The sequence below is a fragment of the Streptomyces sp. NPDC028711 genome, from assembly GCF_055565415.1.
Map to the genome: position 1 here is coordinate 56,408 of NZ_JBVHUJ010000006.1, position 109,511 is coordinate 165,918.

107 protein-coding genes and 1 tRNA gene (1 of these 108 cut by a window edge) are annotated in these 109,511 nt (G+C 72.6%); 53 read left to right on the top strand and 55 right to left on the bottom strand.

Features of this window, described 5'->3' with window-relative positions:
* Positions 1–165 precede the first annotated feature (165 nt).
* On the top strand, positions 166–1,923 hold the full coding sequence (locus ACZ4VK_RS20095; RefSeq protein WP_468353720.1) for an MFS transporter: 1,758 nt from the start codon (positions 166–168) through the stop codon (positions 1,921–1,923).
* A gap of 42 nt (positions 1,924–1,965) precedes the next feature.
* Here ACZ4VK_RS20095 and ACZ4VK_RS20100 read toward each other — a convergent pair whose 3' ends face one another.
* Positions 1,966–2,400, bottom strand: coding sequence for a cell division protein SepF (locus tag ACZ4VK_RS20100; protein WP_123450830.1), 435 nt, complete (start codon positions 2,398–2,400; stop codon positions 1,966–1,968).
* A 311-nt stretch (positions 2,401–2,711) separates the two neighbouring features.
* On the opposite strand from ACZ4VK_RS20100, the gene ACZ4VK_RS20105 reads away from it, so the two are divergent.
* On the top strand, positions 2,712–4,058 hold the full coding sequence (locus ACZ4VK_RS20105) for a DUF5685 family protein (RefSeq protein ID WP_468353721.1): 1,347 nt from the start codon (positions 2,712–2,714) through the stop codon (positions 4,056–4,058).
* 7 nt (positions 4,059–4,065) lie between these two features.
* Here ACZ4VK_RS20105 and ACZ4VK_RS20110 read toward each other — a convergent pair whose 3' ends face one another.
* Both ACZ4VK_RS20110 and ACZ4VK_RS20115 read right to left on the bottom strand, forming a co-directional pair.
* Positions 4,066–5,034, bottom strand: coding sequence for an ABC transporter substrate-binding protein (locus ACZ4VK_RS20110; protein WP_468353722.1), 969 nt, complete (start codon positions 5,032–5,034; stop codon positions 4,066–4,068).
* Entirely contained in the window at positions 5,031–5,510 is a 480-nt protein-coding gene (locus ACZ4VK_RS20115) for a GNAT family N-acetyltransferase (RefSeq protein WP_468353723.1), read from the bottom strand. Before ACZ4VK_RS20115 ends, ACZ4VK_RS20110 begins: the two co-directional genes overlap by 4 nt.
* Positions 5,511–5,960: 450 nt before the next feature.
* Between ACZ4VK_RS20115 and ACZ4VK_RS20120 the strand changes: the two genes are divergently transcribed.
* From ACZ4VK_RS20120 to ACZ4VK_RS20160, 9 genes are all read left to right on the top strand, one after another.
* Positions 5,961–6,809 carry an amino acid ABC transporter permease gene (locus ACZ4VK_RS20120; RefSeq protein WP_468353724.1) on the top strand — a complete coding sequence of 283 codons (849 nt, stop codon included), beginning with the start codon at positions 5,961–5,963 and terminating at the stop codon, positions 6,807–6,809.
* Positions 6,806–8,611, top strand: a complete 1,806-nt coding sequence (locus ACZ4VK_RS20125) for an FAD/NAD(P)-binding protein (protein ID WP_468353725.1) — start codon at positions 6,806–6,808, stop codon at positions 8,609–8,611. Before ACZ4VK_RS20120 ends, ACZ4VK_RS20125 begins: the two co-directional genes overlap by 4 nt.
* 46 nt (positions 8,612–8,657) lie before the next feature.
* Positions 8,658–9,551, top strand: a complete 894-nt coding sequence (locus tag ACZ4VK_RS20130; RefSeq protein ID WP_468353726.1) for an amino acid ABC transporter permease — start codon at positions 8,658–8,660, stop codon at positions 9,549–9,551.
* Positions 9,548–10,333, top strand: a complete 786-nt coding sequence (locus ACZ4VK_RS20135) for an amino acid ABC transporter ATP-binding protein (protein WP_468353727.1) — start codon at positions 9,548–9,550, stop codon at positions 10,331–10,333. The genes ACZ4VK_RS20130 and ACZ4VK_RS20135 overlap by 4 nt, the downstream gene beginning before the upstream one ends.
* 31 nt (positions 10,334–10,364) lie before the next feature.
* A complete protein-coding gene (locus ACZ4VK_RS20140) occupies positions 10,365–11,339 on the top strand; it encodes an ABC transporter substrate-binding protein (RefSeq protein WP_468353728.1) in 975 nt (324 codons plus the stop codon).
* A 225-nt stretch (positions 11,340–11,564) separates the two neighbouring features.
* On the top strand, positions 11,565–12,593 hold the full coding sequence (locus ACZ4VK_RS20145) for an LLM class flavin-dependent oxidoreductase (protein ID WP_468353729.1): 1,029 nt from the start codon (positions 11,565–11,567) through the stop codon (positions 12,591–12,593).
* Positions 12,594–12,616: 23 nt separating this feature from the next.
* On the top strand, positions 12,617–13,906 hold the full coding sequence (locus tag ACZ4VK_RS20150) for an NtaA/DmoA family FMN-dependent monooxygenase (protein WP_468354323.1): 1,290 nt from the start codon (positions 12,617–12,619) through the stop codon (positions 13,904–13,906).
* Entirely contained in the window at positions 13,903–14,691 is a 789-nt protein-coding gene (locus ACZ4VK_RS20155) for a DUF1684 domain-containing protein (protein ID WP_468353730.1), read from the top strand. The genes ACZ4VK_RS20150 and ACZ4VK_RS20155 overlap by 4 nt, the downstream gene beginning before the upstream one ends.
* Before the next feature lie 198 nt (positions 14,692–14,889).
* Complete coding sequence (locus ACZ4VK_RS20160) at positions 14,890–15,756, top strand: S1 family peptidase (protein ID WP_468353731.1); 867 nt, start codon at positions 14,890–14,892, stop codon at positions 15,754–15,756.
* A gap of 83 nt (positions 15,757–15,839) precedes the next feature.
* On the opposite strand, the gene ACZ4VK_RS20165 is transcribed toward ACZ4VK_RS20160, so the two are convergent.
* On the bottom strand, positions 15,840–16,877 hold the full coding sequence (locus ACZ4VK_RS20165) for a DUF3533 domain-containing protein (protein ID WP_468353732.1): 1,038 nt from the start codon (positions 16,875–16,877) through the stop codon (positions 15,840–15,842).
* 170 nt (positions 16,878–17,047) lie between these two features.
* Between ACZ4VK_RS20165 and ACZ4VK_RS20170 the strand changes: the two genes are divergently transcribed.
* The 3 genes from ACZ4VK_RS20170 to ACZ4VK_RS20180 all read left to right on the top strand — a co-directional run bounded on the left by ACZ4VK_RS20170 (position 17,048) and on the right by ACZ4VK_RS20180 (position 22,551).
* Positions 17,048–20,539 (top strand): DNA polymerase III subunit alpha, encoded by a 3,492-nt coding sequence (locus tag ACZ4VK_RS20170; protein ID WP_468353733.1) that lies wholly within the window; start codon positions 17,048–17,050, stop codon positions 20,537–20,539.
* Positions 20,536–21,495 carry a DNA polymerase Y family protein gene (locus tag ACZ4VK_RS20175; protein WP_468353734.1) on the top strand — a complete coding sequence of 320 codons (960 nt, stop codon included), beginning with the start codon at positions 20,536–20,538 and terminating at the stop codon, positions 21,493–21,495. Before ACZ4VK_RS20170 ends, ACZ4VK_RS20175 begins: the two co-directional genes overlap by 4 nt.
* A 168-nt stretch (positions 21,496–21,663) precedes the next feature.
* A complete protein-coding gene (locus tag ACZ4VK_RS20180; RefSeq protein ID WP_468353735.1) occupies positions 21,664–22,551 on the top strand; it encodes an esterase/lipase family protein in 888 nt (295 codons plus the stop codon).
* A gap of 2 nt (positions 22,552–22,553) precedes the next feature.
* On the opposite strand, the gene ACZ4VK_RS20185 is transcribed toward ACZ4VK_RS20180, so the two are convergent.
* Together ACZ4VK_RS20185 and ACZ4VK_RS20190 are read right to left on the bottom strand one after the other, a co-directional pair.
* A complete protein-coding gene (locus tag ACZ4VK_RS20185; RefSeq protein ID WP_468353736.1) occupies positions 22,554–23,537 on the bottom strand; it encodes a lytic polysaccharide monooxygenase in 984 nt (327 codons plus the stop codon).
* 148 nt (positions 23,538–23,685) lie between these two features.
* Complete coding sequence (locus ACZ4VK_RS20190) at positions 23,686–24,354, bottom strand: response regulator (protein WP_468353737.1); 669 nt, start codon at positions 24,352–24,354, stop codon at positions 23,686–23,688.
* A 135-nt stretch (positions 24,355–24,489) separates the two neighbouring features.
* On the opposite strand from ACZ4VK_RS20190, the gene ACZ4VK_RS20195 reads away from it, so the two are divergent.
* The 4 genes from ACZ4VK_RS20195 (at position 24,490) to ACZ4VK_RS20210 (ending at position 28,025) form a co-directional block, all read left to right on the top strand.
* Positions 24,490–25,473, top strand: a complete 984-nt coding sequence (locus tag ACZ4VK_RS20195; RefSeq protein WP_468353738.1) for a Bug family tripartite tricarboxylate transporter substrate binding protein — start codon at positions 24,490–24,492, stop codon at positions 25,471–25,473.
* Entirely contained in the window at positions 25,470–25,976 is a 507-nt protein-coding gene (locus ACZ4VK_RS20200; RefSeq protein ID WP_468353739.1) for a tripartite tricarboxylate transporter TctB family protein, read from the top strand. Before ACZ4VK_RS20195 ends, ACZ4VK_RS20200 begins: the two co-directional genes overlap by 4 nt.
* A 3-nt stretch (positions 25,977–25,979) precedes the next feature.
* Positions 25,980–27,476: a tripartite tricarboxylate transporter permease gene (locus ACZ4VK_RS20205; RefSeq protein WP_468353740.1), complete on the top strand. Its 1,497-nt coding sequence runs from the start codon at positions 25,980–25,982 to the stop codon at positions 27,474–27,476.
* Between the two features lie 105 nt (positions 27,477–27,581).
* Entirely contained in the window at positions 27,582–28,025 is a 444-nt protein-coding gene (locus tag ACZ4VK_RS20210) for a DUF6299 family protein (RefSeq protein WP_468353741.1), read from the top strand.
* Positions 28,026–28,037: 12 nt separating this feature from the next.
* Here the strand turns inward: ACZ4VK_RS20210 and ACZ4VK_RS20215 are convergent, their stop codons facing one another.
* Positions 28,038–28,517 carry a ribonuclease FAU-1 family protein gene (locus tag ACZ4VK_RS20215; RefSeq protein WP_468353743.1) on the bottom strand — a complete coding sequence of 160 codons (480 nt, stop codon included), beginning with the start codon at positions 28,515–28,517 and terminating at the stop codon, positions 28,038–28,040.
* Positions 28,498–29,421, bottom strand: a complete 924-nt coding sequence (locus ACZ4VK_RS20220; RefSeq protein ID WP_468353745.1) for a GNAT family N-acetyltransferase — start codon at positions 29,419–29,421, stop codon at positions 28,498–28,500. Before ACZ4VK_RS20220 ends, ACZ4VK_RS20215 begins: the two co-directional genes overlap by 20 nt.
* A gap of 74 nt (positions 29,422–29,495) precedes the next feature.
* On the opposite strand from ACZ4VK_RS20220, the gene ACZ4VK_RS20225 reads away from it, so the two are divergent.
* Positions 29,496–29,870, top strand: a complete 375-nt coding sequence (locus tag ACZ4VK_RS20225) for a GntR family transcriptional regulator (protein ID WP_468353747.1) — start codon at positions 29,496–29,498, stop codon at positions 29,868–29,870.
* 59 nt (positions 29,871–29,929) lie between these two features.
* Here ACZ4VK_RS20225 and ACZ4VK_RS20230 read toward each other — a convergent pair whose 3' ends face one another.
* The 4 genes from ACZ4VK_RS20230 to ACZ4VK_RS20245 all read right to left on the bottom strand — a co-directional run bounded on the left by ACZ4VK_RS20230 (position 29,930) and on the right by ACZ4VK_RS20245 (position 33,824).
* Complete coding sequence (locus tag ACZ4VK_RS20230; RefSeq protein ID WP_468353749.1) at positions 29,930–31,048, bottom strand: DUF5925 domain-containing protein; 1,119 nt, start codon at positions 31,046–31,048, stop codon at positions 29,930–29,932.
* 75 nt (positions 31,049–31,123) lie between these two features.
* Positions 31,124–31,888 carry a polysaccharide deacetylase family protein gene (locus tag ACZ4VK_RS20235; protein WP_468354325.1) on the bottom strand — a complete coding sequence of 255 codons (765 nt, stop codon included), beginning with the start codon at positions 31,886–31,888 and terminating at the stop codon, positions 31,124–31,126.
* A 26-nt stretch (positions 31,889–31,914) separates the two neighbouring features.
* A complete protein-coding gene (locus ACZ4VK_RS20240; RefSeq protein ID WP_468353751.1) occupies positions 31,915–32,997 on the bottom strand; it encodes a glycosyltransferase family 2 protein in 1,083 nt (360 codons plus the stop codon).
* Positions 32,994–33,824 (bottom strand): glycosyltransferase family 2 protein, encoded by an 831-nt coding sequence (locus ACZ4VK_RS20245; protein WP_468353753.1) that lies wholly within the window; start codon positions 33,822–33,824, stop codon positions 32,994–32,996. The genes ACZ4VK_RS20240 and ACZ4VK_RS20245 overlap by 4 nt, the downstream gene beginning before the upstream one ends.
* Positions 33,825–34,461: 637 nt before the next feature.
* On the opposite strand from ACZ4VK_RS20245, the gene ACZ4VK_RS20250 reads away from it, so the two are divergent.
* Positions 34,462–35,268, top strand: a complete 807-nt coding sequence (locus tag ACZ4VK_RS20250; protein WP_468353755.1) for an SGNH/GDSL hydrolase family protein — start codon at positions 34,462–34,464, stop codon at positions 35,266–35,268.
* On the opposite strand, the gene ACZ4VK_RS20255 is transcribed toward ACZ4VK_RS20250, so the two are convergent.
* Positions 35,252–36,253 carry a protein kinase domain-containing protein gene (locus tag ACZ4VK_RS20255; protein ID WP_468353757.1) on the bottom strand — a complete coding sequence of 334 codons (1,002 nt, stop codon included), beginning with the start codon at positions 36,251–36,253 and terminating at the stop codon, positions 35,252–35,254. The two genes, ACZ4VK_RS20250 and ACZ4VK_RS20255, sit on opposite strands and share 17 nt — an antisense overlap.
* 312 nt (positions 36,254–36,565) lie before the next feature.
* Between ACZ4VK_RS20255 and ACZ4VK_RS20260 the strand changes: the two genes are divergently transcribed.
* Positions 36,566–36,838: a hypothetical protein gene (locus ACZ4VK_RS20260; protein WP_468353759.1), complete on the top strand. Its 273-nt coding sequence runs from the start codon at positions 36,566–36,568 to the stop codon at positions 36,836–36,838.
* A gap of 178 nt (positions 36,839–37,016) precedes the next feature.
* Here ACZ4VK_RS20260 and ACZ4VK_RS20265 read toward each other — a convergent pair whose 3' ends face one another.
* From ACZ4VK_RS20265 to ACZ4VK_RS20275, 3 genes are all read right to left on the bottom strand, one after another.
* Positions 37,017–38,213, bottom strand: coding sequence for a CaiB/BaiF CoA transferase family protein (locus ACZ4VK_RS20265; protein WP_468353761.1), 1,197 nt, complete (start codon positions 38,211–38,213; stop codon positions 37,017–37,019).
* A 65-nt stretch (positions 38,214–38,278) separates the two neighbouring features.
* Positions 38,279–39,055 carry an ABC transporter permease gene (locus ACZ4VK_RS20270; protein ID WP_468353763.1) on the bottom strand — a complete coding sequence of 259 codons (777 nt, stop codon included), beginning with the start codon at positions 39,053–39,055 and terminating at the stop codon, positions 38,279–38,281.
* Positions 39,052–39,990 (bottom strand): ATP-binding cassette domain-containing protein, encoded by a 939-nt coding sequence (locus ACZ4VK_RS20275; RefSeq protein ID WP_468353765.1) that lies wholly within the window; start codon positions 39,988–39,990, stop codon positions 39,052–39,054. Before ACZ4VK_RS20275 ends, ACZ4VK_RS20270 begins: the two co-directional genes overlap by 4 nt.
* Before the next feature lie 63 nt (positions 39,991–40,053).
* Here ACZ4VK_RS20275 and ACZ4VK_RS20280 point away from each other — a divergent pair, with 63 nt between their 5' ends.
* The gene (locus ACZ4VK_RS20280; RefSeq protein ID WP_468353767.1) at positions 40,054–40,779 is read left to right on the top strand and encodes a TetR/AcrR family transcriptional regulator; all 726 of its coding nucleotides are present in this window, start codon (positions 40,054–40,056) and stop codon (positions 40,777–40,779) included.
* Here the strand turns inward: ACZ4VK_RS20280 and ACZ4VK_RS20285 are convergent.
* The 3 genes from ACZ4VK_RS20285 to hmgA are packed head-to-tail and all read right to left on the bottom strand — an operon-like array spanning position 40,766 to position 44,122.
* On the bottom strand, positions 40,766–41,980 hold the full coding sequence (locus tag ACZ4VK_RS20285) for a type ISP restriction/modification enzyme (protein ID WP_468353769.1): 1,215 nt from the start codon (positions 41,978–41,980) through the stop codon (positions 40,766–40,768). The genes ACZ4VK_RS20280 and ACZ4VK_RS20285 overlap by 14 nt on opposite strands.
* Positions 41,981–42,018: 38 nt before the next feature.
* Entirely contained in the window at positions 42,019–42,768 is a 750-nt protein-coding gene (locus tag ACZ4VK_RS20290; protein ID WP_468353771.1) for a GntR family transcriptional regulator, read from the bottom strand.
* A 40-nt stretch (positions 42,769–42,808) separates the two neighbouring features.
* The gene (hmgA, locus tag ACZ4VK_RS20295; protein WP_468353773.1) at positions 42,809–44,122 is read right to left on the bottom strand and encodes a homogentisate 1,2-dioxygenase; all 1,314 of its coding nucleotides are present in this window, start codon (positions 44,120–44,122) and stop codon (positions 42,809–42,811) included.
* Between the two features lie 166 nt (positions 44,123–44,288).
* Between hmgA and ACZ4VK_RS20300 the strand changes: the two genes are divergently transcribed.
* The 7 genes from ACZ4VK_RS20300 (at position 44,289) to ACZ4VK_RS20330 (ending at position 53,344) form a co-directional block, all read left to right on the top strand.
* Positions 44,289–45,092 (top strand): TetR/AcrR family transcriptional regulator, encoded by an 804-nt coding sequence (locus tag ACZ4VK_RS20300; RefSeq protein WP_468354327.1) that lies wholly within the window; start codon positions 44,289–44,291, stop codon positions 45,090–45,092.
* 75 nt (positions 45,093–45,167) lie between these two features.
* Positions 45,168–47,369 carry a molybdopterin-dependent oxidoreductase gene (locus tag ACZ4VK_RS20305; protein WP_468353775.1) on the top strand — a complete coding sequence of 734 codons (2,202 nt, stop codon included), beginning with the start codon at positions 45,168–45,170 and terminating at the stop codon, positions 47,367–47,369.
* Between the two features lie 145 nt (positions 47,370–47,514).
* Entirely contained in the window at positions 47,515–48,921 is a 1,407-nt protein-coding gene (locus tag ACZ4VK_RS20310; protein ID WP_468353777.1) for a CitMHS family transporter, read from the top strand.
* Between the two features lie 153 nt (positions 48,922–49,074).
* Positions 49,075–49,755, top strand: a complete 681-nt coding sequence (locus ACZ4VK_RS20315) for a hypothetical protein (RefSeq protein WP_468353779.1) — start codon at positions 49,075–49,077, stop codon at positions 49,753–49,755.
* Complete coding sequence (locus tag ACZ4VK_RS20320; protein ID WP_468353781.1) at positions 49,742–50,488, top strand: class F sortase; 747 nt, start codon at positions 49,742–49,744, stop codon at positions 50,486–50,488. The genes ACZ4VK_RS20315 and ACZ4VK_RS20320 overlap by 14 nt, the downstream gene beginning before the upstream one ends.
* 347 nt (positions 50,489–50,835) lie before the next feature.
* Positions 50,836–52,236, top strand: a complete 1,401-nt coding sequence (locus tag ACZ4VK_RS20325) for an aldehyde dehydrogenase family protein (RefSeq protein ID WP_468353783.1) — start codon at positions 50,836–50,838, stop codon at positions 52,234–52,236.
* 25 nt (positions 52,237–52,261) lie between these two features.
* On the top strand, positions 52,262–53,344 hold the full coding sequence (locus ACZ4VK_RS20330; RefSeq protein WP_468354329.1) for a Zn-dependent alcohol dehydrogenase: 1,083 nt from the start codon (positions 52,262–52,264) through the stop codon (positions 53,342–53,344).
* Between the two features lie 60 nt (positions 53,345–53,404).
* On the opposite strand, the gene ACZ4VK_RS20335 is transcribed toward ACZ4VK_RS20330, so the two are convergent.
* From ACZ4VK_RS20335 to ACZ4VK_RS20380, 10 genes are all read right to left on the bottom strand, one after another.
* Positions 53,405–54,337 (bottom strand): PDR/VanB family oxidoreductase, encoded by a 933-nt coding sequence (locus ACZ4VK_RS20335; RefSeq protein WP_468353785.1) that lies wholly within the window; start codon positions 54,335–54,337, stop codon positions 53,405–53,407.
* Positions 54,334–55,791 carry a purine-cytosine permease family protein gene (locus ACZ4VK_RS20340; RefSeq protein WP_468353787.1) on the bottom strand — a complete coding sequence of 486 codons (1,458 nt, stop codon included), beginning with the start codon at positions 55,789–55,791 and terminating at the stop codon, positions 54,334–54,336. Before ACZ4VK_RS20340 ends, ACZ4VK_RS20335 begins: the two co-directional genes overlap by 4 nt.
* Positions 55,788–56,234: a Rieske (2Fe-2S) protein gene (locus tag ACZ4VK_RS20345; protein WP_468353789.1), complete on the bottom strand. Its 447-nt coding sequence runs from the start codon at positions 56,232–56,234 to the stop codon at positions 55,788–55,790. The genes ACZ4VK_RS20340 and ACZ4VK_RS20345 overlap by 4 nt, the downstream gene beginning before the upstream one ends.
* Positions 56,231–57,103 carry an iron-containing redox enzyme family protein gene (locus tag ACZ4VK_RS20350; protein ID WP_468353791.1) on the bottom strand — a complete coding sequence of 291 codons (873 nt, stop codon included), beginning with the start codon at positions 57,101–57,103 and terminating at the stop codon, positions 56,231–56,233. The genes ACZ4VK_RS20345 and ACZ4VK_RS20350 overlap by 4 nt, the downstream gene beginning before the upstream one ends.
* Complete coding sequence (locus ACZ4VK_RS20355) at positions 57,100–57,903, bottom strand: dihydrodipicolinate synthase family protein (RefSeq protein WP_468353793.1); 804 nt, start codon at positions 57,901–57,903, stop codon at positions 57,100–57,102. The genes ACZ4VK_RS20350 and ACZ4VK_RS20355 overlap by 4 nt, the downstream gene beginning before the upstream one ends.
* 24 nt (positions 57,904–57,927) lie before the next feature.
* Positions 57,928–58,461, bottom strand: a complete 534-nt coding sequence (locus ACZ4VK_RS20360; protein ID WP_468353795.1) for a DUF6190 family protein — start codon at positions 58,459–58,461, stop codon at positions 57,928–57,930.
* Positions 58,451–59,629 carry a pyridoxal phosphate-dependent aminotransferase gene (locus tag ACZ4VK_RS20365; RefSeq protein ID WP_468353797.1) on the bottom strand — a complete coding sequence of 393 codons (1,179 nt, stop codon included), beginning with the start codon at positions 59,627–59,629 and terminating at the stop codon, positions 58,451–58,453. Before ACZ4VK_RS20365 ends, ACZ4VK_RS20360 begins: the two co-directional genes overlap by 11 nt.
* Positions 59,630–59,849: 220 nt before the next feature.
* Positions 59,850–60,551, bottom strand: coding sequence for a DsbA family oxidoreductase (locus ACZ4VK_RS20370; protein ID WP_468353799.1), 702 nt, complete (start codon positions 60,549–60,551; stop codon positions 59,850–59,852).
* A 34-nt stretch (positions 60,552–60,585) separates the two neighbouring features.
* Positions 60,586–61,386, bottom strand: coding sequence for an oxygen-binding di-iron domain-containing protein (locus ACZ4VK_RS20375; protein WP_468353801.1), 801 nt, complete (start codon positions 61,384–61,386; stop codon positions 60,586–60,588).
* A 69-nt stretch (positions 61,387–61,455) separates the two neighbouring features.
* Positions 61,456–62,394 (bottom strand): DMT family transporter, encoded by a 939-nt coding sequence (locus ACZ4VK_RS20380; protein ID WP_468353803.1) that lies wholly within the window; start codon positions 62,392–62,394, stop codon positions 61,456–61,458.
* Between the two features lie 123 nt (positions 62,395–62,517).
* On the opposite strand from ACZ4VK_RS20380, the gene ACZ4VK_RS20385 reads away from it, so the two are divergent.
* Positions 62,518–63,180, top strand: coding sequence for a TetR/AcrR family transcriptional regulator (locus ACZ4VK_RS20385; RefSeq protein WP_468353805.1), 663 nt, complete (start codon positions 62,518–62,520; stop codon positions 63,178–63,180).
* 122 nt (positions 63,181–63,302) lie between these two features.
* On the opposite strand, the gene ACZ4VK_RS20390 is transcribed toward ACZ4VK_RS20385, so the two are convergent.
* From ACZ4VK_RS20390 to ACZ4VK_RS20405, 4 genes are all read right to left on the bottom strand, one after another.
* Positions 63,303–64,016: a TetR family transcriptional regulator gene (locus tag ACZ4VK_RS20390; protein ID WP_468353807.1), complete on the bottom strand. Its 714-nt coding sequence runs from the start codon at positions 64,014–64,016 to the stop codon at positions 63,303–63,305.
* Positions 64,017–64,233: 217 nt separating this feature from the next.
* Positions 64,234–65,148: a DMT family transporter gene (locus ACZ4VK_RS20395; RefSeq protein WP_468353809.1), complete on the bottom strand. Its 915-nt coding sequence runs from the start codon at positions 65,146–65,148 to the stop codon at positions 64,234–64,236.
* A 58-nt stretch (positions 65,149–65,206) separates the two neighbouring features.
* Positions 65,207–65,902, bottom strand: a complete 696-nt coding sequence (locus ACZ4VK_RS20400; RefSeq protein ID WP_468353811.1) for an ArsR/SmtB family transcription factor — start codon at positions 65,900–65,902, stop codon at positions 65,207–65,209.
* A 72-nt stretch (positions 65,903–65,974) separates the two neighbouring features.
* A complete protein-coding gene (locus ACZ4VK_RS20405; protein WP_468353813.1) occupies positions 65,975–66,658 on the bottom strand; it encodes a TetR/AcrR family transcriptional regulator in 684 nt (227 codons plus the stop codon).
* Between the two features lie 84 nt (positions 66,659–66,742).
* Here ACZ4VK_RS20405 and ACZ4VK_RS20410 point away from each other — a divergent pair, with 84 nt between their 5' ends.
* The 3 genes from ACZ4VK_RS20410 (at position 66,743) to ACZ4VK_RS20420 (ending at position 68,971) form a co-directional block, all read left to right on the top strand.
* On the top strand, positions 66,743–67,894 hold the full coding sequence (locus tag ACZ4VK_RS20410; RefSeq protein WP_468353815.1) for an acyl-CoA dehydrogenase family protein: 1,152 nt from the start codon (positions 66,743–66,745) through the stop codon (positions 67,892–67,894).
* Positions 67,895–67,982: 88 nt separating this feature from the next.
* Entirely contained in the window at positions 67,983–68,270 is a 288-nt protein-coding gene (locus tag ACZ4VK_RS20415) for a YiaA/YiaB family inner membrane protein (protein ID WP_468353817.1), read from the top strand.
* Between the two features lie 74 nt (positions 68,271–68,344).
* A complete protein-coding gene (locus tag ACZ4VK_RS20420) occupies positions 68,345–68,971 on the top strand; it encodes a TetR/AcrR family transcriptional regulator (RefSeq protein ID WP_468353819.1) in 627 nt (208 codons plus the stop codon).
* On the opposite strand, the gene ACZ4VK_RS20425 is transcribed toward ACZ4VK_RS20420, so the two are convergent.
* Complete coding sequence (locus ACZ4VK_RS20425; RefSeq protein ID WP_468353821.1) at positions 68,962–69,423, bottom strand: MaoC family dehydratase; 462 nt, start codon at positions 69,421–69,423, stop codon at positions 68,962–68,964. The genes ACZ4VK_RS20420 and ACZ4VK_RS20425 overlap by 10 nt on opposite strands.
* 107 nt (positions 69,424–69,530) lie before the next feature.
* Between ACZ4VK_RS20425 and soxR the strand changes: the two genes are divergently transcribed.
* A complete protein-coding gene (soxR, locus tag ACZ4VK_RS20430; protein ID WP_468353823.1) occupies positions 69,531–70,016 on the top strand; it encodes a redox-sensitive transcriptional activator SoxR in 486 nt (161 codons plus the stop codon).
* Positions 70,017–70,107: 91 nt separating this feature from the next.
* On the opposite strand, the gene ACZ4VK_RS20435 is transcribed toward soxR, so the two are convergent.
* The 4 genes from ACZ4VK_RS20435 to ACZ4VK_RS20450 form a co-directional block, all read right to left on the bottom strand.
* Entirely contained in the window at positions 70,108–70,722 is a 615-nt protein-coding gene (locus ACZ4VK_RS20435) for a hypothetical protein (RefSeq protein ID WP_468353825.1), read from the bottom strand.
* Positions 70,723–70,894: 172 nt separating this feature from the next.
* Positions 70,895–72,142, bottom strand: coding sequence for a serine-threonine protein kinase (locus tag ACZ4VK_RS20440; protein ID WP_468354331.1), 1,248 nt, complete (start codon positions 72,140–72,142; stop codon positions 70,895–70,897).
* A 126-nt stretch (positions 72,143–72,268) separates the two neighbouring features.
* Entirely contained in the window at positions 72,269–73,603 is a 1,335-nt protein-coding gene (locus ACZ4VK_RS20445; protein ID WP_468353827.1) for an erythromycin esterase family protein, read from the bottom strand.
* A gap of 136 nt (positions 73,604–73,739) precedes the next feature.
* Positions 73,740–74,981 (bottom strand): exo-beta-N-acetylmuramidase NamZ family protein, encoded by a 1,242-nt coding sequence (locus ACZ4VK_RS20450; protein ID WP_468353829.1) that lies wholly within the window; start codon positions 74,979–74,981, stop codon positions 73,740–73,742.
* Positions 74,982–75,120: 139 nt separating this feature from the next.
* Here ACZ4VK_RS20450 and ACZ4VK_RS20455 point away from each other — a divergent pair, with 139 nt between their 5' ends.
* Positions 75,121–75,897, top strand: coding sequence for an SDR family oxidoreductase (locus ACZ4VK_RS20455; RefSeq protein WP_468353831.1), 777 nt, complete (start codon positions 75,121–75,123; stop codon positions 75,895–75,897).
* A gap of 83 nt (positions 75,898–75,980) precedes the next feature.
* Complete coding sequence (locus tag ACZ4VK_RS20460; RefSeq protein ID WP_389682472.1) at positions 75,981–76,574, top strand: TetR/AcrR family transcriptional regulator; 594 nt, start codon at positions 75,981–75,983, stop codon at positions 76,572–76,574.
* A gap of 59 nt (positions 76,575–76,633) precedes the next feature.
* Here ACZ4VK_RS20460 and ACZ4VK_RS20465 read toward each other — a convergent pair whose 3' ends face one another.
* Both ACZ4VK_RS20465 and ACZ4VK_RS20470 read right to left on the bottom strand, forming a co-directional pair.
* On the bottom strand, positions 76,634–77,902 hold the full coding sequence (locus ACZ4VK_RS20465; RefSeq protein ID WP_468353834.1) for an acyl-CoA dehydrogenase family protein: 1,269 nt from the start codon (positions 77,900–77,902) through the stop codon (positions 76,634–76,636).
* Between the two features lie 6 nt (positions 77,903–77,908).
* Positions 77,909–78,931: a phosphotransferase gene (locus ACZ4VK_RS20470; protein ID WP_468353836.1), complete on the bottom strand. Its 1,023-nt coding sequence runs from the start codon at positions 78,929–78,931 to the stop codon at positions 77,909–77,911.
* 131 nt (positions 78,932–79,062) lie between these two features.
* On the opposite strand from ACZ4VK_RS20470, the gene ACZ4VK_RS20475 reads away from it, so the two are divergent.
* Positions 79,063–80,376 carry an enolase C-terminal domain-like protein gene (locus ACZ4VK_RS20475; protein ID WP_468353838.1) on the top strand — a complete coding sequence of 438 codons (1,314 nt, stop codon included), beginning with the start codon at positions 79,063–79,065 and terminating at the stop codon, positions 80,374–80,376.
* A gap of 138 nt (positions 80,377–80,514) precedes the next feature.
* Here the strand turns inward: ACZ4VK_RS20475 and ACZ4VK_RS20480 are convergent, their stop codons facing one another.
* The 6 genes from ACZ4VK_RS20480 to ACZ4VK_RS20505 form a co-directional block, all read right to left on the bottom strand.
* Complete coding sequence (locus ACZ4VK_RS20480) at positions 80,515–81,435, bottom strand: MBL fold metallo-hydrolase (protein WP_468354333.1); 921 nt, start codon at positions 81,433–81,435, stop codon at positions 80,515–80,517.
* Between the two features lie 135 nt (positions 81,436–81,570).
* The gene (locus ACZ4VK_RS20485) at positions 81,571–81,888 is read right to left on the bottom strand and encodes a DUF202 domain-containing protein (RefSeq protein ID WP_468353840.1); all 318 of its coding nucleotides are present in this window, start codon (positions 81,886–81,888) and stop codon (positions 81,571–81,573) included.
* Positions 81,885–82,280, bottom strand: coding sequence for a YidH family protein (locus tag ACZ4VK_RS20490; RefSeq protein ID WP_468353842.1), 396 nt, complete (start codon positions 82,278–82,280; stop codon positions 81,885–81,887). Before ACZ4VK_RS20490 ends, ACZ4VK_RS20485 begins: the two co-directional genes overlap by 4 nt.
* Before the next feature lie 48 nt (positions 82,281–82,328).
* A complete protein-coding gene (locus ACZ4VK_RS20495; protein ID WP_468353844.1) occupies positions 82,329–82,862 on the bottom strand; it encodes an NUDIX hydrolase in 534 nt (177 codons plus the stop codon).
* 46 nt (positions 82,863–82,908) lie between these two features.
* Positions 82,909–83,673, bottom strand: coding sequence for a glucose 1-dehydrogenase (locus ACZ4VK_RS20500; protein WP_468353846.1), 765 nt, complete (start codon positions 83,671–83,673; stop codon positions 82,909–82,911).
* A complete protein-coding gene (locus ACZ4VK_RS20505; protein WP_468353848.1) occupies positions 83,670–84,320 on the bottom strand; it encodes a TetR/AcrR family transcriptional regulator in 651 nt (216 codons plus the stop codon). Before ACZ4VK_RS20505 ends, ACZ4VK_RS20500 begins: the two co-directional genes overlap by 4 nt.
* A 94-nt stretch (positions 84,321–84,414) precedes the next feature.
* On the opposite strand from ACZ4VK_RS20505, the gene ACZ4VK_RS20510 reads away from it, so the two are divergent.
* From ACZ4VK_RS20510 to ACZ4VK_RS20520, 3 genes are read left to right on the top strand one after another with little or no spacing between them, the layout of a single operon-like run.
* Entirely contained in the window at positions 84,415–86,070 is a 1,656-nt protein-coding gene (locus tag ACZ4VK_RS20510; RefSeq protein ID WP_468353850.1) for an FAD-binding dehydrogenase, read from the top strand.
* Between the two features lie 32 nt (positions 86,071–86,102).
* Positions 86,103–86,522, top strand: coding sequence for a hypothetical protein (locus ACZ4VK_RS20515; RefSeq protein ID WP_468353852.1), 420 nt, complete (start codon positions 86,103–86,105; stop codon positions 86,520–86,522).
* Entirely contained in the window at positions 86,519–89,869 is a 3,351-nt protein-coding gene (locus ACZ4VK_RS20520; protein WP_468353854.1) for an NACHT domain-containing protein, read from the top strand. Before ACZ4VK_RS20515 ends, ACZ4VK_RS20520 begins: the two co-directional genes overlap by 4 nt.
* On the opposite strand, the gene ACZ4VK_RS20525 is transcribed toward ACZ4VK_RS20520, so the two are convergent.
* From ACZ4VK_RS20525 to ACZ4VK_RS20535, 3 genes are read right to left on the bottom strand one after another with little or no spacing between them, the layout of a single operon-like run.
* On the bottom strand, positions 89,857–90,288 hold the full coding sequence (locus ACZ4VK_RS20525; protein WP_468353856.1) for an ASCH domain-containing protein: 432 nt from the start codon (positions 90,286–90,288) through the stop codon (positions 89,857–89,859). The genes ACZ4VK_RS20520 and ACZ4VK_RS20525 overlap by 13 nt on opposite strands.
* Before the next feature lie 55 nt (positions 90,289–90,343).
* A complete protein-coding gene (locus ACZ4VK_RS20530) occupies positions 90,344–91,741 on the bottom strand; it encodes a GntP family permease (protein WP_468353858.1) in 1,398 nt (465 codons plus the stop codon).
* A 17-nt stretch (positions 91,742–91,758) separates the two neighbouring features.
* Complete coding sequence (locus ACZ4VK_RS20535) at positions 91,759–92,286, bottom strand: gluconokinase (protein ID WP_468353860.1); 528 nt, start codon at positions 92,284–92,286, stop codon at positions 91,759–91,761.
* A 146-nt stretch (positions 92,287–92,432) separates the two neighbouring features.
* Here ACZ4VK_RS20535 and ACZ4VK_RS20540 point away from each other — a divergent pair, with 146 nt between their 5' ends.
* From ACZ4VK_RS20540 to ACZ4VK_RS20555, 4 genes are all read left to right on the top strand, one after another.
* Positions 92,433–93,134 carry a FadR/GntR family transcriptional regulator gene (locus tag ACZ4VK_RS20540; protein ID WP_468353862.1) on the top strand — a complete coding sequence of 234 codons (702 nt, stop codon included), beginning with the start codon at positions 92,433–92,435 and terminating at the stop codon, positions 93,132–93,134.
* A 198-nt stretch (positions 93,135–93,332) separates the two neighbouring features.
* Positions 93,333–94,790, top strand: coding sequence for an amino acid permease (locus tag ACZ4VK_RS20545; RefSeq protein ID WP_468353864.1), 1,458 nt, complete (start codon positions 93,333–93,335; stop codon positions 94,788–94,790).
* 122 nt (positions 94,791–94,912) lie between these two features.
* Positions 94,913–95,998, top strand: coding sequence for an S-(hydroxymethyl)mycothiol dehydrogenase (locus tag ACZ4VK_RS20550; RefSeq protein WP_468353866.1), 1,086 nt, complete (start codon positions 94,913–94,915; stop codon positions 95,996–95,998).
* Entirely contained in the window at positions 95,998–96,627 is a 630-nt protein-coding gene (locus tag ACZ4VK_RS20555) for an MBL fold metallo-hydrolase (RefSeq protein ID WP_468353868.1), read from the top strand. Before ACZ4VK_RS20550 ends, ACZ4VK_RS20555 begins: the two co-directional genes overlap by 1 nt.
* On the opposite strand, the gene ACZ4VK_RS20560 is transcribed toward ACZ4VK_RS20555, so the two are convergent.
* Positions 96,611–97,537, bottom strand: coding sequence for an RluA family pseudouridine synthase (locus ACZ4VK_RS20560; RefSeq protein ID WP_468353870.1), 927 nt, complete (start codon positions 97,535–97,537; stop codon positions 96,611–96,613). The genes ACZ4VK_RS20555 and ACZ4VK_RS20560 overlap by 17 nt on opposite strands.
* Before the next feature lie 61 nt (positions 97,538–97,598).
* Positions 97,599–97,686 (bottom strand) — tRNA-Leu (locus ACZ4VK_RS20565).
* A gap of 155 nt (positions 97,687–97,841) precedes the next feature.
* Between ACZ4VK_RS20565 and ACZ4VK_RS20570 the strand changes: the two genes are divergently transcribed.
* The 3 genes from ACZ4VK_RS20570 to ACZ4VK_RS20580 all read left to right on the top strand — a co-directional run bounded on the left by ACZ4VK_RS20570 (position 97,842) and on the right by ACZ4VK_RS20580 (position 100,473).
* A complete protein-coding gene (locus tag ACZ4VK_RS20570; RefSeq protein ID WP_468353872.1) occupies positions 97,842–99,176 on the top strand; it encodes a M20/M25/M40 family metallo-hydrolase in 1,335 nt (444 codons plus the stop codon).
* 127 nt (positions 99,177–99,303) lie between these two features.
* Positions 99,304–99,537, top strand: a complete 234-nt coding sequence (gene chpH / locus ACZ4VK_RS20575) for a chaplin ChpH (RefSeq protein WP_468353874.1) — start codon at positions 99,304–99,306, stop codon at positions 99,535–99,537.
* Positions 99,538–99,678: 141 nt separating this feature from the next.
* Positions 99,679–100,473, top strand: coding sequence for a chaplin (locus ACZ4VK_RS20580; protein ID WP_468353876.1), 795 nt, complete (start codon positions 99,679–99,681; stop codon positions 100,471–100,473).
* Positions 100,474–100,537: 64 nt separating this feature from the next.
* On the opposite strand, the gene ACZ4VK_RS20585 is transcribed toward ACZ4VK_RS20580, so the two are convergent.
* Complete coding sequence (locus tag ACZ4VK_RS20585) at positions 100,538–100,726, bottom strand: DUF5703 family protein (protein WP_015032473.1); 189 nt, start codon at positions 100,724–100,726, stop codon at positions 100,538–100,540.
* Positions 100,727–100,773: 47 nt separating this feature from the next.
* On the opposite strand from ACZ4VK_RS20585, the gene ACZ4VK_RS20590 reads away from it, so the two are divergent.
* Positions 100,774–101,445, top strand: coding sequence for a hypothetical protein (locus ACZ4VK_RS20590; protein WP_468353878.1), 672 nt, complete (start codon positions 100,774–100,776; stop codon positions 101,443–101,445).
* A gap of 68 nt (positions 101,446–101,513) precedes the next feature.
* On the opposite strand, the gene ACZ4VK_RS20595 is transcribed toward ACZ4VK_RS20590, so the two are convergent.
* On the bottom strand, positions 101,514–103,727 hold the full coding sequence (locus ACZ4VK_RS20595; RefSeq protein WP_468353880.1) for a helix-hairpin-helix domain-containing protein: 2,214 nt from the start codon (positions 103,725–103,727) through the stop codon (positions 101,514–101,516).
* Complete coding sequence (locus ACZ4VK_RS20600; protein ID WP_468353882.1) at positions 103,724–104,701, bottom strand: aldo/keto reductase; 978 nt, start codon at positions 104,699–104,701, stop codon at positions 103,724–103,726. Before ACZ4VK_RS20600 ends, ACZ4VK_RS20595 begins: the two co-directional genes overlap by 4 nt.
* Positions 104,702–104,831: 130 nt before the next feature.
* Between ACZ4VK_RS20600 and ACZ4VK_RS20605 the strand changes: the two genes are divergently transcribed.
* Entirely contained in the window at positions 104,832–105,881 is a 1,050-nt protein-coding gene (locus tag ACZ4VK_RS20605; RefSeq protein ID WP_468353884.1) for an LLM class F420-dependent oxidoreductase, read from the top strand.
* A gap of 232 nt (positions 105,882–106,113) precedes the next feature.
* Positions 106,114–106,899, top strand: coding sequence for a ferritin-like domain-containing protein (locus ACZ4VK_RS20610; RefSeq protein WP_468353886.1), 786 nt, complete (start codon positions 106,114–106,116; stop codon positions 106,897–106,899).
* Positions 106,900–106,937: 38 nt separating this feature from the next.
* Here ACZ4VK_RS20610 and ACZ4VK_RS20615 read toward each other — a convergent pair whose 3' ends face one another.
* Entirely contained in the window at positions 106,938–107,930 is a 993-nt protein-coding gene (locus tag ACZ4VK_RS20615) for a magnesium and cobalt transport protein CorA (protein WP_468353888.1), read from the bottom strand.
* A 139-nt stretch (positions 107,931–108,069) separates the two neighbouring features.
* Between ACZ4VK_RS20615 and ACZ4VK_RS20620 the strand changes: the two genes are divergently transcribed.
* The 3 genes from ACZ4VK_RS20620 to ACZ4VK_RS20630 all read left to right on the top strand — a co-directional run.
* A complete protein-coding gene (locus tag ACZ4VK_RS20620) occupies positions 108,070–108,759 on the top strand; it encodes a histidine phosphatase family protein (RefSeq protein ID WP_468353890.1) in 690 nt (229 codons plus the stop codon).
* Positions 108,760–108,827: 68 nt separating this feature from the next.
* Complete coding sequence (locus tag ACZ4VK_RS20625; protein ID WP_468353892.1) at positions 108,828–109,418, top strand: DUF3090 domain-containing protein; 591 nt, start codon at positions 108,828–108,830, stop codon at positions 109,416–109,418.
* Positions 109,415–109,511 carry the start of an SCO1664 family protein gene (locus tag ACZ4VK_RS20630; RefSeq protein WP_468353894.1) on the top strand. 710 nt of this gene lie beyond the right edge of the window, so only the first 97 of its 807 coding nucleotides appear in the window; its start codon is at positions 109,415–109,417; its stop codon lies beyond the right edge, outside the window. The genes ACZ4VK_RS20625 and ACZ4VK_RS20630 overlap by 4 nt, the downstream gene beginning before the upstream one ends.

The following is a 109,511-nucleotide window of genomic DNA, read 5'->3' on the forward strand; positions in this document are numbered from 1 at the left end:
TACGCCACACCGGCGGGGCCGCCGGGGTGAGAGCTGCACCACGCGCTCGGGCCTCGGACTCGCGTACGCTGACGGCTCACTCGCCCGTCGATGCCGGGCCGCCCCAGGGGCATAAGCCCTGGTCGGGGCCCGCCGAGCGCGAGAGCTTCACTGGGAGGTACGTACATGTCGCGGACGAACACGGCCCAAGAGCGAACGCCCGCCGCCGTCGGCGGAGTCAACCGCTGGGTCGTCCTCCTCGTCCTCTGCGTCAGCCTTCTCCTGGTCGCCCTCGACGCGACCATCCTCCACGTCGCCGTCCCCTCGCTCACCGAGGACCTGCGCCCCAGCTCCACCGCGCTGCTCTGGATCGTCGACGCCTACCCCCTGATCTGCGCCTCGCTCCTCATCCTCTTCGGCACCCTCGGGGACCGGGTCGGACGGCGCAGGATCCTCCTCCTCGGCTACGCGCTGTTCGGCATCGCCTCGGCTGTCGCCGCCCTCGCCACCGAACCCTCGGTCCTCATCGCGGCCCGCGCGCTGCTCGGCGTCGGCGGCGCCATGATCATGCCCGCCACGCTCTCCATCCTCCGGACGGTCTTCCCCGACCGGCGGGAGCGCGCCACCGCCATCGGCGTCTGGACCGCGGTCGCCGCGGTCGGCGCCGCCGCGGGACCGGTCCTCGGCGGCTTCCTCGTCGAGCACTACTGGTGGGGCTCCGTCTTCCTCATCAACATTCCGCTGATGGCACTGATCCTGCCGCTCGGCCGCCGCCTCCTCCCCGAGTCCCGGGGGACGGCCGACGGACCCTGGGACGTCCTCGGCGCGCTCATGGCCGCCGCCGGAGTGCTCGGCTGCGTCCTCGGCGTCAAGCGCGCCGGGGCCGGCGATCCGATCCTCGCCCTGCCGACCGCCGGGCCGCTGCTGCTCGGCGCCGCGCTCCTCGTCCTCTTCGTACGGCGGCAGAAGCGGCGCCTGCACCCGCTGATCGACATGGGGCTCTTCTCCCGGGCGGCCTTCACCACCTCGGTCGGCTGCATCGTCATCGGCATGCTGGCCCTGGTCGGCCTGGAGCTGATCGCCGTCCAGTACCTCCAGCTGGTCCTGGGCCTCACCCCCCTGGAGACCGGGCTCCGGCTGCTCCCGCTCACCTTCGCCGCCATGGCCGCGGGCGCCACCGGCTCGTACACCCTGCGCAGGATCGGGCCGCGCCGGATGGTCGGCTGGGGCTTCGTCCTCACCGCCTCCGCCGTGCTGCTCCTCACGTTCATGGGACAGCACGACCGGCCGCTGCTGCTCACGGTGGGCTTCGTCCTGCTCGGCTTCGGTCTGCAGACCACGCTCTTCTCGGCGTACGAGTCGATGCTCAGCGAGGCGCCGCAGCGCAGCGCGGGCGGTGCGGCCGCGATCGGCGAGACCTCGTACCAGCTCGGCGCGGGCATCGGCATCGCGCTGCTCGGCAGTGTGATGAACGCGGCCTACGGCCCCGGGCTCGCCGCCGTCCCCGGGGTGCCGGAGGAGGCGAGCAGGGCCGCCGCGAACTCGCTCGGCGAGGCCTATCAGGTCGCCGACCAGCTCGGCGGCGCGGCCGGCGGCGCGCTGCACCAGGCGGCCCGGCACGCCTTCGTGAACGGGCTGCACATCACGCTCTTCGTGAGCGCGGGGCTGCTGCTCCTCGGCGCGGTGATGGCGCGGCGGCTGCCCCGGGTGATGGAGTGCCCGGTGGATCCGGTCGCTCCGGAAGAGACAGCGGAACCGGCGGTGGAGTCGGCCGTGCGGGGTCTTTCGAAGCGGGTGGAGTGCTCGGGGCCCTCGGAGCCTTCGGGGCCCCCGGCGGCGGTCGCGGCTGTGGAGCCGGCCGGGCTCGCCCGACCGTCCGAGCCGCGGGTGCCCGCGACCCGGGAAGCGATCGAGCCCGCCGGCTCGGGGCGTCCGGCGCACTGACCCGATCGTTCGGGAGGTGCCCGGCCGTACCGGCGGACCCGCTCAGCTCTGGTTGAAGAAACCGTCCTGCCGACGTCGGCCCGTCTCGCCGGTGACGATCTGGGTGTCGGCCGGGGTCAGCAGGAAGACCCGCGTCGCCACGCGCTCGATCGAACCGCGCAGACCGAAGGCGAGACCGGCGGCGAAGTCGACCACGCGCTTGGCGTCGTTCGGCTCCATCGCGGTGAGGTTCACGATCACCGGAACCCCGTCCCGGAAGAGCTCGCCGATGCCACGGGCGTCCCGGAAGCCGTCCGGGGAGACGGTGGCGATCCGGCGGCCCCGCTCCTCGGCGGTGTCCGTGGCCACCCGGACGCGGGGGTCCGTCACCCAGGCGTCGCCGCCCTCGGCACCGTCGGCGTACTCGTCGTCGTAGTAACGCTCGTCGTTGTCCTCGACGAGTCCCAGCCAGGCACTCGCCTTGCGCACCGATCCCATGGACGCCTCCTTTCGCGCGGTCACTTGTGGTTCCGCATGTCCCTATCGTCGTCCATGATGCGGATCGCGCGCCAAGTGGTTGGGCGCCGCGCTGGAGATTCGTGACGGTACTGGTGCAGAACGTGAGCACCGTTTCCTGGCGATTCGTCAGGAAACTTGCGGTATGCGGGGGCTGAGGGTGAGCCATGTAGCTGAAAATATGAAAGTCGTGCCGGAAGGGTGACGATGGGCGCGTACGGGTGAACACACCCGCTCGCTACCATGCCGCGAGGCCGCTCGGCGGCGCCGCGCACAGCCCACGGGGGAGTCTCTTGTTCGGAATCGTCAGGCCCTGCACACATCGGCTCACCGACGGCCTCAAGGTCGAGTGGATGGCCCACCTCTGCGGCCTCTGCCTGGCACTTCGTGCCGACCACGGCCAGTTCGCCCGCGTCGTCACCAACTACGACGGACTCATAGTCTCCGTCCTGACGGAGGCTCAGACGGGGGCGGTCACCAGCGGCCGGCGTACCGCGGGACCCTGCCCGCTGCGCGGGATGCGGACCGCTCCCGTGGCCCAGGGCGAGGGCGCGCGCCTCGCCGCCGCCGTCTCGCTCGTCCTCGCCTCGGCGAAGGTACGCGACCACGTCGCCGACCGTGACGGCCTGTTGGCCCGGCGGCCCGTCGCCGCCGCGGCCCGCCGGGTCGCCCGCTCCTGGGACCGGGCCGGCGCCAGGACCGGCCGAGCCCTCGGCTTCGACACCGCGGTGCTCGTCGACGCCGTCGACCGCCAGACCGGGATCGAGGCCCTCGCCGGGCCCGGCACCTCCCTGCTCGCCGTCACCGAACCGACCGAGACCGCGACCGCGGCCGCCTTCGCCCACACCGCCGTCCTCGCCGGACGGCCGGGGAACGCGGAACCGCTCGCCGAGGCGGGCCGGCTCTTCGGCCGCCTCGCCCACCTCCTGGACGCCGTCGAGGACCAGGCCGCCGACGCGGCGAGCGGCGCCTGGAACCCGCTCACCGCGACCGGCACCTCCCGCGAGGAGGCCCGCAGGCTCGCCGACGACGCCCTCCACGGCATCCGGCTCGCGCTGCGGGACGCCGAGTTCGCCGACGGCAAGCTGGCCCACGTCCTCCTCGCCCACGAACTCCGCACCTCGGTGAACCGCGCCTTCGGCACGACGAGCTGCTCGCACATGGCGCCCGGGGCGGAGGCGGGACAGGGGCACGGAGCGGGCCACGATCACGGAGCGGGCCACGGCCACGGGGCCGTCCACGGTCAGGGGCCGGTGCCGGGGAACCCGTACGCCCCGAACGGCCCGGGACCCGTGCCCGGCAACCCGTACGCCCCCGGTCCCGGCGGCCCCGGCGGCCCCGGCGGACCGTACGCCCCCGGTCCCGGCGGCCCCGGTGGTCCCGGCGGGCCGCTCCCGCCCGGACCGCCCAACCGGCGCGGGCTGATCGCCGGATGCGCCCTCTGGGTCGGCCTGGCCTGCACCTGCCAGATGTGCTGCGGGTCCTTCGAGGACCCCTGGAGCCGTCAGCGGCGCGACGGGCTCTGCCAGCAGTGCGACCCCGGCAACTGCTGCGACTGCTGTGACTGCTGCAGCAACTGCTCCTCCTGCTGCGAGGGGGAGGGCTGCTGCGGCGACTGCGGCTGCGGCTGCGACTGCTGACGGCCGTTCACTTCGCCGGTCCCGGGATCTCCGGCGGGGAGATCCGCGACCGCTCGATCCCCGACGCCGTCACCCCCCACTTCCGCAGGATCCTGTCGTACGTCCCGTCCGCCTTCAGGCCGTTCACCGCGGCCTGGAAGGCGGGCGCGAGCGGGGTGCCCTTCCTGAAGGCGAAGCCGACGTCGAGGCGCCGGTACTCGCCCAGGAACTTCACGTTCCGCTGCTGCGTCACCGCGTACCGCACCCCGTTGATCGTGTTCATCACGACGTCGCTGCGGCCCTGCTGGAGCGACATCCAGATCGCTCCCGTCTCGCTGTAGACGTTCACCTCGTACGGCTTCTCGCCGGCCTCCGCGCAGCGGCCCTTGTTCTGCTCCAGGGTCCGTTCGAAGGTGGTGCCCGCGTTCACGGCCACCTTCAGGCCGCACAGCTGGGTGAGGTCGGTGACCGGCTTCAGCGGGCTGTCGGCACGGCTCGCGAACCCCTGCCCGTCGTTGATGTACGTGACGAAGTCGATGGCCTCGCGCCGCTCCTCCGTCACACCGAAGTTCCCGGTGCCGACGTCGTACTTGCCGCTGCCGAGCGCCGGCAGGATCGCCTCGAAGCCGACCACCTCGCGCTTCAGCTCCAGACCCAGGGCCTTCGCCACGGCGCCCGCGAAGTCGGCGTCCACGCCCACCACGGTCGTGCCGTCCGGCAGATAGGCCGAGCTGGGCGGGGTCGCGACCGAGGAGGCGAGCGTGAGGCTGCCCCGCCGCCGTACCTCGGCGGGGAGCAGTTTCGCGGCGGCCTCGTTCCTCGCGACCGCCGACACCACGTCCTCGGTCGGGAGCGCTGTCGCGGGGGCACCCGCCGCCCCGGCCGGCGCCGTCGCGGGCTCGCCGCCCGCGCAGGCGGTGAGCGTGAGCGCGGCCGCGGTGATCAGCGCGAAGGCGACGGTGGTGCGGGCGGTACCGGAACTCGTGGGCGTGCTCATGGCTTCGGGTTCTCCAGGAGTTTCTCGAAGGGCAGCGGGCCGATCGACTCGGGATCGGCGGTCACGTCGAACAGCGGGCGGTAGCCGCCGGCCAGATAGAGGCCCCTGGCCTCGGGCTGGCGCGGTCCGGTCGTCAGGAAGATCCGGGTGTAGCCGCAGGTGGCGGCCTCCCGTTCGAGCACGGTCAGGACACGGCGGGCGAGGCCGCGCCTGCGGTGTGCCGAGTCCGTCCAGATCCTCTTGAGTTCGGCGGTGCGGTCGTCGTAGCGGCGGTAGGCGCCGCCCGCCACGGGCCTTCCCTGCTCCAGGAGGAGCAGGAAGGCGCCGTGGGGAGGGGCGAACTCCTCCGCCGGGTAGCGGCTCAGATCGTGCGCGGAGCCGTACCGGGTCGTGTACTCGTGCGCCAGCTCGTCGAGGAGCGGGCGGGCAAGGGCGTCGGTGGTCGTGGTCCGGTGCACGGACAACGCGAAGGTCATGACGGTCCTTCAGGACGAAGGAGGGCGGCGTCGTCCCTCGGAAGGAAGGAGGACGGCAGGGCAGGGCAGGGCGAGGGGAGGGGAGAGCTCAGGCAGCCACGAGGGGCCTTGAGGTGAAGGCGCCGCGGAGAACAGCACGCGGGCGGGGCACAGCGGAGGGTCGGCTCAACAGGAAGAGGACCACACGCGACCGAAGTCGATGTGGGAGCGCGTGACCAGCTGCTGCGGATGCATGGCCCCAGTGGAACAGGCAACCGTTCCCCCGTCAACCGCGATGAGACGTACGGCTCACAGTGCGGACACCCTTGACAGCGGGCCGTGTTGACCGCATAGCCTCGAAGGGCGGATCGGGCTGAGGGGCCCGGATCCGTGCTCAGTGCGTGTGCTCAGTGCGTGTGAAGGCGCCACCCCCGTGTTCGATCCGCCTCTGGCATCCACGGAGTCCTCGCCATGTCCGCGACCCTGCTCACCACCCCCTCCACGGCCCCGTCGGCCGAACCACCGCCTCGCGTCGTCCCCGCCCGCCGCGCCGGGCAGTGGACCGCCGCGGCCCTCGTCCTCGTCCTCCTCGCCCTCGTCCTCGTCTCGGTCGTCCGCAACAAGGCCTTCCAGTGGGACGTGGTCGCCGACTACTTCACCTCCGCGTCCGTCCTGCGCGGCCTCGGCCTCACCCTGTGGCTGACCGCCGTCGTCATGGCCCTCGGCTTCGTCCTCGGGACGCTGCTCGCGGTCCTCCGGCTCTCCGCCAACCCCGTGCTCCGCGCGGTCGGTTGGGGATACGTGTGGTTCTTCCGGTCCACCCCGATCCTGGTCCAGCTGCTCTTCTGGTTCAACATCGGAGCGCTCTACCCGCAGATCCTCGGCGTGAACACGGTCAACCTCCTCGGCCCCTTGTCCGTCGCCGTCATCGGCCTCACCCTGCACGAGGCCGCCTACGCCGCCGAAGTCGTGCGCGGCGGCATCCTCTCCGTCGACCGGGGACAGATCGAGGCCGCCGAGTCCCTCGGACTCGGCCGGGGGCGCCGGCTCTTCCGGATCGTGCTGCCGCAGGCCATGCGCGCCATCGTCCCGCCCGCCGGGAACATGCTGATCGGCACCCTCAAGGGCACGTCGATCGTCTCCGTCATCGCCGTCCAGGACCTGCTCTACTCCACACAGCTCGTCTACCACCGCACGTACGAGGTCATCCCGCTGCTCCTCGTCGCCACGCTCTGGTACGTCGCCGTCACCTCGGTCCTCAGCCTCGGCCAGCACTACGTCGAGCGGCACTACGCCCGCGGCACGGCCGGTGCGCGATGAGCGCCCGCCCGTCGATCGTGATCGTCGGCGCCGGGCCGCGCGGGACCGGCCTCCTCGAACGGCTCGCCGCCAACCTGCCCGAGCTGTACGGCGACGGCCCCCTCGACCTCCACCTCGTCGACCCGCACCCGCCGGGGCCCGGCCGGATCTGGCGCACCGCGCAGTCCCCGCTGCTCTGGATGAACTCCCGGGCCGAGGACGTCACCATGTTCACCGACGAGACCGTGGACCTGGCGGGCCCCGTCCGGCCCGGACCCACGGTCGCCGAATGGGCCGGCATCGAAGGACGCGCCTTCCCCACCCGCCCCCAGCAGGGCGCCTATCTGCGCTGGGTGTACGAGCGGGCCCGCGCCGCGCTGCCCGCCTCCGTCACCGTCCACGACCACCGCACCACCGCCCTGCGGATCGGCGGCCCCCGCGAGGGACGCCAGCGGGTCTGGCTGGAGGGCAGCGCCCTGCCCCTCCTCGCCGACCTCGTCGTCCTCACCGTCGGCCACCTCGACGCCGAACCCGACCCCGAGCAGCGGGCCCTGACCGACTTCGCCGCCCGCCACGGCCTCGTCCACCTGCCGCCCGACTTCACCGCCGACACCGACCTCACGGCCCTGCCCGCCGGCGAGTCCGTCCTCGTCCGCGGCTTCGGCCTCGCCTTCGTCGACCTGATGGTGCTGCTCACCGAGGGCCGCGGCGGGCGGTACGAGGGCGAGGGCGACGCGCTCGTCTACGTGCCCTCGGGCAAGGAGCCGGTGCTGCACGTCGGATCGCGGCGGGGAGTCCCGTACCACTCCAAGATCGGCTACGTCCTCGACGGCGAACGGCCCCCACTGCCCCGCTTCTTCGGCCCCGGGCAGACCGACGCCCTGCTGAGACGGCGCGCACCGATCGACTTCCGGCGCGACGTGTGGCCCCTGGTCGACAAGGAACTCGGCTGGGCCCACTACCACCGGCTCTTCTCCACCCACCCCGAGCGGACCACACTCGCCTGGTCCGCCTTCGAGCGGGCCTACGCGGCAGCGCCGCCGCGCGGGGCGGAACTCGCCGCCCTCGTCGCGGCGGCCGTCCCCGACCCCGCCGACCGGCTCGACCTGGACGCCCTCGACCACCCCCTCGACGGCATCCGCTTCACCTCGGCGCACGACCTCCAGGACGGACTGCGCGACTACATCACCGCCGACCTGGCCCGCCGTCACGACCCCGTGCACAGCTCCGACGCCGCCGTCTTCGCCGGCCTGCTCTCCGTCTACGGACAGCTCCTGCGACTCGGAGACCGCGTCGACCTCGGCGGCTGGTGGCACGGCTTCTTCAGCTACCTCGCCTCCGGGCCGCCCGGCCCCCGGCTGCGCCGGCTCCTCGCCCTCTCCCGCGCCGGAGTCGTCCGCTTCCTCGGGCCCCAGGTCACCGTCGAGGCCGACGAGACACGCGGACTCTTCCGGGCCGCCTCCGCGGCCGTACCGGGGGAGTGGACCGAGGCCCGCGCCCTCGTCGAGGCCCGGCTCCCCGACCCCACCCTCGAACTCACCCGCAGCCCGCTCCTCCGCGCCCTGCACGAGGACGGCGCACGGGCCACCACCAGCGGCCTCCTCGTCGTCGACCCCGTCGACGGCCGGATCCTGGAGCGCGACGGAAGCCCGCACCCGCGCCGCTTCGCGCTCGGTCCGCACACCACCGCCCGCACGGACAGCGCCTTCACCCGGCCCCGTACCGGAGGGGTTCCCTTCCGGCAGAACGACGTCACCGCGCGGGCCGCGCTGACGTTCCTGCGCGACCGGGCGTGTCGGCTGCCGGCGCCGCTGAGCGCCTGACTCCGCGCACCTCCCGCCTCTCTTCCGCCCCTTCCGAGGAACCGCCATGCCTGTCACCAGCGATCCGCCCGCCACCGAAAGCGTCGTGAAGGACCCGCCCGCCACGCCGGCGCCCGCCGTGACCGTCGTGGTGCCCGTACGGCACCCCTGGCGCTGGCTCGCCGTCGCCGCCACCGCCGTCCTGCTCACCCAGTTCGCCCACGGCCTCGTCACCAACCCCGGCTGGGAGTGGGACGTCTTCGCCGCGTTCTTCACCACGGAGACGATCCTCCAGGCCGTCTGGGTCACCCTCCAGCTCACCTTCCACGGCACCGCCCTCGGCTTCGCCCTCGGGATCGTGCTCGCCTTCATGCGCCTGTCGGCCAGCCCGTTCCTGCGGGCCGTCGCCTTCGGCTACATCTGGGCGTTCCGCTCCATCCCGCTCATCGTCCAGCTGCTCTTCTGGTTCAACCTCGCCTATCTCTACGAGGAGTTGAGCATTGGCATCCCCTTCGGGCCGAGCCTCTTCTCCTTCGAGACGACGGGCCTGGTCGGCGAGATGAGCGCCGCCGTCCTCGGCCTCGCCCTGCACCAGGCGGCCTACGCGGCGGAGATCGTCCGCGGCGGCGTACTCGCCGTGGACGAGGGCCAGTCGGAGGCCGCCGCCTCGCTCGGCATCCCGAGGCTCCGGCAGGTGCGGCGGATCGTGCTGCCGCAGGCGATGCGCTCGATCCTGCCCAACGCCGCCAACGAGATCATCTCGCTCTTCAAGGGCACCTCGATCGTCTCCGTCATGGCGATCGGCGAACTCTTCTACCAGGTCCAGGTCGTCTACGGCCGCAACGGACGGGTCGTCCCGCTCCTGATGGTCGCCACCGCCTGGTACGTCCTGCTCACCACCGCGCTCTCCGTCGTCCAGCACTACGTCGAACGCCACTACGCGAAGGGGAGCGTCCGATGAGCTCCGCCACCCCGCCCGACGCCACCGCCAAGGTCGAGATCCGGGCCGTCCACAAGACCTTCGGCCCGCTGCACGTCCTGCGCGGCATCGACCTCGACGTCCGCGCCGACGAGGTCACCGTCGTCCTCGGCCCCTCGGGCTCCGGCAAGTCCACCCTCCTGCGGACCATCAACCACCTGGAGAAGGTCGACAGCGGCACCGTCAGCGTCGACGGCACCCTCGTCGGCTACCGCCGCTCAGGGAACAGGCTCTACGAGCTCCGCGAGCGCGAGATCCTCAAGCAGCGCACCCGGATCGGCTTCGTCTTCCAGAACTTCCACCTCTTCCCGCACCTGACCGTCCTGGAGAACATCGTCGAGGCCCCCGTCTCGGCCCTGAAGCGCCCCCGCAAGGACGCCGAGGCCGCGGCCCGGCAGCTCCTGACGCGCGTCGGCCTCGCCGACAAGGCGGAGGCGTACCCCAAGCAGCTCTCCGGCGGACAGCAGCAGCGGGTGGCCATCGCCCGCGCGCTCGCGCTCGAACCCGGCCTGCTCCTCTTCGACGAGCCGACCTCCGCGCTCGACCCCGAACTGGTCGGCGAGGTCCTCGACGTCATCAAGGACCTCGCCGCCTCCGGCACCACCATGATCGTCGTCACCCACGAGATCGGCTTCGCCCGCGAGGTCGCCGACACCGTGGTCTTCATGGACGAGGGCCGGATCGTCGAGCAGGGACCGCCGGCCGAGGTGCTCGAAAGCCCGCGCCACGAGCGCACCCGTGCCTTCCTCTCCAAGGTCCTCTGACCACCGCCCCTTCCCGCTCAGGAGTACAGCCATGAAGACCCGTCGCACCGTCCTCACCGCCCTCGCCTCGCTCACCGCCCTCGGCGTCCTCACCGCCTGCGGCTCGGGCGACGCGGCCACCCATGAGGTCAAGCCCGAGGGGAAGAAGGGCGGCGGCATCAACCTCAGCCCCGAGCAGAACCGCGTCCACACCCCCAAGGTCGACGCACTCGCCGCGCGGCTGCCCGAGGCCGTCCGCAAGAGAGGCACGCTCGTCCTCGGCGTCTCCGCCACCGGCAATCCGCCGCTCGCCTTCCACGCCACCGACGACAGGACGCTGATCGGCGTCGAGGTAGACCTCGCCACCCTGGTCGCCGACACCCTCGGTCTGAAGCCCGAGTTCCACCCGGTCTCCTGGGAGAACCTCTTCGTCGGCCTCGACAGCGGCAAGTACGACGCCGTCTTCTCCAACATCACCGTCACCGAGGAGCGCAAGGACAGGTACGACTTCGCCACCTACCGCCTCGACGACCTCGCCTTCGAGGCGAAGAAGGGCTCCGGCTGGACGGTGAAGGGGCCCGCGGACGTGGCCGGGAAGAAGATCGCCGTCGGCTCCGGCACCAACCAGGAGAAGATCCTCGTCGACTGGTCGGCGCAGAACGAGAAGGCGGGCCGCGAGCCGGTCGACATCACGTACTACCAGAACACCTCGGACTACTACCTGGCGCTCCAGTCCGGCCGGATCGACGGCTACCTCGGCCCCAACCCCGTCGCCGCCTACCACGTGCTCTCCGCGGGACAGACGGAGATCGTCGGGAGGTTCTCCGGTGCGGGCGCCGGGCTCCAGGGCAAGATCGCGGCCGCCACGAAGAAGGACAGCGGGCTCGTCGCCGCCTACGCGGCGGCCCTCGACCACGTCATCGAGAACGGCACCTACGCCCAGGTCCTCAAGCGGTGGGGCCTCGACGGCGAGGCCGTGAAGAAGTCGGAGATCAACCCGCCGGGCCTGCCCCGCACCGAGAACTGACCGCCCCCCGCCGCAGCGGGAGCCGACCGCCCCCGCGGCGGGAGCCGACCGGCTCAGCACCCGAGAACTGACCGCCCCCGCGGCGGGAGCCGACCGGCTCAGCACCCGAGACCTGACCGCCCCCGCGGCGGGAGCCGACCGACTCCGCAGCGAGAACCGACCCGCCCCGTACGGCGCGATCCGCTCGCGCGATCCGCCCCTCCGCTCCGTCCCGAGAGAGACCGCATGACCAGCACACGACCGCTCCATCTCGCCGCCGAGCTCACCCCGGGCCCCGGCAGCGCCCCGAGTGCCGCCCCTCCCACCTCCGCCGCGCGTGCGGTCGCGCTCGCCCGGCTCGCCGAGGCCGCCGCGCTCGACTTCCTCACCCATGACGACTCCTTCGCCCGGCCCGGCCTCGACGCGCTCGCCGTCCTCGCCCGGATCGCGCCCGAGACCCGGTCCGTCGGCCTCGTGCCGACCGTGACCACCACCCACACCGAGCCCTTCCACGTCCAGGCCGCCGTCGCCACCCTCGACTGGGTGAGCCGCGGCCGGGCCGGCTGGCGGATCGGGGTCTCCCCGACGGCGGCCGAGGCCCGGCTCTTCGGCCGTCGCGAGGTCCCGCCCACCGCCGAGCTCTGGCAGGAGGCGGGCGAGGTCGCCGAGGTCTCCCGCAAGCTCTGGGACAGCTGGGAGGACGACGCCGAGATACGCGACGCGGCGACCGGGCGGTTCGTCGACCGCCGCAAGCTCCACCACGTCGACTTCCAGGGCGCGACCTTCTCGGTCAAGGGCCCCTCGATCGTCCCCAGGCCGCCGCAGGGCAACCCGGTGACCGTCGTCGACGCCACCCGCCCCGCCGCCCGTGAGACCGCCGCCCACCACGCGGACGTGGCCCTGATCAGGGCCTCGTCCGCCGAGGAGGCCGCGGCCCTGCGTGCCGAACTGCACCGGGCGGCCCGCGCCCACGGCCGCGACTCCGGGCAGCTGCGCGTCCTGCTGTCGGCGACCGTCGACCTCGACGCGTACGAGGGCGGGCCGGGGGCGCTCGCCGAGCTGATCGCCGGCTGGCACGGCGGCGGCGCGGTCGACGGCTTCCACCTCGTCCCGGCCGTGCCCGAACGGGACCTGGAGCGGTTCACCGCCGGCACGGTGACCCGGCTCAGGGAGCGAGGCCTCTTCCGTACGGCCTACGGGGGCACCACCCTCCGCGACCACCTGGGGCTCACCCGCCCCGTCAGCCAGTACGCCACGACGGGAGCGGGCGCGTGAGCACTCCCGCGGGCCGGAAGCGGATCCATCTCGCCGCGCACTTCCCCGGTGTCAACTCCACCACCGTCTGGGCCGATCCGCGCTCCGGATCGCAGATCGACTTCTCCTCCTTCGAGCACCTCGCGAGGACCGCCGAGCGCGGCCTCTTCGACTTCTTCTTCCTGGCCGAGGGGCTGCGGCTGCGCGAGCACAACGGGCGCATCCACGACCTCGACGTCGTCGGCAGGCCCGAGTCGATCACCGTCCTCACCGCGCTCGCCGCCGTCACCGACCGGCTCGGTCTGGCCGGCACGGTCAACGCCACCTTCAACGAACCGTACGAACTGGCCCGGCGGTTCGCCTCGCTCGACCACCTCAGCGCGGGCCGGGCCGCCTGGAACATCGTCACCTCGTCGGACGCCTTCACCGGCGAGAACTTCCGGCGCGGCGGCTACCTCGACCGGGCCGACCGGTACACGCGGGCCGCCGAGTTCCTGGCCACCGCCCGGGAGCTGTGGGACTCCTGGACCCCGGACGGCGTCCCGCGGCCCTTCGCCCACAGCGGGCAGCAGTTCGGGATCGAGGGCGAGTTCACCGTCCCGCGCTCCCCGCAGGGGCATCCGGTCGTCATCCAGGCCGGGGACTCCGCCGAGGGCCGGGAGCTCGCCGCCTCGGCAGCCGACGTGATCTTCACCCGGCACTCCACCCTGGAGGCCGGCCGGGGGTTCTACGCCGACGTCAAGGGCCGGCTCGCCCGGTACGGGAGGGAGCCCGGCGACCTGAAGATCATGCCCGGCGTGACGTACGTCCTCGGGGACACCGACGCCGAGGCACGGGAACGCGCCGCCGAGATCCGTCACCAGCAGGTCTCCCCGCAGAACGCGATCCTCGCCCTGGAGCAGATCTGGGGCCGCGACCTGTCCGGCCTCGACCCCGACGGGCCGCTCCCGGACATCGACCCCGACCCCGAATCGACGCTCGTCCAGGGCCGGGTGCGGATCGCCGACCCGGTGGCGGTGGCCAGGAAGTGGCGGGCGCTCTCCGAGGCGAAGGGCCTCTCGATCCGCGAGACCGTCGTCGAGTCCACCGGCCGGCAGTCCTTCGTCGGCACTCCGGCGACGGTGGCGGCGGCTCTGGAGGAGTTCGTCGCCACGGACGCCGCCGACGGCTTCATCCTCGTCCCGCACCTCACCCCCGGCGGCCTCGACGACTTCGTCGACCGGGTCGTCCCGCTGCTCCAGGAACGCGGAGTCTTCCGTACGGAGTACTCCGGCACGACGCTCCGGGAGCACCTCGGGCTTCCCGGGCCCGTATGGAAGGCTGGAACACCATGAGCACGGATCCACAGCAGGACTGGCAGCACTGGCACGAGCAGCGCGAGGCCGCGGTCTCCTCCTCGTACGGCCCGCTCTCCCTCACGGGCACCCACTGGCTCGCGGACTTCCCGGAGGGGCGGCTTCCGGGCGTGCCCGGCGAGTGGCGGGAGGACGGCGACGAGGTGCTCCTCTCGGCGGGCGCCGAGGACGGGCTCACCGTCGACGGGAAGCCCTTCAGCGGCACGGTCCGGCTCACCGCCGACCACGGGCCGATCCATGAGTCCCGGGTCGCGTCGGCGGGACGGCGGCTCGTGGTCCTGCGGCGCGAAGGGCACTGGGCGGTACGGGACTTCGACCCCGGCTCGGAGGCGCGCCGCGCCTTCCGGGGCATCGAGGCCACCCCGTACGACGAGCGCTGGGTGGTGCCCGGCGTCTTCCGCCCGTACGGGGAGACCCGCAGCGTGCGGGTCGAGAACGCCGACGGCGTCGAGCGCGGTCTCGGCCTCTCCGGGGAGCTGGTCTTCGAGCTGCACGGCGGCGAGCACACCCTGCGGGTGGCCGTCGAGGACGACGGCTCGCTGTGGGCGGTCTTCGCGGACGCCACCAGCGGCCGGGACAGCTACCGCTTCCGTTTCCTCCGTCCGGCGGCGCCGGCGGCGGACGGTTCGGTGACGGTGGACTTCAACCGCGCGCTGTTGCCGCCGTGCGCCTTCGTGGACCACTTCATCTGCCCCTTCCCGCCGCCGGGGAACACGCTCGACACCGCCGTCCCGGCGGGGGAGCGGCGGCTGAACCCCGCCTGATCAGGGCTTTGACCCGAGACGGCGCGGAACGGTGGGTGCCCCTGGCCAGGACGGCGGGGGCATCCGTCCGTTCGGCGGTCTTGTGCGTCCGCTCAGAGAGGGCCACTATCGCTGACGGTGCATGTCAGGAGCACGTCACCTGATGGCGCCTCACGGGCCCGCCACCCACGGGCCCCTCCGCTTCCCAGAAGGAGCACTGTGAGGAGCACTGTGAGGAACACCCGCACCCGTCTGCTCGCCCTCGTCGCCGGCATCGCGGCCGTGACGGCCGTCGGACTCCCCGGAGCCCAGGCCGCCCCCACCCCCGGCCCGGCCGGAGCCGCCCAGCTCGCCCGCGCCGACGCCGCCGTCGACGCCGCCGGTGTCGGCGGCACCGCCTGGTACGTGGACAGAGCGGCCGGCCGGGTCGTCGTCACCGCCGACTCCACCGTCACCGACGCGGGGATCGCGAAGATCCGCCAGGCGGCCGGCGCCGACGCCGGAGCCCTCCACGTCCAGCGCACCCCCGGCGTCTTCAAGCCCCTCCTCGGCGCGGGCGACGCCATCTACGGCAGCGGCTACCGCTGCTCGCTCGGCTTCAACGTGCGCAGCGGCAGCACGTACTACTTCCTCACCGCGGGCCACTGCGGCAACGTAGTGAACACCTGGTACGCCAACTCGGCCCAGTCCACCCTGATCGGCGCCACCGTCGGATCCAGCTTCCCCGGCAACGACTACGCGCTCGTCCGCTACGACAACGCCTCGCTCGCCCACACCGGAGGCTTCACCGCGGCGAACGCCTATGTGGGGGAGCCCGTCAAGCGCTCCGGCTCCACCACCGGCACCCGCAGCGGCACCGTCACCGGCCTCGACGCCACCGTCCACTACTCCGGCGGCGGCACCGTCCGGGGCATGATCCAGACCAACGTCTGCGCCGAACCCGGCGACTCCGGCGGCGCGCTCTACGACGGCACCAAGGCGCTCGGCCTCACCTCGGGCGGCAGCGGCAACTGCTCCACCGGCGGGACCACCTTCTACCAGCCGGTTCCCGAGGCCCTCGCCAAGTACCGGGTCAGCCTCTACTAGCCGACGGCACACAGCAGGCCCCCGGCGCACAGCGGCAGGCCCCCGGCGCACCCGCGCCGGGGGCCTCTCCCTGCGGCCGGGGATCAGACCCGGGCGTCGTTCAGTTCACCGGCGATCGGCTCCGCCTCCGGCTCGCGCCTCAGCGAGGACATCACCAGGGTGACCGCGGCGCCGACGACCGCCCAGGCCGCGAGGACCAGCATGGAGCCGGTCATGGCGTTGCCCTTGAAGTACGCGATCGAGCGCGCCGCCCAGGTGCCCGCGCCCGGGGGCAGGGCGGGGCCGATCGCGTTCCAGAACGGGGGCAGCATCGGCAGCGGGAACGCGCCGCCCGCGCTGGGGTTGCCGGCGACCACGATCAACAGGATCGCCAGGCCGATGCCGACGATCCCGAAGACCGACTGCAGGGCGAGGGTGGCGGCGCCGACGGCGAAGACGACCAGGGTGCCGAGGCCCCACAGGGCGGCGACACTGCCGGGCAGGGCGCCCAGGATCGGGCCGACGATGACCGCGCCGCCGAGGCCGCCGAGGACCGAGTAGACGGCGAGCGCGCCGAGGCGGATGACCGCGCGCTCGCGGTTGGCGGGCCGTGAGCCCGCGCTGATCGCCAGGATCGCGGCGCAGATGTAGCCGCCGACGCACCAGCCGACGACGAGGTAGAAGGCCGAGAGCCCGTCGAAGTCCTCCGCGGAGGCGGGGGCCACGTCGACCGTCCGTACGGTGCGCTGCTGTGCCGCCTCCACCCGGGTGAAGATCGTCTCCAGGGCGGAGGAGAGCACGGTGCCGCCGCCGGAGGCGACGAGCAGGGTGTCGGTGCGGCCGCGGGGGTCGACGATCAGGGCCCCGTCGATGTCCCGGTTCAGGATCTGCCTCCGCGCCTCGGCCTCGCCGTCGACGGTACGGGGGTCGAGCGGTTCGCCGGGGAGCCGCTCCAGCTGCCCGAGGAGCTGGGCGGAGACCTGCTGCGGCGGGACGACGCCGAAGGGCACGTCTCTCGGCTTGGGGTGGTGCAGGGCTCCGACGTACGAGGCGATGAACAGGAGCTGGAGGGCGAGGACGCCGACGACCAGGAGGGCGGCTCGGGGCGTGACGGCGCTTTTCAGTTCGTCGACGAGACTCATGCCCCCACGCTCCGGGGCGGGGGGTGTTTCCGCAGGTGGGATGCGCCCGAATGGCTGAGGGGAGAGGGGCCGGTCTCGCTTATCGTACGTGCGTTCGAAATGGGTTATGGTGAAGAGCGAGGGGGTGGGAACGTACGTACGAATCGATGCGGGAGTGCGGGAGGTGCGCCATGCCGGGTTTCACGCACCTGCACACCGCGTCGGGCTACTCCCTGCGCTACGGCGCCTCGCACCCCGAGCGGCTCGCCGCCCGCGCCGCCGAGCGCGGCATGGACGCGCTCGCCCTGACCGACCGCGACACCCTCGCGGGCACGATCCGCTTCGCCAAGGCCTGCGCGAAGGAGGGCGTCCGCCCCCTCTTCGGCGTGGACCTCGCGTACGGGGCGGCCGCGCCGGGACCGACGCCCGGGCCCGGCGGTCCGGGGGGCGTCCGGGATGTCCGGCGGGTGCCCGTCCGGGGCGGCGCGTTCGTCGACGAGTCCGCGCCCCGCGCCCTCTTCCTCGCCCGCTCCCGTGCCGGCTGGGCCTCCCTCTGCGCGATGGTCACCGCCGCCCACGCCGGAGGAGAGGAGCGGCCCCTGCTGCCCTGGTCCGCCCTGCGCGACGACGACGTGTTCGCCCTGCTCGGCCCCGCGTCCGACGTCGGCCGCGCCCTCGCCGCCGGCCGCCCCGACCGGGCCGCCCGGCTGCTCGCCCCCTGGCGCGAGCGGTACGGCGACGCGCTGCGGCTCATGGCCGTCGACCACGGCCGGACCGGCGCGGGGCCCGGCTCCCTGCGGCTCGCCGCCCGTACCGTCGGCTTCGCCGCCGAGCAGGGCGTCCGGCCCGTCCTCGGCAACGCCGTCCGCTACGCCGATCCCGGCCAGGGCCCGGTCGCCGACGTCCTCGACTCCGCCCGCCGCCTGGTCCCCATCGACCCCCGCAAGGAGCTCGACAGCGGCGAGGCCTGGCTCAAGGGCCTCGAAGGACCCGACGGCATGTCGGCCGCCGCCGAGCGGATCGTCGAGGCCGCGGGCTTCCGCCGCGACACCGCCCACCGGCTCATCGGGCAGACCGCCGCGGTCGCCGCCGCCTGCCTGGTCGACCCCGAGGACGACCTCGGCATCGGCTCCGCCCACTTCCCCGAACCGCACCTCGTCGGCGCCGAGCACCGCACCGCCCAGCGCGTCCTCGCCTCCCGGGCCGCCGCCGGCATGGTCCTGAAGGGGTACGAGAAGCGGCGCGGCCACTGGGACCGGATGCACCGCGAGCTGGACGTCATCGCCCACCACGGCTTCGCCGCCTACTTTCTGACGGTCGCTCAGGTGGTCGACGACGTCCGGGGCATGGGCATCCGGGTCGCCGCCCGCGGCTCCGGCGCCGGCTCCCTCGTCAACCACCTCCTCGGCATCGCCCACGCCGACCCGGTCGAGCACGGCCTGCTGATGGAACGCTTCCTCTCCAAGCGCCGCACCGTCCTGCCCGACATCGACATCGACGTGGAGTCCGCCCGCCGCCTCGAGGTGTACCGGGCGATCATCGACCGCTTCGGCACCGCACGCGTCGCCACCGTCTCCATGCCCGAGACCTACCGGGTCCGCCACGCGGTACGGGACGTCGGCGCGGCCCTCTCCATGGACCCGGCCGAGATCGACCGGATCGCCAAGGCCTTCCCGCACATCCGCGCCCGGGACGCGCTCGCCGCCCTCGACGAACTGCCCGAGCTGCGCGCGCTCGCGGGGGAGAGGCCCAGGCACGGCAGGCTCTGGGAGCTGGTCGAGGCGCTCGACGCGCTGCCGCGCGGCACCGCCATGCACCCCTGCGGCGTGCTGCTCTCGGACGCCTCGCTGCTCAGCCGTACCCCCGTGGTGCCCACCAGCGGCGAGGGGTTCCCCATGTCCCAGTTCGACAAGGAGGACGTGGAGGACCTCGGGCTGCTCAAGCTGGACGTCCTCGGGGTGCGGATGCAGTCCGCGATGGCCCATGCCGTCGCCGAGGTCGAGCGGGCCACGGGCACCCGGCCGGACATCGACGCGATCCCGCAGGACGACCCCGAGACGTACCGGCTCATCCGCTCCACCGAGACCCTCGGCTGCTTCCAGATCGAGTCGCCCGGCCAGCGCGACCTGGTCGGCCGGCTCCAGCCCGCGACCCTGCACGACCTCGTCGTCGACATCTCGCTCTTCCGGCCGGGGCCGGTCGCCGCCGACATGGTCCGCCCCTTCATCGAGGCCCGGCACGGCCGCGCCCCGGTCCGCTACCCGCACCCCGACCTGGAGGAGACGCTGAAGGAGACGTACGGCGTGGTCGTCTTCCACGAGCAGATCATCGAGATCGTCCGCATCATGACCGGCTGCCGTCGTGACGAGGCCGACCAGGTCCGGCGCGCGCTCTCGGATCCCGAGTCGCAGGGCCGGATCAGGCTCTGGTTCGCCCGGCGGGCCTCGGCGCGGGGATACGCGGACGAGGTCGTCGCCCGGACCTGGGAGATCGTGGAGGCCTTCGGTTCGTACGGGTTCTGCAAGGCGCACGCGGTGGCCTTCGCCGTGCCGACGTACCAGTCGGCCTGGCTCAAGGCGCACCACCCGGCCGCCTTCTACGCCGGGCTGCTCACCCACGACCCCGGCATGTACCCCAAGCGGCTGCTGCTCGCGGACGCGCGGCGGCGCGGGGTGCCGGTGCTGCCGCTCGACGTGAACCGCTCGGCGGTCGCTCACCGTATCGAACTGGTGTCTGATTCCCCTGTGCGGTGGGGACTTCGGCTCGGACTCACCGACGTCCACGGCATCGGCGAGACCGAGAGCGCCCGCATCGAGGCAGGACAGCCCTACGCCTCCCTCCTCGACTTCTGGGAGCGCGCCCGCCCCCGCGTCCCCGTCGCCGAACGCCTCGCCCAGGTCGGCGCGTTGGACGCCTTCGGCGCCAACCGCCGCGACCTCCTCCTGCACCTCACCGAACTCCGGCGCGTCCAGCGGGGAGCCGCCTCCCACGGCGGACAGCTCCCGCTCGCCCAGGGCGGCAGGACCGCACCCGTCGGCCTGCCCGACCTCGACGAGACGGAACGCCTCAGCGCCGAACTCGGCATCCTCGGCATGGACGCCTCCCGCCACCTCATGGACGACCACCACGCCTTCCTCGAAGAGCTCGGCGTCGTCTCCGCCCAGCGCCTCCGCGAGACCCCGCACGGCCGGACCGTCCTCGTCGCGGGCGCCAAGGCCGCCACCCAGACCCCGCCGATCCGCTCCGGCAAGCGGGTCATCTTCACCACCCTCGACGACGGCACCGGCCTGGTCGACCTCGCCTTCTTCGACGACGCCCACGAGCGCTGCGCCCACACCGTCTTCCACTCCTGGCTGCTCCTGGTCCGGGGCGTGGTGCAGCGGCGCGGCCCCCGCAGCGTCAGCGTGGTCGGCGCCGCCGCCTGGAACCTCGCCGAACTCGTCGAACTGCGGGCGTCCGGCGGCCTCGACGCGGTGGGGGAGCGCCTCGCCGAACCCACGCCGTCCGCCACGCCCACGCCGTCCGCCGAACCCACCCCGTCCGCCGGAAGCGGCGACTCCGGCCGCCGCATCACGATGCCCACCGGCTTCGAGATGAACCCCTGGGCCGACCTCAAGCCGGCGGGCGAAGGCGCCCCGAGCGGAAGGAAGCTGTGGCACAGCAGTCCGGGGAGCGCGGGATGATCCTCTGTGTACGGTTCCGTCTCGAACCGATGTGGGAAGTCCTCTTCCCCCAACTGGTCGACCTCCTCGGCGAGTTCACCCCGACCGTCGAGGCGGCCCCGCCCGGCGAGGCGCTCGCCGACATCAGCGGCGCCCTGCGCTACTTCGACCGGACCCCGGCCGAACTCGCCTCCGTCATCCGGGTCAGGGCGCTCGCCCTGTACGGCGTCGACTGCGTCATCGGCGCGGGTCCCAACCCGATGCTGGCCCGGATGGCCGCCCGCGAGGCCCGTCCCGGCGCCACCCTCGTCGTCGACGACCCCGCGGCCTTCCTGCGCGACCGGCCGGTCGCCGCACTCGACGGCGTCGGCCGCGCCACCGCCCGCACCCTCTGCGGCTACGGGCTCGACTCCGCGGGCCGCGTCGCGGACGCGCCGCTCGCCGTGGTCCAGCGGCTCGTCGGCGCGAAAGCCGGCCGCGAGGTGTGGGAACGGGCCAGGGGCGTCGACCGGACCCCCGTCGTCCCGCACGCCGCCTCCCGGTCCCTCGCGGCCGAACGCGCCTTCCCGCGCGACGAGACCGACCGGACGGAACAGCGCAGGGCCCTCCTCTCGCTCACCGAGGAGCTGGGCGCCCGGCTGCGGACCGAGGGGCAGGTGTGCCGCGGGCTCGCCGTCACCGTGCGGTACGCGGACCGGACCACGACCACCCGCAGCCGCACCCTGCCCGAACCCACCGCCCACTCGGTGGCGCTCACCACCCTCGCGTACGCCGTCCACGACTCCTTCGGCCTCCAGCGGGCCCGGGTCCGCGGCATCGCCCTGCGCGCCGAGGGGCTGACGGGCGCCGAGGGGGCCGCGCACCAGCTGTCCCTGGACCCGGCGGACGAGAAGGCCCGGCGGATCGAGGCGGTGGCGGACCGGGCACGGGCGAAATTCGGGCCGAAGGCGATCCTGCCGGGCTCACTCGCGGCCTAACAGGCCTGCCAGTACTCATTCTTGACGGCACATCACTTTTTACCGACGCGTAACTTCCCAGCCAACGCTACCCGTGCGTAGCTTGGCTGGGAACGCATCCCCACTTGTGGTCCGGACCGCAGGGCGTAGCACCCCCACCATCCCCTTGAGCCGCAAGGAGATCGCCCGATGCTGCCCTGGAGCCCCCGCACCCCCTGGAAGCACGCCGTCAGAGCGCTGTCCGTCCTGCTCCTCACCGCCGCCGCCACCCTCGCCCCGACCACCGCCGCCTCGGCCCAGACCGAGACCGCCACCACCAGCCGGGGCTGGAACGACTTCTCCTGCAAGCCCTCCGCCGCCCACCCGCGCCCCGTCGTCCTCGTCCACGGGACCTTCGGGAACTCCGTCGACAACTGGCTCGTCCTCGCGCCGTACCTGGTCAACCGCGGCTACTGCGTCTTCTCGCTCGACTACGGTCAGCTGCCGAACGTGCCGTTCTTCCACGGGCTCGGCCCCATCGCCGCCTCCGCGGGACAGCTCGACGGCTACGTCGACCGGGTCCTCGCCGCCACCGGCGCCCCCGAAGTGGACCTCGTCGGACACTCGCAGGGCGGCATGATGCCCCGCTGGTACCTCAAGTTCCTCGGCGGCGCCGAGAAGGTGAACGCGCTCGTCGGCATCGCCCCCGACAACCACGGCACCACCCTCCTCGGCCTCACCGGACTGCTTCCGTACTTCCCCGGCGCCGAGGACCTGATCAGCGCCACCACGCCGGGCCTCGCCGACCAGATCGCCGGCTCGCCCTTCCTCACCGAGCTCAACGAGGGCGGCGACACGGTGCCCGGGGTCCGCTACCACGTCATCGCGACCCGCTACGACGAGGTCGTCACCCCGTACCGCTCGCAGTTCCTGAGCGGCCCGAACGTCACCAACGTCCTCATCCAGGACAAGTGCGCCCTCGACCTGTCCGAGCACGTGGCGATCGGCACGGTGGACCGGGTCACCTTCCACGAGGTGGCCAACGCCCTCGACCCGACCCACGCGACCCCGACCACCTGCCTCTCGGTGATCGGCTAGCCCTACCGGGCCGTCCGCCCCCGCCGGACGGCCCCGAAGAGCACGGCCGCGCCGATCGCGAGCACGGCGGCGCCACCGACCGCGAGATACGGGGTGGTGGCGTCGCTCCCCGTCTCCGCCAGCTCCACACCGGAGCCCGAACCGGCCTCCGGAGCAGGTGCGTCGGGCGCGGGTACCCGAGCGGGAGTGGTGGCGGCCGACGGGACCGGCGCGGCCGACGAGGCGGGCGCCGTCTCCCGCGCGCCCGTGGTCGGGCCGCCGTCCCCGTGCCCGCCGTGCTCGACCGAGGACTCGTCCTGACCGTCCTCGGTCTGCTCGTCACTCGGCGCGGAGGCGCTCGGCGCCGGAGCGCCCGTCTCCTCCCCGAACACCACGTCCGAGCAGGTGTAGAACGCCTCGGGGGAGTCGGAGCGCTGCCAGATCGAGTAGATGAGGTGGCGGCCCGACCTGTTCGGCACCGTGCCCTCGAAGACGTAGTCGCCGCTCTCCATCCGCGGGTCGGTCACCGTGGCGAACGGCTCCGCCTCCAGGTCCGACCACCTCAGCGGCTTCGACGGGTCGTACCCGTCCTTCGTCACGTACAGCGCGAACGAGCCCCGGTGCGGTGCGGTCCCCTTGTAACGGAAGGTGTGCGCGCCGGACTTCATGCCGCTCGCCGGCCAGTCGGCCCGCGCCAGGTCGAGCCCGCGGTACTTGTCGTTGCCCGCGCTGCACAGCTTGCCGTCCGGGATCAGCTCCCGGTGCTTCCCGGCGGCGTTCGCGATGTTCACCGCGTTCCAGTCGTAAAAGGCCTGCGTCCCGCTCGCCGCCACCGCCGCCTTGCAGGCCGCCGACCTCGGGGCCTCGGGCCCCTCCGCGTGACAGGCCGAGACCCGGCTCACCGGATCGGTCATCGACCCGTGCGCGAACGCGGGAGCGGAGGCGAGCCCGGAGAGCGCGAGCACGGCGCCGGCGGTGACGGCTGCGGCGGTACGACGAGAGGTCATGGGGGGACAGCTCCTTCGCGAGGGTGAGGCGGGGGGTAGCAAGGAAGCTAGCCGCCGCCGTCCGCGAAATAGCCGGTGAAGGAGGGCAGACGCCGATTCTTAGGACCGCTTTAAGGAGCCGCTAAGCACCGTCTGAGGAACCTGCCGTCTACCCCAGCCGTCGGTAGCGCCGCTCCGGGCGTCCCGTCCCCCCGTACCGCAGCGTGATCTCCGCGCGGCCCGTCTCCGCGAAGTACTCCAGGTAGCGGCGGGCGCTCACCCGGGACAGGGAGCCGGCCTCCGCGCACTCCGTGGCCGAGAGGCCCTCCGGGTGGGCGCGGAGGACGGAGTCGACCAGATCGGCGGTATGGGCGGCGAGGCCCTTCGGGAGTTCCCGGGAGCCGCGGGGGCGGGTGCCGAAGATCTGGTCGACGTCCTCCTGGCGTGCCTCGTCCAGCTCGTCGAGGCGGCTGCGGAGCGAGGCCACGTGCCGCAGCTGCTCGTGCAGCGCCGCCTGGCTGAACGGCTTGATCAGATAGTGCAGCGCCCCCGCCCGCAGCGCCGCCCGGATCGTGCCCACGTCCCGCGCCGCCGTGATGAAGAGCGCGTCCATGCCCAGGCCCGCCGCACGCAGCTCCCGCAGCACCTGGACGCCGTCCATGTCGGGCAGGAAGACGTCGAGCAGCACCAGGTCGGGCCGCAGCCGCTCGGCCGCCCGCAGTGCCTCCGCGCCGCTGTGCGCGACTCCGGACACCGAGAAGCCCGCCACCGCCGACACATAGCGGCAGTGCAGCTTGGCGACCATGAAGTCGTCGTCGACCACCAGCACGTTCGTCACGACGACCCACGCTAGGTCCCGACCACAACGACCACAACGTCCGTTGGTTGCGGAAGGGAGACAGCTTCTTAACGCGCGGGCAACATGTGGGCCACCTCACACCCCCCTTCCCCTTCAACCTGAGAGGCGGCACACGTGCGGTTGCGCACCCCCTTCGCCCTCCTCGGGGCCGCACTGCTCGTCCTGGTGGCTCCGCCGCTGCTCAGCCCCGGCAGCGGCTCCGACACCGGCACGCGGATACCCGGCCTGCGCTTCATGGTCCCCAACACCCCCGGCGGCGGATACGACATCACCGCCCGCACCGCGGCCAAGAACGCCGAGGAGGCGGACCTCACCGGCGACATCGAGGTCTTCAACCTGCCCGGCGCGGGCGGCACCGTCGGCCTCACCCGGCTCGTCGGCGAACGCGGCAACGGCCGGCTCGCCATGTCCATGGGCCTCGGGGTCGTCGGCGCCGTCCACACCAACCAGACCCCCAGGACCCTCGCCGACACCACCCCGATCGCCCGGCTCACCGAGGAGCAGGACATCGTCGTGGTCGGCAAGGACTCCCCGTACAAGACCATCCAGGACCTGCTCACCGCCTGGAAGAAGAACCCCGGCAAGCTGCCCGTCGGCGGCGGCTCCTCGCCCGGCGGCCCCGACCACCTCGCCCCGATGCTGATGGCCCAGGCCGCCGGGATCGCCCCGAAGGACGTCAACTACGTGCCCTTCGACGGCGGCGGCGAGCTCCTCGCCTCGATCCTCGGCGACAAGGTCGCCTTCGGCGTCTCCGGCGTCGGCGAGTACCTCGACCAGATCAAGGCGGGGGAGCTGCGCCTCCTCGCCGTCACCGGCCCGAAGCGCGTCCCCGGCCTCGACGCCCCCACGCTCCGCGAGGCGGGACTCGACACCGAGTTCACCAACTGGCGCGGCATCGTCGCCCCGCCGGGCCTCTCGGACGCCGAGCGCGAGAAGCTCGTCACCCTGGTCACCGCGCTCCACGACTCCCCGCAGTGGCGCGAGTCGCTGAAGACCCACGGCTGGGACGACGCCTTCCTGCCCGGCGAGGAGTTCGGCACCTTCCTCGCCGAGCAGGACCGGCGCGTCGGCTCCGTACTGAAGGAGCTCGGGCTGTGAAGACCTCAGTGAAGTCCTGGCTGCGCGAACGCTCCGAGCTGGGCGTCGGCGCCCTCCTCTTTCTCCTCGGCGTCCTCGTCCTCACCGACGCCCTCACCCTCGACGCCGACCTCACGGGGCGCGGGCCCGTCGGCCCCGCCACCGTCCCCCTCGTCGTCGGCTGCGGCCTGCTCGTCGTCGCCGTACTCCTCTCCGTCGACGTCCTGCGCGGCGGCCGCGGCGAGGCCGAGGCCGGCGAGGACGTCGACCTGAGCGAACCCGCCGACTGGCGTACGGTCCTGCTCCTCGCCGGCGTCTTCCTCGCCTTCGCCGTCCTCATCGGACCCGTCGGCTTCCCCGTCGCCGGAGCGCTCCTCTTCTGGGGCGCGGCCTACGCCCTCGGCAGCCGCCACCTCCACCGCGACCCGCTGATCGCGGCGGCCCTCTCGCTCCTCACCTACGTCGTCTTCGACAAGCTGCTCGGCGTCCCGCTGCCCGGCGGCCCGCTGATGGGAGTGATCTGACCCATGGATTCCCTGAACTCCCTCATCGACGGCTTCGGGACCGCCCTCACCCCGATGAACCTGCTGTGGGCCGCGATCGGCGTGCTCCTCGGCACCGCCATCGGCGTCCTGCCCGGCATCGGTCCCGCGATGGCCGTGGCGCTGCTGCTCCCGGTGACGTACGGGCTCGAACCGACCGGCGCGTTCATCATGTTCGCCGGCATCTACTACGGCGCCATGTTCGGCGGCTCCACCACCTCGATCCTCCTCAACACCCCCGGCGAGAGCGCGGCCGTCGTCGCCGCCATCGAGGGCAATCCGATGGCCAAGGCGGGCCGCGGCGCGCAGGCGCTCGCCGCCGCGGCCATCGGCCACTTCGCCGGCGGCATGATCGGCACGATCCTGCTCGTCGTCCTCGCCCCGACGGTCGCCGCGCTCGCCGTCGACATCGGCGCCCCCGACTACCTCGCCCTGATGGTCCTCGCCTTCATCGCGGTGACCTCGGTCCTCGGCTCCTCCCGCATCCGGGGGCTCGCCTCCCTGCTCATCGGCCTCACGATCGGTCTGGTCGGCCTCGACCAGATGACGGGACAGCAGCGCCTCACCTTCGGTTCGCTCCAGCTCGCCGACGGCGTCGACGTCGTCATCGTCGCGGTCGGCCTCTTCGCCATCGGCGAGGCCCTCTGGGTCGCCGCGCACCTGCGCCGCACCGCGGGGGAGGCCATCCCGGTCGGACGCCCGTGGCTGGGCAGGGACGATGTGAAGCGCACCTGGAAGTCCTGGCTGCGGGGTCCGCTCATCGGCTTCCCGTTCGGCGCGATCCCGGCCGGCGGCGCGGAGATCCCCACGTTCCTCTCGTACGTGACGGAGAAGCGTCTCTCCCAGCACAAGGAGCAGTTCGGCAAGGGCGCCATCGAGGGCGTTGCCGGGCCCGAGTCGGCCGCCTCCGCCTCGGCGGCGGGGACGCTCGTCTCCATGCTGACCCTCGGGCTGCCGACGACGGCCGTCGCCGCCGTGATGCTGGCCGCGTTCCAGCAGTACGGCATCCAGCCGGGACCGCTCCTCTTCGAGCGGGAGCCCGACCTGGTCTGGGGCCTGATCGCCTCGCTGTTCGTCGGCATGGTGCTGCTGCTCGCGCTCAACCTGCCGCTCGCGCCCGTCTGGGCCAAGCTGCTCCGCATCCCGCGCCCGTACCTCTACGCCGGCATCCTCTTCTTCGCCGCCGTCGGCGCGTACGCGGTCGGCGGCGAGGCGCTCGACCTGGTCGTCCTGCTCGTCATCGGACTGATCGGCCTGGGGATGCGGCGCTACGGCCTGCCGGTGCTGCCGGCCGTCATCGGCGTCATCCTCGGCCCGGCCGCCGAACAGCAGCTGCGCCGCGCCCTGCAGATCAGCGACGGCTCGGTGACGGGCCTGGTCAACACCCCGTTCTCGGTCACCGTGTACGCGGTCGTGGTGCTGCTCCTCGCCTGGCCCCTGCTGAGGAAGGTGATCATCCGCCGCCGTGATGTGACGGTATGACGGACGTCAACGCGCCCCCGATGGGGTGAGTTTCGGACAGGTGGCGGCCGGATCCGGTATCCCTGGCGGGCAGCACCATCCCCCCACCCCGAAAGGACCCCGCTCATGCGCGTCCGACTCGCCCTCGCCACAGGCGCCCTGCTCGCCGCCGCCGTCCCCCTCGCCCACGCGGAAGGGACCACCGCCGTCGCGCCCCTCGCCTACGCCGAAGGGGCCGACGCCCTCTCCGTCTTCGGTTACGGAACCATCGGCGACGACGGCACGGTCACCCTCTCCGGCACCTACCGCTGCCTCGACGACAGCGCGGGCCCCGTCCTCGTCGGCTCCACCCTCGTCCAGGGCGACCGCTCCGCCGGGATCGGCGGCACCAGAGCCGTCTGCGACGGACACCTCCACGAGTGGATCAACACCGCCGTCGTGAAGGACCCCGCGTACAAGCCGGGAGCGGCCCGCGTGCGGGCCGCCCTCATGCAGCTCACGACCGGGGAATCGGGCCTGCCGACGCCCGCGTTCCTCGCCGTCGAGGAATCGGCCGTCGAACTCCGCTGACGGCGGGACCCGCTACCGCAGCAGGTCGATCAGGCCCTCACGGCCGAGCACCTCCAGCTCGTCGAGGGCCACGACGGCACACGCCGCCGCCTCCGGGTCGGAGGCGGCGAGCCCGCTCGCCGCGAACTCGTCCTCGTCGAGCCGCAGCACCTCGCTGCCGTCCGCCGACACCCACAGGTCCAGGTCCAGGTCCTCGACCCGCACGCCCGAGCCGTCGAACACGGCCGGCCGGGTGATGTCGCAGTACCAGCCCTTGAGAACGCCCCCGGCCGACCACACCTCCTTGACGGTGAACCAGCGGTCCCGCCAGTAGTGCTCCACGAGGACGTCACCCGGCTCGAACCGCACGAAGCCGAAGTCCCGTACGCCCTCGGCCGCCCACGGAGCGCGCACCGAAAGCCGGGCACCGTCCTCCGCGAGCACCTCCGCCGGATAGCGGATCTTCGTCCGCCCCGCCTTCGTCAGGGTGACCTCAACCGATCGTCCGGACATGCCGCACCTCCGTCGCGCCGATCTCGTAACCGAACCACTCGTTGATCGCCAGCATCGGCTCGTTGCCGGCGTCGTTCCCGGTGAACGCCTCGGTGCAGCCCGCCGCACGGGCCCGGTGCAGCGAGGTGTTCTTGGCCAGCTTGGCGAGCCCCCGCCCCCGGAACGCCGGGGCCGTACCGGTCATCCCCGTGGCGTACCGGCCCAGACCGTCCGTCCGCACCGCGGTGAACGCGGCCGGAACCCCGTCCACCATCACGACCGTCGTCAGCGCCCGGTCGAGCAGCGGATGCTCCCAGGTCGTCGCCAGCCAGTGCGCGTAGTCGTCGAGCGCGGCCCCCACGTCCCCCGGCTCGTCGGCGGTCGTCACCGCGTCGAGCTCGAAGAGCGGCCGGGGGTCGGCCGCGAAGTCCTCGGCCGTGCGCAGTTCGACACCGGCGGGTGCGGCGGCGAGCGGCGGCAGCTCGGCGGTGGTCAGATCGAGCCGCAGGAAGTGCGCGGAACGACTCGGCGCGTAGCCCCGCCGCTCGGCCCACGAACGGTTCGCCGGCTCGTCGAGGACCCAGCTGTACAGGGTGCGCGCGCCCCGCTCGGCCAGATACTCCTCGGCGGCCCGCAGAAGCAGCGTCCCGGCACCGCGCCCCGGGTGCGCCGGGTCCACGTACACGTTCACATAGCCGATGCCCGGCTCCGGCGCGTCGTGGGCGATCCCCACCTGGGCGGTCCCGATGATCCCGCCGTCCCCGGTCACGGCGACCAGCGGACGGTAGTGGCTCTCGGGATGGGCGTGCGCCCAGTCGAACCGGAGCTGCTCCGCGGTCGCGAGCATGAACGGGACCGCGGCCCGCCGGACCCGGGCGAATCCCTCGGCGTCCTCGGCCTGTACATCACGCACGATCACTGTCATGGGGTCGCACGCTACGGGCCGCGGGCCCGCCGCCGCCTCCCCTTTTCCGGTGGGGTGGGGGCAGAATCGGCGGCGTGACACTCACCATCGCCGTGGACCACGAATCCACCACCGCTCCCTACGAACAACTGCGTGCCCAGATCTCGGAGCGGGCCCGGTCGGGCAGACTGCCGGTCGGATACAAGCTGCCGACGGTACGAGGGCTCGCGGAGCAGCTGGGCCTCGCCGCGAACACGGTCGCCAAGGCGTACAAGGCGCTGGAGGCGGACGGGGTGATCGAGACGCGCGGCCGCCACGGGACCTTCGTCGCGGCGGCGGGCGACGCGGCGACCCGGCGGGCCGCCACCGCCGCCGCCCAGTTCGCCGAGGAGGCCCGCCGCCTCGGCCTCGGCCGCGAGGCCGCGGAGGCGGCGGTGAACGAGGCCCTGAGGGCCGCGTACGACGGCTGACCGCGCCGCGTACGACGGCTGACCGCGAGCGGGGGCGGCGACCGCCGTTCGGTCATCGGTTACAGGTAGAGCCCCGCCCCCGCCGTGCGCGGTTCGGGGAGGCCCGTCGGGGGCGTTCCGCGGCGCAGGGCGAAGAGCTCCGCCAGCGTCGCGCCCTCGCGCGGCACGTCCTCCTCGCGGCCGAGCCAGGACACCGACTCCGCCCGGGTCAGCGGCCCCACCTCGATGCGGGCCAGACAGCGGCCCGGGCGGACCACCGCCGGGTGGAGCCGCTCCAGGTCCTCGTTGGTGGTGACTCCCACGAGGACGTTGCGTCCCTGCCCGAGCAGACCGTCCGTCAGGTTCAGGAGCCGCGAGAGGGCCTGGCCCGCCGTGTGCTTCGCCTCGCCCCTGATCAGCTCGTCGCAGTCCTCGAGGAGCAGCAGCCGCCAGCGCCCCTTCGCCGTGCCCTCGTCCTCCCCGATGGCGATGTCCATCAGATAGCCGACGTCGTTGAAGAGCCGCTCGGGGTCGAGGACGCAGTCCACCTGGCACCAGTCGCGCCAGGACCGGGCCAGTGTCCGCAGCGCGGACGTCTTGCCGGTGCCCGGCGGGCCGTGCAGCAGCAGGAGCCGGCCGGCGATCGAGTCGGGCGTCACCTTCATCAGCCGGTCCATGGACTCGGCCACCGGCGCCGAGTAGTTGGGCCGGACCTCCTCCCACGTCCCGGCGCTGATCTGCCGGGTCGTCCGGTGCGGGCCGCGCCGGGGCGAGACGTACCAGAACCCCATCGTCACGTTCTCAGGCTGTGGCTCCGGCTCGTCCTTCGCCCCGTCGGTCGCCTCCTTCAGGACGCGCTCGGCGAGCTCCGCGTCGGCGGCCGTGACGGTGATGTCCGCGCCCCGGCTCCAGCGGGAGACGAGGAGCGTCCAGCCCTCGCCCTCGGCGAGCAGGGCGCTGCGGTCGTCGTCCTTCGCGGCCCGCAGCACGCTGGCGCCCGCCGGGAGCAGGGTCGCGTCGGGCCTGACCCGGTCCAGGGTGGTGCTGTGCGCGTGGGGCTGCTCCCCGGTCGCGAAGCGGCCGAGGAACAGCGCGTCGACGACGTCCGAGGGCGAGTCGCTGTCGTCGAGGTTGAGCCGGATCGGCAGCGACCGCTGGGGCTCCGACGGTACCGGTGGGGTGTCAGCCATGGCGCCCATGATCCGGCAACCGGGCAGGGCGTGCACCGGGTTTTGAACGGGACCTTCCCCCAAGTCCCCTGGTCCGGCGGTACGTCAGATCCAGTGGCCGCGCACCGCGCCCCGGGCGCGCCGCGCGAGTGCGTACCCCTTCGTCAGGGCCCGGTCCGCCGCGAAGTTCCGCCCGATCGCCCGGCCCTCGACGAGCCGCGTGAACTCCTCGACGTCCGTCGACCGGCGCACGGTGACCCGCTCCAGGGCGTACGGACCCTGGCGGCGTCTGGCCAGCGCGTTGCCGACGGCGAGCGCCTGCGTGAAGCCGGCCTCGCGGACGGTACGGCGGACCCGGCGGCTGGAGTACCCGTACGGGTAGGCGAAGGAGACCGGGGCGGTCCCGAGCTCCTCGCCGAGGATCTCGCGGCAGCGCAGCGTCTCGAACCGGAGCCGCCGCGCGTCGAGCTGGTCGAGCTGCGGGTGGGTGTGGCTGTGACCGCCGATCTCCGTTCCCGCGTCGGCGAGTTCCCGCACCTGCGCCCAGTCGAGCATGGTGTCGAGCGCGCCGCCCGTCGCGTGCCGGCCGGGCAGCCAGCCGGTGGAGACGAAGACGGTGCTCACGAAGGAGTGCGCGGCGAGCACCGGCAGCGCGTACCGGTGCACGCCCTCGTACCCGTCGTCGAAGGTGACGAGCAGCGGCCGGGCGGGCAGCGGACGGCCGGTGCGCCAGGCGCCGGCGAGGCCGGCGGTGGTCAGCGGGGTGAACCCCCGCTCGGCGACCACCTCCATCTGCGCCGCGAAGGCCTCGGGGGTGACGGAGAGCCCCAGGGTGGCGGGGGCGGGGTCCGGGTCGACGGCGTGGTACATGAGGACGGGCACGGCCGTGGTGTCGCTCACCGGGCCCTCTCTTCGGAGGCCCCGGCGCCGCTCGCCCGGGTGCCGCTCCCGCCGGTGCCGTTACGGGTATCCCCGTACGTGGTCCGTTCGATCGGTCCCCACGCGAAGGTCGTCCCGCTCCGCCGGGCCCGGAGCGTGCCGAGCGCGTAGCCGCCGGCGGCGACCGTCACCCCGGTCACGATGGCCCCGGCCCGGCCCGCGCCGCCGGTGCGTCCGCGCAGTGCGTCACGGACCCCGCGCAGGACGCCCGAGGGCAACACCCGTGTCGTGTAGCGCCGTTCGGACTCCAGGCCCTTCTGCGCACCGACGCTCCGTGCGACGAGCGCCTTGGAGAGCCCCTCGGCGTAGACGCGGGTGCGGAAGTAGTCGAAGCGCTCGCGGACCGCGGGCACCTTGTGGTGGATGACGGCCCGGTCGTCGATGAGGAGGATCGCCCCGGGGAGCGCCTTGGAGAGCCGGATGCACAGTTCGGTCTCCTCGCCGCCGAGGGGCCGCCGGTCGCCGTCGCGTCCGATGCCGGTGGCGAAGCCGCCCGCCGCGTCGAAGGCCGTACGGCGGAACGAGGCGTTGCCGCCGAGCACGTTCCTGACGGGGACCCGGCCCGGGGGCAGGCCCCGGTACGTGCAGCCGACGACCCAGTCGAACTCCTCGGGGAACCAGGCCGGGCGCCGGCCGGACGCCCAGGCGGGCAGGGTCCGGCCGCCGACGGCCATGACGCGCGGGTCGTCGTAGGCGGCGGCGAAGTGGTGGAGCCAGTCCCGCTCGGCGACCGCGTCGTCGTCGAGGAAGGCCACGAACGCGCCGCGGGAGGCGGCGATCCCGGTGTTGCGGCCGGCGGAGAGGCCGCGGGGGCCCGCGTTGGCGAGCACCCGCACCTCCTGGTGGAGCCGCTGGTCCGCGTACTCCTCGGTGAGCCGGGAGAGGAGCCGCTCGTTGTGGTCGACCACGAGCAGCGTCTCCAGCGGCGGCAGTGACTGCTTCCGTACGGAGTCGACGGCGGCGAGGATGTCCTCCCACCGCTCCTCCGTGTAGACGCAGATCACCACCGAGAAGCCGTTCGGGGACGTGCGGTCGCTCAAGACACCTCTCCACGGGGGATGTTGACCGAGAACGGGGCGGGCCGACGGCGGGCCGCCTTGGCGACGGACTTCTCCCGGAGGATGACCTTCAGGACGCGGATGCCGTCACGCACGGCGTTCAGGTTGCTGACGCCGTGGATGCGGTTGTACTCGTGGCTCGGCACCTCCTGCACCTTGAGACCGGCGGTGACGACCCGGATGTTGATCAGGGTCTCGATCTCGAATCCGGTGCAGTCGAGGGTGATCTTGTCGAGGCAGTGGCGCCAGAAGGCGTTGTAGCCGTAGCAGAGGTCGGTGTACCGGGCGCCGAACTTGCGGTTGACGAGCGTGCAGAGGGCCCAGTTGCCGAGTCTGCGGATGGTCGTCATGTCGTCCGTGCCGCCGCCGTTGGCGAAACGGGAGCCCTTGGCGAAGTCGGCGCCGCCGACGAGGGCGGAGACATAGGAGACGATCTCCTGGCCGTCGGCCGAGCCGTCCGCGTCGACCATGACGATGATGTCGCCCGTGCAGGCCGCGAAGCCGCTGATCAGCGCGTCGCCCTTGCCCTTGCCGACCTGTTTGACGACTTTGACGTCCGGCCAGAGTTCACGGGCGACTTCGACCGTGTTGTCGGTGGAATTTCCGTCGACGAGGACGACTTCGTGAATCCATTCCGGCAGCGTCTTGAAGACGTACGGAAGATTTTCCGCTTCGTTCATCGCGGGAATGACGACACTCACCGGCGGAGTGATCGCCAGATGTGAGGTGATGGCCCGGTACTGGGCCGCTATTCGACTCGGCTCGGTCAATTCTCGGCCCGTGGCGGTCGGGCGCAGGAACGAGCTCATGGGTCTGGTTTCCCTCTCGTCCGGTGGGCCGCCCACCCCTTGGGCGGTCCGATGGTGTATCCGGTTCGAAAGGGGGGTTCTCGCCTTGCCCGCGCGGAAAGGAACTCCTTGCGGGATCGGTGAGTTGGCATGTCCGGCCGCGCGGTACCCGCGACTCGGCGCACGTACGAACACCGAGCACGGCACCCCCCTACCGCGCCCCACCCCGGATCCATCGCGACGCTAGAGCCCTCCCCTGAGCCGCTGTGCATGATGGACCGGTGCGGGTGAGATGTACGACGGTATTGATGAATGGGACTGTATGGCAAGTCCCGGATCTGTGGCCCGCTTTTCCGTAGTTTGGCGAAGCTTCGCCGGTCAGATGTGCAACCGTCCCGATCGGATTTGATCAATCCGTTTGCGCGCGGGGAACAGTGGGGCGTGACCGCACTTCTGTGCATTGCTGTGTGAATGTGTCGCGATCTCGTTCGAGCGCATCGCGGGACCGGAACTTCCGGTTCCCGAGCTGGCCTGATCTCGACGGTCCCTGACGGAGGATCGGAAGACGTTCACCCCCACTTTTGACATGAACACTTCCGGCCGGGCGGATCCGATGCTACTACCTGGTAGCGCAGAGATCCTGCTACAGGGAGGTTCCATGAGGCTGTCCCGTATCACCGCCCTTTCGTCCTCGCTCCTGCTCGGCGCCGTCCTCGCCCTCACCGGGGCGGGTGCCGCCCAGGCCGCCGAGACCGCCGCGCTCGACTACGTGGCGCTCGGTGACTCGTACTCCTCCGGTGTCGGCGCCGGGAGTTACGACAGCGCGAGCGGTGACTGCAAGCGCTCCACGAAGGCCTATCCGGTGCTGTGGAAGAACGCGAACGCCCCTTCCTCCTTCGCGTTCACCGCCTGCTCGGGCGCCCGGACGGGCGATGTGACCGCCAATCAGCTCGGCCCGCTCTCCGCCGCGACCGACCTGGTCTCCCTCACGATCGGGGGCAATGACGCGGGATTCGCCGACGTCATGACGACCTGTGTGCTCCAGTCCGAGGCCACCTGCATCAGCCGGGTGAATCAGGCCAAGAGTTACGTGGACACCACGCTGCCCGGCAAGCTCGACTCCGTCTACACGGCCATCAGGAACAAGGCACCCGCCGCCCACGTGGTCGTCCTCGGCTACCCGCGCTTCTACCAGCTGGCCGGCAACTGCGTCGCCGGCCTCACCGAGAACGAGCGGAAGGCCATCAACGGAGCCTCCGACCACCTCAACGCGGCGGTCGCCAAGCGCGCGGCCGACCACGGCTACACCTTCTCCAGCGTCGTCCCGGCCTTCACCGGACACGAGATCTGCTCCGGCTCCTCCTGGCTGCACAGCGTCAACTGGCTGAACATCGGGGAGTCCTACCACCCGACCGCCGCCGGACAGTCGGGCGGCTACCTGCCCTCGTTCAGGAACGTGGTGTAACCCCGCCACTCGCGCCCGGGGCGCCGGGACCGGCCGGAGCGGTGCTCGTGACACCGCCCGGACCGGGCCCGGCGCCCCGGTCCCCGTCCCGTACCGCCTGATACACGAGAGCCGCCGCGATCAGCAGCACGCCGATCAGCCCGGCGAGGAGTACGTGGTTCCGGCGCGGTGACCGTCTCCGGCGCGGCGGAGCGGCCGAACGGCCCGCCTCGGCAGCCTGGTTGGCGGTGGACGCCGACTCACGCCCGTCCGGCTCGCCGCCCGCGGGAGCCCCGCCCGCCGGAGCGCCGAACTCCGTCCGCGGGGGCCGCGCCCCGCCCGCGGCAAGGCGGCGCAGCTCCTCCTCGGCCCGCTCCGCCGTCGGCGGACGCTCCCGGTCCGGGTGTACGAGACCCTCGACCACCGCGCGGAGCGCCCCGGTCCTGTCGTCCGCCGAGGGCAGGGCGGACACCGCTCCGTCGAGAAGCGCGCCCAGGGACCGCAGCTCCGCCTCCGGCCCCGGCGCGTCCCCCGGAGCCGCGCCGAAACCGGTCACGACGATCCGCCCGTCGTTGGCGAGCAGGACGTGCCGCGCCTCCACGCCCCGGTGCGGGGCGCCGGCCTCGCGTGCCGCCCGGAGCGCGGAGAGGACCTCGGCGCCGGTGCGCGCGGCCTCGCGTGCGGGCAGCGGGCCTGCGGCCTCCAACGTCTCGGCGAGCGTCAGGCCGCGCACGAGCTCGGTCACGACCCAGGGCCGGCCGTCCTCGGTGGCCACTCCGAGGACGCGTACGACAGAGGGGTGCGCGATCCGGGCGGCGGCCCGCGCCTCGCGCTCGCGTCGCGCGTACAGCAGCGGCACCTCGTCCGCGGGGAGCCCTGCCGGGGCCCGGAACTCCTTGACGGCCACGTCCTGGCCGTTCGTCTCGTCCAGGGCGCGCCAGACGGTGCCCGCCGCGCCCTCGGCGAGGACGTCCAGAAGCCGGTAACGACCCGCGATCACCGTCATGGATCCACGGTAGCCGAGGGGCGTCCCGACGGCGCCGGTCCGTCGGCCGCGCGGAGGGAAGGATCTTGGTGGTGGAGATCACACGGGCCCGGGTTCCCGTGGACGAGGTCCCGGAGTGCAGGATGGTTCGTGACGGTTCGGCAGATGTTCGAACCCTGTCCAACTCGCCCTGGAATCAGATGGATTCGGACAGTGACCGTCAACCCTCGTACGAGTGCGCTGCATACCGTCGGCGGGATACACGGGTGTCATGGCGGGGCGATAGGGTTAACCTGCCCTGGGTCGGGTGCCCTTGTACGGGTGGGGAGTGACATGGAACAGATAGCAATGCGCAGCAGGCCTCGCGTGCCTGCCATCACCTGCGGGAGCAGCGCGACCAGTTCGCGGCTCGACCGCCATCTCGCGGTGCTCGGCGGACCCGCCGTGCCCCAGCGTGAGGTGGCCGAGGCGACGCTGTTGATGCGGGAGTTGACGACGCGTACGCGTGAGGTGCCGGTGCACGGTCACCGCAGCCGCAGCGCGCGGGTCTCGCTCTTCGCCCCGCTCCGCCGTCTGCGCCGCTCCCTCTTCGGAACGCGCCGCTAGCCGCGCCGCCGGGCCGCGGCACCCCGAGGTTCCCGCCCGCCGCCGCCCGGCAGCCCGTACGACTCCGACTGCGACACCGCCGGACGTGTCCCCGCCCGTCCGGCGCTCAGTCATACCCGGCGACGGCCCCGACCGGCACCCGCGCGCCGGCGGCCCCCGACCAGCACCCCGCGCGGTGTCAGGCGATCACCCCCGCGCTCCGCAGCTCCTTCACCTCCGCCTCCGTCACCCCGAGCCCGGCGAGCACCTCCTCCGTGTCCTGTCCGAGGGCCGGGATCCGGTCCATCCGGGGCTCCGGTGCGTCGGGGAACACGATCGGCGGCAGCAGCGCCCGCAGCGGCCCGACCGGCGAGCCCACCTCCCGCCAGCGGTCCCGCGCCGTCAGCTGAGGATGGTCCGCGAGGTCCGCGACCGAGTTGAGCCGGGCGCAGGCGACGCCCGCCGCGTCGAGCCTGGCCAGCGCCTCGGGCGCCGTCAGCGGGGCGAGCGCCTCCGCGACCACCGCGTCCGTCGCCGCGCGCCCGGCCACCCGTGCCGTGTTCGTCGCGAAGGCCGGGGCGTCGGCCAGTTCCGGTCGGCCGATGACCTGTTCGGCCAGCCGCCGCCACTCCCGGTCGTTCTGCACGGAGAGCAGCACAAGACCCCCGTCCGCCGTCGGATAGGCGTCGTACGGCGCGATCACCGCGTGCGCGAGCCCCGTGCGCGCCGGGGGCGTGCCTCCATGCATCCCGTGGTGCAACGGGTGCCCCATCCACTCGGCGAGGGAGTCGAGCAGGGAGACTTCCACAGGCCCGCCCCGGCCGGTCGTCCCGCGCCGGACGAGCGCGGCGAGAACGCCCGAGAAGGCGTACATGCCGGCCGCGATGTCGGCCGCCGGGATCCCCGACTTGACCGGCTGCTCAGGCGTACCGGTCACGGACACCAGGCCCGCCTCGCACTGGACGAGCATGTCGTACGCCCGCTTGTGCGCGTACGGTCCCTCCGCCCCGTACCCGGAGACGTCCACCGCGATCAGTCGCGGGTGTGCGGCGCACAGGGTGGCGGCGTCGAGACCGAGCCTGGCCGCCGCCCCCTGGGCCAGGTTCTGGACGAAGACGTCCGCGCCGGCCAGAAGGCGCCGGGCGAGGGCGAGGCCGCGGGGGTCCTTGAGATCGACCGCCACGGACTCCTTGCCCCGGTTGCACCACACGAAGTGGGAGGCGAGGCCCCGGGCGGCCGTGTCGTACCCCCGGGCGAAGTCCCCGCCGTCGGGGCGCTCGATCTTGACGACGCGGGCGCCGAGGTCGGCGAGCTGCCGGGTGGCGAAGGGGGCGGCGACGGCCTGCTCGACGGCGACGACCGTGATCCCTTCGAGGGGGAGTGGCTGAGTGCTCATGGAAGCCCTGCCTACCCTGCGGGGGCGGCCCTTGTCACCGGGACGTGCGTCACGGGGGGCCGGGGTCAGCCCCGGGCGTAACGGCGTACCGCGAGCGGGGCGAAGACGGCGATCAGGCTGAGCGACCAGAGCAGCGCCCCCGCGACCGGGTGGGCCACCGGCCAGGCCGCGTCCGCCGGTACGGGCGCGTTGCCGAAGAGGAGCCGTACCGCCGTCGTGACCGCCGAGATCGGGTTCCACTCGGCGACCGTGCGCAGCACGTCCGGCATGTCGTCCGTCGGGATGTACGCGTTGGACAGCAGCGGCAGCATGAACGTGGCGCTGCCGAGCTGCCCCGCCGCCTCCTCGCTCTTCGAGGCAAGCCCGAGCAGGATGCCCACCCAGGTCATCGCGAAGCGGAAGAGGAGCAGCAGGCCGAGGGCGCCCAGGGCCTCCGGCGCCGTCCCCTCGATCCGCCAGCCCATGGCGAGTCCGACGAGGATCAGCGGGACCGTGCCGACGGCGCTCGCCACGAGATCGGCGAGGGCCTGCCCGAGGGGGACGGCGGCCCGGCTCACGGGCATGGTCCGGAATCGGTCCATGACCCCCCGGTGGGAGTCCTGGGCGGACTGGAACATGCCGGTCATGAGGCCGCCGGCGGCGGTCGCCACGAGCAGGCCCGGCACCAGCTGGGAGCGGTACTCGGCGCCCGGCATGGCGAGCGCGCCGCCGAACACGTACCCGAAGAACAGCAGGAACACGATCGGCATCGTCTGGGTCATGACGGTGATCGCGGGCGCGTGCCGGACGCGCTGGAGGTGGCGGCCGAGGACGGCCGTTCCGTCGTGGACGAGGGCGCTCACGCGGCGAGCTCCTTCCGGTCGGTGAGGCGCAGGAACACCTCGTCGAGGGTGGGCGGACGCAGCGACGCGTCGACGATGAGGACTCCGGCGGCGTCGAGTTCGCGGACGATCCGGGGGAGGGTGAGGGTGGTGTCCGTGGTCACCGCGCCGGCCGTGCCGCGCTCGGCGTCGAGGACGGGGGCCGAGCCGGTCAGCTGGTCGAGGACGGCCGCGGCCGCGCCGAGGGAGGCGGGGTCGGCGACGACGACCTCGGCGTAGCTGCCGACGAGCGCCTTGAGCTCGGCAGGGGTGCCGCGCTGGGCGACCCGTCCCTCGTCGATCAGGACGATGTCGTCGGCGAGCTGGTCGGCCTCCTCCAGGTACTGCGTGGTCAGCAGCACCGTCGTGCCCCGGGACGCCAACCCCCGTACGGCGTCCCAGATCCCGTTGCGGCTGTGCGGGTCGAGCCCGGTGGTGGGCTCGTCGAGGAAGAGGACGCGCGGCGGTACGAGCAGGCTCGCCGCCAGGTCGAGCCGGCGCCGCATGCCGCCGGAGTACGTGCGGGCGGGCCGTCCGGCGGCGGCGGTGAGGCCGAACTGCTCCAGGAGTTCGTCGGCGCGGGCGCGCGGGGCGCGCAGGAGGCGGGCGAAGAGCCGCAGGTTCTCGGCGCCGGTGAGATCGCCGTCGACCGAGGCGTACTGCCCGGTGACGGCGATGTGCCGGCGCACCCCCGCCGGGTCGCGCACCACGTCGTGCCCAGCGACCCGCGCGCTCCCGGCGTCGGGCGTGACGAGGGTGGTGAGGACGCGGACGGCGGTGGTCTTGCCGGCGCCGTTGGGACCGAGGACTCCGCAGACGGAGCCCTCGGGAACGGCGAGATCGAGGCCGCGGAGTGCGTGGACCTCGCCGTAACGCTTCTGCAGACCTTCACTAAGTACAGCGTACGTAGTTGTCATGGTGTGACCGTACCGCACTCCGTACGGTGTACGTAACTACGATGGGGAGCGAGGTGATGATCCATGACGGGCCGAACGGCCGAACCGGAAGTGATCTGGGCGCGCCCCGAGCGCGCGGGCCGAGGCCCGAAACCGGCGTACAGCCGACGGGACATCGTGGACGCCGCCGTCCGCATCGCCGACACCGACGGCATCGAGGCGGTCTCCATGCGCCGCGTCGCCGGCGAGCTGGGCTGCGGGACCATGTCGCTCTACAACTACGTCCCCCGCAAGGAGGACCTGTACGAGCTGATGGTCGACGCGGTCAGCGGCGAGTACACGTACCCCGAGAAGCCCAGCGGCGACTGGCGCGCCGACATGACCGCGGTCGCCCACCAGAGCCGCGCGATCATGTACCGGCATCCCTGGCTCCCCCGGGTGATGACCACCGCCTACGGGTTCAGCCCCAACGCCCTCCGCTTCCTGGAGTGGTGCCTGAGCTGCCTGGAGCCCCTGGACGCCCCCGCCGGACTGAAGATGCAGCTGATCGCCATGGTCAACGGCACGGTCATGGTCACCGTCGCCAACGAGCAGGCCATCGCCGAACGGGCCCGCGGACTGCCCTGGTCGGAGGAGGAGGAACAGGCGGTGCGCGGGGCCTACCTCGCGGGACAGGTGGCGAGCGGACGGTACCCCCACCTCGCCCGGCTGCTCGCCGAGTCCCCCGCCCCCGCCGACGCGGACGAGATCTTCGCCCTCGGCATCGCCCGCCTCCTCGACTCGTTCGCCCCACGGGTCACAGGAGCATGAACTGCCCCTCCGGCCCCTCCTCCTGATGGTCCAGGACGGACGCGGGACGGCGGGACCCCGGCGGCGGGGGCAGCACCCCCGCCGCCCGCAGCTCCTCCCGGCCGGCCACTCCCGCCGTGAAGGTGGCCCGCTCCGGCTCCCGGGCGCCGAGCAGCGCGAGGACCGTGATCAGGTCGAGCAGCTCCGACGTCCACTCCTGCGGCCAGGCCGGGGGGCCGATCGCCTCCAGGGAACCGGGCTCCACCGGGGCGGTCCGGTGTGCGAACCACTGTTCGAGGACTCGCGCGCCGCCCACCCGGAACTCCCAGGCCTCCTCCGGTACGGGCGAGATCCGGCCCCCGTCCAGACACAGCGCCTCGTCGCCGGCCTCGTACGTCATCGCCCCGGGGCGCGCCGGGACCGCCGCCCGCACATAGGGGCGGCGCCCGCCCGGCAGCCGCGGCTTCGTCCCGCTCAGGGCGCCCCGCGCCTGGGCGTCGACGAGGTCCCGGCCGAGCGCCACACCCGCCGCCCACACCTCCCGGTCCGACGGGAGCGGGACACGGCACCCGGCGGGGGAGGGCCGGGCCGCCGCCACGGTCCACGCGAGCCACTCCAGGGCGCCGACCTCATGCCCGTACCGCTCCCCGAGGAAGGCGAGCAGACCCGGCGCGACATTGGGCTCCCGGCCCCCGGGGCGCCGGAACAGCGGGCGGATGCGGCCCGGCCGGCCCGCGGGGGAGCGGCCCTCGGGCAGCGCGGCCGTCACCAGGAGCGCGGGTCCCGCCGCCCCCGGCACGTACCCCTGCTCGACGGCGAACAGCTGCGGCTCCCCGGCGACCCGCCACAGCTCCGGCCGGGCGGTGTCGATCAGCCGGTGGTCGGGCAGCAGCCACTGCTCGTCGAACGGACCCCGCGCGACCCGTACGGGCTCCGGGCACGGCCCCGACTCACGGGCCCAGCGCACGGTCCCGGTCCGCTGCCCGGGCAGCGCGGCCACCGCGCTCGCCGGGGTCCGCGCCCGGCTGGGCCGGAACAGGGCTTCCCTTTCGGCGCCCTCCGCCGCCACCAGACGGTCCCAGCGGGACCGCAGCGTCCGCGCGTCCGGCGCCACGATCCACGAGCGGCCGAAACGCAGCGGCGCGACGGACCACGGCATGAGGTCGTCGAGGAGGGGCAGGTCGTCGTCGTTCGCTCCGGGGGCTTCCGTCACGCCCCGCATGCTAACGACCGCTGTGGGGCCCGGGCCGCCCCCCGCGGTTACTGGGCCTCCACCGTCACCGTGAAGGAGAAGCGGTCGCCGCGGTAGCGGATGCGCGCCACGTCGACGACCCTGCCGTCCTCGTCGTAGGTCACGCCGGTGTAGTGGAGGATCGGCGAGAGGAGCGGGACCTCCAGCAGAGCCGCCGTCTCCGGGTCGGCGAGGCGGGCCTCGACCGTGTCCGTGATGCGGCTGATCCGCACCCCGACGACGTCCCGCAGCACCTTCGTCATCGGCCAGCGCTCCAGATCGGCCGGGTCGATCGCGGCGGCGAGCCCGGGGAGCACCGCGTTCTCCGCCCAGTTCGTCGGCTCGCCGCTCTCCCCGTCGCGGCGCAGCCGCCGGTACGCCACGACCTCCGTCACGTCCGGGAAGTACTCCGCGAGCTCTCCCGGCACCGGTGCGGTGCCGTGCCCGAGGACCGTCGTCCGCTCGCCCGACTGCTGGGCCACGATCGCGTCGATCGAGCCGAGCAGCCGACGCGGTGTGGAGCGCCGGGCGCCCGGCTCGATGAAGGTCCCGCGCCGGCGGTGCCGGCTGATCAGGCCCTCCTCCTCGAGTTCCTTGAGGGCCTGGCGCATCGTGAGCACGCTCACGCCGTAGTGGGCCGCGAGCTGCTCCTCGGTGGGCAGCCGCAGCGAGGCGTCGGGCGTGCGGCCCAGTATCGAGGCGCGCAGCGACTGCGAGACCTGATACCAGAGCGGCAGCTTGCGGTTCAGGACCAGCGAGTCGGGAGCGAAGGCGGTCACGGGTTCTCCGTACGAAGGCTACGGGCTTACGGCCGAGACACTACGGCCGGAAGTGGCGCTCAAGACCCTGCCATACGTCGTCGTACCCCTTCTGCAGATGGTCGGCGTCCGCGGCCTGCCGGGTCGCCGTCACCGGCCAGCGGGTCTCGAACATGAAGGCGAGACCGTCGTCGATCTTCTGCGGCTTCAGCTCGGCGGCGCTCGCCTTGTCGAAGGTCTCCCGGTCGGGGCCGTGCGCGGACATCATGTTGTGCAGCGAACCGCCGCCCGGGACGAAGCCTTCGGCCTTGGCGTCGTACGCGCCCTTGATCAGGCCCATGTACTCGCTCATCACGTTCCGGTGGAAGTACGGCGGACGGAAGGTGTCCTCGCCGACCAGCCAGCGCGGGGCGAACACCACGAAGTCCACGCTCGCGAGCCCCGGGGTGTCCGAGGGCGAGGTGAGGACCGTGAAGATCGACGGATCGGGGTGGTCGTACGAGATCGTCCCGATGACGTTGAAACGGTGCAGGTCGTAGACGTACGGGGTGTGGTTGCCGTGCCAGGCGACGACGTCCAGCGGGGAGTGGCCGTACGTCGCCGACCACAGGTTTCCGCAGTACTTGTTGACCACCTCGACCGGACCCTCGACGTCCTCGTAGGCGGCGACGGGGGCCCGGAAGTCGCGGGCGTTGGCGAGGCCGTTGGCGCCGATCGGGCCGAGGTCCGGGAGCTGGAACGGAGCCCCGTAGTTCTCGCAGACGTACCCGCGGGCACTCTCGTCGAGGAGTTCGACGCGGAAGCGGACCCCGCGCGGGATCAGCGCGACCTCACCGGGGTGGGCGGCGAGCAGACCGAACTCGGTGCGCAGGAGGAGGCCGCCGCGCTCCGGGACGATCAGCAGCTCGCCGTCGGCGTCGCCGAAGACCCGCTCCATCGAGGCGTTCGCGTGGTACAGGTGCACGGCCATGCCGGTGCGCTGGGTCGCGTCGCCGTTGCCGCCGAGGGTCCACAGGCCGGCCAGCCAGTCGGTGCCCGGCGCGGGCTCCGGCAGCGGGTTCCAGCGCAGCCGGTTCGGGTCGGGGACGGTCTCCGTGAAGGGGGCGCCGCGCAGGGCGCCGTTGTCGGTCCGCGTGAACGGCGGGTGCGCGGCCGAGGGGCGGATCCGGTAGAGCCACGAACGGCGGTTGTGAGCCCGGGGCTCGGTGAAGGCGCTGCCGCTGAGCTGCTCGGCGTAGAGACCGAGAGGTGCCCGCTGCGGCGAGTTACGGCCGTGCGGCAGCGCGCCGGGGACCGCCTCCGAGCTGTGCTCGTTGCCGAAACCGGTGCTGTAGCTGAGCGCCTCGGCCGTCTTCCTGGCCTGCTCCGTGGTCATCGCCCGCTCCTGTCCTGAGCCCACAAGGGAAGCCCACAAGGGAATCCTATGGATGACCGTAGGATTCCGCGCGGCTCCCGTCAACGGGGCACGGGGAGGAGGTGTCACCGATCCGCTCGCCCGGAGCCCCGACCGCTCGGTGCCACAACCCGACCGGAGCGGCATCATGGTCCCCGTGCCCCAGACCCGCCCCCAGACCCCGCCGGCCCTCCGCCGGGCGCCGGTGCAGCAGCGCAGCGCCGAGCGGCTCGCCCGGATCCTCGACGCCTGTGCCGCGCTCCTCGACGAGACCGGTTACGAGCAGCTGAGCACCCGCGCCGTCGCCGGCCGCGCCGGAGTCCCCATCGGCTCCGTCTACCGCTTCTTCGGCAACAAGCGGGCGATGGTCGCCGCCCTCGCCCACCGCAACCTCGACGAGTACGCCCGGAGGGTCTCCGACCGCCTCGCCGGGGCGCCGCTCCTCGACGCGTACGGGGCCATCGACGGCGTCCTGGACGAGTTCATCGCGATGAAGCGGACCGTCCCCGGCTTCGCGCTCGTCGACTTCGGGGTGCCCGCCACCGCGCCCGGCGAAAGCCCGGGCGAGGGCGAAGACGGCGGCGAAGACGGCGGCGAAGACGGCGGCGAAGGCGGCGGCGAAGGCGACGGCGACGGCGACGGAAACGGCCAAGGCGCTGGCGGGGGCAACGGAAACGGCGACGGCGGCGGCGGTGACGGGATCCGCGACAGCTCGGGCGGGAGTGCCGTCGAGGACCCCAACCGGCTCGTGGCCGAACGGATCTGCGCCCTCCTCGCCACCCATCTGAACCGTCCCGCCGACGACGACCTGCGACGGAAGGTCCTGGTCGGCGTCGAGACCGCCGACGCCCTCGTCCGGCTCGCCTTCCGCGCGGACCCCGCCGGAGACCCGGCGCTCATCACCGAGACCCGTCATGTGCTCCACGCGTACCTGGCGCCCTCGCTCGCGTAACCACCCGCAGACCCCTCCCGTACGTGCCTACCGGTCGGTATGCTCGGCCACCCGACGCCGCTCCAGGGAGACGCCATGTCCACCGTCCCGCGCATCTGCCCCCTCTGCGAAGCGACCTGCGGACTGACCCTGACGATCGAGGGGACCCGCGTCACGGGAGCGCGCGGTGACCGCGACGACGTCTTCAGCAAGGGGTTCATCTGCCCCAAGGGCGCCGCTTTCCCCGAGGTCGACGCCGACCCCGACCGGCTCCGCGGCCCCCTCGTCCGCAAGGAAGGACGCCTCCAGGAAGCCACCTGGGAGGAGGCGTTCGACACGATCGCCGCCAGAATCCGTCCGATCATCGAGGAGCACGGGCCGGACGCCGTGGGTGTCGTCCTGGGCAACCCCAATGTGCACACGATCGCCGGCGCCCTCTACCCGCCCCTGCTGCTCGGCGCGCTGCGCACCAGGAACCTCTTCACGGCGTCCACGATCGACCAGATGCCCAAGCACGTCTCCAGCGGCCTGCTGTTCGGAGACCCCTTCGCCATCCCCGTGCCGGACCTGGACCGCACCGATCACCTGCTGATCCTCGGAGCCAACCCCTTGGACTCCAACGGAAGTCTGTGCACCGCCCCCGACTTCCCCGGCAGGCTCAAGGCGCTGCGCAGGCGCGGCGGCACCCTCACCGTCGTCGACCCCCGGCGGACCCGCACCGCACGGCTCGCCGACCGGCACGTCGCGATCCGCCCCGGCGCCGACGCGCTCCTGCTCGCCGCGCTCGTCCACACCCTCTTCGCGGAGGGACTCACCGACCTCGGCCCGCTCGCCGCCCAGGTGGAGGGGGGCGAGGAGGTACGGGCGGCGGTACGGGAGTTCAGCCCCGAGGCGGTCGCCGCGGCCTGCGACGTGGACGCGGACACCATCCGAACCCTCGCCCGGGAACTCGCCGCCGCGCCCACCGCCGCCGTCTACGGGCGGATGGGCAGCTCCACCGTGGAGTACGGCACCCTCGGCAACTGGCTCGTCGACGTCCTCAACGTCCTCACCGGCAACCTCGACCGGCCCGGCGGCGCCCTCTTCCCGCTCTCCGCCACCGCGCCCGCCCCGCGCCCCGCGGGACCGGGCAGGGGCTTCGCCCTCGGGCGCCGGCACAGCAGGGTCTCGCACCACCCGGAGGTCAAGGGCGAGTTGCCGCTGGTCGCGCTCGCCGAGGAGATCGAGACGCCGGGGGAGGGGCGCATCCGCGCGGTGATCACCGTCGCCGCCAACCCCGTCCTCTCCGCACCCGACGGGAACCGCCTCGACGCGGCCCTCGGCTCCCTCGACCTCATGGTCGCCGTCGACCCGTACCTCAACGAGACCACCCGCCACGCCGACGTCCTGCTGCCCCCGCCGCCCCCTTCCCGCAGCGCCCACTTCGACTTCGCCTTCAACGGCTTCGCCGTACGCGACCAGGTCCGCTACACCCCGGCGGCCCTACCCCTCGAAGCGGACCGCATGGACGAGTGCGAGATCCATGCCCGGCTGATCCTGGCCGTCTCCGGGATGCACGGCGCGCCGCCGTCGGCCGTGGACGACCTCGCCGTCGACACCACCCTCGCCAAGGCCGTGACCCAGGAGCACTCACCGGCGTACGGCGCCGACCCCAAGGAGTTCGCCGCCCGGCTCACCGGGGAGACCGGTGCCGAGCGCCGGCTCGACCTGATGCTGCGCCTCGGCCCGTACGGGCTCACCCTCGACGAGCTGCGGGCCCACCCGCACGGCATCGACCTCGGGCCCCTGAAGCCGCGCCTCCAGCAGGTCCTGAGGACCCGCAGCGGACGGATCGAACTGTTCCCCGCCCCCCTCGCCGCCGACCTGCCCCGGCTGCGCGCCGGGCTCGACGCCGTACCCGACCCGGACACCCTCCGGCTCGTCGGGCGCCGCCATCTGCGCTCGAACAACAGCTGGCTGCACAACACCCCCGCCCTCGGCGGAGGTTCGAACCGCTGCACGCTCCAGGTCCACCCCGAGGACGCGGCCCGGTTGCGACTGGCCGACGGCGGCAGGGCCAGGGTCAAGGGCGAGGGCGGCGAGCTCGAGGTGCCGGTCGAGGTGACCGACGGGGTCCGCCCGGGAGTGGTGAGCCTCCCGCACGGCTGGGGACACGACCGGCCGGGCACCCGCCTGTCCGTGGCGTCCGCGCGCCCCGGCGTCAACGTCAACCAGCTGCTCGACGGCTCCCGGATCGACCCGCTGTCGGGTACGGCCGTGCTGAACGGCTTCCCCGTCGAGGTATCACCCCTGCCGTGACGGCCGTCCCGGGCCCCCTGCGCTGACCTGGGGTTTTGCTCGTATTGCTCACGCGTCAACGTCTTGTTAACGGCAGAAGAGGGCACCTACCGTCATCCGGACCGCCGCTCGGCGGCAGTTCAACGGTGAACGTGAGGTGCCCTCCATGCTGACCGTCCTCGGCTTCGCCATGATCGCGACCTTCCTGGTCCTGATCATGATGAAAAGGATGTCGCCGATCGCGGCGCTCGTGCTGATCCCCGCACTCTTCTGCGTCGCGGTCGGGCAGGGGGCCCAGCTCGGCGACTACGTCATCGAAGGCGTCGGCAAGCTGGCGCCGACCGCCGCGATGCTGATGTTCGCCATCGTCTACTTCGGCGTCATGATCGACGTCGGCCTCTTCGACCCGATCGTCCGGGGCATCCTGCGCTTCTGCAAGGCGGACCCCGTACGGGTCGTCGTGGGTACCGCGGTGCTCGCCGCGATCGTCTCCCTGGACGGCGACGGCTCCACCACCTTCATGATCACCGTCTCGGCGATGTATCCGCTGTACAAGCGGCTCGGCATGAGCCTTGTGGTCATGACGGGTGTCGCCGCCACCGCCAACGGCGTCATGAACACCCTGCCCTGGGGCGGCCCCACGGCCCGCGCCGCGACCGCGCTGAAGCTGGACGCCGCCGACATCTTCGTACCGATGATCCCCGCGCTCGGCATGGGCCTGCTCTTCGTCTTCGCCCTCGCGTACGTGCTGGGACGCCGTGAGCGCAGGCGCATCGGCTACCTCACGCTCGACGAGGTCCTGGTGCCCGAGAAGGAGACCGAGACGGTGCTCGTCGCGGCGGGCGGCGGTGGCGTGGACCTCACCAAGAAGGCGGCGGGCGGCTCCGGCGACACGCCGGGCGCGACCACGCCCTCGGGCACGGGCGACGGCTTCCAGGGCCTCGACCCGCACCGTGCGACGCTCCGCCCCCGGCTGTACTGGTTCAACGCCGGCCTGACGCTCGCGCTGCTGACCGCGATGATCCTCGAACTGCTGCCGATCCCGGTGCTGTTCCTCCTCGGCGCCGCGCTCGCGCTCACCGTCAACTACCCGAAGATGGACGAGCAGAAGGCCCGCATCGCCGCCCACGCCGACAACGTCCTCAACGTCGCCGGCATGGTCTTCGCCGCCGCCGTCTTCACCGGGGTCCTGACCGGTACGGGCATGGTCAAGCACATGGCCGACTGGCTCGTCGGCGCCATCCCGGCGGGCATGGGCCCGCACATGGCCCTGGTGACCGGTGTGCTCAGCCTCCCGCTCACCTACTTCATGTCGAACGACGGCTTCTACTTCGGTGTGCTGCCGGTCCTCGCCGAGGCGGGCGCCGCCCACGGCGTGTCCCCCCTGGAGATCGCGCGGGCCTCGCTGGTCGGGCAGGCGCTGCACATGTCGAGCCCGCTGGTTCCCGCCGTGTACGTCCTCGTCGGCATGGCGAAGGTGGAGTTCGGCGACCACACCCGGTTCACGGTGAAGTGGGCCGCGCTGACCTCGCTCGTGGTGCTCGGCGCGGGCCTCCTCTTCGGGATCATCTGAGGGCCGGAGGCCCGAGCGGTTCGGGGCGGTCTGGGCCGGACGGGGGAAACGGAGGGTGGCGACGCGCATGTCGCCACCCTCCGTGTCCGTGTCATGACTGATAGTCGGAATATCGGTTGAAATGTCCGACGACATCCTTCCCGGAGGAACCCCATGTCCGTTCGTCTCGCCCGGCCCCTGACCGCCGCCGCGGCCGCTCTCACCCTCAGTGGTCTCGCCTTCTCGGGCGCACCCGCCGCGTTCGCCGCCCCTGGTGACGACGGCGACGTCAAGATCCACCACGCCGGGCGCCCCGACGAGGCGCCGCGCACGTGGCCGACCGACCAGCGCAACGAGCCCAAGGTCTGCACCTTCTACGTCGCCGCACTCGGCTTCGACGGGCTCCCGCTGCTCAACTGGTCGATCGCGCCGCAGCCCCCGAAGGGCGGCTCGGTCAGAACCGGTGCGATCACCATCGACGCCGCGGGCAACGGGCTCACCCCGGACATCGAACTCCCCGACGGCATGTACAAGATCGAGTGGACCTGGCCGACCCAGCAAGGCGCCAAGAAGAGCAAGGTCTTCAAGGTCGACTGCAACGACGTCAAGCCGCCGAACGGCAGCAACGGAGGCAACGGCAACGGGGGCAACGGCAACGGCGGCAACGGCGGCAACGGCGGCCACCACAAGCCCCCGCACGGCCCGGTCGGCGCCGGCGGCGGCGGCAGCGCGGAGATCGCGGCCGATGACTCCTCCGCCTTCGGTGTCGGAGCGGCCGTCGCCGCCGGTCTCGCCGGTACGGCAGGACTGGTCATGATCCGCCGCTCGCGCCGCCGCAACGATGGCGCCGCGTAGGTCCTCCCGCCTCACGCGCAGGCGTCGGCGCCTGTTCCGGCTCGCCAGGACCGTGACGGTCACCGTGGTCCTGGTGACCGGCGGTGTCTGGTGGGCCGGCGACGAGGAGCCGGCCGGTCCGGCGCTCGCCGCCGGCCCGGCCGCTCCCGGCGGGCCCGGGCCGGCCGCCGCGGCCGGAGCGCCGGCCGCTCTGGACCACAAGGCGCGGACCGCGCCTCCGCCGAAGGTCACCCCGCCGCCCCGGCCGGCGCCCCCGCCCGCACCGCTGGCCCGTTCGCGCCCGACCACCGTCGCCGTCCCGGCGATCACCATCGAGGCGCCCGTGATCGAGCTGGGTCTCGACGCGGCAGGGCGGCTCGCGACACCACCGGTCGACAACCCCCAGGTCGTCGGCTGGTACGCGAAGGGCGCCACGCCGGGTGAGCGGGGGACCGCCGTCGTCGTCGGTCACCGCGACACCCGCACCGGGCCCGCGGTGTTCCTGAACCTCGACTCGCTCAGCCCCGGCAACACCGTCCGGGTCGCCCGCGCCGACGGCAAGGTCGCGGTCTTCACGGTCGACCGCATCCGGACGTACGCCAAGGCGGAGTTCCCCGACAAGGAGGTGTACGGCGCCACCGGGCGGCCCGAACTGCGGCTGCTGACCTGTGGCGGGACCTTCGACCGGAAGACGGGCTACGAGGCGAACATCGTCGTCTTCGCCCACCTGACCGACATCGCCCAGAAGATCTGACCGGAGGCCCGCCGGGAGTACCGTACCGAAGCTCGTCCGGGCCACCGGTCCGACGGATCCCAGCCGCTCCGTCGGCCCCGCCCCTCCCCGCCGCGTCCGGCGGGCCCGCCGTCCGGCGTGCCCGCCGGACGCGGTGGCGTGTGCGCGGCCCTGTCCAGGAGCCCGGGGCCAGTTCCGGAGCCCGGTGGCTGTCCGGTCCCTCCGTGGACAGCACCGTGCCGGGGCGGCACGATCGGTCCGGTACTGAGACCGGGGGCACGGTCCAGGACCCTGGCGCCAGAAAACTAACGGCGCTAGTTTGGGTCGGTGCCGCCGAACCGGTCGGCCGGGTGAGGAGAGGGAAGCGCATGAAGGCCCACGACGCGCACGACGCGATGTACATCGGCGGGGAGTGGCGCCCCGCGTCAGGACCCGACAGGATCGCCGTCATCAACCCGGCGGACGAGCAGGTCATCGGACACGTCCCGGCCGGCACGGCCGAGGACGTCGACGCCGCCGTACGCGCCGCCCGTGCCGCGCTGCCCGGCTGGGCCGCGACCCCGCCCGCCGAGCGCGGCGCCCGTATCGCCGCCCTGCGCGACGCGCTCGCCGCGCGCGCGGACGAGATCGCCGCCACCGTCACCGCCGAACTCGGCGCGCCGCCCCAGCTCGCCGCCGCCGTCCACGCCGGACTGCCGATCGCCGTGGCCGGCTCGTACGCCGAACTGGCCGCCACGCACCCCTTCGAGGAGAAGGTCGGCAACTCGACGGTCTACTCCGAGCCGGTCGGTGTCGTCGCCGCGATCACCCCCTGGAACTACCCGCTCCACCAGATCGTCGCCAAGGTCGCCCCGGCCCTCGCCGCCGGCTGCACCACCGTCCTCAAGCCCGCCGAGGACACCCCGCTCACCGCGCAGCTCTTCGCCGAGGCCGCGCACGAGGCGGGACTCCCCGCCGGTGTGTTCAACCTGGTCACCGGGCTCGGCCCGGTCGCGGGACAGGCCCTCGCCGAACACCCCGACGTGGACCTCGTCTCGTTCACCGGCTCCACCGCCGTCGGCCGCCGCATCGGCGCCCTCGCCGGCGGGGCCGTCAAGCGGGTCGCCCTCGAACTCGGCGGCAAGTCCGCCAACGTGATCCTGCCCAGCGCCGACCTCCCCAAGGCCGTCGCCGTCGGCATCGCCAACGTGATGTCCAACTCCGGCCAGACCTGCAGCGCCTGGACCCGGATGCTGATCCCCGCCGACCGGTACGAGGAGGCGGTGGCGCTCGCCGCCGAGGCCGTCGCCAAGTACGTCCCCGGCGAGCGCGTCGGCCCCCTCGTCAACGCCAAGCAGCAGCAGCGCGTCCGCGGCTACATCGAGAAGGGCGTCGAGGAGGGCGCCCGGCTCGTCGCCGGCGGCCCCGAGGCCCCGCGCGAGACCGGCTACTACGTCTCCCCGACCGTCTTCGCCGACGTCACCCCGGAGATGACCATCGCCCAGGAGGAGATCTTCGGGCCGGTCGTCTCCCTCCTCCGGTACGAGGACGAGGCCGAGGCGCTCGCCATCGCCAACGGCACCGTCTACGGCCTCGCCGGAGCCGTCTGGGGCGAGCCCGGGGAGGCCGTCGCCTTCGCCCGCCGCATGGAGACCGGCCAGGTCGACATCAACGGCGGCCGGTTCAACCCGCTGGCCCCCTTCGGCGGCTACAAGCAGTCCGGCGTCGGCAGGGAACTCGGCGCACACGGCCTCTCCGAGTACCTCCAGACCAAATCCCTCCAGTTCTGAGCCCCGAGGAGCACCCCACGTGAGCGTGATCCGCGCCGCAGTCCTGCCCGCCGTCGGCTCTCCCCTGGAGATCACCGGCATCGAGCTCCCGGAGCCCGGCCCCGGCCAGGTCCGGGTCCGGCTCGCCGCCGCCGGCGTCTGTCACTCCGACCTGTCCCTCTCCGACGGCACCATGCGCCTGCCGGTCCCGGCCGTCCTCGGCCACGAGGGCGCCGGCACGGTCGTCTCCGTCGGTGAGGGCGTCACCCACGTCGCCCCCGGGGACGGCGTCGTCCTCAACTGGGCGCCGTCCTGCGGGCGTTGCCACCCGTGCACGCTCGGGGAGGTCTGGCTCTGCGCCGACGCCCTGGCCGGCGCCGCGAACGTCCACGCCCGCACCGAGGACGGCACCGAGCTCCACCCGGGGCTCAACGTCGGCGCTTTCGCCGAGGAGACGGTCGTCGCCGCGAAGTGCGTCCTGCCCGTCCCCGACGGAGTCCCGCTCACCGACGCGGCCCTGCTCGGCTGCGCCGTCCTCACCGGCTGGGGCGCGGTCCACCACTCCGCCCGGGTCCGCGAGGGCGAGTCCGTCGCGGTCTTCGGCGTCGGCGGGGTGGGTCTCGCCACCCTCCAGGCCGCCCGGATCGCGGGAGCGTCCACGATCGTCGCCGTCGACGTCTCCCCGGAGAAGGAGGCCCTCGCCCGGGCGGCGGGAGCCACCGAGTACGTCGTCGCCTCCGAGACCACGGCGAGGGAGATCCGGAAGCTGACGGGCGGCCAGGGCGTCGACGTCGCCGTCGAGTGCGTGGGCCGCGCCGTCACCATCCGCACCGCCTGGGACTCCACCCGGCGCGGCGGCCGCACCACGGTCGTCGGCATCGGCGGCAAGGACCAGCAGGTCACCTTCAACGCCCTGGAGATCTTCCACTGGGGCCGCACCCTCTCCGGCTGCGTCTACGGCAACTCGAACCCGGCCGAGGACCTGCCCGTCCTCGCCGAGCACATCAGGGCCGGCCGGTTCGACCTCGGCGCCCTCGTCACCGAGCGGATCACCCTGGACGGCATCCCGGGCGCCTTCGACAACATGCTCGCGGGCAAGGGCGGCCGCGCCCTGGTGGTCTTCGACTGACAGCACGCGCAGAGGCCCGTACCGGCGGATCAGCCGCAGCCGGTACGAGCCTCTGCGCCTTCAGAGGTCCAGGACGAGGCGTGGGCCGCACGAGCGGCCCACGCAGAGCATCATCGTCGTGCCCGAGGCCTTCTCCTCCTCGCTGAGGACGGAGTCGTGGTGCTCCGGCGTCCCGGCGAGCACCTTCGTCTCGCAGGTGCCGCACCACCCCTCCTCGCAGGAGTACGCCACACCCGGCACCACCTCGCGCACGGCGTCGAGCAGGGTCCGGCCGGGCTCCACGCGCAGAGTCCGTCCGGTCCGCCGCAGCTCGACCTCGAAACCGCCCGACGTCGTGGTCGCCTCGGCGGGCGCCGCGGCCTCGGAGGGCGCCGCACCGAACCGCTCCGTGTGCAGCGGCCCCGGCCACCGCTCCTCCACCGCCCGGAGCAGCCCCTCCGGGCCGCAGCAGTAGACGGCCGTCCCCGCCGGAAGACCGCCGAGGACACCGTCCAGATCGGGCAGCCCGGCCGTGTCCTGGGGGACGAGCGTGACACCCCGGAGCCCGGCGAGCTCCTCGCGGTACGCCATGGAGGCGAGGCTTCGTCCGCCGTACAGCAGGGACCACGAGCCCGCCGGAAGAGAGCGGATCATCGGAAGGAGCGGTGTGATGCCGATGCCGCCGGCGACGAACAGATACCGCTCGGCGGGCACCAGCGGGAAGCGGTTGAACGGGCCCCGGACGTCCAGGACCGTTCCCTCCCCGACGGTGGTGTGGATCTCCTCGGAGCCTCCCCGGCCCGCCGACTCGCGCAGCACCCCGAGCCGGTACGTGCTCCGGTCCGCCGGGTCGCCGCACAGCGAGTAGTGCCGGACCGTCCCGGACGGCAGCGTCACCTCCAGATGGGCGCCGGGCTCCCACGCGGCGAGCTCCCCGCCCGCGGGGTCGGCCAGCAGCAGCCCCAGGACGCCCTCGGCCTCCCGGACGGTCGACCGGACCGTCAGCCTGGTCATGGCGTCACCTCGGTTCGTGACGGCGGAAGCAGCGGCTCCGGCCACACCCGGCACAGCGCCCCGTACAGCGCCGCCGCGACCAGGAACGAGGCCGGCAGGCTCAGGTCGACGCCGTCCGTCAGGCCCGTCAACGGGCCCGTGTACAGAGGGTTGTTGACCCACAGCACCCCGACGACGGACCCGGCCGCGAACGCGGTGGCGGCCCGTGGGTTGACCCCGCCGTTGTACCAGTACCGCCCGCCCCCTCCGGTGGTGAAGGTGCGCAGCGCCTCCGCGTCGTACCGGCCCCGGTGGAGCACGTACCCGACCGAGAGCACGGCCGCCCACGGGGCGACGACCGTGAGCAGCAGCGTCACGAACGCCGACATCGCGTCCATCGCGTCGTACACCACCGCCCCGAGGTACAGCACGGCCGCCGCGAGGAGCGCGACCACCGTGGTCACGGCGGCCCGTGAGGAGCGCCAGAAGACCGAGTTGGCGGAGAGCCCGGCCGCGTACAGACAGAGACCGGCCTGCGGCAGGGTGCCCGCGAAGCCGAAGAGCACGACCGCCACCGCGAACCAGCCGGGCACCGCGTCCGTCAGGCCCTGGAGCCACGGCTCGTCGGGGACGGGGAAGAGGGTCGTCACGTACGCGCCCGTGAGCAGCGCGGCGAGACTGCTGAGGAACATGGAGATCCCGCTGGCCCGCACGACCCGGCCGGTCGGCGTGGAGGCCGGCATGAAGCGCGTGTAGTCGCCCTGGAAGGTGGCGTACGACAGGGGAACGGTGGCGGACGCGGTCGCCGCGAGCAGCCATGTGTGGAAGGCGCTGTCGAGGGCGAGCGTTCCGCCGGCGTACCCCGCGTCGAAGTCCGGGGCGAGGACGAGCACGGTGGCGAGGAGGACCGCGCCGCCGGTGACCGCGGTCACCTTGTAGGTGCGCACCAGCGCCTCGTGACCGCGTACGGCGACAAGCGCGACCGCCGCCGCCGTCACGAACATGGCGGCGGTCAGCGCGCCGGGCCCCGTGGGGGTGGAGAGGAGACGGTGTCCCGCGACCATGACGGCGGTGCCGCCCGTCCACACGGCGATCGCGAAGAAGCCGAGCGCGGTCACCACGGTGAGGACGTTGCCGACGATCCTGCCCCGTACGCCGAAGTGCGCCCCGCTCGCCACCGGGTCGTTGGCGCCGGTACGGACGCCGAACCGGGCCAGCGGCGCGAGGAGCACCGTACCGACGGCGACGCCCGCGGCGATGGCGCTCGCCGAGGCCCACCAGCCCAGGCCGAAGACGACGGGCAGCGCGCCGAGGACGACCGTGCCGAAGGAGAACTGGGCGGAGGGCCAGATCCACCCGAAGTCGCCCGGCGTCGAGGTGCGTTCGGCCTCGGGGACCGGCGCGATGCCGTCGTGGCCGGCCCCCGCACGGGGCGGCGTCACGACGGACGCCGCCCCGGTCGGTGTGGTGGTCATGGAGCGCCCCCGACCGTGCTCGGCCCGGAGGTCCGACGGTCCCCGGCCGCGCGCCGGGCGGCGGGCAGAGCGCCCCCGACCGTGCTCGGCGCGGCGGACTGCCCGCCCCCGGGCGGCGCCTGCCCGGAGGGGGACCGACCGTCCCCGTCCGGTTCCTGCCCGGCGAGTTCGCCCGGCAGGACGTCGACGACCCGCAGGGCCGCGCACGCCGCGCCCGACAGGCGCTCGCCGCTCGTCAGGTCGAAGACCGTGTGGTGCAGCGGGCAGGTGATCCGCAGCCTGTCCCCGTCGACCCTGCCGTACTTGAGCCGGCCCCCGCGGTGCGGGCAGACGGCGGCTGCCAGGACCTTGCGGCCGCCGGCCTCGACCAGGACGAGCTCTTCCGTCACCTGGCGGACGGTGGGCTCGTCGGAGCTCCGCCGCCCGGCGGGCACGGCCGTCACGCGACCGTCTCCCGCGCCCGTGCGACGGCCGCCTCCGTGGCCGTGCCGACGATGTCGGAGGCCAGCCGGACCCCCGCCCAGATCTTCGCGAGGTCCGGCTCGTCGAGCGCGCGGATCGCCGTACGCATGTGGTTGCTGTGGTACGAGTCGATGTAGAGGTGCTCGGTGTAGTAGGCGTCGTGGCGGATCCCGAGCCGCCGCGCGGCCCGCGCGAAGCTCTGGAAGGCGTACAGCACACTGGTCTCGAAGTAGGCGTACGCGCCCAGGAAGTACTGGGGCGAGGGCGCCCGGCTCGCCAGCCAGTGGAACATGTTGACGTACGCGAAGCACTCCGGGACCGTCTCGTCGAGGTAGTCGTCGAGCCGGAGGCTCATGCCGAGCTCCGTGAGCAGGTCCCGGTAGAGCTGGGAGTGCGCCTTCTCCTCGTTGCCGCAGCCGAGTTCGTCGATGAGCACCCGGAAGACCGCCATCGCCGAGCGGTACGGCAGCCGGGGCACCACGGGCAGCAGCGACTCGGACTCGGTGAGACCGTCGAGGGCGAACTGCCCCACCACGACCTTGAACTGGTCGAGCGTCGCGTGCTCGGCGAGGAAGGTCGCGCTCTCCGGGATCGCGGCCTCCTCCTCGCCGAGGAACCCCTTGAGCGCCTGGAGCAGTTCGCCGGCCGAGCCGAACGACGGCGCCGAGGCCTCGTACGCCCGCGCCTTCGGCAGGATCCACCGCTCCTCGATCGCGGTCATCGACCCGTAGTCGCCGAGGTTGGGCACCCGCCGGTAGAGGCTGTGCAGTTCGCGCTGCGCGGTCGCGGCCGGGGCCGCGACCGAGTGCGCGGCCACCGGGACGGACAGGTGGGACGAGGGCGTGCTCATGCCGCCTTCGCCTCCTCGTGCGTGGTGGGGGAGGAGATCACTCCGCGCCGGTGCAGTTCCTTCTTGACCCAGCGGTACCAGTCGTCGCGGAAGACTCCGTACCGCTCGCAGACGGTGTTGATCTCCGCCTGGCGGTCCGGGGTCGGGTCGACCAGCATCGCGTTGCACAGGCCCGGTTCGAGGTTGGCCAGCGGGCCGATGAAGCCCTGGATGCCACGGGCGTCGACGAGCAGGTTCTCCCAGCCCTCGAAGACCGGGATGCCGGTGCCGGCCTCGGCCATCTTCCGGGTGAAGGCGGCGTCGCCGCTGGACTCCTTGATGCCGGCGATCCCGGGGATCTCGCAGATCCGCAGCAGGGTGTCGAACTCGATGCGATTGCCCGACAGCGCCTCCTCGTTGTAGAGGAAGAGCGGTATGTCGAGGGCCGCGCGGATCGCCCGGTAGTGGTCCACGATCTGGTCCTGCGTCACGTCCGCGCCGAACGGCGTGGTGACGACGACCGCGTCGGCGCCGATCTCGGCGGCCGTGCGGGCCCGGTCGATCACCGAGGCGGTGTCGGGGAGCTGGATGCCGGCGAGCACGGGCAGGCCGCCGGCGTGCTCGACGGTGTACGTGACGACGTCCTGCCACTGCCGGGCGTCGAGCTTCCAGCCCTCGCCGGAGGTCAGGGCCGGCATGAGACCGGAGACCTCGGCCCGGACGTGGTCCAGGAGGCGGGCGACGCTCTGCTCGTCGACGGTGCCGTGCTCGTCGAGGGGGGTGATCAGCGGGACGACGGTCCCGGAGTAGGTGTCAGGCATGAGAGGGGTGCCCTTCGGAATGCTTCAGAGGTTTTCGGAGACGACCGTCAGGACCAGCGACCGCTGGTAGAGGTCTTCCAGATACGCGGGGAACGAGGCCTCCCCGGCCGGGCCGCGAGCGCCGGCCGGCACGGCCGGGACGACGGGCAGGCCGGTCGCCCCGGTCAGCCGGGGGCTCGCCGTGTGCAGGACGCCGCCGCGGCCGATGACCTGGGCGAGCAGCAGCCGTTCGTGCGTGGGCAGGCCGTCGAGCTCCGGCGTGGTGAGGGCCCGGCGGACGTCGTCCTCGTCGTAGCCGATCCGCTCGATGGTGAGGTCGGTGTGGAGGACGTCCATGAAGGGGTAGTAGTCGTCCTGCACCCCCCGCTCGTACGCCCACACCAGGTCGTCGCAGCGGCCGACCTGCTCCCAGCTCATCAGGACCCGCCCGGCGTCTCCGGCGGCCAGCCGGCCGGCGAAGAAGGCCTTGGCGGCCAGGCGGACGGCGTCGTCCTTGCTGTGCATGCCCATGAAGAGGGTGGCGTCGACGAACACCACCGCGTCCGCGTCAGCCCGCATAGCGCTCGAGCACCTTCCGCATCCGCTCCATCGCGCCGGCGAAGACCTCGGGCTCGCGGGCCAGGGCGAGGCGGACGAAGCGCTCGCCCTTCTCCTTGGTGTTCCAGTAGAAGAAGGTGCCGGGCAGGACGTACACCTCCTCGTCGAAGAGGACGGCCTGGAGCTGGGTGGCGGTCAGGTGCTCGGGCTTGATGCGGAACCAGGCGACGCTGGTGCCGACGACCGGCTCCTGGAACTCCAGGATGGTGCCGCTGAGGGCCTCGCGGGCGGCCTCGCCGTTCGTGCGGATGATGTCGCGCACGGAGGCGAAACCGTCGGAGATGGAGTCCTCGACGTACTGGGTGACCATGTTGAGGACGAAGGGCGAGACGTTCAGGAGGACGCTGGTGTGGAGGTTGTAGACCTCCTCCTGGATGTCCCGGCTGGCCGTGATCATGGCGCACTTGGCGTCCTGGATCGGCCAGGTCTTGCCGGTGTCCTCCATGACCATGTACGTGACGCCGGACTCCTCGAGGAGCTGGTAGATGTCGACCCGGCCGATGCCCTCGTCGCAGAGCGCGAAGGAGGCGAAGCAGAAGTCCATCACCAGGACCTTGCCGTGGTCGACGCAGTAGCGGACGACCTCCCGGAAGCCGTCCAGCTTCTCGGCGAGCAGGGTGAACCCGGTGGGGTTGTTGGGGTCGACCAGGTAGATCGCGTCCGCGTCGACCTGCTCGACGAGCCGCTCGTAGATGGCGTCCTTCTCGTGCAGCGCCGACTCGGCGAGCGGGGAGATCGGCACCTGCATGTTGCGCAGCAGGTCGACCAGGTTGTCGAAACACGGCTCGACGAGCTGCACCGACATCCCGCGCTGCTTCAGGAACATGCCGGCGACCATCGTCGAGACGCTGGCGGAGTAGGAGAGAAGCGTGCGGTCCATCGCACGGGCGGTGGGCTGCTGGTGCAGCCGGAAGAAGGCGTCGAGGAACTGGCGCTCGAAGTGCGCCTGCTGCTTCGACTCGGACTCGTGCCAGAGCTCGGGGAGCCGCGAGACGATCTGCTCCTGAGACGCGGACTGACGCTGGTGGGTGTGCGCGTCGGCGAGGTTGAACCGCGTCTTCAGGGCTTCGATCTCGTGCTGGGTGAGGTCGACGAAGGTGCTGACGTCTGCCTTGTCGGTCAACGACATGAGAACTCCCGCTGTCGATACGAATCTCCGTCCGGAATTCCGGCGGCGTGAACGACTTTAGGAGCTTCGAGCGGCCTTGCGAATAACGGCCGGGTCACGCAATTAATAATCACCGCGATGTTCTGTCGGCGAAAAAAAGGAACGACGGCCAGGCATTCCTCGAAAAGGAATGCCTGGCCGTCGTTCGCGTATCGTCCGCCGCTTTTGGCGGCGTTTTCAACTATTCAGTGGCGGCCTTCAGGAGGATGTCCTCGTATACCTTCGGGTCGTCCGAGTGGATCACCGGCCAGCCGATGCCGTACGAGCCCTCCCAGCCCACGTCGACACCGGGGTTGGCCTGGTCGGAGCCGTCGGGCAGGAACAGATGGGGGCTGCAGTTGATCCGGTCGGTCGCGGACTGCGCGGCCTGGTCCGCGAGCGCCCGGCGCGCGCGCCCGTCGTCGAGCGCCTCGGTGAGGGCGTCGACGTCGACCGCTCCGGTGTCCGCGGCCACGTCCAGGATCACCTTGCGGTGGCTGATGCAGCGCGACTCGGCCCAGAAGGCCCGGCGAAGGCCGAGGTCGAGCTGCTCGGAGGCCTTCAGGCTCTGCTCCTTGGCGGCGAGCACCGCCTCCAGGGCGGGCAGGGTCGTCGAGGGGTAGAGCCAGTCCTTGGCCTGCCACAGCTGCCAGCCGGCGGACGGCTCGAGGCTCGCCATCCGGGCGACCTCGCTGTCCGTGCCCGGGCGCGGGCTCGGGGCGTCGTTGAGCAGTTCGAGGGGGAAGGCGCGCAGGTCGAAGGAGACCTGCTCCTCGAGGCCGAGCCGGGCCCGGGTGGCGTGCAGCCGGTGCACGGCGATGTGCGCGAAGGAACACCAGATGTCGGAGAAGACGGTGATGACTCCGCGCGGCGGGGTCAGATCGGCGGTGGTCGGGTCGTACATGGTTCTCCTCGGTTCGTGTGCGGCGGAGCGGGGCTCAGCCGGCGGGTGACTCGACGGCGTCGAGCGCCGCCTCGAGATCGAGGTCGGCGTCCGGCAGCCAGGCGGGCAGGGAGGGGATGCGGGCCATCGCGTCGAAGAGCCGCGGTACGGCCGCCTCGCGGACGGTCGGCCCATGGGCGCTCAGCAGTCGCGCGGGACGCAGGGCGGCCAGCTCGCGCACCGGCCGGAGGAACTTCGCCTCGTCGACCAGCGTGGTCCACGGGGCTATCGCACGGTTCAGGACGTCGAAGCCGTGGAAGAAATCCTCCTCGGAAAGTTCGGTGAACTCCTGCTGTATTTCCTCGACGACGGTCCCGAAACTGTCGGAGCTGTAGAGCGTTCCATCGGAATGGTCGAACACGGCGAGTGTTCCCGGTGAATCAAAAGTGGGCGGCCGGTGAAAACTCAGCTCACGGTCCCCGACTTTCACCCGGCTTCCCGGGTTCGCGGTCACCACCCGGCCCTCCGGAATGCTGAACTCCTCCGATATGCGCGTCACCGATATCGCGTTGGCGAGCACCTTCGCGCGCGGCGCGGCCGCCAGGGCGGCGGCGAGGGCGCCGGTGTGGTCGCGGTCGTCGTGGGTGACGACGATCCAGCGCAGATCCGCCGGGTCGATCAGCGACCAGAGGGAGTCCAGGAACTCCTCCCGGTCCACGGGCATGCCGGTGTCCACCAGGATCGGTTGGCGGGACCGTACGAGGAAGGCGTTGACCGGCTGGTCGCCGAGCCCCGGTATGGGCAGCGCCGAGGGGAGGACGTGGATGTCCGGCCCGGCGGTGTAGGACGCTTTCATGACACACCTTTCATGACGCACCGAGCGGGCCGTGTCCCCGGGCGCTCCCCGGGGAGCCGGCGGGCCGGGTCAGACGAGCTGGATGGTCAGGGAGCCGGCGATCAGCAGGCCGAGGCCCAGGGCGCGCGGCTTGGTGAGGGAGCGCTGGGGGAGCTTGAACAGGCCCTTGTGGTCGATCAGCGCCGAGGTCAGCTGCTGGCCGGTCACGGTGAGCGCGATGGTCACCGCCGCCCCGATGGAGGGGATGAGCAGGAAGGTGCCGGTGACATAGGCGGCGGCGCAGGCGCCACCGAGCCAGCCCCACCAGGGCATCTTCTTCAGCGGAGCGATCTTCGGCTTGGGGGTGCGCCGGGTCGCGTAGAGCACGAGCAGGACGACGGCGATGGTGAAGGTCGCGACGGCGAAGCTGATCACGGCGACGGTGATGGGCTCCTTGAGCTGGGCGCGCAGCTGGGCGTTGACCGCGCCCTGCACCGGCAGCACGGCGCCGGCGACGATGCCGAGGGCGAGCCAGCCGGCGCGGCCCGCGCCCGACATCTTGGGGGCGCCGGGAGGGGCGGCGGCCTTCATGCCCCGGATGATCACGACGATGCCGGCCAGCACGGCGAGGGCGCCGATGACGATCCCGGCGCTGAGGTCCTTCCGCTCCAGGCCGAGGAGGCCGAAGAGGTCGAGCGCGAGCGAGGCGAACATCTGGCCGGTGACGAAGAGCCCTACGGCGGCGAGGGCTCCGAGCCGCGGGAAGAGCAGGATGCCGCTGGTGATGTAGAGCGGACTGGCCAGTCCGCCCAGGAGCTGCCAGGGCTCGACGTCGGGCAGCTTGCCGAGCGCGCCGAGTGCTCCGGCCACCACCGCGAGCACGGTCAGCAGACCGGTCGCGACGCCGAGCTGGATGGTCGAGGCGCCGTACGGAGTGCCGACGGCCGAGTTGAGCTGGAGGTTCACCGAGGCCTGGACGGCCAGGAGGCAGCCGACCAGCAGGGCCGCGGCGAGAAGCGCGGTGTGCATCTTGATCTCCCTGGGGGCGGGATGGTGAGCGGTTAAGTGGACACTGAGTCCGGTTAGCATGCCACGGGAGACGCCAAGCGGACAAGGTGTCCACTTAGCTCTGGGGGAAGTAAGGTCTGGTCCATGAGCGACGACGAGCAGCGCGGACATGGGGCCGCCTCCGTGCACCGGGTCGGCGGGCTCCTCGGCGATCTCCAGGCGGCCGAGGAGCAGCCGGTCGCCCCGCGCCGACGCGCGGACGCGGAACGCAACCGTGCCCAGATCCTGTCCGCGGCCGAACGGCTCTTCGCCGAGCAGGACCCGCGCTCGGTCACCATGGACAAGATCGCCAAGGCCGCCGGGGTGGGTCGCGCCACGCTCTACCGGAGCTTCCCCGACCCGTCGTCGGTCGCCGTCGCGCTCCTCGACGAGCACGAGCGCCGGCTCCAGGGGCAGCTCATCTACGGCCCGCCCCCGCTGGGCCCCGGGGCCCCCGCGGGGGAGCGGCTCGCCGCGTTCTACCTCGCGATGCTCGACCTGCTCGAACGGCATCTGCCGCTGGCGCTCGGGGCGGAGACCGGCCCCGCGCGCTTCCGGACGGGCGCCTACGGCTTCTGGCGCGTCCATGTCCGCATCCTGCTCGTCGACCACGGGGTCCGGGACCCGGACCCGATGATCGACATCGCACTCGGGCCGCTGTCACCCGAGCTCTTCCAGTTCCAGCGTCAGGAACTCGGCCTGTCGACCGAGCGCATCGGCCGAGCCCTGGCGGACTTCGCCCGCCACCTGCTGCGCTCGGGGGCGTGAGGGAAGGGCTGGGGTACGGGGGTACGGCGGGGCCAGGTGCCCCGAGGCCGGCGCCGTACGGGCGGGCTCCGGCGGGCCGGGGTTCCAGGTGCCCGGGGGCCCGCCCCCCGAGTGGTCTCTTGCTACGCGCCGTGCTGGCCCGCGCCCGGCGGGACCAGGCCAAGCCGCCGAGCGGGGTCCCCGGCCGGGTGGACCAGGCCGGGGAGGATCAACTCCCAGATGCTCCCGAGCCGTTGTTCGGCAGGGCAGTGCAGAACGCCGCTCTCGGTGGTGAGGGACTCCTCGACGGACCAGAGCTCGTCCGCCGGCGTGCGGGGGCAGCGCATCTCCAGTTCGACCCCGGTGATCACATAGCCGATGAGCGCCGCGACAGCCGCCGCGTCCACGCCGGGGCGGAAGGCCTGCTCGGCCGCCGCGTAACGGGCCAGGCGCGCCACCTCGCGCCGCCAGGGGCAGTCGCGGGAGAGGGAGGGGTCGGTCAACTGCAGTTCCCGTGCGAGTCGTTCGCCCGCACGCGCCATGGGATCCGTCTCGAAGAGCCGGATCAGCGCGTGCGTGGCGATGACTAACTTGTCGATCGCGGTGCCGCCCACCCCTTCGGTGGACAGACAGGCCGACTCGACCGTGATCCGGGTGACGGCACGGGCCCGTCCGCGGACCGCCGTCGCCAGATCCGCCTTCGTCGCGAAGTGGAAGACGAGCGCCCCGGTCGTCACCCGGGCCTCGCCGGCGATCCTGGCGAGGGACGCCCGCTCGTACCCCAACCCGTCGAACACCCTCGCGGCCGCCGACAGGATTTCCTGTCTCGTGCGTTCCGCCCGCTGCTGTATCGCCATGAGTCGCTCCCCCGTCGGCTTGCCAGAAGGTGCCGGAGCGTTATGTTCCGGCCCACGCCTGTGACCGACTCGAAACTATCCGGCCGAGCGGCCATGAAACGTACGTTCTGGTCCGCGGGGCCGAAACGGGGGCTTGACGGCCGTCTCCTCCCCAGGTCGCGGGGGGTCGCCCCGCGCCGGCCGTCCGCGAAGTGACCGGAACCGGGGGTATGGCCTGTCAGGTGGATCCGGCCGTTCCGGCCGCGGAGGCAGACCGCGGCCGTGAGCGGGAAACAGCCACACCGGCCAGACACAGCGCACCCCCGGCGAGGGTGAGGAGTCCCGGCAGCTCACCCAGGAGCAGCCAGGCGAGGAGGACGACGAGAGCGGGTACGGCGTACGTCGTGGCGCCCATCCTTCCCGCGGTCGTACGCGCCAGGGCGTAGGCCCAGGTCGTGAACGCGAGCGCGGTCGGGAACACGCCCAGATAGACCATGTTCAGGGTCGCCGACAGCGGGGCGCGGCCCGCCTCGTCGATCAGCTGCCCCGCGAAGGGCAGACAGGCCACCGCCCCCACCAGGCACCCGAAGGTCGTCACCTGGAGCGCGCTGCCGTGCGCGAGCGCCGGCTTCTGCGCCACGACCCCGCCCGCGTACGCCACCGCCGCCACGAGGCAGAGCAGCACCCCGAGCACCGAGGCGTGGCCGCCGGAGGAGTCGCGGGACATCGAGAGGCCCACGGCCACGGCGCCCGCGAAGGACACCGCCATGCCCGCGAGCAGCCTCGGCGGCAGCGACTCCTTGAGGAAGCGGGCGCCGAGCAGGGCGATCAGGACGGGCCCGATGTTCACCACCATCGCCGCCGTTCCCGCGTCGACCTCCTGTTCGCCCCAGTTGAGCGCCACCATGTAGACCCCGAACCAGAGCAGGCCCGAGACCACGATCCCCGGCCAGGCGGCCCGGGGCGGCAGCCCCTCCCGCCGGACGAGGAGGACGGCCCCGAGGACGAGGGCCCCCGCGAGCAGCCGCCCGAGCGCGAGGGCGCCGGGGGAGTAGGCCGCCCCGGCGCTGCGGATGGAGACGAACGCGGAGGCCCACAGGACGACGGTGACACCGGCGGCGGCGAGGGCGAGCCGGGAGGATTGCTTCTGCATGGCCCGACCGTAGGACGCGAACGCTTCGGCCCTCACCGCAATATCCCCGGCCCCCGGCTCACCGCAGCTCCGCCGCCGTGATTCCGAGGGACGCGTGCAGTGCGCTCTCGCCCTCCGCGGTCACCTTCACCGCCCGCTCCGACCCGATCCGTACGCACCACCCCGCGTCCAGCGCGTGCCGGCACAGCGCGGCGCCCGCGACCCCCGCCAGGTGCGGACGCCGCTCGGTCCAGTCGAGGCAGCCGCGCGCGACGGGCCGTCGCCCCCGGCGTACGAGGGGAACGCCCAGCTCGTCGAACCAGGCCAGGCCCCGGTCCGTGAGCGCGAACCCGGTGTCCTGGCGCAGCAGTCCGCGCGCGGTCATCGCCTCGGTGACGACGATGCCGAGCCGTCCGGCGAGGTGGTCGTAGCAGGTCCGCCCCCTGGCCATCGCCCGGCCGGCGCTCGCGGCCCGCAGCGAGCGGGGCGGCGGGGCCACCGCCGGCTCGGAGCGGGCGGCCAGGTCCTCCACGAGGTGCGCGATGCCGGGGTCGGCCAGGCGTACGTACCGGTGGCGCCCCTGCCGTTCCTCCGCGAGGACCCCGCCGGCGACGAGCTTTCCGAGGTGCTCGCTGGCGGTGGACGGCGCCACGCCCGCGTGCCGGGCGAGTTCCCCGGCGGTCCAGGCCCGGCCGTCGAGCAGGGCGAGCAGGAACGCGGCGCGGGTCTCGTCCGCGAGGAGCGCCGCGAGCGCGGCGAGGTCACTGGCTGCCATGAGCCCAGCTTCCCGCACTCACGCTTCGGCGGCGGCCGAACTGTTGAGTGGGTTTCCCGGGCCGCCGGCCCCTCATGCTTCGGCGGCGGCCGACGTGTCGAGAGGGTTCCCGGGTCGGGGGGCGAGTGCCTCGTACTGGAGCCGCAGGCCGTCCAGGAGGGCCCGCAGGCCCGTGGAGAAGGCGCCTTCGTCGACCTTCTGGCGGTGCTCCGCGAGGAGGTGGGCCTGGCCGAGGTGGGGGTAGTCGGCCGGGTCGTAGGCCGATTCGTCGTCGACGAAGCCGCGGGCGAAGGAGCCGAGCGCGGAGCCGGTGATGAAGTACCGCATCAGCGCGCCGATGGAGGTGGCCTGGGCCGGCGGCCACCCCGCGCGGACCATCGCGCCGAAGACGGCGTCCGCGACCCGCAGGCCCGCCGGGCGGCGGCCGGGGCCCTGCGCGAGGACCGGGACGATGTGCGGGTGGTCGGCGAGGGCGGCGCGGTAGGAGACGGCCCAGTCGTGCAGCGCCGTGAGCCAGTCGCGGTCGTCGCCCTCCGCGAACATCGACAGGTCGATCTTCGCGCTCACCGCGTCGGCGACGGCGTCGAGGATCTCGTCCTTCGTGCGGAAGTGGTTGTAGAGCGAGGGCCCGCTCACCCCGAGCTCGGCCGCGAGCCGGCGCGTGGAGAGCGCGCCGAGCCCTTCCGCGTCGACGAGCGCGCCCGCCGCCTCGACGATGCGGTCTCGGCTGAGCAGGGGCTTGCGCGGTCGGGCCATGGCGCACATAGTAGGCCTGCACCTGAAAACTAGCAGTGGTAATTAACGAGCGGCCGGGCGGCGACCCGGGTGAGGGGTGACACGGTGGATCTGGCACTGAGCGAGGAGCAGGACGCCGTACGGCGGCTCGCCGAGGACTTCGTCGCCCGCGAGGTGACCCCGCACGCCGTGGAGTGGGACCGCGCGGAGGAGGTGGACCGGGGGCTCCTGAAGAAGCTCGGCGACGTCGGCTTCCTCGGGCTCACGCTCCCGGAGGAGTACGGCGGCTCCGGCGGCGACCACCTCGCGTACTGCCTCGTGACCGAGGAGCTCGGACGCGGCGACTCCTCGGTGCGCGGCATCGTCTCCGTCTCCCTCGGCCTGGTCGCCAAGACGATCGCCTCCTGGGGCAGCGAGGAGCAGAAGCGCGCCTGGCTGCCCCGGCTCGCCGCCGGCGAGGCACTCGGCTGCTTCGGCCTCACCGAGCCCGGCACCGGATCCGACGCGGGGAACCTCGCCACCCGGGCCGTGCGGGACGGGGACGACTACGTCGTGAACGGCACCAAGATGTTCATCACCAACGGCACCTGGGCCGATGTCGTGCTGCTCTTCGCCCGCACCAACGACACCCCCGGCCACAAGGGCGTCTCCGCCTTCCTGGTCCCCACCGACACCCCCGGTCTCACCCGCCGCCCCGTCCACGGCAAGCTCGGCCTGCGCGGCCAGGCCACCGCCGAACTGGTCCTCGAGGACGTCCGCGTCCCGGCCGACGCGATGCTCGGCCCCGAGGGCAAGGGCTTCACCGTCGCCATGTCCGCCCTCGCCAAGGGCCGCATGTCCGTCGCCGCCGGCTGCGTCGGCATCGCCCAGGCCGCCCTCGACGCCGCCGTGCGGTACGCGGGGGAGCGCGAGCAGTTCGGAAAGCCCATCGCCTCGTACCAGCTCGTCCAGGAGCTCATCAGCGACATCGCCGTGGACGTGGACGCCGCCCGGCTGCTCACCTGGCGGGTCGCCGACCTGATCGACCGGGGCCAGGAGTTCGCGACCGCCGCCTCCAAGGCGAAGCTGTACGCCTCCGAGGCCGCCGTCCGCGCCGCGAACAACGCCCTCCAGGTCTTCGGGGGCTACGGCTACATCGACGAGTACCCGGTCGGCAAGCTCCTCCGCGACGCCCGTGTGATGACCCTGTACGAGGGCACGAGCCAGATCCAGAAGCTCATCATCGGACGGGCGCTGACCGGGGTCTCGGCCTTCTGACGCCCGGCTTCCACCTCCCCGTTTCTGAGTACGTCGATGAGTACGCGGACGGATGTGGCACCCGCCACATCCGGCCGATGCTGTCCTCATGAGCGACACAGCCGTCAAGCAGCAGAACACCGCCGCCTACTACATGCAGGCCGTCCTCTCCTTCGGGATCGCCCTCGCGGCCGTGGCCATCGGGATCTTCCAGCTGGAGGCCAGCGCCTGGGTGCGCGCCTTCCTCGCCGTCGCGGTCCTCTACCTCACGACCTCGGCGTTCACGCTCGCCAAGGTCGTCCGCGACCGCCAGGAGGCCGGCCAGATCGTCAGCCGGGTCGACCAGGCCCGCCTCGAGAAGCTCCTCGCCGAGCACGACCCCTTCCAGAAGCTCTGACCGGCCAGGATCTAAGCGCTTGCTCACCCTCGTTGTATGGTGTTCGTCCTGACGGGGTCGAGAAGGAGTGCGGGATGAGCGTGGCGGAGGAGACGCCCGGGGCCGAGGACATGCCCTGGGGCGAGGTCACGCCCGAGGCCGCCCGGCGGCTGCTTGTGGCCGCCGTCGAGGCGTTCGCCGAGCGGGGCTACCACGCCACGACCACCCGGGACATCGCGGGCCGCGCCGGGATGAGCCCCGCCGCGCTCTACATCCACTACAAGACCAAGGAAGAGCTGCTCCACCGGATCAGCCGGATCGGTCACGACAAGGCCCTGGAGATCCTCCGGGCCTCGGCCGACGGCCCCGGCACCGCCGCCGAGCGCCTCGCCGACGCCGTCCGCTCCTTCGTCCGCTGGCACGCCGAGCGCCACACCACGGCCCGGGTCGTCCAGTACGAGCTCGACGCCCTCGGCCCCGAGCACCGCGCCGAGATCGTCGAGCTGCGCCGGGAGTCCGACGCGGCGGTGCGGCGCATCATCGAGGAGGGCGTGGCGGCGGGCGAGTTCGACGTGCCGGACGTCGCCGGCACGACGGTGGCCGTGCTCTCCCTCTGCATCGACGTCTCGCGCTGGTTCAACACCCAGGGCCGCAGGACGCCCGACGAGGTCGGCGCGCTCTACGCCGACCTCGTCCTCCGGATGGTCGGCGTTCAGAAGTAGTAGCGGGAGACCGACTCGGCGACGCAGACCGGCTTGTCGCCGCCCTCGCGCTCCACGGTCACCGCGGCCGTCACCTGCACACCGCCGCCCGCCTCCTCGACCTTCGTCAGGACGGCGGTGGCGCGCAGCCGCGAGCCCACCGGCACGGGCGCGGGGAAACGCACCTTCTCCGTGCCGTAGTTGATGCCCATCTTCATGCCCTCGACCCGCAGCACCTGCGGGACGAACAGCGGCAGCAGCGACAGGGTCAGATAGCCGTGCGCGATCGTCGTGCCGAAGGGGCCGGAGGCGGCGCGCTCCGGGTCCACGTGGATCCACTGGTGGTCCCCGGTCGCCTCCGCGAAGAGGTCGATCCGCTTCTGGTCGACCTCCAGCCAGTCGCTGTGTCCCAACTGCTCGCCGATTCCCGCGCGCAGCTCGTCGGCGGAGGTGAAGATCCTCGGCTCGGCCATGTCTCCTGATCCCTTCTGGTACGGCATACCCAATGGTCGGTATCTAAGCGCTTGCTCAGCATGTGGGGGTGAGGGGGGCGCTGTCAACGGACCAGTAGGGTCGCGGGGTGCCGCAGATTCCAGAGAAGATCCACGAGCTCACCGTCGGCCAGCTCTCCGCCCGTAGCGGGGCCGCCGTCTCCGCCCTCCATTTCTACGAGGCGAAGGGGCTCATCAGCAGCCGCCGCACCGCCGGCAACCAGCGCCGCTACGGCCGCGACACCCTGCGCCGGGTCGCCTTCGTCCGGGCCGCCCAGCGGGTCGGCATCCCCCTGGCCACGATCCGCGAGGCGCTCGCCCAGCTTCCCGAGGAGCGCACCCCGACCAACGAGGACTGGGCCCGACTCTCGGGCGCGTGGCGCACGGAACTCGACGAGCGCATCAAACAACTCGGCCGGCTCCGCGACCACCTGACGGACTGCATCGGCTGCGGCTGCCTGTCGCTCGAGACCTGTGTCCTGTCCAACCCCGACGACGTCATCGGCGAACAGATGGCGGGCTCCCGCCTGCTGCCCGTACGCAGGACCGCCCCGGACGGTACGCCCGCGTCCTGAGGGCCGCCTCCTGCCGGTACGCCCCGAGGGCCCCGCCTCCAGCCGGTACGCCGGGCGGTACGGCGGGGCCGGGCCGTGTCCGCCCCCGCGCTCACGCCGCCGAGGCCAGCGACCGGCTCCGCTCCTCCCGGGCGCGGGCCAGCGCCCCCGAGGTGAGCACCGCGCGCGGCACGCCCACCCCGCAGTCCCCGCAGACCGGGCCGTGCCACGGTTCGTACGCCTCACTCGGGCCCGCCCACTCGATCCGCGGCCCCGCGCACACCGGGCAGCCGTCGCCGGGGCCGCGCTCCAGGGCCGTGATCAGCCGCCGCAGCACCTCCGGCAGCGGGTCCGACGGGTGCACCGCGGGATCGCCGCACCGGACCACCCCGTTGCCGCCCCAGACCCGCCGGTGCCAGTCGTCGAGCGCCCCGAGGCGGCGCAGGCCCTCCTGCTTCTCGCGCCGCCGCCGGGCGGCGAACTCCTCCTCGTACGCGAGCCAGACGGCCCGCGCCTCCTCCAGCTCGTCGAGCGCGGCGATCAGCCGCCCGGGATCGAGCTCCCGGTCCTCGGGTCCGAATCTGTGCCTGCGGCACAGGTGGTCCCACGTCGCCCGGTGCCCGTACGGCGCGAACCGCTCCAGGCACTTGCGCAGTGAGTACCTGCGCAGCGCCATGTCGCACCCCGGATCGCGCACCTGTCTCGCGAGACTCCGGAAACCGGCCATCTCCCGCCACCTCCGTCGCTGGTCATTCCGCGATATCAGAGGGACGAACGAGCGCGCCGCCGTGTTCCATCGAAATTCGGATGGCAGCCATCAGTGGCACGGAAGGAGCCCCTGGAGCCCGGCGGAACCCACGCGTCCGGTCAGCCCTCGCAGGTCGCTGACCAGGCACCCCCTAGCGGCCGGCCCGGGCCGCGGACACCACCAGGCGGGCCAGCTCCGGGCGGCGGATGTCGCTGTGCGAGAGAATCACCTCCGCCGCGTCCACGCTCACGCACCCGGAGGCCGGCACGCCCTCGCGCAGGGCCGCCGCCAGGGTCCGTACCGCCGTCCCCGGCACCGCCTGGACGCCGTCGTACCCGATCGCGCCCCAGCGGGGATCGCCCGCGCCGAGCAGCCCCGGCACGCCCCCGAACGACTCGGAGTCGCGTGCGAGCCTGGACGCCAGCGGATAGATCACCCGGAGCGCCGTGTCGTGCCGCGAATAGCAGGCCACCACGGGCCCCCGGACCCGCAGCTGCATGTCCCGCAGCGAGCCGGACCGCCCGGGATCGTGCGGCAGCCGCCCCGCGAACGCGTAGTGCGAGAAGGAGCCCTGGAGGAGCGTCACCGAGGCGACGGGGCGGGCCCCCGACGGCAGCCCCTTCAGCGCGTACGCGACGAGCCGGGCGCCCATGCTGTGGCCCACCAGATGGACCCGCAGGCCGGGTGCGGCCCGGGCGACCTCGCCGAGCAGCGGCCCGAGACCCGCTTCCCCGACCCGCCCGGCCCGCTTCTTCATGACGTAGTACGTGGCCTGCCGCAGGGCCTCCCTGGCGCCCTTCCAGAACCGCCCGAGCCCCTCGCCGAAGCCCTCCGCCGGGACACCGCCCTCACCGAGGCCGAAGCCCTCCGCCGGGACGGTCTCCGTCTCGAGCGCCTCCGTGAACAGGGCGCAGACCTCCACCGTGTCCGCCACCAGGAACTCCGGCACCGGCTCCCGGGGCCCGGCGGCGCCCGCCAGGACACCCCCGTCGGCCACGTCCGTCAACTCCCGCAGCAGCGCCCCGAACTCGGCGAACGCGCCCTCGTCGGCGGGCGCCGTCACGAGGAGCTCCGTGAGCCGGTCGAGGACCGGTTCCTTCTCCGGGAGGACCGTCACGAGGGCCCGGTAGTCGGGCACCGGCTCACCGGTGAACATCATCGACGGCCAGATCACCCCCGCGTACCCGGCCTCGACGCCGGGGGCGAGGAGACCGGGGAAGGGAGCGAAGAAGTCGGAGCAGAGACGGGTCGCGCCGGAAGGGGAGCTGTTCCATCCGTGCGCGAACACCACCAGATCGGTGACGCCCTGGCGGGCCAGTGCGACGAGGGCCGCGGACTGCCCCGGCGGTCCTTCGCCCTCCTTGTCGAAGGTGATCTCCCGGTACGGCTCCACACTCATCCCGGTCACGGCCCGACCGTCCCTCCACGTCGAGGGGGCCGCGACACCGAGTGCGCCCCGTGCGCGGGCGGCGGCTCCATGGCCAGCATGCCCGCGCACGGCCCCGTCCAGACGTGCGGGACGGCCTCAGCGCACCCGGGCCGCCGTGATCCGGGGGAAGTGGAGCAGGAGGTCGTACGCGGTGGAGAGCCGGACCGGGGCCTCGGCACCCGGCCAGGGGTACGCGGTCCCGATGGTCCGGCTCGGCCGAGGGATGCCGAGCCAGTCACGGGCCGCCGGTGTCGCGCGCCGCATGTCCAGGTAGAAGGGGCCCGGCGAGACCCGGTCCAGGGTGTGGGCGCTGCTGTCGGGGCCGAGGGTGCCGACGGTGAAGGACCGGAGCGGTTCGCCCGGCGCCCCGGTGTCGTGCGCGTTGAAGGAGCCCTGCCCGAACGAGGTGCCGACGGTCACGTAGTCCCGGCCGAGTGCGTCCCGGAGGAAGGCGCCCTGCACGCGCGGGTACTGGTCCGCCTTCGCGGTCTCGTAGCCGACGTGCATGTTGTGCGCGGCGAGCACGATCCGGTCGCCGGTCCGCCGCTGCCACCAGACGGTGTTCTCGGCCATGATCCGGTCCCGGTAGAGCATCGCTTCGGCGAGCCCCGTGTCCGAGAGGACGTCGTGCGCGTACTCGGTGCCGACCTGGGCGATGGCCCGCGCGTGCTGGACCGCCCACGCCGCGTCCTCGCGCGCGCGTGCGTCCTGGGCGGGACGCCGGCGCTCCAGGAGCGCGAGGGCTGTGTTCACCTCGTCGGCCATCCGCCGCCGTTCGGGGAGCGGCCTGGCCATGTACCCCTGCATCCACGTCCGCACCTCGCCCGTGGGCCGCGAGGCCCGGTACAGCTCCTGGAAGCGGGGGAGGAGCGCGGGGTGGGTGCGGGCCACGTACGAGGTGACCTCGTCGAAGAGGTTCGCGCCCGCGTAGCCGAGGTCGTTGCCCATGAAGCGGACCTGATGGCCGGGGTGGAGCTGGTTGTGCCGCCGCATCCAGCGGAACAGGTCGAGGTACTCCTCGGTGTTCCAGAGGCGGTACGACTCCTGGAACTCGTCCCGCATGATGGCCCGGATGTCGCCGCGGCCGGTGCGGACCCACTCGTCGACGAGGAGCCCGGTGGACCAGTTGGCCTCCAGGGCGAAGGTGGTGAAGCCCCGGCGCTCCACGAGGTGTTCGAAGATCCGGTGCCTGGTGGTGAAGAACTCGGCCGAGCTGTGGGTGGCCTCGCCGATCCCGACGACCTTGGCCGAGCCGATCATCCGGTCGAGCGGGCGCAGGTCGGTCAGCGGCTGGGCCGTGCGGGCGAGTTCACGGGCGGGGTCGGAGACGGTGGGAGCCGGGGCCGCGCCGGCGGCGGGTGCCAGGGTGCCGAGGCAGACGGCCACCAGGAGTCCCACGAGGGGCAGTCGGCGTCGTAAGGAGAGGTTCATGGGACCAGCGTGGCCGGAGGGACACCCCCGGGAACATCCCGCCCGCACCCGTGTCGACCGGGGGACAGCCCCCGGCCGACAGCGCTCCAGCGGCCCTCACCGTCGGCCCGCCCGTCCGTCGGCGTCCCCACCGCCCTCACCGGTAGAGCAGGTACTCCTCCCGCACCGCACGGAAGGCCGACAGGTCCGCCTGCCACGCCCCCACGGTCTCGTCGACGCCCGCGCCCGCGTCGACCAGCGTCCGCACCCGTGTGGAGCCGGTCAGTTTGTCGATCCAGTGGTCCGCCCGCCAGGCGAAGCCGGACCACGAGCTCCGGGCGGTGATCAGGAGCCCGATCCCCGTCCGTACCGGGTCGAAGGACTCCCGGTCGTCGACGTGGAGCTGCACCCCGCCCACGGTCTTCCCCTGGAACTTGGAGAAGGTCGGCGCGAAGTACGCCTCACGGAACCGGACTCCGGGCAGGCCGAGCGCGTTCGCCGCCTCCGCCCACCGGCGGTCGATCCCCTCGGCGCCGAGGAGTTCGAAGGGGCGGGTGGTGCCCCGACCCTCGGACAGGTTGGTCCCCTCGAAGAGGCAGGTGCCGGAGTAGACGAGCGCGGTCTCCGGCGTCGGCATGTTCGGGCTGGGCGGCACCCAGGGCAGCCCGGTCGCGTCGAAGAACTCCGCGCGCCGCCAGCCCGCCATCCGTACGGTCTCCAGGGCCACCGGCCGGGTCAGGAACTCGCCGTTGAACAGCAGGGCCAGCTCGGCCACCGTCATGCCGTGCGCCTGCGCGATCGGCTCGCGTCCGACGAACGTGGCGAACGCCCGGTCAAGGACGGGTCCGAGCGCGGCCCGCCCGGTCACCGGGTTCGGCCGGTCCAGGACCACGAACCGCTTCCCGGCCAGGGCGGCGGCCACCATGCAGTCGTACAGGGTCCAGATGTAGGTGTAGAAGCGGGCGCCGACGTCCTGGATGTCGAAGACGACCGTGTCCACGCCAGAGGCGGTGAAGACGTCCGCGAGCGGCTGCCCGCTCTTCAGATACGTGTCGTAGACCGGCAGTCCGGTCGCGGGGTCGTCGTACCGCCCCTCGGAGCCGCCCGCCTGCGCGGTGCCGCGGAAGCCGTGCTCGGGGCCGAAGACGGCGACCAGGTCGACCCGCTCGTCGGCGTGCATCACGTCCACGAGGTGCCGGGCCTCCCGGGTGACCCCGGTCGGATTGGTGACGACGCCGACCCGCTCGCCGGCCAGGAGCCCGTACCCGTCGGCCGCGAGCCGCTCGAAGCCGGTCCGCACGCGGCCGTGCCCGGGGGCGGCCGACGCGGTGGGCGCGGTGGCCGCCACCGCCCCGAGCGCGCCTCCGGCGGCCAGCAGACTCCGTCGCGACAGGCCCATGGAACCTCCTCGGGGTGACATGGGCACGCACGCTAGCGCTCCTGGCCGCCCCGGGGAACGAGGCGTGCGGAACGGGTCTTCCCCCGTCACATACCGACTGGTTAGTCTGTCCGGGTCGTCACAGCCGAGAGGTGGGTCCATGAACGCGGACAGGAACGAGCTCCAGGGCCGGGGAGTCGTCGTCACGGGAGCGGGCGGCGGCATCGGCGCCGCCCTCGCCCGCAGGTTCGCCGCCGAAGGCGCCAGGGTCGTCGTCAACGACCTCGACCCCGTCCGCACCAAGGCCGTCGCCGAGGAGATCGGCGGCCTCGCCGTCCCCGGGGACGCCTCCGCCGTCGTCGACGAGGCCCGCGAGGCCCTCGGCGGCACCGTCGACGTCTGGTGCGCCAACGCCGGGCTCTCCTCGCCCGGCGACGCCTTCGCCGACGAGGACGTCTGGGCCGCCGCCTGGGACGTCAACGTCATGGCCCACGTCCGCGCGGCCCGCGCCCTCCTCCCTGAGTGGCTGGAGCGCGGCAGCGGCCGCTTCGTCTCCACGGTCTCCGCCGCAGGACTCCTCACCATGATCGGCGCGGCGCCGTACAGCGTCTCCAAGCACGGCGCGTACGCCTTCGCCGAATGGCTCTCCCTCACCTACCGGCACCGCGGCCTCGAGGTCCACGCCATCTGCCCGCAGGGCGTCCGTACGGACATGCTCACCGCCGCGGGAACGGCCGGCGAACTCGTCCTCGCCCCCACCGCCATCGAGCCCGAGGACGTCGCCGACGCCCTCCTCGACGCCATCGCCGCCGACCGCTTCCTCGTCCTTCCGCACCCCGAGGTCGCCGGCTACTACCGCAACCGGGCCACCGATCCCGAGCGCTGGCTGACCACGATGAACCACGTCCAGCAGGCCTGGGAGACGGGTACCCGTTAACCGGTGCCCGGATCGATGGGAAGATCTAGCGGCGGGAACCTGTTCCCCTGACCGAAAACGATCACCAAGGAAGGCGGCGGAGCATGGCCAGGACGACGGACGGGAGCGGTACACCCGTCCCCCAGAGGCTCCTCGCCGCCGCCACCCGGCTCTTCGCCGAGCAGGGGTACGACCGCACCTCCGTCCAGGAGATCGTCGAGGCCGCAGGGGTCACCAAGGGCGCCCTCTACCACTACTTCGGCTCCAAGGAGGACCTCCTCCAGGAGGTCTACGCGCGCGTACTCCGCCTCCAGCAGGAGCGTCTCGACGCGTACGCCGACGCCGACGCGCCCATCGAGGACCGGCTGCGCTCCGCCGCGGCCGACGTGGTCGTCACCACCATCGAGAACCTCGACGACGCCGCCATCTTCTTCCGCTCCATGCACCACCTCAGCCCGGAGAAGAACAAGCAGGTCCGCTCCGAGCGCCGCCGCTACCATGAGCGGTTCCGCGCCCTCGTCGAGGAGGGCCAGCGCACCGGGGTGTTCTCCTCCGCGACCCCCGCCGACCTGGTCGTCGACTACCACTTCGGCTCGGTGCACCACCTCTCCACCTGGTACCGCCCGGACGGCCCGCTCACCCCCGAACAGGTAGCCGGCCACCTCGCCGACCTCCTCCTGCGGGCCCTGCGCCCCTGAGACGTACCCATGACGAAGGGGCCCACGACCGGTCGGTCGCGGGCCCCTCCGTCGTACCGCTACAGGTACTTCTTCAGCTCCCGGCGCGCCAGCGACCGCTGGTGCACCTCGTCCGGCCCGTCCGCGAGCTTCAGCGTCCGCGCCGCCGCCCACAGCTCGGCCAGCGGGAAGTCCTGCGACACCCCGCCCGCCCCGTGCGCCTGCACGGCCTTGTCGATGATGTCGACGACCGCTCGGGGAGTGGCGATCTTGATGGCCTGGATCTCGGTGTGGGCGCCACGGTTGCCGACGGTGTCCATGAGCCAGGCCGTCTTGAGGACGAGGAGCCGCAGCTGCTCGATCGTCACCCGGGCGTCCGCGATCCAGTTCTGCACGACGCCCTGCTGGGCGAGCGTCTTGCCGAAGGCCGTACGGGAGACCGCGCGCCGGCACATCAGCTCCACGGCCCGCTCGGCCATCCCGATGAGCCGCATGCAGTGGTGGATGCGGCCGGGGCCGAGCCGGGCCTGCGCGATGGCGAAGCCGCCGCCCTCCTCGCCGATCAGGTTCGAGGCCGGGACGCGGACCCCTTCGAAGATCACCTCGGCGTGGCCGCCGTGGGAGTGGTCCTCGTACCCGTACACCCGCATCGCGCGCCGCACCTCGACGCCCGGGGTGTCGCGCGGCACGAGGATCATCGACTGCTGGCGCCGGGGGTCCGCCCCGTCGGGGTCGGTCTTGCCCATGACGATGAAGACCTTGCAGTCGGGGTTCATCGCCCCGGAGATGTACCACTTGCGTCCGTCGACGACGTACGATCCCCCACTCTCGGCTCCGCTCGAGCGGGAGGTGCCCCCATCGTCCCGCCGGATCCGGGTCTCGACGTTCGTCGCGTCGGACGAGGCCACCTCGGGCTCGGTCATCGCGAACGCCGAGCGGATCTCGCCCGCGAGGAGCGGCTCCAGCCACTGCTTCCTCTGCGCCTCGTCGCCGAACTGGGCGAGCAGCTCCATGTTCCCGGTGTCCGGGGCGGCGCAGTTGAGGGCGGTGGGGGCCAGGTGCGGGCTGCGTCCGGTGATCTCGGCGAGCGGCGCGTACTGGAGGTTGGTCAGCCCGGCACCGTACTCGGCGTCGGGAAGGCTGTGCTGGTCTACAAAGAAAAGGTTCCAGAGGCCCTGCCGCTTGGCCTCGGCCTTGAGCTCCTCGACGACCGCCGGGGTGTCCCACGGGGAGGTGAGCAGGGCGCGCTGCTCCTCGGCGACGGCCTCGGCCGGGTACACGTGCTCGTCCATGAAGGCGAGGAGCTTCGCCCGCAGTTCCTCGGTGCGGGCGTCGTAGGCGAAGTCCATGGTGGTTCAGCCCTCCTGAAGGGTGGTCAGACCGTGCTCGATGAAGACGGGGACGAGGTCGCCGATGCGGTCGAAGCCCGCGCCGACGGTCTGCCCGAGGGTCCAGCGGTAGTGGATGCCCTCCAGGATCACGGCGAGCTTGAACCAGGCGAAGGCCGTGTACCAGGCGAGGGCGGAGGTGTCGCGGCCCGAGCGGGCCGCGTAGCGCTCGACCAGCTCGGCGGCGCTCGGGTGCCCCGGGGCCGTGGCGGTGGTGGAGACGGGGGAGTCCGGCAGGCCGAGCGGCGTGCTGTACATGACGAGAAGCCCGAGGTCGGTGAGCGGGTCGCCGAGGGTGGACATCTCCCAGTCGAGGACGGCCCGGATGCGGTCGTCGCCGTCGATGAGGACGTTGTCGAGCCGGTAGTCGCCGTGGATCACGGTGGGCTGCGGCGAGACGGGCAGCGACCGGCCGAGGGCGGCGTGCAGTTCGTCGATCCCGGCCAGTTCACGGCCGCGCGAGGCGTCGAGCTGCTTGCCCCAGCGGCGCAGCTGCCGGTCGAGGAAGCCGTCGGGCCGCCCGAAGTCGCCGAGCCCCACGGCGGCCGGGTCCACGGCGTGCAGGTCGACGAGGGTGTCGACCAGACCGAGGACGGCGGCGCGGGTGCGCTCGGGGCCGAGCGGGGCGAGCTCCCCGGCCGAGCGGTACGGCGTCCCCTCGACGAACTCCATGATGTAGAAGGGGGCGCCGAGCACGGAATCGTCCTCGCAGAGCAGCAGCGTCTCCGGGACGGGCACGTCCGTGGTGTGCAGCGCGCTGATGACGCGGTGTTCGCGCCGCATGTCGTGCGCGGTGGCGAGGACGTGGCCGAGCGGCGGCCGGCGGACGACCCAGCGGCCGGTGCCGTCGGTGACGACGTACGTCAGGTTCGACCGGCCGCCCTCGATCAGCCGGGCTTCGAGAGGGCCGGACACCAGGCCGGGGCGCTCGCGGTCGAGGAAGCGGCGCAGCTGCTCGGGGTCGAGACCTGGCGGCGGGGCGGAACTCATACGTGCGTACCTCCGGATCGGCTTCGGTCGGCGTTCATGATGACCGACCAGTCGGTATGTCGTCCAGGGGGAGCACGGAAAGCGCCTCCCGCACTCTGGTCTCTGATCGTGTCCCTGAATAGGGTTCACATATGGATGCGAAGCTGATCGTCGAGGAAGTCCGGCTGACCCCGATCCTCATCTCCGACCCGCCTCTTCTCAACGTCCAGGGAGTCCATCAGCCCTACACGCCCCGGCTCGTGGTCGAAGTGATCACCAGGGGAGGGGTGAGCGGCCTCGGCGAGACGTACGGCGACACCGCCTACCTGGACCTGGCCCGCCCGCTGGCCGACGCACTGCCGGGCCATCCGGTCACGGACGTGAACGCACTCTTCGCCCTGGCGGCGGCGGTCGACCCGGCGTCCGGCGACCCGGACCCGGCCCTGGCCGTCGACGAGCCCGACGGCGCGGGAGTGAACGCCGGCGGACTGCGCGGAGTCCGCACCGCCGACAAGCTCCGCCTCTCCGTCGTCTCCGCCTTCGAGACCGCCTGCCTCGACGCGCTCGGCAAGACCCTCGGCCTGCCCGTCCACGCCCTCCTCGGCGGCAAGGTCCGCGACACCGTCGAGTACAGCGCCTACCTCTTCTACCGCTGGGCCGCCCACCCGGGCGCGGGCGCCCCGGCGGACGACTGGGGCCCGGCCCTCGACCCGGCCGGCATCGTCGCCCAGGCCCGCCGCTTCGACCGCGCCCACGGCTTCCGGTCCTTCAAGCTGAAGGGCGGGGTGTTCGAGCCCGAGCGGGAGATCGCCGCCATCCGCGCGCTCGCCGAGGCGTTCCCCGGCCGTCCGCTCCGCCTCGACCCCAACGGCGCCTGGTCCGTGGAGACCTCGCTCGCCGTGGCCCGCGAACTCAAGGGCGTACTGGAGTACCTGGAGGATCCCGCGAGCGGCACCGGCGCCATGGCCGAGGTGGCCGCCCGCACCGACCTGCCGCTCGCCACCAACATGTGCGTGACCACCTTCGAGGAGGTGCCCGAGGCCTTCGCGAAAGGGGCGGTACAGATCGTCCTCTGCGACCACCACTACTGGGGCGGACTGCACCGCACCCGCGAACTGGCCGCGCTCTGCCGCACGTACGGCGTCGGGCTCTCCATGCACTCCAACACCCATCTGGGCATCAGCCTCGCCGCCATGACCCAGGTGGCCGCCACCCTTCCCGAGCTCCATCACGCCTGCGACACCCACTACCCGTGGCAGACCGAGGACGTCGTCACCACCCGCCCCGTCTTCAAAGACGGGCGGCTCGCCGTCTCCGACGCCCCCGGCCTCGGCGTCGACCTCGACCACCCCGCCCTCGCGGCCCTGCACCGCCGCTGGCTGGACGACGACGGCACCCTCCGCGACCGCGACGACACGGCGGCGATGAGGCGCGCGAGGCCGGACTGGACTCCCACCAAGTGGTAACCCCTGCCCCGCCGTGTGGGCACACGGGACGGCGCCCTGGCGGGCGCCTCCGCCCCCCCCGCGCGTACCCGCACCACCAGCGGCCCCGCACCCTGCGAGGCCCCGCACCCGGCAGCCTGCCCGCCGCCCGCCGCAGGGCTACGCGTGGCAGGCCACCGGCTCCCCACCATTCATCGCCGCCATGTCCCCGAAGACCCGCACCGGATCGAGCGGCGCTCCCTCCGGAAGGCCGTCGAGCTCCGCGTACGCCCGGTGCAGGTTCGCCACCAGCCGCTCGCTCTCCCGCCACGCGGCGAACTCGCCGAGCTCGGCCCGCCGCGCCGTCTCCAGCGGCGTGGCCCCCTTCGCGTATCCCTCGGCGGCCAGTTCCCGCACCCGGAGCAGGTACCGCTCCGTCGCGTCGTACACCGAGGGGTCGGCGACGGGCCCGTGCCCCGGCACCACGGTCGGCGCGTCCAGCGAACGCAACAGCTCCAGGGCGCGCAGCGAGCCGGAGAGCGTACCCATCGGCAGGAACGGCGTCCCGCCGTGGAAGACCAGGTCGCCGGTGAAGACCACGCCCTGCTCGGGGAGGTGGACGATCGAGTCGCCCGTGGTGTGCGCGGGGCCCGGGTGGATCACCCGTACCTCGATGTCCCCGACGTACAGGGTCAGCCGGTCCCGGTAGGTGACGGACGGCGGCAGGATGTCGATCTTCCCGAAGTCGGTTCCGGGCCAGAGGAGATGGAGCTGGTGGCCGGCGGCGAGCTGCTCGCTGCGGCAGTTCTCGTGACCCACGATCCGCGCCTCCGGCAGGAACACCCCGTTGCCGTAGGTGTGGTCGCCGTGGTGGTGGGTGGAGACGACGGTCCCCGGCAGCGGAAGTCCCTCGGCGAGCACCGCCCGGCGCAGCAGCCGCGCCCGGCGCTCGGTGGCGGCGGTGTCGACGAGCAGGGACTCGCGGGCGTCGCCGAGGAAGCCGGCGTTGTTCAGGCACCAGCCGCCGTCGGGCTGGACGAAGGCGTGGACGTGCGGAGCGAGCGTGACCACATAGGGATCGGTGGTGGCAGACAAAGGGATTCCCCCGGTGGAGAGCCTGACCGGACAGGGGAAGAGTGCCAGCCCGCCGAGCTCACGGGAAACCACGACCGCGACCGCGCGCCGCGACCGGCCACGGGCACCGCACCGCCCCCGCCCCGCCGGTCACGTCCACGGTCACCAGATCATCGCCGCCCCGAAGACGGCGAGCGCGAGGGTGCAGACCGCGGCGAGCAGCGCGCCCCGGTGGGAGAGGGGAGCGGGTCTGGCCGCGCTCAGGGTCCGGATCCGGCGGTGGGCGACGGCCAGGAACCCGATCCACACCAGCGCCGACAGCGCGAGCCCGGTGAGTCCCAGCGCCGTGATGTCGTCGTGCAGGGCCGCTTTGACGGCGAGCACCGCCACGACCGTGCACGACAGGGTCGTACGCCGCCACGCGAGCCGCGTCCGCTCCGGCTGGAGCCCGGGGTCACGGGCCTCGACCGCCGTCGTCACCGCTCCGCCCAGCCGAAGAGCACGACCACCATCATCGTCAGCGCCACCACCGCCACGGCGAGGCTCAGGACCGCGGGGAACCGGGACCCGGGCAGGTCGTCGCCGCGCCGCATCGCCCGCTCGCAGCGCACCCAGTGGTTCACCGAGCGCAGCGCGCACAGGACTCCGGCCGCGAGGAGGGCGAGCGCGAGCCCGACCCGTACGCCCCAGCGCAGGTCCGGCAGGAACTGGTCCACGGCGAACCCGCCGCCGACCAGGGCGAGGGCGGTCCGGATCCAGGCGAGGAAGGTCCGCTCGTTGGCGAGGGAGAAACGGTAGTCGGGGGTCTCTCCCTCGTCCCGGATCCGCTGCGGTGCGAACCACAGCCGCAGGCTCTGTACGAAGTCGCTCACACCTGCACCCTAGGCGGTGTCTCGCCGATCATGCCGGGCTCGCTCCCCCTAGGCCCCGTCAGAGTCCGCGCCGCCCATCCCACGAGCCCGCAGCAGCTCGTACGCGGCGAGGCCGTCCGGCACCCACTCCCAGGTGCGCAGCCGCCCGGCGAGCTCCTCGTCCGTGAGGAAGGCGTGCCAGGCGACCTCCTCGGTCTGCGGTGCCACGGGCAGCTCGCACCGCACCTCGTACACCGCCGACCACCACTTCCCGGCCACGCCCCCGGAGTCGTACAGGAAACGCAGGACGGGCTCGGGGCGGGGGAGCCCCGAGACGCCCAGCTCCTCCTCGGCCTCGCGCAGTGCCGCCTCGTCGTAGGACTCGCCCGCGCCGACGACACCGCCGACGAACATGTCGTACATCGAGGGAAAGACCAGCTTCGTCGGCGTCCTGCGGTGGACGAAGACCCGGCCCTCGGCGTCCCGGACGCGGATGAAGACGCAGCGATGGATCAGACCCCGCGCGTACACCTCGCCGCGCGGGGCCTGTCCGATCACCCGGTCGTGCTCGTCGACGACGTCAAGGATCTCTTCGGCGCTCATGCCGTCATCCAACCAAACGGCCCGGCGGCCGAAGGCGCCCGCCGGCTCACTGCCCCATGACGTACTTGACCGTCGGGCCGGTGGTCCAGCCGCCGTCGACCGCCAGCTCGGCGCCGGTCACGTACGAGGCGGCGTCCGACAGCAGGAAGACGACGGCGCCGGCGATCTCGTCGGCCTCGCCGACCCGGCCCATCGGCGTGTTCGGGTACTTGCCCTCGCCGCGCTCGATGCCGACGGACGCCGTCATCGGGGTGTACGTCATGCCCGGGTGGACGGAGTTGACGCGGATCCCCGCCGTGCCGAGCTCCACCGCGCCGATCTTCGTGAGACCGCGCACACCCCACTTGGAGGCGCCGTATCCGGCGGTCAGGGCGAGGCCCATCAGGCCCGCGGCCGAGGAGATGTTGACGATCGAGCCGCCGCCGGCCTCCTTCATCGCCGGTATCGCGGCCTTCATGCCGATGAAGACACCGGTCAGATTGATGTCGAGGACCTTGCGGAAGTGCTCGACGGACTCGGTCTCCAGGAAGGCGCCGGTGGAGATGCCCGCGTTGTTGACCAGACCGTGCAGCCCGCCGAACTCCGCCACGGCGTACGCGACGGCCGCCGCCCACTCCTCCTCGGAGGTCACGTCGTGGCGGAGGAAGCGGGCCCGCTCGCCGAGCGCGTCGGCGGTCGCCCTGCCGTCCTCGTCGAGGACGTCGGTGAGGACGACGTTCGCGCCGGCGGCCACCGCCTGCCGGGCGGCCTCGGCGCCCAGGCCACGGGCGCCGCCGGTGATGAGGACGGTCCTGCCGGTGAGGTCGTTCATGAAGGATCCTTTCGGTGGTGCGCCCGCTCCGGCCGTGCGGCACGCAGCAGGGCGGTGGTGGTCCCGACCAGATCGGCGAGGAAGAGCTCCTCGCCGGTGAGGGGCTCGGTGCCGTCGAGGTACTGCCGGGCCCGGTCCGCCATCGCCGCGCCGACCACGGTGAGGGCCAGGTCGAGGCGTTCCAGGAGCAGGGGCTCGGGCAGCCCGTCGTCGGCGAGGCGGTCCGCGATCCGCTCGATCAGCCGCCAGTAGCCGGTGCCGGCGAGCGTGGGGTGCGGGGTGCGGGCGCGTACGCCGCTCTCGTGGCTGAGCTGCGCGGAGATCCGCAGACAGCGACGTCCCCGGTCGGTGCGCAGCTCGCTCGCCTCGGCCGTGACGAGGGCCGCGACCAGGGCGCGGAGCTCGTCGGGGGCGGCCGCGAGCAGCGGGGCGAGCACGGTCTCGGTCCGCGCCTGGCGGCCGGCCATCACCGCGTCGAGCAGCCCGTCGCGCGAACCGAAGTGGTACTGCACGGCCGAGGGATTGGCCTGCCCGGCGCGGGCCACGACGTCCCGCAGCTGGGCGCCGTGGACGCCCTGGGCGGCGAAGAGCTCCTCCGCGGCGCGGATCAGTTTCTCCCGGGTCTCAGGCCCCGATGTTCTCGCCATACCTCCATATTAATGTCCGACATTACAAAGTGGGAGAGGTGTGCGACCGGAGAAAAGGTTGACTCGATACATCCGTGTATCCAAGATGCGGTCCATGTCCTACGACGCAGATGTGATCGTGATCGGGGCCGGCCTCGCCGGCCTCGTCGCCACCGCCGAGCTGGTCGACGCCGGCCGCACCGTGATCCTCCTCGACCAGGAACCCGAGCAGTCCCTCGGCGGCCAGGCCCACTGGTCCTTCGGCGGCCTGTTCCTCGTCGACTCGCCCGAACAGCGCAGGATGCGCGTCAAGGACAGCCACGCCCTCGCCCTCCAGGACTGGTACGGCACGGCCGGCTTCGACCGGACCGAGGACCACTGGCCGAAGAAGTGGGCCGAGGCGTACGTCGACTTCGCCGCCGGCGAGAAGCGCGCCTGGCTCCACGCGCGCGGGGTGCGCTTCTTCCCCGTCGTCGGCTGGGCCGAGCGCGGCGGCTACGACGCCAACGGGCACGGCAACTCCGTCCCCCGCTTCCACATCACCTGGGGTACGGGCCCCGGCCTCGTCGCCCCCTTCGAGCGCACGGTCCGCGAGGGCGTCGCCCGCGGCCTCGTCCAGCTCCGCTTCCGCCACCGGGTCACCGCCCTCGGCCGTACCGCCGGCGCCGTCGACACCGTCACCGGCGAGATCCTGGAACCCTCCGCGGCCGCCCGTGGCACCGCGAGCACCCGCACCCCCACCGGCGCCTTCGAACTGCGCGCCCAGGCCGTGATCGTCACCTCGGGCGGCATCGGCGGCAACCACGACCTGGTCCGCGCGCAGTGGCCCGAGCGCCTCGGCACCCCGCCCGCGAGGATGCTCTCCGGAGTGCCCGCCCACGTCGACGGACTGATGCTCGGCGTCGCGGAGAAGGCCGGCGCCCGCCACATCAACCGCGACCGGATGTGGCACTACACCGAGGGCATCGAGAACTGGAACCCCATCTGGGCCCGGCACGGCATCCGCATCCTGCCCGGCCCCTCCAGCCTCTGGCTGGACGCGACCGGCAAGCGGCTGCCCGTCCCGCTCTTCCCCGGCTTCGACACCCTGGGCACCCTCGAACACATCATGCGGACCGGCCACGACCACACCTGGTTCGTTCTCGACAAGAGGATCATCGGCAAGGAGTTCGCCCTCTCCGGCTCCGAACAGAACCCCGACCTCACCGGCAAGTCCGTCCGCGACGTCCTCGGCCGCGCCCGCGCCGACGTACCGGGCCCGGTCCAGGCGTTCATGGACAAGGGCGTCGACTTCGTCGTCGAGAACGACCTCTCCGCCCTCGTCCGCGGCATGAACGCGCTCACCGACGAACCGCTGATCGACGAGGCCGCGCTGCGCCGCGAGATCACCGCCCGCGACCGAGAGATCGCCAACCCCTTCACCAAGGACCTCCAGGTCACGGCGATCCGAGGCGCCCGCAGATACCTGGGCGACAAGCTCATCCGCACGGCGACCCCGCACCGCATCCTCGACCCCAAGGCGGGCCCCCTGATCGCCGTACGCCTCAACATCCTCACCCGCAAGTCCCTCGGAGGCCTGGAGACCGACCTGGACTCCCGCGTCCTGACGGAGGGCGGCGAACCCCTGGAGGGCCTCTACGCGGCCGGCGAGGCAGCGGGCTTCGGAGGCGGCGGCGTCCACGGCTACCGCTCCCTCGAAGGCACCTTCCTCGGCGGCTGCGTCTTCTCGGGCAGGGCGGCGGGCAGGGCGGCGGCGAAGGCGGTGGGCTGACGACGAGGGAGTGGGCAGGGCAGTATGACGGGGTGACAAAACGCGTACTGCTCATTTCTGTTGGCGCGGTCCTGACCCTCGGGGGCCTCGTGACGTTCCTCGTCCTCCAGGGCCTGGACGCCGCCGACAAGTGGAGCAGCGTCCTCAGCCTGTTCTTCACGATCGGCGGCTTCGTGCTCGCCCTCGGGGCCTTCCTCGCCCGGGGCTCCGCGCAGTCCGCGGACCACGCGGTGACCGGCGGCGGGCTGCACCAGATCAGGAACGTCACGGGCGACGTCGTGATCACCGGCGGCGGCCCGACGACGGCCGCCCCGCCCACCGCCGCCCCCGCCGAGGGCCGGGGCGGCGGAACGCAGTCGGCCCACGGAACGCGTACGGCGGGGAACCTGCACCAGATCGACGGGGTGGGCGGCTCGGTACGCATCGAACCTCCGGCCCCCTCCGCCCCATGAGGGGCTTCTTCAAGCGCCGGAAGGCGCCCCAGACAGCGTCCGGAGCCACCGTCCAGGGGCCCCTCACCCAGATCAGCGGGGTCCAGGGCGACGTCCACGTCACCCTCGGATCCGTGCCGCCCCAGCCCGTGGAGCCGGAGTTCGAGTCGGCCCGCGCGGCCTACGCCACCCGCGTCCGCCAGCGCTACGGTCGCCTCGACCTGGAGGTCCTCACTCCCCTCCGCGAACAGGACGAGCACCCGGTCGTGCAGCTGCGGGACGTCTTCGTCCCGCAGTCCGTGCGGGCCGACCCGCCGCCCGTCGAACTGCCGCAGGAACTCCTGCGCCGCCTCATGGACCCCACGGAGGCGGAGCTCCACGACCTGCCGCCGGGCATCGACCGCGAGACGGTCGACCGTGTCCGCCGCGCCTACCAGGAGCGTCCGCCGCTGCCCGTACTCGACGTCCTGACCGCGCCCGAGCACGACCGCGTCGTCCTGCTCGGCCACCCCGGCTCGGGCAAGTCCACCCTGGCCCGCTATCTGGCACTCGTCCTCACGTCCCCCGAGCCCCCTCCGGGCCTCCACGCACTGCACGGCAGCCTCCCGCTGATCGTCGAACTCCGGGAGTACGCGCAGCCCGCCTGGCGCGAGAGGTCCTTCGAGGACTTCCTCGCCCATCAGTACGCGACGGAGGGCCTGGGGCTTCCACCCGGAGAGCTGGCCGCGCTCCTGACGGGGGAAGGCCCGTACACGGCTCTCGTGATCTTCGACGGCCTGGACGAACTCTTCGAGAAGGACATCCGGGACGCGGTCACCCGCCGCATCGCGGGATTCGCGGCGCGCCATCCCCGGGCCCGCGTCGTCGTCACCTCACGTGGATACGGCTACCAGCGGGCGGTCCTCGACGGTGCCGGCTTCACCGACTTCATGCTCCAGGACCTCGACCGGGCCCAGATCGGCGCGTTCGCGGAGCAGTGGTTCTCGCTCGCGTACCCCGAGGACCCCGAGCAGGCCAGGAGACTGATCGAACGCGTCACGACGGCCGTCGACACGTCCACCTCCGTCCGGGAGCTCGCGGGCAACCCCCTCATCCTCACGATCCTCGCCATCATCGGCCGCCGACGCGAACTCCCGCGCGACCGGCGCACGGTGTACGAGCACGCCGTCGACGTGCTGGTCGAGCACTGGGACCCCAGCAAATACCTCAGGGACCGTCAGGTCGAGGAACACCTCCCGTACCTCGGCCCCGAGGACAAGCGAGAACTCCTGCGGCTCATCGCCCGCCGGATGCAGGAGGGCCACGGCGGCGTCTCCGGCAACCACATCGCGGGCCCCGACCTCCTCAAGAGCTTCGAGGAGTACCTGAAGGACCGCTACGCGCTGGCTCCGGACCGCGCGGCCACCGCGGCCCGGGTGATGCTGGACCAGTTCCGCCACCGCAACTTCATCCTCAGCCGTTTCGGCGGCGAGATCTACGGCTTCGTCCACCGCACGTTCCTCGAGTACCTCACGGCGACGGACCTGGCCCACCGCTTCAACCACGAACGCAGCTTGTCGGAGGGGGACCTCCAGAACCTCTTCGCGACGAAGGTCCACGACCCGACGTGGCACGAGATCCTGCTGTTGCTGGTGGGGCTGTTGGACGAACGGTTCGTGGCGGGGGTGATCGACCGGCTGCTGGCGCCGAAGCTCATCGAGACACCGGTGGGAGACCGTACGGACGGGGCCTTCGCCGGAGTGGCCTTCGTCGCCCGCTGCCTGGCGGAGACCCGCCGCATCGGGGCACTGGCCCCGCAGAGCAGGGCACTGGTGCGGCGGACGATCCGGCTGTTCGCGTTCACCCGAGAGCTGGGCATCGCCACCTTCCATCCCTCCGAGCACGTGAAGTCCCTGGGGCCGACGCTGACGTCTCTCGGCGCCGACTGGGCGGGCCGGGACGACTATCTGCGGTGGTGCTTGTCGTGGACCCGAGGGGACCAGGAGGATTGGCTGGTGCTGGACGGCTCCATCAGCCGGCTCGCCATGCGGATCCACCTGTTCCTGCGCGGTGGTGGGGAGCCGCCCAGCGCCGAACTCCTCGCCGACACAGCCCTGACCGGATCCGGCAGGGCGGCGCGGCTCAGTGCGGCGGGCCTGCTCATGGACTGGGCGGGCCGTGACACGGCGTCGGGGGAGTGGCTGGCGCACTGCCTTCGGCAGGAACCGAGTGCCGCGATGAGGGCGGCGCTCATGAGACGCCTGAAGTACAGCGAGGACGCCGCCCCCGACTGGGTGGCCCGGCTCGCCGTGGAGCGGCTCGGTGACGCGGACACGGATGTGCGCGAAGTGGCGCTCGAATGTCTGGAGCGTCACCGGATCGCCACGCCGGAAGCCCGGGTCGCGCTCGACGGGTTGCGCGACGATCCCAACCTGCGTGACCCGGTCGTACGGGCGCTCGCCCTGCACGCCGAGGACGGAACAGAAGCGGTCGAGCTGCTGCGGTCCGCGCTGGAGGACGTCGATCCCGTGCTCCGCGGTACGGCACTGACCGCCGTGGTGACGAGGACCGGCGATGAGCCGGCGGTCCGTGCGCTCGTCCAAGACCTGCTGAGGAAAGACGGCAGCCCCGAGGTGGTGTCCGCCGCGATCGACGCCGTACGGGAGATCGGGTCGGACGAGCCGGGCACGCACGCGCACCTCTGTGAGCTGACCCGGCACGAGAACCTCACCGTGCGCTGGGCCGCCCTCCGCTGCCTGGCCGAGGCGGGGATCCCGGACGGGCCGTTGGCAGACCTGTTCACTGATCGGCTGACGTACGACGAGTTCGGCTGGATCCGTCAGTACGGCTTGGATCTCCTGGTGGCACACGGCGAGAACGAGGTGGCGGTCCGGGACTTCCTCTTCGACCGGGGTCGGAACGACGCGAGTCCGGAGGTCCGCGCCCAGGCTCTGATGTGGCTCGAGTCCCTGGATCACGAGGGGGCGCACGGCCTGGCCGTCGAACTTGCGCGGAACCACCCCGACGCGGACGTGCGCGTCGCGGTGGTCGGACACTTGATGACCGAGGACGACGACGGCGTGGAGGCGGTGCGCCTGGCCCACGACCTCGCCGTGCATGACGAGGCCGGCCAGGTACGGGCCACCGTCCTGGGGTACCTCCTGGAGTGCGCCGGCGGCCCTGAGCTGGCGGCCCTGGCACAGGACCGTTTCGCCCACGACCCCGACCCCTCGGTCCGGCTCACCGCCTTCCGGGTCCTCGTGGACCTCCGCCGCGACGACCCCGAGCTCCTCCCGCTACTCCGCCGGGCAGCCGCGACCGACGACCACCGGGAGATCCGAGAACTCGCGCAGCGCCTCCTCACGGTCCTCGCCACTCAGTGCCCCTGAATCAACTCCACCACCCTGAACCGCTCCACCACCACCCTCGTCCCGTCGTCCACCACGAACCCCGGGTCCCCCAGCGCCTCCCGCATCTCCTCGCCGTGCCAGAAGCGCTCGTGCGCCTCCCGCCACTCCGGCACCGACAGGAAGCCCTCGCCCTCGTCGAGGGCGAGCCGTAGGTCCGCCTCGCCCAGGGGCAGGACCTGGACCTCCGTCAGCTCGACGACCGCGACCTCGCGCCCGGCGGAGTCGATGAGCGCCGAGCGCTCGCCCACCTCGGGCAGCTCCTCGTTCTCGATCTCGTACTCCGCGAGGAGCCCCGTCGTGGCGACCTTCTCGCCCGAGAGGACCGCGGCGACGAGCCGGTCGCGGAGCGGGCCGGGGAAGGCGAGGAGGAAGGGCTTGAGCGCGTGAGGGCCGGTCATGGCCGACAGTGTGTCAGCCATGACCGGCCCTCAGGGACGTACCAGGGGAGCTACGTCACAGCACCAGCGAAAGGAGCAGCACGAACACGATGCCCACGACCGAGATGATCGTCTCCATCACCGACCAGGTCTTGATCGTCTGGCCGACGTTCATCCCGAAGTACTCCTTCACCAGCCAGAACCCCGCGTCGTTGACGTGGCTGAAGAAGAGCGAACCCGCACCGATGGCGAGCACGAGGAGTGCCGTCTCGCTTGTCGACATGCCCGCCGCGAGCGGCGCGACGAGGCCGGCGGCCGAGATGGTCGCCACCGTCGCCGAGCCCGTCGCGAGCCGGATCGCGACCGCGATCAGCCAGGCGAGCAGCAGCGCCGGGATCGACCAGTTCTTGGAGAAGTCCAGGATCATCTGGCCGACGCCGATGTCGATCAGGGTCTGCTTGAAGCCGCCGCCGGCGCCGACGATCAGCAGCACGCCCGCGATCGGGGCGAGGGACTTCTCGACGGTCGAGGACAGCCGCTCCTTGGTGAAGCCGGCCGCCCGGCCCAGGGTGAAGAGGGCCACTATGACGGCGGCGAGCAGCGCGATCAGCGGCGAGCCGATGACGTCGGTGACCTTCTGGACGCCGTTCTCGGGGTCGTCGACGACGATGTCCACGAGCGCCTTGACCAGCATCAGGACGACGGGCAGCAGCACGGTCACGACGGTGACGCCGAAGCCGGGGCGCTTCTCCAGGTCCTCGGAGGGGCGGGTGGGGATCATGTGCTCGGGGGCCGGGATGTCCACCCAGCGGGCGGCGTACCGGGAGAAGAGCGGGCCCGCGATGATCACGGTCGGGATCGCGACGACCAGGCCGAGGGCGAGGGTGACGCCCAGGTTGGCGCCGACGGCGTCGATCGCGACGAGCGGGCCGGGGTGCGGCGGGATGAGCCCGTGCATCACCGACAGACCGGCGAGGGCCGGGATGCCGATCCGCATCAGCGAGTAGTTGCCGCGCTTGGCGACCATGAGGACCACCGGGATCAGCAGCACGATGCCGACCTCGAAGAAGAGCGGCAGGCCGATCACGGAGGCGATGAGGACCATCGCCCAGGGCATGGCCTTGCCGCTCGCCCTGGCCAGGATCGTGTCGACGATCTGGTCGGCGCCGCCCGAGTCGGCGAGCAGCTTGCCGAGGATCGCGCCCAGCGCGATCAGGACGCCGACGCCGGCGACGGTGCTGCCGAGGCCGGTGGTGAAGGACTTGATGGCGTCGGCGAGCGGCGCCCCGGCGAACGCGCCGAGGGCGAGCGACCCGATGGTCAGCGCCAGGAACGCGTGCAGCTTGAACTTGGTGATGAGCAGGACGATGACGGCGATGCCGGCGAGCACGGCGATCCCGAGCTGGGCGTTGCCTGCCGAGGTGATCGGCTCGGCGGCGTCCGCTGCCAGGATCTCGACGCTGAGACTGGTCACGGTGGGTTCCTCTGCGGTCAGTGGGCGAGCCGGCGCAGCGCGGCGACGGCCCTGGCGGTGATTTCTTCTGGCGTGCCGGACACGTCGACGGCGACGCCGGCCTCGTCGTCCTGCAGCGGCTGCAGGGTGGCGAACTGGGAGTCGAGAAGCGCCGTCGGCATGAAGTGGCCCGTACGGGAGCCCATGCGCCGCTCGATGAGCTCCCGGTCGCCGGTCAGATGGAGGAAGACCACGCCGGGGGCCGCGGCGCGCAGCCGGTCCCGGTAGCTCCGCTTCAGCGCGGAGCTGCTCACCACGCCGCCGAGCCCGGCCCGGTCGTGTGCCCAGGCGCCGATGGCGTCGAGCCAGGGCTCCCGGTCGGTGTCGTCCAGGGGGATGCCGGCGGACATCTTGGCGACGTTCGCCGCAGGGTGGAAGTCGTCGCCCTCCGCGTAGGGGAGGCCCAGCGCTTCGGCGACCAGGGGGCCGATCGTCGTCTTGCCGGTTCCTGCGACGCCCATCACGACGACGACCGTCCGTGCCTGGGGGTGGGGGGTGGTGCTCATGGTGCTGCCTCGCTGTCTTCTTCGACATCGACCCGTCGCGCTCATGAAACCCATTGGGTACGACGTATTCAAGAGGCTGTGACATAAAAGTAGTACTTTTAATTCCCGATGTGATCAACGAGCCGGGCCCGCATAGGCTTGCTGTCATGACGACACCGGCCCAGGGGCTCCACTCCCACGTCCTCGCCACCCTGGGCCTGGCGATCACCGCCGGGGAGTATCCGCCCGGCACCGTGCTGCGCACCGACGAGCTCGCCCAGCGCTTCGACGTCTCCCGGACCGTGATCCGCGAGGTCGTCCGCGTCCTCGAGTCCATGCACCTCGTCGAGTCCCGCCGCCGCGTCGGCGTGACCGTCCTCCCCACGGCGAGCTGGAACGTGTACGACCCCCAGGTCATCCGCTGGCGCCTGGCCGGCGCCGACCGCCCCCGCCAGCTCCGCTCCCTGACCGTGCTCCGCTCCGCCGTCGAACCCGTCGCCGCCGGCCTGGCCGCGGAGAACGCCACCCCGGAGCAGTGCCGCCAGCTCACCGAACAGGCCCTCGGCATGGTCGCCACCTCGCGCGGCCGGCGCCTGGAGGAGTACCTCGTCCACGACATCGCCTTCCACCGGGTCGTGCTCAACGCCTCGGGGAACGAGATGTTCGCCCGCCTCGGCGACGTCGTCGCCGAGGTCCTCACCGGCCGCACCCACCACCACGTGATGTTCGAGGACCCCGACCCGGCCGCCGTCACCCTCCACGTCCAGGTCGCCGAGGCCGTACGGGAGCGGAACGCGGCCCGCGCCGAGGAGCTCACCCGCCAGATCGCGGTCGGCGCCCTCCAGGAACTGGACGTCCTCGCCCCGTAAGACCCCCGCAAGCCCCCCTTCACGACGCCGTAAGAGGCCCGTAAAGCTCTGAACTAGCTCAAATATGGGCGTTCAGTGACATGCGCCACAGTCAGGGGGCGCCCCTTGCCGTGAGGATGTCCGCTGGCCGTGCCGGGAGACCCCCACGAGGCACGGCCGGGTACCGCACTGCCCCCCCTCACGAAGGCGAACAACTCCATGAGTGACCGCGTCACCGCGGCCGACCCGCTGTCCGCCGCACCGGCGAACCCGGCCGCCCCCCACGTCGACGCCGGCGACGCCGGATACCGCAAGGACCTCAAGTCCCGGCACATCAACATGATCGCCATCGGCGGCGCCATCGGCACCGGCCTCTTCCTGGGCGCCGGCGGCCGGATGTCCCAGGCAGGACCCTCCCTCTTCATCGCCTACGCCGTCTGCGGCGTCTTCGCCTTCTTCGTGGTGCGCGCCCTCGGCGAGCTGGTGCTCTACCGCCCCTCCTCCGGCGCCTTCGTCTCCTACGCCCGAGAGTTCATGGGCGAGAAGGGCGCCTACACGGCCGGCTGGCTGTACTTCCTCAACTGGTCGACCACCGCCGTCGCCGACATCACCGCGGCCGCCACCTACGCCCACTTCTGGGCGATGTTCAGCGACGTCCCGCAGTGGATCCTCGCCCTGATCGCCCTCGCGGTCGTCCTCGCCGCCAACCTCATCTCCGTGAAGTACTTCGGCGAGATGGAGTTCTGGTTCGCGATCATCAAGGTCGGCGCCCTCGTCGCCTTCATGCTCATCGGCATCTTCCTCGTCGTGACCTCGCACGACGTCGGCGGCAGCACCCCGGGCCTCGCCAACATCAGCGACAACGGCGGCATCTTCCCCAACGGCATGATGCCGATGCTGCTGCTCATCCAGGGCGTCGTCTTCGCCTACGCCTCCGTCGAGCTCTGCGGCGTCGCCGCCGGCGAGACCGAGAACCCCGAGAAGATCATGCCGAAGGCGATCAACTCGATCATGTGGCGCGTGGGCCTCTTCTACGTCGGCTCCGTCGTCCTGCTCGCGCTGATCCTCCCGTACACCGCGTACTCCGGGGACCAGAGCCCCTTCGTCACCGTCTTCGACAAGCTGGGCATCCCCGGCGCCGCCGGCGTGATGAACCTCGTCGTCCTCACGGCCGCGCTCTCCAGCCTCAACTCGGGCCTCTACTCCACCGGCCGCATCCTGCGCTCCATGTCGCTCTCCGGCTCCGCTCCGAAGTTCACCGGCGTGATGAACAAGGGCGGCGTCCCCTACGGCGGCATCCTGCTCACCGCCGCCTTCGGCGTCATGGGTGTCGCGCTCAACTACGTGATGCCCGGCGAGGCCTTCGAGCTGGTCCTCAACTTCGCCTCCATCGGCATCATCGGCACCTGGGCCATGATCATGGTCTGCTCGCTCCTGTTCTGGCGAAACGCCCAGGAGGGCAAGCTCACCCGCCCCGGCTACAACCTGCCCTGGGCCCCGTACACCCAGATCGTGACCCTCGTCTTCCTCGGCTCCGTCCTCGTCCTCATGTGGATGGACGGCGGCATCAGCCGCACCACCGTCAACTGCCTGCCGCTCATCGCGGCGGCCCTCGTCGGCGGCTGGTTCCTCGTCCGCAAGCGGGTCCGTACGACCGCCGCGGCGAACCGCGACTGACCTCCCCCCACGGGACCGGGCGAGACCCCCGCAGGCACAGCCTGCGGGGGTCTCGCCTTTTGTCAGGAGATAGTGGTACGCAAGAGCCTTACAAGATCCGGTCGGAGGAAGGGAAGTTCGCGATGCCACAGCACGTACAGGGGGTCATCGCCCCCGGCAGGAACGAACCGGTACGGGTCGAGACGATCGTCATCCCCGACCCCGGCCCCGGTGAGGCCGTCGTGAAGATCCAGGCCTGCGGCGTCTGCCACACCGATCTCCACTACAAACAGGGCGCCATCAACGACGAGTTCCCCTTCCTCCTCGGCCACGAGGCCGCGGGAATCGTCGAGTCGGTCGGCGAGGGCGTCACCGACGTCACCCCCGGCGACTACGTGATCCTCAACTGGCGCGCGGTGTGCGGCCAGTGCCGTGCGTGCCGGCGAGGCCGCCCCTGGTACTGCTTCGACACCCACAACGCGAAGCAGCGGATGACCCTCCTCGACGGCACGGAGCTCTCCCCGGCCCTCGGCATCGGCGCCTTCGCCGAGAAGACCCTCGTCGCCGCCGGCCAGTGCACCAAGGTCGACCCCGCCGTCGCCCCCGAGGTCGCGGGCCTCCTCGGCTGCGGCGTGATGGCCGGCATCGGCGCCGCGATCAACACCGGGAACGTCGGCCGCGGCGACACCGTCGCCGTCATCGGCTGCGGCGGCGTCGGCGACGCGGCGATCGTCGGCTCCCGCCTCGCCGGAGCCGCGAGGATCATCGCCGTCGACATCGACGACCGGAAGCTGGAGACCGCGAGGACGATGGGCGCGACCCACACCGTCAACTCCCGCTCCACCGACCCCGTCGAGGCGATCCGCGAACTCACCGGCGGCTTCGGCGCCGACGTCGTCATCGAGGCCGTCGGCCGCCCCGAGACGTACCGGCAGGCCTTCTACGCCCGCGATCTCGCCGGCACCGTCGTCCTCGTCGGCGTCCCCACCCCCGAGATGAAGCTGGAACTCCCGCTCCTCGACGTCTTCGGCCGCGGCGGCGCGCTCAAGTCCTCCTGGTACGGCGACTGCCTGCCCTCCCGCGACTTCCCGATGCTCGTCGACCTGCACCAGCAGGGCCGCATCGACCTCGCCGCCTTCGTCACCGAGACCATCGCCCTCGGCGACGTCGAGAAGGCCTTCGCCCGCATGCACGAGGGCGACGTCCTCCGCTCGGTGGTGGTGCTGTGATGGCCGCCCGCATCGACCACCTCGTCACCTCCGGCACCTTCAGCCTCGACGGCGGCACCTGGGACGTCGACAACAACGTCTGGATCGTCGGCGACGACTCCGAGGCCATCGTCATCGACGCCGCCCACGACGCCGGGGCCATCCTGGCCGCCCTCGACGGCCGCACGCTGCGCGCCATCGTCTGCACCCACGCCCACGACGACCACATCGACGCGGCCCCGGCGCTCGCGGCCGCCACCGGCGCCCGCATCCTGCTCCACCCCGCCGACCAGCCGCTGTGGAAGCTCACCCACCCCGACCACAGCCCCGACGGCGACCTCGCCGACGGCCAGGTCCTGACCATCGCAGGCACCGACCTCACCGTCCTGCACACCCCGGGCCACGCGCCCGGAGCGGTCTCCCTGTACGCCCCCGAGCTCGGCACGGTCTTCACCGGCGACACCCTCTTCCAGGGCGGCCCCGGCGCCACCGGCCGGTCCTTCTCGGACTTCCCGACGATCGTGGACTCGATCCGCGAGAAGCTCCTGACCCTGCCACCGGAGACGGTGGTCCGCACCGGCCACGGCGACACCACCACGATCGGCGCCGAGGCCCCGCACCTGGAGGAGTGGCTCAGCAGGGGCCACTGAGAGCCAGCCGGCTCTCGAAGCGCATCGCCACACCCGTGAACGGGTCGGTGAACTCCAGCGTCCGGGCGAGCAGCCGCAGCGGACGCGAGAAGTCCTCCGGCCCGTCCTCGCGCACGACGGGATAGACCGGATCGTGCAGGAGCGGCAGCCCCAGGGCGTTCATGTGCACCCGCAGCTGATGCGTCCGCCCGGTCACCGGCACCAGCCGGTACCGCCCGAGCCCTCCGGAGTGTCCGACGAGCTCGATCCGGCTCTCGCTGTTCGGCTCGCCCGGCACCTCCCGGGCGGCCATCACCCCCCGCTCCTTCTCGATCCGGCTCCGCACCGTCACCGGCAGCGCGACCGCCGGATCGTACGGCGCCACCGCCTCGTACTCCTTGCGCACGAGCCGGTCCCGGAACAGCGTCTGGTACGCCCCCCGGTCCTCCTCCCGTACGACGAACAGCACGAGCCCCGCGGTCAGCCGGTCCAGGCGGTGCGCGGGCTGCAGGGACGGCAGGCCGAGCTCCCGCCGCAGCCGGGCCGTCGCCGTCTCCGTGACGTGCCGGCCCCGGGGCATCGTCGCCAGGAAGTGCGGCTTGTCGGCGACCACGATCCGCTCGTCCCGGTGCACCACCCCGATCGGGAAGGGCACCGGCGTCTCCTCGGGAAAGTCCCGGTGGAACCAGAGGTACCGCCCCACGGCGTACGGCTCGTCCCCGCCGACGGGGCCGTCCGCGCCCACGAAACGGCCGGTCAGCAGCATGTCCTCGACCCGACCGGCACCGATGGCGCCCGCGTACCGGTCGAGCAGATGCTCCCGTACGGTTCCCCAGACCCCCTCGGGATCCTCCGGCAACCGCACCCGCACCGGATCGATCCCGTCCCGCTGGGGGAGGGGCGAGGAGGGGGCCTTGGATCTGCGTCGCACCGGGTCCTACCGCCGAAACCGCCGTAACAAGAAAGACCCCACATGATGTGGGGTCTTTCGCTGGTGTCCGAGGGGGGACTTGAACCCCCACGCCCGATAAAGGGCACTAGCACCTCAAGCTAGCGCGTCTGCCATTCCGCCACCCGGACAAGGTGTCTGTCTTCTGGCCGCTGGGCCCTTCCGACGAGGAAAACCATAGCAAACATTCGGGGTGGTCGATCACCACCCCAGGTCGGGGGTCCACGCGGGAGGATGGGGCGAGCATCGAAGCAATCATGTGGGGCACGTAGTGGGAGGAAGCAGCGTGAGCGAGTCGAAAACGGGACGAAGCGGCACCGCCGAGACCGCCGAGAACGAGGTCGTGGACCTCTGCAGCGAGCTCATCCGCATCGACACCAGCAACTACGGCGACCACTCCGGCCCCGGCGAGCGCGCGGCGGCCGAGTACATCGCCGAGAAGCTCGCCGAGGTCGGCCTCGAGCCGAAGATCATCGAGTCGCACCAGGGGCGGGCCTCCACCGTCGCCCGCATCGAGGGCGAGGACCCGTCGCGGCCCGCCCTGCTCATCCACGGCCACACCGACGTCGTCCCGGCCAACGCCGAGGACTGGACCCACCACCCCTTCTCCGGGGAGATCGCCGACGGCTGCGTCTGGGGGCGCGGCGCCGTCGACATGAAGGACATGGACGCGATGACCCTCGCGGTCGTACGCGACCGGCTGCGCAGCGGCCGCAAGCCCCCGCGCGACATCGTCCTCGCCTTCCTCGCCGACGAGGAGGCCGGCGGCACCTACGGCGCCCGGCACCTGGTCGACAAGCACCGGGACCTGTTCGACGGGGTCACCGAGGCCATCGGCGAGGTCGGCGGCTTCTCCTTCACCGTCAACGAGAACCTGCGCCTCTACCTGGTGGAGACGGCCCAGAAGGGCATGCACTGGATGCGGCTCACCGTCGAGGGCACGGCCGGCCACGGCTCGATGACCAACGACGACAACGCGATCACGGAGCTCTGCGAGGCCGTGGGCCGCCTCGGCCGCCACCAGTGGCCGGTGAGGGTCACCAAGACCGTGCGCTCCTTCCTCGACGAGCTCTCGGACGCGCTCGGCACCCCGCTCGACCCCGAGGACATGGAGGGCACCCTCGCCAAGCTCGGCGGCATCGCCAAGATGGTCGGCGCCACCCTGCGGAACTCGGCCGCCCCCACCATGCTCGGCGCCGGCTACAAGGTGAACGTGATCCCCGGCCAGGCCACCGCGCACGTCGACGGGCGCTTCCTGCCCGGCTACGAGCAGGAGTTCCTCGCCGATCTCGACCGGATCCTCGGCCCGAACGTGAAGCGCGAGGACGTGCACGGCGACAAGGCCCTGGAGACCGACTTCGACGGGGCCCTGGTGGACGCCATGCAGCTGGCGCTGCGCGCCGAGGACCCGATCGCCCGCGCCGTGCCGTACATGCTCTCCGGCGGCACCGACGCGAAGTCCTTCGACGACCTCGGCATCCGCTGCTTCGGCTTCGCCCCGCTCCAGCTGCCGCCGGAGCTCGACTTCGCCGGCATGTTCCACGGCGTGGACGAGCGGGTGCCGGTGGACGGTCTGAAGTTCGGCGCCCGGGTCCTGGATCGCTTCATCGACGCCTGCTGAATTCGGGCGCGCGTTTGAATTTCACCGAAAAGAGTGAATGAACTTGTAGGTTCGTAGCCCACTCCTTTCCCCCTCGTTACAGGTGTGCGGTCCGCGGCTGGGGCCGCATTTCCAACTAGGAGGAACAATGCTCAAGAAGGTCGTCGCTGCTGCGGCTGCCACTGGCGGTCTCGTGCTCGCGGGTGCGGGCATGGCCGTTGCGGACTCGGGTGCCCAGGGTGCCGCCATCGCTTCCCCCGGTATCCTCTCGGGCAACGTCGTCCAGGTGCCCATTCACATCCCGGTGAACCTGTGCGGCAACACGGTCTCCGTGGCCGGCCTGCTGAACCCCGCCTTCGGCAACACCTGCGTCAACGCCTGACGTTGAGCCTCGCCCCGTGAGGGTGTGAGCCGGTCCGGCCCCGGAGTGCGTGCCATGCACTCCGGGGCCGGTCGCCATTTCCCGCCCCGGGCGTTCCGCCCGGTGGCACTCTTTCGAAGCCGAGCAGGCAGGGAACAAGCTATGCGACAGGTCACCCGCAAGGGTCTTATCACCGTTGCGGCCGCCGGAGGCGTATTCGCCGCGGTCGGCGGCGGTTATGCGCACGCCGATTCCGGCGCGAACGGTGCGGCCACGAATTCCCCGGGCATCGCGTCCGGAAACTCCGTCCAGGTCCCGGTGCACGTGCCGGTCAACGTCTGCGGAAACACCGTCAACGTCGTCGGACTGCTGAATCCGGCGATGGGCAACACCTGTGCCAACACCTCGAAGCCCGGCAAGCCGGGCGGCGGCTCCTCCGCCGGCGGGCACACCAGTGACTCGCCGGGCGTGGGCTCCGGCAACACCGTCGAGGTGCCGGTCGACGTTCCGGTGAACGCGTGCGGCAACAGCGTCACCGGCATCGGCCTCGGCAACGCCGCCGGGGGCAACGACTGCGCGAACGGCGGGGACACGGGATACGGGGAGGAGGAGCCGGGCAACCCCGGCAACCCCGGTAACCCCGGGAACCCCGGGAACCCCGGGAACCCCGGGAACCCCGGGAACCCCGGGAATCCGGGCAACCCCGGCAACCCCGGTAATCCGGGGAACCCCGGTAACCCTGGCACCCCCGGTAACCCCGGCACCCCGGGCACGCCCGGACTCCCCGGCGACGAGGGTGGCTCGAACACCCCCGGTGAGCACGGCGTCACCCCGCCCCGTGCCATCGAGGAGCTCGCCGAGACCGGTTCCGGTCCGCTCGGCGTGATCCTCCCCGCCGGCGCCGGACTGCTGCTCGCCGGTGCGCTGATCTACCGCCGCACCCGCAGCGCGGCCTGAGCCCGACGCACCACGCACAGGGGCCCCGCAGACCGCGGGGCCCCTTCTCGTTGTCCTGTTCTCGCTACCAGGTCGCCCGGACCTGGCGGATGATCCGCCGCTTCAGCCGCACTCTGCGGCTCCCGTCGCGGTGCAGGCTCAGACGGTCCAACTCCCAGTGTCCGTACTCGGCATGGTCGGTCAACAGCCGCGTCGCCTCCTTGCGGGAGACCCCTCGCGGCACGTACACGTCGACAAATTCGTATTCCGGCATCGCATCTATTGTGCGGGCACCGGCCCGGTACGGATAGCGTCTGTCCCATGTCTGATGCTGCGCAGCCCACCGCTGCCGAGGTACGTGCCGCCGCCGAGGCGGTCAAAGCCGCACTGGACCGTCACCTCGCGGCGGTCGAACGCCGCACGGGGGACGACGACACGGCCGTCTACGAAGCCTTCAACGCCCTCGCCACGGCGGCCGAGGCGTACGACGAACTCCTCTACGACCGCTACGACGAGGTCACTCCCTTCGAGATCCCCGGAGCGGACGGCGCCCTGCCGCCCTACTCCGGACCTGACGAACCCCATGCCCTCAGCCTGCTGATCCGCCGCGACTACGCCGTGGCGGAACCGCAACGGCTGCTCGCCCAGGCCCGCCGCGTCGCCGAGATCGAGGGCGACACGGACACCCCGGGGCCGGCCGCCAGGGCCGGTGTCTCGCCGCTCGCCGCGCTCGGCGTGCTCTTCGGCGAGTACGAACCGGACGAGATCGCCTCCCGGCACAAGGAGTTCGGCCTGGAGGAGGGCGATTCCACGCTCTGGGTCACCGCCGCCGAGGAACTCCCGGAACCGGGGGAGTGGCTCAACGCCCCCTTCGAGCACGCCGACCCGGAGCGGATCGTCTGCCGCTTCGACGTCAGCTCCGTCTTCGACGAGGAAGAGGACGACGACGGGGACCACGACGAGGACGAAGGGCCCGGAGGCTCCGACTCCTGAGGGGGAGACGGCGGAGGGCCGGACACCGCGATCGGTGTCCGGCCCTCCGCCGTTCCGCCCGGCCGGTCCTACTCCTCGGGCGTGGCGAGCAGCGCCGCCAGAAGCGGCCGCAGCCGCGTCGTACGCTCCGGAGCCACCCCCTCGGACACCGCGCGGGGCAGCGCCTGGTCGACACCGTGCACGACCGACAGATGGCGCTCCGCCCGGCCGAAGGCCGTGTACACCCAGGCCCTGCTCAGGCCGCCGGCCGCGTCACCGGGCAGCACCACGACCACCGCGGGCCAGCGCGTCCCGGCGGCCTGGTGCGCGGTGACCGCCCAGCCGTGCCGCAGCGTCGACTCCACCCGCTCCTTCGGTACGAGGAGCGCCTCGTCCCCGCACCGCAGCCGCAGGCCCTCCGCGTCGGCCGACAGCACCGTGCCCGTCACCGTCCGGCCCGGCGCCGGCGCGTACGCCACCCGGTCGCCGATGTCGTAGCCGCCGAAGCGGCCGGGGCCCGGGTTGAGCCGCTGCTTGAGGGCGGCGTTCAGCGCGCGCGTACCGGCCGAGCCGCCGTGTCCGACCGTCACGACCTGTGTCTGCTCGGAGGGCACCCCGATCGCCCGCGGCACCGAGTCGGCCACCAGCTGGACCGTACGGTGCACGGCCTCGCCCGCGTCCCGCACCGGGACGATCACGATCTCCTTGCCGGGCGCCTCGACCTGGTTCAACTCGCCGGCGCCGATGCCCGAGACCAGCTCGCCGAGCGGCCCCGGGTCGGGCAGGCGCGAGGCGATCCGCGGGCACACCCGGGCCGCGAGCACGTCGGCGAAGACCTGACCGGCACCCGGCGCGCCGAGCACCTCCGGGTCGCCGCTCAGCACCAGACGGCAACCGTCGGGCAGCGACTCAAGCAGCACGGCGGCCGTCTCCACGTCCAGCTGCGGGGCGTCGAGCACCACGAGGAGGTCGAGGGCGAGCGCGCCCTCCTCGTCGCGGCCGGGACCGACCGCCCCGGAGAGCAGATCGGCGACCGTGACCACGTTCACCCCGGCGGCGGCGGCCGTGCGCCGCCCGTCGTCCGCGTGGACGGTGATCAGGGCACGGAGGCCGCGCGCCTGGGCGGCCACAGCCAGCGCCACCGGCTCGGCGCGGGACGCCTCGCCGCCCGTGTGCAGGACGAGGCCGTGCGCACCGGCCGCGCGCTCCAGCTCGGAGCCGTCCCACTCGGCGGGCTTCACCGTCCTGACCAGCCGGGCGAGCGCGTCCGCGAGGCTCTCCTCGGCCAGTGCGTACCGGTCGAGCCCGAGCAGCACGGGCGCGGCCGGTCCCTCGTCGCCGGCCTCCGCGGGCATCGAGTCCTCCGCGCTCTCCTCGTCCTCCTCGGGCTGCTCCTCCGCCGTCTCCTCCTCCTGGAAGACGAGGACGGCGCCCGCCGAGACCGCCTCCTCGACGGCGGACTCCGGATCGGGCACCGCGTGCCCGGCGAGTCCGGCGCGGACGGCCTGGATCTCAAGGGCCGTGTGCCCCTGGAGCGCGGCCCGCTCCAGGAGCCACACCGTCAGGGCGAGGGTCCGGCGCGGGTCGTCGGGGCCGCACGCGGGGCCGAGCAGCGCCCGCGCGAAGCCGTCGGCCTGCTCCGGGCGCACCCCGGGCACCGTGAGCAGCAGCCACGGGTCGTCGAGCAGGGCCGCCGCCGCGCCCTCGCCGAGCGCGGCGGCGACCTGCCCGGCCAGCGCCTCGGGGGCGCCGCCCTTGGCGAGGACCTCCCGCACGGCGGCCGTGGTGCCGGGCGCGGGCTCGGACGGGGGGACCGGTGCCGGAGGCCGTACGGTCACGGTGGGGGCCGTCTCGGGCGCGGGGCGCCGGGGCGCCGGCTCGGGGGCCTCGTAGAACGCGCTGCCCGATGCGGCGCCGCCCTCCACGGCCCGGACGGCGGCGAGCAGGTCGGCCGCCGTGCCGCTCAGCTTGGTGCCGCTGACGACCGGCCCCTCCTTCTCGGCCTTCCGCGCCTCGATCCTGGCCCGCAGCTCCCGCTGCGCGGCGAGCTCGGCCTGCGCGTCACTCAACTCGGCGGCGGCGACGCCCTCGGCGGTACCCGACCCACCGGCCGGTTCCTCGGCGGCACCGGGCCCTTCGGCCGTACCCGACCCCTCGGCGGGCTCCTCGGCGGCACCGGGCTCTTCGGCCGTGCCGCCCGGCTCCTCGGTCGCTTCGGGGCCCGGGGTCCCGACGGCATCCTCCTGCAGGTTCTCGGCGGGCTCCACGGCCTCGGGCGCGGTCTCCCCGGAAGGCTCGGTCACAAGGTGCTCCAGTCGTGATCCGGATAGCGGTGCACGGGCGCCGACACATCGTCCAGCGCCCGACAGATCTCGTCAGGAAGACTAAGGGTCTCCACCGACAACGCGGCCGTGAGCTGCCGCGCCGTGCGCGCGCCGACGATCGGGGCGGTCACTCCCGGCCGGTCACGGACCCAGGCGAGCGCCACGTGCAGCGGGGTCGACGCGAGTCCGTCGGCCGCCGTCGCGACCGCGTCCACGATCCGGCTCGCGGCCACGTCGAGATACGGCTCGACGAACGGCGCCATCGTCTCCGACGCGCCCCGCGAGTCCGTGGGCGTCCCGCCGCGGTACTTGCCCGTCAGGACCCCGCGTCCAAGCGGCGAGGACGGCAGCAGGCCTATCCCGAGGTCCTGCGCGGCCGGCAGCACCTCGCGCTCCACACCGCGCTGGAGCAGCGAGTACTCCAACTGCGCCCCCGCGAGCCGGGTCCGGTCCCCGCCGAGCTGCCAGGTGCCCGCCTTGGCGAGCTGCCAGCCGCAGAAGTTCGCCACGCCCGCGTACCGCGCCCGCCCGCTGCGTACGGCGATGTCGAGCGCCTGGAGCGACTCCTCCAGGGGCGTGTGCGGGTCGAAGGCGTGCAGCTGCCACAGGTCCACGTGGTCGGTGCCGAGCCGGGCGAGGGACGCGTCGAGCGCGGCGAGCAGATGGCCGCGCGAGCCGTCCGTCCGCCGGTCGGGGTCCGGCACGCTGCCCGCCTTCGTCGACAGGACGAGGTCCTGCCGGGGGACGAGCCGCTCCATGAGGCGGCCGAGCAGATACTCCGCCTCGCCCCCGCCGTACACGTCGGCGGTGTCGACGAGCGTGCCGCCCGCGTCCCAGAACGACTTCAACTGCTCGGCGGCGTCGTGCTCGTCGGTGTCCCGGCCCCAGGTGAGGGTGCCGAGTCCGATGCGCGACACACGCAGGCCGGTACGTCCGAGATGCCTCTGCTCCATGGGCGCGAGATTACTGGCCAGGGCACCACGCGGAGAGAGCCTGTGGACAACCGCGTCCTGACGGATCGCCCGACCGCGCGCTAGAGTCCGGCCCACAGGGACGTTACCGATGGGTAAGGGGTGCGTGGACATGCGGCTCGGCATCAACCTCGGCTACTGGGGCGCCGGTATGGACGGCGACAATCTCGCCGTCGCCCAGGAGGCGGACCGCCTCGGCTACGACGTCTGCTGGGCCGCCGAGGCGTACGGCTCCGACGCCCCCACCGTCCTCGCCTGGGTCGCGGCGAAGACCGAACGCATCGACGTCGGCTCCGCGATCATGCAGATCCCCGCCCGTCAGCCCGCCATGACGGCGATGACCGCCGCGACCCTCGACTCGCTCACCGGCGGCCGTTTCCGCCTCGGTCTCGGCGTCTCGGGGCCGCAGGTCTCCGAGGGCTGGTACGGCGTCAAGTTCGACAAGCCGCTCGCCAGGACCCGTGAGTACGTCGAGATCGTCCGCAAGGCGATGTCCCGCGAGCGCCTCACCCACGACGGGGAGCACTGGACCCTGCCGCTCCCCGACGGCCCCGGCAAGCCCATCAAGCTCACCGTCCACCCGCAGCGGGAGCACATCCCGCTGTACATCGCCGCGATCGGCCCCAAGAACCTGGAGCAGACCGGCGAGATCGCCGACGGCGCCCTGCTGATCTTCCCCTCCGCCGCCCACCTGGAGGAGACCGCGCTCCGGCCGCTGCGCGCGGGCCGCGAGAAGGCCGGTCTGACGATGGACGGCTTCGACGTCTGTCCCACCGTCCCGCTCGCCCTCGGCGACGACGTCGAGGCCCTCGCGGGAGTGTTCCGCCCGTACACCGCGCTCTACGTCGGCGGCATGGGCAGCCGCAAGCAGAACTTCTACAACCAGCTCGCGCGGCGCATGGGCTACGAGAAGGAGGCCGCCGAGATCCAGGACAAGTACCTGGCAGGCGACAAGACGGGCGCCGCGGCCGCCGTGCCCCACAGCCTCATCGACCAGACCGCGCTGCTCGGCTCCGTCGAGCGGATCGCCGACCGGATGACGGCCTACGCCGAGGCCGGTGTCACCACCCTCACCCTCGCCCCGGCCGGCTTCACCCTGGACGAGCGGGTGGCGGCCCTGCGGGCGGGCGTGGAGGCCATGGAGCGGGCGGGTCTGGCGTAGCCCGGAGCGCCGTGGAGAGAAGAGGTCCGCGGCCGTGGTGGGGGCTCGGGGGTCTTCCCCGCCACGGCCGTCACGCAGCACAACGGCTCCGCGGGGTCCCCGGTTACGCCCCCGGCACTCACTCTTTCGGCCGAGTCGGGCGCCCCTCCTGTTGCCCGCCGCCCCGGACCGTCTTTGACTCGTTCTGTCCCCGGGGGCGTACGGAGTGCGGACACGCACGGAGGTGGCGGCGATGCTCACGGCCAAGGGTCTGTTCCAGGAGATCATCGACAACGACGAGTCCTTCCGGCTCTTCTGCTCCATCGCGGCGAGCGGTGAGACCCAGGGCGGCTGGGAGAACGCCCGGATCGCGGCCCTCGTCGCGCCCGGCATGCGGGAGCTCGCACCCAAGATCACCCGGCACGGGGCCGACGAGGACAAGCACGGCCGGATCTTCAACGCGTTGATGAAGAAGCGCGGCCTCGAACCCGTCCCCGTCCCTCCCGACACCGACTACACGATGCTGCTCGAACAACGCGGCATCGGCCTCGCGCACGACAAGCTGCGCCGCGACGAGCCGCTCACCGAGCGGGACATCATCGTCTACCTCGCCCACAGCCGGGTCACCGAGCAGCGGGCAGCCGACCAGATGGACATGCTCGTCACGTACTTCGGGGACCATCCCGAACTCGGCAGGGCCATCCACATGATCGACCACGACGAGGCGAACCACCTCGCCTACTGCCACGAGGAACTGCTCCGCCTCGCCCGCGAGGGCCACGGCCGGCTCATCCACCGGACCCTGCGCGAGTCCGCCCTCGTCGAGATCCAGGTCTACCGCGACGTCAGCCTCGCCGTGATGCGTCACATGGGGCGGATCCTGCGCTGGCCCCGGCCCAAGGCCGCCGCCCTCGCCGCCGGCATCCGCGGCATGTACGTGTACGAGCGCGCCGCGGGATGGCACAACATGGTCGACCTGCGGATGCCCGAGCGGCTCGACGCCCTCGGCGGACCCGCGACCCCCGCCCCCGCCTACTGAACCCCCGTGAGCCCCCCGCCGGTTCCCGGGGCGGGGCCTCACATCCAGCCGCGCCGCTTGAACAGCCGGTAGAGCCCGAGGACGATGCCCGTCATCACGACGATCACCACCGGGTACGAGCCCACCCAGCGCAGCTCCGGCATGTGGTCGAAGTTCATGCCGTAGATCCCGGCGACCATCGTGGGGACCGCCGCCATGGCCGCCCAGGCCGAGATCTTCCGCATGTCGTCGTTCTGCCGCACCCCCATCTGCGCGAGATGGGCCGACAGCACGTCGGACAGGAGCCGGTCGAGCCCCTCCACCTGCTCGTTGGAGCGCAGCAGATGGTCGTTGACGTCCCGGAAGAACGGCTGCGAGCGCTCGTTCACGAACGGCACCGAACCGGCCGTGAGCCGGGCCAGCGGACCCGCGAGCGGACCGCTGGCCCGGCGGAACTCCAGGACCTGCCGCTTCGCCGTGTAGATCCGCTCCGCCGTGTTCGCAGGATTGCCCCCGGTGGGCGCGAAGACGTCCGCCTCCAGCTCCTCCAGGTCCACCTGGAGCTCACCCGCCACATCGAGGTAGTGGTCCACGATCGCGTCGCTCACCGCGTACAGGACCGCCGTCGGCCCGTGCTTCAGCAGCTCCGGATCCGCTTCCAGACGGCGGCGCACCTCCGCGAGCGGCGCGCCCTCGCCGTGCCGGACCGTCACCACGAACGAGTCGCCCACGAACAGCATCAGCTCGCCCGAGGAGACCCGGTCGCTCGCCGGCTCGTACACGATCGGCTTGAGCACCGCGAACAGGCTGTCGTCATAGACCTCGAGCTTGGGCCGCTGGTGCGCCTTCAGGGCGTCCTCCACGGCCAGCGGGTGCAGCGCGAACTCGGAGGTGACGTGGTCGAACTCCGCCTCCGTCGGCTCGTGGAGCCCCACCCAGAGGAAGGCGTCACCGCTGGCCCGCGCCTCGTCCAGGGCGTCCGAGAGGTCGGCGGGCCCGTCCGTGCGGCGCCCGTCCCGATAGATGGCAGAGTCGACGATCACGCGCCGCATTCTCCCCCCGAACGGCCCCGCCATGCACACGCGGACCCCTCCGGATCCCTCCCCACGGGGTGTCGACCGGCCACCGGCGGCGGGACGCGGGTGCCGGGAGCCCGGCCCGATCAACAGGACACCGCCTAGGCTGGCCGCCATGGCCACGCTGATCCTCGTCCGGCACGGACGCTCCACCGCCAACACCTCCGGGGTCCTCGCCGGGCGCACGCCCGGGATCTCCCTCGACGAGCGGGGGGCCGCGCAGGCGGCCGCGCTCCCCGGGCGCCTCGCGGACGTCCCGCTCGCCGCCGTCGTCTCCAGCCCCCTCCAGCGCTGCCGGGAGACCGTACGGCCCCTCCTCGAAGCCCGCCCGGACCTCCCGCTGCACGTCGAGGACCGGATCAACGAGTGCGACTACGGCGACTGGTCGGGCCGCAAGCTGGCCGAACTGAACGACGAGCCGCTGATGGAGATCGTCCAGGCGCACGCCTCCGCCGCCGCCTTCCCCGGCGGCGAGTCCATGCGCGCGATGCAGGCCCGCGCCGTCGACGCCGTGCACGACTGGAACGCGCGGATCGAGGCCGAGTACGGCGAGGACGCCTGCTACGTCATGTGCTCGCACGGCGACATCGTCAAGTCGATCGTGGCCGACGCCCTCGGCCTCCACCTCGACCACTTCCAGCGCCTCCACGTCGACCCCTCCTCGGTCACCGTCATCCGCTACACGCGCCTGCGTCCCTTCCTCGTCCGCCTCGGCGACACAGGGGACTTCGGCGGCTTCGGCCCCCGGGACCACCCCGACAGCAGTGGGACGGCTGAGGTCGGGGGCGGTGCGGGCGCACCGTGATCCCCTCGCGCAGTAGGGTGGACGCGCCGCTGTAGTACGACTGTCGAGACGCAAGGGAGCCGGGAAACGTGTCCCGTCAGGTGTTCCTCTACGACCCACCGGAGCGTTTCGTGGCCGGCACGGTCGGGCTACCTGGCCGCCGTACGTTCTTCCTCCAGGCGTCCGCCGGCGGCCGGGTCACCAGCGTCGCCCTGGAGAAGACACAGGTCGCGGCCCTCGCCGAGCGCATGGACGAACTCCTCGACGAGGTCGTGCGCCGCACCGGGGGCAACGCGCCCGTGCCCGCCGTCGCCCCCGCCGAGGTCGCCGACACCGCCCCCCTCGACGTACCCGTCGAGGAGGAGTTCCGGGTCGGCACCATGGCGCTCGCCTGGGACGGCGACGAGCAGCGCATGATCGTCGAGGCGCAGGCGCTCGTCGAGCTCGACGTGGAGTCCGAGGAGGACCTGGCCGAGGCCGAGGAGCGCCTCCTCCAGGACGAGGAGAACGGCCCGCCGATGCTCCGGGTCCGCCTCAGCGGCGCCCAGGCGCGCGCCTTCGCCAAGCGGGCCCTGGACGTGGTCAACGCGGGCCGCCCGCCGTGCCCGCTGTGCAGCCTGCCGCTCGACCCCGAGGGGCACGTCTGCCCGCGCCAGAACGGATACCGCCGCGGAGCATGAGCAGCAGCCCCCCGACGCCGCCGGACGCCGAGCTGCTCGCCCGTGGTGAGCTGACCGTGCGCGGCCAGGTCCGCGAGGCCTCCAACGCCGTCC

Excerpts from the sequence above, each read along its gene's own strand:
- ACZ4VK_RS20095 (WP_468353720.1), top strand. The coding sequence starts at position 166 with ATGTCGCGGACGAACACGGCCCAAGAGCGAACGCCCGCCGCCGTCGGC.
- ACZ4VK_RS20100 (WP_123450830.1), bottom strand. The coding sequence starts at position 2,400 with ATGGGATCGGTGCGCAAGGCGAGTGCCTGGCTGGGACTCGTCGAGGAC.
- ACZ4VK_RS20110 (WP_468353722.1), bottom strand. The coding sequence starts at position 5,034 with ATGAGCACGCCCACGAGTTCCGGTACCGCCCGCACCACCGTCGCCTTC.
- ACZ4VK_RS20115 (WP_468353723.1), bottom strand. The coding sequence starts at position 5,510 with ATGACCTTCGCGTTGTCCGTGCACCGGACCACGACCACCGACGCCCTT.
- ACZ4VK_RS20120 (WP_468353724.1), top strand. The coding sequence starts at position 5,961 with ATGTCCGCGACCCTGCTCACCACCCCCTCCACGGCCCCGTCGGCCGAA.
- ACZ4VK_RS20125 (WP_468353725.1), top strand. The coding sequence starts at position 6,806 with ATGAGCGCCCGCCCGTCGATCGTGATCGTCGGCGCCGGGCCGCGCGGG.
- ACZ4VK_RS20130 (WP_468353726.1), top strand. The coding sequence starts at position 8,658 with ATGCCTGTCACCAGCGATCCGCCCGCCACCGAAAGCGTCGTGAAGGAC.
- ACZ4VK_RS20135 (WP_468353727.1), top strand. The coding sequence starts at position 9,548 with ATGAGCTCCGCCACCCCGCCCGACGCCACCGCCAAGGTCGAGATCCGG.
- ACZ4VK_RS20140 (WP_468353728.1), top strand. The coding sequence starts at position 10,365 with ATGAAGACCCGTCGCACCGTCCTCACCGCCCTCGCCTCGCTCACCGCC.
- ACZ4VK_RS20145 (WP_468353729.1), top strand. The coding sequence starts at position 11,565 with ATGACCAGCACACGACCGCTCCATCTCGCCGCCGAGCTCACCCCGGGC.
- ACZ4VK_RS20155 (WP_468353730.1), top strand. The coding sequence starts at position 13,903 with ATGAGCACGGATCCACAGCAGGACTGGCAGCACTGGCACGAGCAGCGC.
- ACZ4VK_RS20165 (WP_468353732.1), bottom strand. The coding sequence starts at position 16,877 with ATGAGTCTCGTCGACGAACTGAAAAGCGCCGTCACGCCCCGAGCCGCC.
- ACZ4VK_RS20170 (WP_468353733.1), top strand. The coding sequence starts at position 17,048 with ATGCCGGGTTTCACGCACCTGCACACCGCGTCGGGCTACTCCCTGCGC.
- ACZ4VK_RS20175 (WP_468353734.1), top strand. The coding sequence starts at position 20,536 with ATGATCCTCTGTGTACGGTTCCGTCTCGAACCGATGTGGGAAGTCCTC.
- ACZ4VK_RS20180 (WP_468353735.1), top strand. The coding sequence starts at position 21,664 with ATGCTGCCCTGGAGCCCCCGCACCCCCTGGAAGCACGCCGTCAGAGCG.
- ACZ4VK_RS20185 (WP_468353736.1), bottom strand. The coding sequence starts at position 23,537 with ATGACCTCTCGTCGTACCGCCGCAGCCGTCACCGCCGGCGCCGTGCTC.
- ACZ4VK_RS20205 (WP_468353740.1), top strand. The coding sequence starts at position 25,980 with ATGGATTCCCTGAACTCCCTCATCGACGGCTTCGGGACCGCCCTCACC.
- ACZ4VK_RS20210 (WP_468353741.1), top strand. The coding sequence starts at position 27,582 with ATGCGCGTCCGACTCGCCCTCGCCACAGGCGCCCTGCTCGCCGCCGCC.
- ACZ4VK_RS20215 (WP_468353743.1), bottom strand. The coding sequence starts at position 28,517 with ATGTCCGGACGATCGGTTGAGGTCACCCTGACGAAGGCGGGGCGGACG.
- ACZ4VK_RS20220 (WP_468353745.1), bottom strand. The coding sequence starts at position 29,421 with ATGACAGTGATCGTGCGTGATGTACAGGCCGAGGACGCCGAGGGATTC.
- ACZ4VK_RS20230 (WP_468353749.1), bottom strand. The coding sequence starts at position 31,048 with ATGGGCGCCATGGCTGACACCCCACCGGTACCGTCGGAGCCCCAGCGG.
- ACZ4VK_RS20235 (WP_468354325.1), bottom strand. The coding sequence starts at position 31,888 with ATGTACCACGCCGTCGACCCGGACCCCGCCCCCGCCACCCTGGGGCTC.
- ACZ4VK_RS20245 (WP_468353753.1), bottom strand. The coding sequence starts at position 33,824 with ATGAGCTCGTTCCTGCGCCCGACCGCCACGGGCCGAGAATTGACCGAG.
- ACZ4VK_RS20250 (WP_468353755.1), top strand. The coding sequence starts at position 34,462 with ATGAGGCTGTCCCGTATCACCGCCCTTTCGTCCTCGCTCCTGCTCGGC.
- ACZ4VK_RS20255 (WP_468353757.1), bottom strand. The coding sequence starts at position 36,253 with ATGACGGTGATCGCGGGTCGTTACCGGCTTCTGGACGTCCTCGCCGAG.
- ACZ4VK_RS20260 (WP_468353759.1), top strand. The coding sequence starts at position 36,566 with ATGGAACAGATAGCAATGCGCAGCAGGCCTCGCGTGCCTGCCATCACC.
- ACZ4VK_RS20265 (WP_468353761.1), bottom strand. The coding sequence starts at position 38,213 with ATGAGCACTCAGCCACTCCCCCTCGAAGGGATCACGGTCGTCGCCGTC.
- ACZ4VK_RS20275 (WP_468353765.1), bottom strand. The coding sequence starts at position 39,990 with ATGACAACTACGTACGCTGTACTTAGTGAAGGTCTGCAGAAGCGTTAC.
- ACZ4VK_RS20280 (WP_468353767.1), top strand. The coding sequence starts at position 40,054 with ATGACGGGCCGAACGGCCGAACCGGAAGTGATCTGGGCGCGCCCCGAG.
- ACZ4VK_RS20285 (WP_468353769.1), bottom strand. The coding sequence starts at position 41,980 with ATGCGGGGCGTGACGGAAGCCCCCGGAGCGAACGACGACGACCTGCCC.
- hmgA (WP_468353773.1), bottom strand. The coding sequence starts at position 44,122 with ATGACCACGGAGCAGGCCAGGAAGACGGCCGAGGCGCTCAGCTACAGC.
- ACZ4VK_RS20300 (WP_468354327.1), top strand. The coding sequence starts at position 44,289 with ATGGTCCCCGTGCCCCAGACCCGCCCCCAGACCCCGCCGGCCCTCCGC.
- ACZ4VK_RS20305 (WP_468353775.1), top strand. The coding sequence starts at position 45,168 with ATGTCCACCGTCCCGCGCATCTGCCCCCTCTGCGAAGCGACCTGCGGA.
- ACZ4VK_RS20310 (WP_468353777.1), top strand. The coding sequence starts at position 47,515 with ATGCTGACCGTCCTCGGCTTCGCCATGATCGCGACCTTCCTGGTCCTG.
- ACZ4VK_RS20315 (WP_468353779.1), top strand. The coding sequence starts at position 49,075 with ATGTCCGTTCGTCTCGCCCGGCCCCTGACCGCCGCCGCGGCCGCTCTC.
- ACZ4VK_RS20320 (WP_468353781.1), top strand. The coding sequence starts at position 49,742 with ATGGCGCCGCGTAGGTCCTCCCGCCTCACGCGCAGGCGTCGGCGCCTG.
- ACZ4VK_RS20325 (WP_468353783.1), top strand. The coding sequence starts at position 50,836 with ATGAAGGCCCACGACGCGCACGACGCGATGTACATCGGCGGGGAGTGG.
- ACZ4VK_RS20335 (WP_468353785.1), bottom strand. The coding sequence starts at position 54,337 with ATGACCAGGCTGACGGTCCGGTCGACCGTCCGGGAGGCCGAGGGCGTC.
- ACZ4VK_RS20340 (WP_468353787.1), bottom strand. The coding sequence starts at position 55,791 with ATGACCACCACACCGACCGGGGCGGCGTCCGTCGTGACGCCGCCCCGT.
- ACZ4VK_RS20350 (WP_468353791.1), bottom strand. The coding sequence starts at position 57,103 with ATGAGCACGCCCTCGTCCCACCTGTCCGTCCCGGTGGCCGCGCACTCG.
- ACZ4VK_RS20355 (WP_468353793.1), bottom strand. The coding sequence starts at position 57,903 with ATGCCTGACACCTACTCCGGGACCGTCGTCCCGCTGATCACCCCCCTC.
- ACZ4VK_RS20360 (WP_468353795.1), bottom strand. The coding sequence starts at position 58,461 with ATGCGGGCTGACGCGGACGCGGTGGTGTTCGTCGACGCCACCCTCTTC.
- ACZ4VK_RS20365 (WP_468353797.1), bottom strand. The coding sequence starts at position 59,629 with ATGTCGTTGACCGACAAGGCAGACGTCAGCACCTTCGTCGACCTCACC.
- ACZ4VK_RS20370 (WP_468353799.1), bottom strand. The coding sequence starts at position 60,551 with ATGTACGACCCGACCACCGCCGATCTGACCCCGCCGCGCGGAGTCATC.
- ACZ4VK_RS20375 (WP_468353801.1), bottom strand. The coding sequence starts at position 61,386 with ATGAAAGCGTCCTACACCGCCGGGCCGGACATCCACGTCCTCCCCTCG.
- ACZ4VK_RS20380 (WP_468353803.1), bottom strand. The coding sequence starts at position 62,394 with ATGCACACCGCGCTTCTCGCCGCGGCCCTGCTGGTCGGCTGCCTCCTG.
- ACZ4VK_RS20385 (WP_468353805.1), top strand. The coding sequence starts at position 62,518 with ATGAGCGACGACGAGCAGCGCGGACATGGGGCCGCCTCCGTGCACCGG.
- ACZ4VK_RS20390 (WP_468353807.1), bottom strand. The coding sequence starts at position 64,016 with ATGGCGATACAGCAGCGGGCGGAACGCACGAGACAGGAAATCCTGTCG.
- ACZ4VK_RS20395 (WP_468353809.1), bottom strand. The coding sequence starts at position 65,148 with ATGCAGAAGCAATCCTCCCGGCTCGCCCTCGCCGCCGCCGGTGTCACC.
- ACZ4VK_RS20400 (WP_468353811.1), bottom strand. The coding sequence starts at position 65,902 with ATGGCAGCCAGTGACCTCGCCGCGCTCGCGGCGCTCCTCGCGGACGAG.
- ACZ4VK_RS20405 (WP_468353813.1), bottom strand. The coding sequence starts at position 66,658 with ATGGCCCGACCGCGCAAGCCCCTGCTCAGCCGAGACCGCATCGTCGAG.
- ACZ4VK_RS20415 (WP_468353817.1), top strand. The coding sequence starts at position 67,983 with ATGAGCGACACAGCCGTCAAGCAGCAGAACACCGCCGCCTACTACATG.
- ACZ4VK_RS20420 (WP_468353819.1), top strand. The coding sequence starts at position 68,345 with ATGAGCGTGGCGGAGGAGACGCCCGGGGCCGAGGACATGCCCTGGGGC.
- ACZ4VK_RS20425 (WP_468353821.1), bottom strand. The coding sequence starts at position 69,423 with ATGGCCGAGCCGAGGATCTTCACCTCCGCCGACGAGCTGCGCGCGGGA.
- ACZ4VK_RS20435 (WP_468353825.1), bottom strand. The coding sequence starts at position 70,722 with ATGGCCGGTTTCCGGAGTCTCGCGAGACAGGTGCGCGATCCGGGGTGC.
- ACZ4VK_RS20440 (WP_468354331.1), bottom strand. The coding sequence starts at position 72,142 with ATGAGTGTGGAGCCGTACCGGGAGATCACCTTCGACAAGGAGGGCGAA.
- ACZ4VK_RS20445 (WP_468353827.1), bottom strand. The coding sequence starts at position 73,603 with ATGAACCTCTCCTTACGACGCCGACTGCCCCTCGTGGGACTCCTGGTG.
- ACZ4VK_RS20450 (WP_468353829.1), bottom strand. The coding sequence starts at position 74,981 with ATGGGCCTGTCGCGACGGAGTCTGCTGGCCGCCGGAGGCGCGCTCGGG.
- ACZ4VK_RS20455 (WP_468353831.1), top strand. The coding sequence starts at position 75,121 with ATGAACGCGGACAGGAACGAGCTCCAGGGCCGGGGAGTCGTCGTCACG.
- ACZ4VK_RS20460 (WP_389682472.1), top strand. The coding sequence starts at position 75,981 with ATGGCCAGGACGACGGACGGGAGCGGTACACCCGTCCCCCAGAGGCTC.
- ACZ4VK_RS20465 (WP_468353834.1), bottom strand. The coding sequence starts at position 77,902 with ATGGACTTCGCCTACGACGCCCGCACCGAGGAACTGCGGGCGAAGCTC.
- ACZ4VK_RS20470 (WP_468353836.1), bottom strand. The coding sequence starts at position 78,931 with ATGAGTTCCGCCCCGCCGCCAGGTCTCGACCCCGAGCAGCTGCGCCGC.
- ACZ4VK_RS20475 (WP_468353838.1), top strand. The coding sequence starts at position 79,063 with ATGGATGCGAAGCTGATCGTCGAGGAAGTCCGGCTGACCCCGATCCTC.
- ACZ4VK_RS20495 (WP_468353844.1), bottom strand. The coding sequence starts at position 82,862 with ATGAGCGCCGAAGAGATCCTTGACGTCGTCGACGAGCACGACCGGGTG.
- ACZ4VK_RS20500 (WP_468353846.1), bottom strand. The coding sequence starts at position 83,673 with ATGAACGACCTCACCGGCAGGACCGTCCTCATCACCGGCGGCGCCCGT.
- ACZ4VK_RS20505 (WP_468353848.1), bottom strand. The coding sequence starts at position 84,320 with ATGGCGAGAACATCGGGGCCTGAGACCCGGGAGAAACTGATCCGCGCC.
- ACZ4VK_RS20510 (WP_468353850.1), top strand. The coding sequence starts at position 84,415 with ATGTCCTACGACGCAGATGTGATCGTGATCGGGGCCGGCCTCGCCGGC.
- ACZ4VK_RS20520 (WP_468353854.1), top strand. The coding sequence starts at position 86,519 with ATGAGGGGCTTCTTCAAGCGCCGGAAGGCGCCCCAGACAGCGTCCGGA.
- ACZ4VK_RS20525 (WP_468353856.1), bottom strand. The coding sequence starts at position 90,288 with ATGACCGGCCCTCACGCGCTCAAGCCCTTCCTCCTCGCCTTCCCCGGC.
- ACZ4VK_RS20535 (WP_468353860.1), bottom strand. The coding sequence starts at position 92,286 with ATGAGCACCACCCCCCACCCCCAGGCACGGACGGTCGTCGTCGTGATG.
- ACZ4VK_RS20540 (WP_468353862.1), top strand. The coding sequence starts at position 92,433 with ATGACGACACCGGCCCAGGGGCTCCACTCCCACGTCCTCGCCACCCTG.
- ACZ4VK_RS20545 (WP_468353864.1), top strand. The coding sequence starts at position 93,333 with ATGAGTGACCGCGTCACCGCGGCCGACCCGCTGTCCGCCGCACCGGCG.
- ACZ4VK_RS20550 (WP_468353866.1), top strand. The coding sequence starts at position 94,913 with ATGCCACAGCACGTACAGGGGGTCATCGCCCCCGGCAGGAACGAACCG.
- ACZ4VK_RS20555 (WP_468353868.1), top strand. The coding sequence starts at position 95,998 with ATGGCCGCCCGCATCGACCACCTCGTCACCTCCGGCACCTTCAGCCTC.
- chpH (WP_468353874.1), top strand. The coding sequence starts at position 99,304 with ATGCTCAAGAAGGTCGTCGCTGCTGCGGCTGCCACTGGCGGTCTCGTG.
- ACZ4VK_RS20580 (WP_468353876.1), top strand. The coding sequence starts at position 99,679 with ATGCGACAGGTCACCCGCAAGGGTCTTATCACCGTTGCGGCCGCCGGA.
- ACZ4VK_RS20585 (WP_015032473.1), bottom strand. The coding sequence starts at position 100,726 with ATGCCGGAATACGAATTTGTCGACGTGTACGTGCCGCGAGGGGTCTCC.
- ACZ4VK_RS20590 (WP_468353878.1), top strand. The coding sequence starts at position 100,774 with ATGTCTGATGCTGCGCAGCCCACCGCTGCCGAGGTACGTGCCGCCGCC.
- ACZ4VK_RS20600 (WP_468353882.1), bottom strand. The coding sequence starts at position 104,701 with ATGGAGCAGAGGCATCTCGGACGTACCGGCCTGCGTGTGTCGCGCATC.
- ACZ4VK_RS20605 (WP_468353884.1), top strand. The coding sequence starts at position 104,832 with ATGCGGCTCGGCATCAACCTCGGCTACTGGGGCGCCGGTATGGACGGC.
- ACZ4VK_RS20610 (WP_468353886.1), top strand. The coding sequence starts at position 106,114 with ATGCTCACGGCCAAGGGTCTGTTCCAGGAGATCATCGACAACGACGAG.
- ACZ4VK_RS20615 (WP_468353888.1), bottom strand. The coding sequence starts at position 107,930 with ATGCGGCGCGTGATCGTCGACTCTGCCATCTATCGGGACGGGCGCCGC.
- ACZ4VK_RS20620 (WP_468353890.1), top strand. The coding sequence starts at position 108,070 with ATGGCCACGCTGATCCTCGTCCGGCACGGACGCTCCACCGCCAACACC.